This is a genomic window from Cedecea sp. AS113, from assembly GCF_037152415.1.
In the GTDB taxonomy this organism is placed as follows: Bacteria; Pseudomonadota; Gammaproteobacteria; order Enterobacterales; family Enterobacteriaceae; genus Cedecea.
In genome coordinates this window covers 168667-284009 of record NZ_JBBCMI010000001.1, presented here as the reverse complement: position 1 = coordinate 284009, position 115343 = coordinate 168667, and the positions used below count along the sequence as shown (strand labels likewise).

The following is a 115343-nucleotide window of genomic DNA, read 5'->3' as shown; positions in this document are numbered from 1 at the left end:
AAAGAGAAGTTTTTAGCCAGCGTAATACCAGTGGTACTATACTGGCTTCATCTTCCCTGCCGGACAATTGCGTACCATGGAACAGGCTCATCACCAGTTAGTTGAACAGCTCAAACAGCGCTTTTCCGCTCCGGATAACGCTCCTCTGTACCTCAAGTTTGCCGAAACGGTGAAAAACGCCGTGCGCGCGGGCCTGTTGCCGCAGGGCAATATCCTGCCGGGGGAGCGCGATCTCAGCCAGCTCACGGGGGTGTCACGCATTACCGTGCGCAAGGCGATGCAGGCGCTGGAAGATGACGGCGTGGTGACGCGTTCGCGCGGCTACGGGACGCAAATTAATGCGACGTTTGAGTATTCGCTGAAAGAGGCCAGGGGCTTTTCGCAGCAGGTTGTGCTTCGGGGTAAAAAGCCAAATACGCTGTGGGTGAACAAACGCGTGGTGAAATGCCCGGCAGACGTGGCTGAACAACTCGCGATCCCGGCGGAAAGCGAGGTTTTCCTGCTCAAGCGCATTCGCTACGTGGATGAAGATGCGGTGTCTATCGAAGAGTCTTACGTGCCGACCGGGCTGATTGCCGACCCGGATGAGATTGGCGTTTCGCTGTACGACTACTTCCGCAGCCAGAACATTATTCCGCAGCGCACCCGCAGCCGGGTCAGCGCCAGAATGCCGGACAGCGAATTCCAGTCACACATCAAACTGGAAACGCCGGTGCCGGTTTTGGTCATCAAACAGGTGGCGTTCGACCCGCACAACCGGCCCATCGAGTACAGCATCAGCCATTGCCGCAGCGACTTATACGTTTTCGTCTGCGAGGAGTAAGGTTTGCTCGAGCTGCGCGAGTTTTGGCGCGCAGTCCCCGCCCCGGTGGCCGACCACGTAGCTGGCTACCGCATTCCCGAGGCTGACTGCTTCTTCCAGGCTCCAGCCTGCCGCCAGGCCCGCAATTGTGCCGCCCGCATGGCTGTCGCCCGCGCCGATGGTATCCACGACGGTAGTCGGGAAGGGCGCAGCGATCCCTATGTTATCGCCGGCCGCAAACCACGCGCTGTCCTTATCTAAACGAACGATCAGCTGGCTGCCGTAGCGGGTGAGCCATGCACGGCAAATCGCTTCAATATTTTCCGCTTCCACTTCAAGCCATTCGGCAACAATCGCCGCTTCCTGACGGTTGAGCGAAACAATCGGTTTGCAGGCCATAATCCGCGCCAGCAGCGGCTGCGGGATATCTGCGATACGCGGGCCAAAGTCGATGAACGGGGTAATTTCCTGCAGCGACTCCAGCCAGCCAACGAGCAGTTCCGCACACGGCCCGGCAAGCTGGTAGCCAGAGAGCGAGAGCAGGCTACCTGGCGGGATGGTCAGGCCGTCAAGCCAGGCCTGATTCCACTGATGCTCGACGCCGCGAAACGACATAAAGGTGCGTTCGCCGTCGGGTTCGACCAGTGCCAGGCACCAGCCATTGTCTCCCGTATCGGTGTGGATCTCGCTGCGGATGTGCTGTTTTTCCAGGCTGTTGCGAATAATGTCGGCCCAGGTGCCCTGGCCAATTGGCAGCGCGTTCTGCGAGTCAATGCCGAGGCGCGAAAGCGTGATGGCGATGTTCAGCGCGCAGCCGCCAATGTTCACGCCCTGCTGATGCAGTTCGATATCGCAGCCGCGCCACGGGAGGGCGTAGGCGTCGGCGATGACGTCAATCACCGCCGAACCGAGCACGCAAACCGGGCGTTGAGCCTGCAGCTGGGGCAGTTTGCTCAGCAGTTCATTTGGCTTCATGGCTGGCCTCTCTTTGCTGGCGATAGGCCATAAAGATGCGGCTGTAGCGCGTGAAGTCGAGCTGGTTCTCTTCATCCAGCTCCTGTTTCAGCGCCGGGTCGATGCTTTCCACGCCGTTCAGCGCGCCGCAGATAGCGGTGGCCATAGCGCCGATGGTGTCGGTGTCTCCGCCGAGATTGGCGCACAGGATGGCGCAGCGGTTAGGGTCGGTTTTCGCCAGTTCGACCATCGCAATCGCCGCTGGTACCGACTCAACGGTGCTGGTACCGGTGCCGACCAGCTGGTAAATCTCTTCCATGGCGGATTCGGTGCCGCGCGCTTTTCTTGCCACGCTCAGCGCTAATTCCAGGCGTGCCGCGAGGGACGCGCTAAATGTCGTGATGCGTTTTTCCTGCGCGTGGCGGGCGATGGAGGGCATCTCATCGCAAATTGTGGCCCAGCTTGCGCCGTCGATAGCGCGGGAAATGGCCCAGGCAATAACGACTGCCCCGGCAATGGCCAGATCTGATTTGTGCGTCGGGCTCGAAGCTAACGCGACCTCGTCCACAAACTCATCGAGACTGGCCGTGGGGAGCAGGCAGCCAAGCGGGGAGGCACGCATCGCCGCCCCGTTGGTTACGCCATTGTTTTCCAGCTCGCTTACCGGCGTGCCTTGTTTAATCGCATTCAGGGCTATTTTCGACGTCGGGCCGAGCACGTTTTTGTTAAACGCGTCGAACCCTTCTGCCCACGCCAGAATATGGCGACCAATGGCGTCCGGGTTGATAACTCCGTGGTGCTCGATGATGGCGTCCGCCAGCGCAAGCGCCATTGAGGTGTCATCGGTAAACTTAGCGCGGGCAAAATAACAGGCGGCGTTGTTTTCTGCCGGACCCGGCAGAAACTTGTCTATCCAGCCGAAGTGGGCCTTCACCCGCGAGCGCGGCCACAGTTCGGACGGCATCCCCATCGCATCACCTAACATCTGGCCGTAAAAGGCTCCCAGAATACGATTTTCCATTGTTACGCTTCCTTTAATATTTTTTCAGATTCATCACCGGCAACGGCGATGGCAGCAATCTCTTTGTCCGACTCGCGGAAGAAGACCATGAACAGCACGGCGATGACGGCAATCATTATTGCGCCAAAGCCCCACATCCCCGCCCAGTTAAAGGTCTGACCGTTCACCGGTGAGGAGTAAGCAAACATTTTTTCCATCATTTTGCCGCCGAGGCTGTAGCCGAGCAGGCTGCCGAAGCCCTGGCAGCAAAGGGTGATCAGCCCCTGCGCCGCGGTGCGCATGTACACCGGGGATTTCTTGTCTACGTAAATGTAGGCGGTGACGTAGTAGAAGTCGTAGCTCACGCCGTGCAGCAGAATGCCGAGGAACAGCAGGCCGTAAGTGAACAGGTGCGACGCGTCGCCGTAGACAAAGAAGCCGTAGCGGATGGCGGCGGTGATCAGGCCCAGCAGCAGAACCTTTTTAATACCAAAGCGCTTAGTGAAGAACGGCAGCGCCAGCATAAAGAAGATTTCCGAGAACTGGCCAAGCGTCATCCAGCCCGTGGCGTTGTGCATCCCGACTTCGGTCAGATAGCCGTTGGCGAAGATGTAGTAGAACGCCAGCGGCATCGCAAACAGGAAGGAACAGAAGAAGAAGACCAGGAAGTTTTTGTCCTTCAGCAGCACCAGCGCGTCCAGGCCCAGCATCACCTTCAGGCTGAGCTTGCCGGTGCTTTTCGGCGGCGTGTTCGGCAGGAACAAAGCGAATACGCCTAACATAACCGAGCTGATGGCGGTGATCAGCAGCGGTACGTTGGTTGGCGAGATATCGCTAAAGCCCATTATCTGCGGCAGGAAGCCACACACGATCCCGGAGGCAATCCAGCCGATGGTGCCCATCACGCGAATACGCGGGAAATCACGCTCCACGTCGTCGACGTTGGAAAACGCGATGCTGTTGGTCAGCGCGATGGTTGGCATATAGGTGAGCGAGTAAGCCAGCAGTAACGGGAAGAAATAGACAAACTCCGTTTGCTGGGCGGCCAGATACATCAGCCCGGCGCCGACAAACATCAGCAGCGCCAGTACTTTTTGTGCGGCAAAGAAGCGGTCGGTCAGCGAGCCGACCAGAATAGGAGACAGAATAGCAGCGATGGCGGTGCAGGCGTAGGACCAGCCGATTTCACCGGCGGTAAAACCACTTTTGTTGAGGAACAGCCACAGGGGCACAAACCAGGCGCCCCAGATAAACCATTCCATAAACATCATGAACGAAAGGCTAATCGTTGTACGTTTCATGCTCAGGACCTTCATGACAGGTGTAGGGTGTGCCTTAACCATACCAATTAATAATACCTTTTAAATACCTTTGCGTCGATTCTATGATCGCCTTTGCAAAAATAGCCGGGGTGGCCACCTGGCTTTACTCCTGGAAAGGAGGCAAAAGTGCGCTTGAACTGGCAAATCCCCGCCGTCGGTACCAGGCTTAGTGCGGCCGGTTTTTTCGACCCGGCAGAACAGGATTCTTCATGCGCAGCGGGCAGGGGGCTCGCTGCCTTTACGGGAGCGTATTATGACTGATATTGCGCAGTTGCTTGGCAAAGATGCCGACGGCTTGTTACAGCATCGTTGTATGACTATTCCGGCAGACCAGCTTTATCTGCCCGGCTCGGACTACGTTGACAGGGTGATGGTAGACAACAATCGCCCGCCTGCGGTGCTGCGAAACATGCAGACGCTGTACAACACCGGGCGTCTGGCTGGGACTGGCTACCTCTCTATTCTTCCCGTCGATCAGGGCGTTGAACACTCGGCGGGGGCTTCTTTCGCCGCGAACCCGCTCTACTTCGATCCGAAAAACATCGTTGAACTGGCCATCGAGGCAGGCTGTAACTGCGTGGCTTCTACCTATGGCGTACTGGCCTCGGTTTCACGCCGCTATGCCCACCGCATTCCGTTCCTGGTGAAGCTTAATCACAATGAGACGTTGAGCTACCCGACCACCTACGACCAGACGCTGTACGCCAGCGTAGAGCAGGCCTTCAACATGGGCGCCGTTGCTGTCGGGGCCACGATTTACTTTGGTTCACCGGAATCCCGCCGCCAGATTGAAGAGATCTCCGCCGCCTTTGAGCGTGCGCATGAACTTGGCCTGGTCACCGTGCTTTGGGCCTATCTGCGTAACTCCGCATTTAAAAAAGACGGGGTGGATTATCACGTCAGCGCCGACTTAACCGGGCAGGCTAACCACCTGGCGGCGACCATCGGGGCCGATATCGTGAAGCAAAAAATGGCGGAGAATAACGGCGGCTATAAAGCGGTAAACTTTGGCTACACTGACGAAAAAGTTTACAGCAAGCTGACCACCGACAACCCTATCGACCTGGTGCGCTACCAGCTGGCTAACTGCTATATGGGCCGTGCCGGCCTTATCAACTCCGGCGGTGCTGCTGGCGGTGAAACTGACCTGGCGGATGCGGTGCGTACGGCGGTGATCAACAAACGTGCGGGCGGCATGGGGCTGATTCTGGGGCGCAAAGCGTTCAAGAAATCAATGGCCGACGGCGTGAAGCTGATCAACGCCGTGCAGGATGTTTACCTGAATGAGAAAGTGACCATCGCTTAAGCTCCGTTGAGTAGGGTTATAAGGCCCTCTTTTATGAGGGCTTTTTTATGCGGATTTTTATACTGTGGCATTATTCCCCTCTCCCTGGAAGGGAGAGGGGAAAAGGCTTCACCGTGCTGGCTTACCCCAATAGCGGGCAATTAGGCGGTAAACGACAGGCCAGCGCATTCGGATGCACTTCAATGCGAAAATGCCGTCCGCTCAGCGGTTCCCCGTCCAGGTTAAAGGTAATATCGTGCGGGGCCGAAATCTCAAACCAGGCCGATTTCCCTTCAATAATGTTTGGGTTTTCATCCGGGCGCGTGAGCGTAGTCAACAGCGCAGGAAGCAGGTCTTCACCGGTGAAAATCCGTAGATCAAGCAGCCCGTCGTTGATCAACGCCTCCGGGCAAAGCTGTTGCCCGCCGCCGGCCTGGCAACCGTTACCGATGCCGATCACTAATGCGTCGCCCTGCCAGCTAAAGCCTTCTCCGCGAATGTCGCAGCGATCCGGCTTGAGCATGTCCATGCGCATTAAACCGTGAATAAAGTATGAGACGCCGCCAAGCGCTGCTTTGAGTTTTTCCGGCGTTTCGGTGGTGATGCGTGTGCCAAATCCGCCGGTCGCCATGTTGATGAAGAAGGCTTCATCGTTGACCTGCACCAGGTCGATATTGGCGGCTTTGCCAAACAGCGCGAGGCGCAGCGCTTTTTCAAAGTCCTCAGGAATACCGACGCTGGTGGCAAAGTCGTTGGCTGTCCCCAGCGGGAGAATGCCCAATGCCGGGCGGCTGCCCGCAGAAAGCTTCGCGAGGCAGGTGGCAATCTCATTGATTGTGCCGTCACCGCCGCCGGCAACCACGGTGTCTACGCCGAGGCTCAGGGCTTCGTCAATGTAACGTTCGGCATCACCTTTTTCCCAGGTCACCCTGATATGCAAGGTGTAACCTTCCTCACGCAGCGTATGCACGGCCTCGCGCAGCTGTGGGTTACCGGCGCCTTTACCGTTCAGAATCAAAAATGAATGCGGGGATCTCTCCATGACTTACCTCAGAAAAGTGAGCATTATCAAAGTGTAGAGCAAAGTGGGCGCGGGGGAGTAAGAACTGGCTGAATCAGCGGAAAAAAGAAAGCCTGCGCAAGGGAGATTGCGCAGGCCAAGGAGGTGGTTCCTGGTACAGCTAGCATTTATGGGTTATGTTTTTCAGCTTGCGGATAATAACGTTATCTTGTGTAACCGTATGTGATCGGTTTCTAAGAATGCTCTTAGCGCGAAAAATAACCCTAATTCACTAGTTTGCGTGCGGTTTACGGGTTGTCTGACCAGAGAGATTGCGCATCAGTAGAGCATAATCCAGCGCTATCTCCTGAGGTACAGGCATCCATACGGTATGACCGTCGCCTGGAGCCACGTCTATCGGCTGGGATTTGCCGTTTTCCAGCGTTTCCAGCGTAAAGGTGATATTCCCCTGCGGGGTCATCATTTCCAGACTGTCGCCCAGCAGGAATTTGTTTTTCACCGCCACGGCCGCCAGATCACCCCGGCGTTCGCCGGTAAACTCGCCCACAAACTGCTGGCTCTCGGAAATGGAGTGCCCGTACTCGTAATTCTGATGGCTGTCGTGGGTATGTCGGCGCAGGAATCCTTCGGTATAGCCACGGTGGGCCAGGCCTTCCAGCGTTTGCAGCAGCGTAGGGTCGAACGGCTTGCCCGCTGCGGCGTCGTCAATGGCGCGACGATACACCTGCGCGGTACGTGCGCAGTAGTAGTAGGACTTAGTACGGCCTTCGATTTTCAGCGAGTGCACGCCCATTTTTGTCAGGCGCTCCACGTGCTCAATGGCGCGCAGATCTTTCGAGTTCATGATGTAGGTGCCGTGCTCGTCTTCGAAAGCGGTCATGTATTCGCCTGGACGTTTGGCTTCTTCCACCATAAACACTTTGTCCGTTGGGGCGCCGACGCCAAGCGTAGGCTCAACGTTTTGCACCGGAATTGGCTCGTGCACGTGGACGATATTGCCGATGTCGTCTTCTTTGCCTTCCTGAACCTTATATTCCCAGCGGCAGGCGTTGGTGCAGGTTCCCTGGTTAGGATCTCGCTTGTTGATATAGCCAGAGAGCAGGCAGCGGCCTGAATACGCCATGCACAGCGCGCCGTGGACGAAGATCTCCAGCTCCATTTCTGGAACCTGTTCGCGAATTTCGGCGATTTCTTCCAGCGACAGCTCGCGGGAAAGAATCACGCGCGTCAGCCCCATTTGCTTCCAGAACTTCACTGTCGCCCAGTTAACGGCGTTAGCCTGCACGGAGAGGTGAACGTCCATTTCCGGGAACGCCTCGCGCACCATCATGATTAGCCCTGGATCGGACATGATCAGCGCATCCGGCCCCATGTCGATAACCGGCTTAAGGTCGCGAATAAAGGTTTTGAGCTTGGCGTTATGCGGGGCAATGTTCACCACCACGTAGAATTTTTTACCCAGCGCGTGGGCCTCGTTGATCCCGAGCTGGAGGTTTTCGTGGTTGAATTCGTTATTGCGCACGCGCAGCGAGTAGCGCGGCTGGCCAGCGTAGACGGCGTCTGCACCGTAGGCGAAAGCGTAACGCATGTTTTTCAGCGTTCCCGCCGGGGAGAGGAGTTCCGGTTTAAACATGAAGTTCTCGTTCTGATATCAGGTCAGAACCGCTCCATCTGGTGAAGCGGCTAAAGTCGAGTGGATTACCACAATTTAAGGGCGGGAATTGTAGCGCCGTGAGGCTGGGGAGTAAACCGTCTTGCGGATTCAGGCGATGAGCGGGATACCGACAAAAAGGAGCGACGCGAAGGCAATATTCTCCGTGTACTCTTTCAGTGCTTCGGTATTTTCTTTGAAATGCGCGATGAACTTGTCGAGCGCGGCGGCTTCATCCGTCGCCAGTATCTCGAAGCCAATTTTTTTAAATCCATCAGCAGCCAACTCTTTTTTCTCTTCCACACCAAGAGATGCCTTAGGGTAGATATTGAAAGCAATATCTCGGCTATAGAAAACATACTTTTCCACGACAACCTCCTTGCAGGGAAGACGCCGGTCAATGTTGACCGGCCTGTGTTCTATCGTAGAGTTTTTTGGGTTCTCTGAGCAGTCTACTAAAAGTAGTCGTCCCGGATATGAGTTTAAATTACTCGCCCGGCGTCCGCCTCCCAGCGATAACCCACCCCGTAAACGGCGCGAATAAACGACTGATCGGTATCCAGCGCTTCAAGCTTGCGGCGCAGGTTTTTTATGTGACTGTCGATGGTGCGGTCGGTGACCACGCGGTAGTCGTCATACAGATGGTTCAGCAGCATTTCGCGGGAGAACACCTTCCCCGGCTCGTGGGACAGGGTTTTTAGCAGGCGGAACTCGGCGGGGGTGAGATCCAGCAGTTTACCGCGCCAGATAGCCTGGAAACGGCCTTCATCAATCACCAGCGGGCTTTCTTCCGACCCGGTGGAAATGGCAAGCTGACGCTTGCAGCGGCGGAGGATTGTTTTCACGCGGGCGACGACTTCACGCGGGCTGTAAGGCTTGCAAATATAGTCGTCAGCGCCAATTTCCAGCCCCAGCAGACGGTCAATTTCTTCTATTTTGGCGGTCACCATGACGATGGGGACTTCGGAGAAACGTCGAATCTCTTTGCACAGCGTCAGGCCGTCTGTGCCGGGCAGCATCAAATCCAGCAGAATGAGATCCGGCGGCGTGTGGCGAACATACGGCAGCACCTGGTCGCCGTGGTTCAGCAGAGTAGGGGCATAGCTTGCCGCGCGGAGGTAGTCGATGAGCAACTGCCCAAGCTTAGGTTCATCTTCTACGATCAAAATACGGGGCGTACTGTCGTCAATCGGTAGCTCGGTCATAGTGTCCTCGACGTTTCTGTTTCCAGAGGAAGTTCAACGGTAATACTAACGCCGCCAAAGCGTGAATGGGAGGCGGTTAGCGTTCCTCCATGGGCGGTCACAATATTCTGGCAGATAGACAGGCCCAGCCCTGAGCCGCCGCTGGCGCGGTTGCGGGAGCCTTCCGCACGGTAAAAACGGTCAAACAGCTGGCCTAGCTGCTCGTCCGAGACGCCGGGCTCGCTGTCGTCAAAACTCATCACAAACTGCTGATTCACAATTTTACCGCCGATCACCAGTTGCCCACCGCTGTCGGTGTAGCGGAGGCTGTTTTCCAACAGGTTATTGAACAGCTGCATCAGGCGGTCTCCGTCACCGAAAATAGTCGCGGTTTCCGGTAGCGCAAGGCGTATTGTCAGCCCGCGTGACTCAAAACGGGATCGAAATGCCCCGGCAACCACTTCCAGCAGCGCAATGATATCCAGCGATTTTTTCTGGTAGGCCAGCGCGCCTTCATCGGACATGGAAAGCTGGTGCAGGTCGTCAACGAGCTTGGTCAGGGTGGCGACTTCCATCTGCAGTGACGTGACGGACTCCGGCGTAAACTGACGCACGCCGTCCTGAATTGCCTCTAGCTCACCGCGCAAAACGGCAAGCGGGGTGCGCAGCTCGTGAGAAATATCCGCCATGTAAGCCCGGCGCATTTTATGGTTTTTTTCCAGGGTGCTGGCAAGCTGGTTAAAGTCCTGTGCCAGCCGCCCCAGCTCATCCTGGCTGCCGACCGCAACCCGGGTGGAAAAATCTCCGGCGGCCAGCTTGTGCGTACCTTCAACCAGGCGTTTCACCGGGGCCAGAAGACCACGGGCAAGCAGGAAGGTGGCCGCTGCCGCCAGCAAACTGGACAGGGCGACGATGATCCAACTTGTGCGCCGCTGCTGGCGATCGAAGTTAATGTCGGTATTGCGGGTCAGACGCTCAATGGGGGAGGCAATCACCCAGCCAACGTCCTGACCATTGACGTTAATCGGTTTGCGCATCCCGTCTGGAGGGAGCTTCTCTCGCGGGCCAACCAGAACCTGATAGTTTTGATCGACCACCCAAAACTTAGTGCGCCAGCCCTGCGGCGGCATGCCGTGAGCTTCATCCCCTTCGCGCTCAAACGAACGTAAAATCTGAAACACAAACCTGTCGTTGTGCCGCAGGAAGCGCCAGTTGCCGTGCAGCGCATACTGTTCGCCCAGGGCATCACTCAGCATCTCAATGCGCTGAGTATTGCCGCGTTTGATGTAGTCGATAAAGCCACGCTCAAAGCTTAACCTCACGCCCCAGTGCATGATGGCCAGCACCAGCAGGCAGGTGGAGAATATGGCGAGGAATAATTTCCCGGTGATCCCGGAGCGGTAAAGTTTCATGTTTCGCTCCTTTTACGGCGGCTGATGACCGTGTTTTCTGAACGGTCATTTGGGACGCGGGTAAACAGCAATGCCGGAAGGGCGATGACCAGCGCCATGCAGAAATAGGTGTACATAAAGATGCTGTGAGCCTGTTCCCCACCCACCGGAAGCTGCTGGTGGCCAAACATGCCCAGCAGCAGGCCCGCGACGGTCACGCCGATACTCATGGAAAGCTGCATGACCATTGAGAGCATGCTGTTGCCGCCGCTGGCTAGGTCATCCGGCAGATCTTTTAGCGTCAGCGTATTCATGGAAGAGAAGCGCATGGAGTTGACCATGCCCTGTACAAACAGGACGACCGGCAGCAGCCAGAACCAGCCCATCAGGGCCGTACCCATAAACATCAGCGTGATCAGCGCCAGGCCAAGCGTGGCGACGACCAGCACGTTGCGATAGCCGAAGCGGTTGACGACCTGCACAACGATACGTTTCATGCCCATGCTGCCCAGCACCATTGGGACCATCATCAGCCCGGCATGGAATGGTGAGAAACCCATCCCAATCTGCAGAAACACCGGCGTCATAAACGGCAACATGCCGCTGCCGATGCGCCCGCACAGGCTGCCCAGCAGGCCAAGCGAAAAGGTTTTCGTGTTGAACAGATTGAGATTGAACAGCGCGTTTTCGTTGTCCCGCGCATGCCACAGGTAAAGCAGAATGGCGATAACCCCGCCGAGGATCAGCAACCCGAGCGTTTCACTGGAAATGCCCAGGCCTTTTTGTCCGTCCAGCGCAATGGTCAGCGCCGCCATCCCAAACGCCAGTAGCAGGAAGCCGGAAATATCAAAGCGTCGGGTTTGCATGGTGTAGTTGGGCATCAGCCACAGGGTAGCGATGGCCCCGACAATGCCGACAGGAATGTTTATCAGGAAAATCCAGTGCCAGGAGGCGTACTCCACCAGCACGCCGCCCAGCGCAGGGCCGAGCAGGGGGCCTACCTGGCCTGGGATCGTCACGAAGGTCATCGCCGCCATATATTGCGCCCGCGGCACGATTTTCATCACCGTGAGGCGCCCCACCGGTACCATCATGGCCCCGCCAATGCCCTGCACGACGCGGGCGAGAACAAGCTCGTTGAGCGTTGAGGCGTTGGAGCAAAACAGGGACCCGAGGGTAAAAAGAACGATCGCCGTGAAGAAGATATTGCGCACGCCCACTCTGTCCGCCAGCCAGCCGCTTGCCGGGAGCATGACCGCAACCGTTAACACGTAGGCCACCACCACCGAGTGCATGTGCAGTGGGCTTACGCCCAGACTATGCGCCATCGAGGGAAGTGCGGTGTTCACAATCGTGGTGTCCAGCGCCTGCATAAAGAAGCCAAAAGCGACAATCCATAACTGCCAGCGAACGGCGGTGGGCAAATCAGTCATACGGACAGAGCCTTACTTTCACGGGGTTTGCGGCTAAAGCGCAATCTCAGTCGGTCAAAGAACAGGTAAACCACCGGCGTGGTGTAAAGCGTCAACAGCTGGCTCATCACCAGTCCGCCTACGATGGTGATCCCCAGCGGCTGACGAAGTTCTGCGCCATCCCCGCTGGTTAGCACCAGCGGTAGCGCGCCAAACAGCGCGGCCAGCGTGGTCATCATAATAGGGCGGAAGCGCAGCAGGCAGGCCTGGAAAATCGCCTCTTCCGGCGTTAAATCGCCCTTACGCTGCGCCTCTATTGCGAAGTCCACCATCATAATGGCGTTCTTTTTCACGATACCTATCAGCAGCATGATACCGATTAGCGCAATCAGGCTGAAGGGGGCGCCGAAAAGTTCCAGCGCCAGCAGCGCCCCGACGCCCGCAGAAGGCAGCGTCGAGAGGATGGTCAGCGGGTGAACGTAGCTTTCGTACAATATACCCAGCACGATATACACCGTGGCAATGGCTGCCAGAATCAGAATCACCTGCGAGTTCATCGTCTGCTGGAACACCTGTGCCGTCCCGGCGTAGCTGCCGCGCACGGTAGTCGGTACGCCCAGCGAGGTCATGGTTCTGTCGATGGCGTCGCTGGCTTCAGAAAGCGATACCCCGTCAGGCAGGTTGAACGAGATGGTTGATGCGGCGGACAACCCCTGATGGTTAACCGACAGCGGGGCGTTCGCTGGCTGCCATTTGGCAAAGTAGGAGAGGGGGATCGACTTTCCTTCGCTGTTAATCACAAACATCTGGTTGAGCGAGCTGATGTCCTGGGTGTAGCGCGGGTCGACCTCCATGACCACCTTATACTGGTTCAACGGCTGGTAGATGGTGGAAATCTGGCGCTGACCAAAGGCGTTGTTGAGCAAATTGTTGGCATCCGAGACGCTGATCCCCAGACGTGACATGGTTTCACGGTCGTAAATCAGGTCCATCTCCGAGCCGTTATCCTGCTGGTCGGAGTTAACGTCAGCCAGTTCCGGCAGCGCCGCCAGCGCTTTACGGATTTTCGGCTCCCACTCTCGCAGGGCGCTTAACTCATCGGAAAGCAGCGTGTACTGGTAGCTGGCGTTCGCCTGACGGCCACCAACGCGAATATCCTGCACCGCCATTAAATAGAGGTTGGCACCGGGCTCTTTTGCAAGCTTGCCGCGCAGTCGGTCAATCACCTGCTGGGCGGTTTCCTGGCGTTCGCTCAATGGCTTAAGTGAGATAAACATCATGCCGCTGTTAACCCGAGAGCCGCCGGTAAAGCCGGTGACGTTATCCACCGCCGGATCTTCACGAATGATCTTCATAAAGTCCTGCAGCTTACCGCGCATGGCCTGGAAAGAGATGCTCTGATCGGCCTGAATATTGCCCATCAGCCTGCCGGTGTCCTGTTCCGGGAAGAAGGTTTTTGGGATCGCAATGTAGAGCCAGACGCTCAGGGCTATCGTCCCCAGCAGCACCATGCCCACCAGCCGCGTATGGTTTAGCACCCATTTCAACGACCGGGCGTAACCGCCCTGCATGGCAATCAGCAGGCGACCAAATCCACGGTTTTTGTTTCTCTTTTCCGGCGGACGGTTCTTCAGGAGCCAGCCACACATCATCGGCGTGAGCGTGAGCGACACCACCAGCGAAATCCCGATAGCGACCGAAAGTGTGACCGCAAACTCGCGGAATAGGCGCCCCGGCAGACCGCCCATCAACAGCAGCGGCAGGAAGACCGCCACCAGCGACAGACTCATGGACAACACGGTAAAGCCCACTTCCCGCACGCCCTGGAGCGCCGCTTGCATGGGCTTCACGCCCGCTTCCAAATGACGGGAAATGTTTTCCAGTACCACGATGGCGTCATCGACCACAAAACCTGTGGCGATGGTCAGCGCCATCAGCGACAGGTTATTGAGGCTGAAGCCGCACAGATACATGGCGGCAAAAGTCCCGATCAGCGACACCGGCACGGCCACCGCCGGAATAAAGGTCGCGCGCCCTGAGCGAAGAAACAGAAACACCACCAGAATCACCAGCGACACGGAGATCACCAGCGATTGTTCTACCTCGGCCAGCGAGGCGCGAATGGTTGGCGACCGGTCCTGGGCTACCTGCAGGTCGATGGAAGCCGGAATGGTTTCTCGTAGTTCGGGTATTTTGGCGCGGATGCGGTCCACGGTTTCGATGATGTTCGCTTCCTGCGACTTGCGAATCATCAGCAAAATGGCTGGTTTGGCGTTGGTCATCCCGGCGTTACGCACGTCCTGTACGCTGTCGGTGACGTTGGCGACATCCTGAAGCCGTACGGCCGAACCGTTATTGTAATGCACGATAAGCGGCATATAGTTTGCCGCTTTTTTTAGCTCGTCGTTGGTCTGAATTTGCCAGCGGCTTGTACTGTCCTCTACCGAACCAAGGGGACGGCGAACGTTGGCATTGCTTATTGCCGTCCGGACGGCATCCAGCGACACGCCCTGGTTAAACAGCGCCTGTGGGTTGAGATCCACGCGCACCGCGGGCAGAGAGCTTCCGCCGACGTCCACGTCGCCCACGCCGTCGATTTGTGAGACGGTTTGCGCGAGCTGCGTGGAGGCAAAATCATACAGCTCACCCTGCGATAGTGTGTCCGAAGTGAGCGTCAGGATCATGATCGGTGCATCGGACGGGTTGGCCTTGCGGTAAGTTGGCCGCCCCGGCATCCCGCTTGGCAGGAGGCTTTGGGCAGCGTTAATCGCCGCCTGCACGTCCCGCGCGGCACCGTTGATGTCACGGTCGAAATTAAATTCCAGAATGATGCGGGTGCTGCCCAGCGAACTGGACGAGGTCATTTCGTTGACCCCGGCAATGCGGCTCAGGGAACGCTCCAGCGGCGTGGCCACGGACGACGCCATGGTTTCCGGCGACGCGCCCGGCAGCGAGGCGCTGACCATGATCACCGGAAAATCGACCTGCGGCAGCGGGGCAACCGGCAACAGGCGGAAGCCCAGCACGCCGCACAGCGTAATGGCGACGGTCAATAAAATCGTCGCCACCGGGCGGTAAATGAAGAGGGCAAAAAACTTCACTTACGCCTCCTCATGCTGTCGGCCGAAACGACGGCGCGTGTAGTGCGACAGGCGGTCGAACAGCAGGTAAATCACCGGCGTGGTAAACAGCGTCAGCACCTGGCTGAGCAGCAGGCCACCCACCATGCCAATACCCAGCGGGCGGCGAAGTTCTGCGCCAACGCCGGTTGAAAGCATCAGCGGGAGTGCACCCAGCAGCGCGGCGAGCGTGGTCATCAGAATCGGACGGAAACGCAGCAGACAGGCCTGGTAAATCGCTTCGTACGGGGCCATGCCCTGTTCACGCTCGGCGGCCAGCGCAAAGTCGATCATCATGATCGCATTCTTCTTCACGATACCAATGAGCAGAATGATGCCGATAATAGCGATAACGTCCAGTTCGGCCCCCGCCAGCATCAATGCAAGCAGTGCGCCAACGCCCGCCGTGGGCAGCGTCGACAGGATAGTGATCGGGTGGATAAAGCTTTCATACAGCACGCCAAGCACGATGTACATCGCCACGACCGAAGCAATAATCAGCCAGATGGTGCTGCCCAGCGCGGCCTGGAAGGCGAGGGTGCTGCCCTGGAACTGCGTCGTGATATCGGACGGCATCGCCAGCTCTTTTTCCGCCGAGGTGATGGCGTTCACCGCGTCGCCCAGCGATTGCCCTTCCGGCACGTTAAAGGAGAACGTGGTGGACGGGAACTGGTCGAGGTGATTGATCGACAGCGGGGCAAAGCGCTGCTCCACCTTCGCAATCGCGCTTAATGGAATGCTTCCGCCGGTGCTGCTGGTGAGGCGAATGTTGTCGAGCGCGCTCAGCCCTGGCGTGGTGCTAGTGTCATGTTCGAGTACCACGCGATACTGGTTGGCCTGGGTGTAAATGGTTGAAATAAGGCGCTGGCCGAAGGCGTTATACAGGGCGCTGGTCACCGATGACATGTTGATGCCGAGGCGGCTGGCGCTGTCGCGGTCAACGTTGACGTAGGCCATCAGCCCCTGATCCTGCCAGTCACTGCTGATATCCGCGAGCTGAGGCAGCGTTTTAAGCTTGTCTTCCAGCTGCGGCACCCAGGTGCTCAGTTCGTCCAGCGAGGTCGCCTGCAGGGTGAACTGGTACTGGGTGCGGCTCACCGTGGTGTCGATAGTCAGATCCTGGATCGGCTGCAGATAAAGCTGCACGCCCGGGACGCTGGCGACATTCTGCTGCAATCTGTCAATCACCGTCGGGATGCGGTCATCACGGTCGCTGAGCGGCTTAAGGTTAATTTGCAGGCGGGCGCTGTTTAACGAAGGGTTGGTGCCGTCTACGCCGACAAACGACGTCAGGCTTTCCACCGCCGGATCTTTCAGTATCACGTCTGCGACCTGCTGCTGACGCTGGGCCATGCTGGCGAAGGAGACCGACTGCGGAGCCTGCAGCGTGCCCTGGATAATGCCGTTATCCTGAATCGGGAAGAAGCCTTTGGGGATAAAGATCCACAGCACAATGGTCAACGCCAGCGTGCCAAAAGCAACGCTCAGCGTCAGCCACGGATGATTCAGCACTTTGCTAAGCAGGCGGCCATAGGCGGCAATGATGTTATCAAACATCTTCTCGCTGGCGCGGGAGAAACGGTTCTGCTTACGCAATGATTCGTGGCTCAGCATTCTGGCGCACATCATCGGGGTAAGCGTCAGCGAAACCACGGCGGAGATTAAAATAGAAATTGCCAGCGTCACGGCAAACTCGCGGAAAAGACGGCCCACGATATCACCCATAAACAGCAGGGGGATGAGTACCGCAATCAGCGAGAAGGTCAGGGAAATAATGGTAAAGCCGATTTCCCCGGCACCTTTTAGCGCGGCGGCTAGCGGCTTCTCGCCTTTTTCGATGTAGCGAGAAATGTTCTCTATCACCACGATGGCATCGTCCACCACGAACCCGGTGGCGATGGTCAGCGCCATCAGCGTCAGGTTATTGATGGAGAAATCAAGGAATACCATCACCGCAAATGTGCCGACCAGCGACAGCGGCACGGCGACGGCAGGAATGATGGTGGCCGGCACGTTGCGCAGGAACAGGTAAATGATCATCACCACCAGCGCAATGGCCAGCATCAGCTCGTGCTGGGTGTCGGTCACGGAGGCGCGAATGTTGGTGGTACGGTCGCTGAGCAGTTTTACTTCAACCGACTTCGGCAGGCTTTGGGTCAGCGTCGGCAGCATCTGGCGGATGCTGTCTGCCGTCTCAATGATGTTGGCCCCAGGCTGGCGCTGGACGTTCATCACGATGGCCTGCTGCTTGTTTGCCCAGGCGCCGAGCCAGCTGTTCTCTGCCCCTTGCTCAACGGTGGCAATATCCCCGAGGCGGATTGGCGCGCCGTTCTGATAAGCGATGATTAAATCCCGGTATTCCTGGGCCGACTTCATCTGGTCGTTGGCGGAGAGCGTGACGGCGCGCTCCGGGCCGTCAAGGCTGCCTTTGGCGGAGTTGACGTTGGCATTGGTGATGGCGGTGCGAATGGTTTCGCTGGTCAGGCCGAGTGCGGCAATCGCTGGAGCGTTCAATTTAACGCGAACGGCGGGGCGCTGGCCGCCCGCCAGCGTGACCAAACCGACGCCAGAAACCTGGGAGATTTTCTGGGCTACGCGGGTTTCCACCATATCTTCCACCTGCGTCATCGGCAGGGCGGTTGAGGTCACGGCAAGAGTCATGATAGGCGGATCCGCCGGGTTGACCTTGCTGTAAACCGGCGGGTTTGGCAGGTCAGTGGGCAGGAGGTTTGTCGCGGCGTTGATGGCTGCCTGCACTTCCTGCTCGGCAACGTCAAGCGCCAGCGTCAGCTGGAACTGAAGGGTGATAACCGACGCCCCTCCGGCGCTTTGCGATGACATCTGCTTCAGGCCAGACATCTGCCCAAACTGGCGTTCGAGTGGGGCAGTGATCGCCGAAGTAATGACGTCCGGGCTGGCGCCGGGATAGAGCGTGACCACCTGAATGGTAGGGTAGTCCACCTCCGGTAGCGCTGATACCGGGAGAAAGCGATAGCCAATAATCCCCGCCAGCAGGATAGCCACCATCAATAGCGTGGTGGCAACTGGACGAAGAATAAACAGGCGGGAAGGGCCGCCAGTGGAGCCTGGAGGTAACACCTGCATCAGGAGCGTGCTCCGTTGTGTTTGTGGCCGGATTTTGCCTGGGCGGCAGGTTTGGCGTTATCGTCGGCCGCGCTGTGCGGTTCGACAACCTCAACCTGCGCGCCTTCCGTCAGGCGGTCAATACCGTCGGTCACCACGCGATCGCCTGCGGAAACGCCGGCGCTAATCACGACTTTCTGACTGTCCTGAATTCCCGGCGTAACCAGGTGTTTACTGACTTTGTTATCGCCGTTCAGTACCCAGACGAAGTGGCCTTCATTGCCCATTTGCAACGCACCGGCTGGGATCACCACGGCATTTTGCTGGGTGTCCACCAGCATACGGGCGTTCACAAACTGATTTGGGAACAGAGCGTCATCCAGATTATCAAAGCGCGCTTTCAGCTTGATGGTGCCGGTGGTGGTATCGATTTGGTTATCAAGGCTCAGCAGTTTACCGCTGCTGAGTTTTGCGCTGTTGGTGCGGTCCCAGGCTTCAACGCTCAGCGTTTCGCCGGCTTTCTGCGCTTTAATCACCGTGGCGATGTCGTTTTCCGGCAGGGTGAACACCAGGTCAATCGGGTGCGTTTGCGTCAGCACGACAATACCGTTGGTGTCGCTGGTGGAGATCTGGTTGCCAATATCGACCTGCTTCAGGCCAACCCGGCCGTCGATAGGGGCGGTGACGCGACTCCAGTTAAGCTGCAACTGAGCGCTGGCAACGCTGGCTTCATCGGCCTTAACCGTGCCGAGTGTGGATTCCACAAGCGACAGCTGAGTATCGAGGTCCTGGCGGGAGACTAAGTTGGTTTTTACCAGTTGTTGGTAGCGGGCGAGGTCGCGGCGAGCATTTGCCAGGGTTGCCTGATCCTTAGCCAACTGCCCCTGGGCCTGAGCCAGGGCGACTTTGAACTGGCTCGGGTCAATTTCTGCCAGCAAATCACCGGCTTTTACCTGCTGGCCTTCCTGGAAATGAATGGCCAGAAGTTGCCCGTCAACGCGGCTGCGCACCGTCACGGTATTGGCCGCGGTGATAGTGCCCAAGCCGGTTAAGTAATGCGGCACGGCTTCACTGGTTGCCGTTGCAGCCTGAACCGGGGCCAGCGCACCGCCGCGCATTCCGCGTCGGCCGCCCTGGGCGGATGTCTGGCCTGATTTAGCCTGGGGCTGAGTCCCCGAAGATGTATTGTGGCTGCGCCAGAACCAGACGGCGGCAATCACCACCAGAATAAAGGCTGTAATCCACAACCAGCGAGAAGTCTGCGTGCCTTTCATAGATGACGTGTTCTCTTTCTGAAACGATTAGGCTTAATGTGACTAGTTTAGTAATCAATAGCCCCGTAATGATGGAGGAAATATGAAGTACTGTCAGATTAGCAACATATAGTAAGTAAGTGATGTTTTCGTGGCCAAATAAAACTGTTTTTCCCAAAACGTTTTCCGAGGCGTCACGCAAGTTTCAGTCCCAGGAGTAGTCATATCACGAAGCGAGAAATAAGCTGTGGTTTATATTTTAAATATAACCTATAGTTTATGAGGTGAGTGATGATCTGGCGCGCGATATTTACCGACTCTTTCTACTTTTGGTATCAGGCCCAGCCCGTAGAGCTCCGCAAACGACTTGGGGCGGCCTTCGGCAATATTGAGTTCTGGAGGCCGGCTTTAAGCCGCCCGCAGGCGGACACGGTAAAGGGATCTCGCTATCCCAATATGAAGGCATTACGTTTGCTATGCCGCGGCAAGCCATATCGGATCTTTTTTGCTTTTGACCCGCATCGCAGAGCCGTTGTGCTGTGTGGTGGAGACCAATCAAACGATACGCGTTTTTATCAGGCGCAGATGAAAGTGGCCGATACGCAGTTTGCGCATCACCTGGCAGAACTGGAAGATGAAAATGAAAACGTTAACTGAAGTGATGGCGGAGTTTTCGGCGGAAGAGCAGGCCGAGATCCGCGCAATGACCGAAGTCTTAATTCTGGAAACGGGATTACAGCTGGTACGTGAGCAGCAGGGACTTTCTCAAAAACAAGTGGCGCAAAAAATGGGGGTTTCCCAGCCGGCAATCGCCGCGATTGAACAACGCGGCAACGATCTCAAAGTGCTCACGCTGAAGCGCTACGTTGAGGCGCTGGGCGGTAAACTTTCGCTGCATCTGGAGTTTCCAGAAAGCGACCGGCGTTTCCAGATATAAAAAACCGCAGGAGGCCTGCGGTTTGAGCGGTATGTTTGAACGTGATTATCTAAAAACCACGTCTGACCAACGGGCAAGCCCCTGCGTCACCGAGCCAAAGTCATCCCCTCCGGCAATTGGAATATCAGGCAACTGCTGGGCGAGCGCATGGCGCAGCAGCGGAGAACGAGCGCTGCCGCCGGTCAGGTATATAACCTCAGGTTTAGCCTGGCTGTTGTCCATCGCCAGCGTGACCTGTTCCATGATCCGCTGTAGCGGCTGGCTGATAGCGGTTTCCAGCGCTTGCTGGCTGATGTCGCAGCCTACGTCTTTGGCAATAAACGGCAGCAATGCTGAAACCTGCTGGCTGTTGGAGAGCGCAATCTTGCTCTCTTCTGCCGCCCTGACAAGGCGATAGCTCAGACGCTGACGCCAGACTTTCTGCAGAAACGCCACCTTTTCCGGCTCGCGCGCGTCCCGCACCAGCTCATTGAGCGAGCGGCCGTTAGCCGCGCTGTAGAAGTCATTCTGAGCCGGGACATCGTTAATCGCGACGGCGTTCCACCAGGGTAATACCGGCAGCGCGATGCCTTTTTCCGTCTGGCCGCCCATACCAAGCAGCGGAGCCAGCTGTTTAAATGCCAGCATAATATCCAGATCGTTACCGCCCACGCGGCAGCCGCTGTGGCCCAGAAGGCTTTGTTCACGGTCGCGGCGCAGGTGCCAGTCAGGCCCCATCAGCAGTACCGAGCAGTCGGTGGTGCCGCCGCCAATGTCGACCACCAGCACCTGCTTTTCTTCCTGTAGCGTGGCTTCAAAATCCAGCCCCGCGGCTACGGGTTCAAACTGAAACACCACGTCGCGGAAGCCAGCGCGGTGCGCGGCGCGTTCCAGAATCCCCTGAGCCTGCTGGTTAGCATCTTCCCCGCCCAGTCCCTGGAAGTTAATCGGCCTGCCAATCACGGCCTGGTCGATGGTGCCTTCCAGCTGGTTTTCCGCCTGTTTGCGGATGTGCAGCATCATCGCGCAGACCAGATCTTCAAACAGCGCGACCTGCTGCGGTTTCAGGCCGGTGGCGCCGAGGAAGGACTTTGGCGATTTAACGAAGTAAACCTCTTCCGGATCTTCCATGTACTGGCCAAGAGAACTTAAGCCAAATTTTACGCTGCCGGGCAGCACATCAATGTCTTCTTCGCGATTGTAGCTCACCGCACGGCGCAGCAGCGCCTGGGTCTCGCTTCCCGTAGCCGGAACTTCGTGGTGGCGGAAGAGCCACTCGCTCACCGCTTCACGCGTCGGTGCACAGAGCATAGAAGGCAGCAGCGATGAGCCGTTCTCCATCTCCAGCAGCTGTGGTTTTCCGTCGTGCATAATGGCGACCGAGCAGTTCGCCGTCCCGTAGTCAAAACCGATTTTCATTTTTGTTGATTATCCCCATGCCAGTGAGAAGGGGGGCGACTTTAGCGGAATGCCGGTCCGTGGGCAACTGAATATGAAAGCAAGGCAGAAATCGGCATTTGGCGGTATGCTAAATAAGCAGTGTTGTCTGCCTAATGCCCTCATTCTCTTCAGGATTATTTATGTACACCCTTAGCTATCAACCGCCCTATGACTGGTCCTGGATCCTTGGTTTTTTACGGGGACGTGCCGTGGAGGGCGTGGAAGTTGTTACCGCCAGTCGCTATCAGCGCAGCTTCGCGCTGGGAGAATATGCCGGGCTGGTGACGCTTGAACCAGACGAGAAAAATCTTTGCCTCAATGTGACGCTAAGCGACGGCCTGCAGCCTGTGGCAGGCGAAGTTTTACAGCGCGTGAAGAACTTACTGGATTTGGACAAGGATCCGCAGCAGGTATTAAGCAGCCTGGGCACGTTGGCGGCAGCCCGGCCCGGCCTGCGTCTGCCGGGATGTATGGACCCGTTCGAACAGGCCATTCGGGCCATTCTTGGGCAACTGGTTAGCGTGGCGATGGCGGCAAAATTGACCGGCAAAGTGGCAAAGACCTTCGGAGGGAAGCTTGAAGGTCACGAGGGCTGGTATCTGTTTCCGGATGCCAGGACGCTGGCAAACTGCGATGTTCAACAGCTGAAATCTTTAGGCATGTCGCTTAAGCGTGCAGAGGCTATTGTGCATCTTGCCGGAGAGGTGGTGAAAGGGCAGTTTCCGCTGCAGCTACCCGATGATTTGGAGCAGGGAATAAAAAACCTGATAGCATTGCCCGGTATCGGGCGCTGGACAGCCAACTATTTCGCCCTGCGCGGCTGGCAGGCCAGCGACGTTTTCCTGCCGGACGATTACCTGATTAAACAGCGCTTTCCTGATATGACGCCTGCACAAATCCGCCGCTACGCCGAGCGCTGGCAGCCCTGGCGCTCTTACGCGCTGTTACACATCTGGTATAGCGACGGCTGGACGCCAGACTGACTCACAGGATTATATGCTACGATATTTGAACTTGTAACCGACCTTTATTAGTAAGAAAATCCCGATATAAAAGTGGTGTCCGAATTTTATATTTAAATTAATATTACTGAATGAGTTTCATTTTTAATTCAGATGAACGGATTATAAGGGTCGAATGTGAGAGTTTTAGTTACAGGGGCCACGGGTTTCGTGGGGAGTCGCTTGGTTACAACGCTCAGGGAATTGGGGTATGAAATCGTCGGCACAACTCGTCGTGGCTCGCAGAATACTGCTGGACTGGTTGATATCGGCGATATTTCGGCAACAACGGACTGGTCCCCGGTGCTTGAAGGGTGTGATGCCGTCGTGCATACCGCCGGTCGGGCTCATATCTTAAAAGATTCAGCTGCGGATAAACTCTCGGCGTTTCGGCAGGTTAACTGTGACGCAACCTTAAAGCTTGCTCACGACGCGTTGAATGCAGGGGTCAACCATTTTATTTTCATCAGTTCTATTGGCGTAAATGGCAATGCCACTACTCATACGCCATTTAACGAAAAATCAATACCTAAGCCTGTCTCAGATTATGCGATTTCTAAATTTGAAGCTGAGCAAAAGCTGAACGAAGCATTTTCTTCAGGCCCAATGGCGATTACGGTGATTCGCCCGGCGCTTATCTGTGGCGAAAATGCACCGGGCAATATTCGGCGTTTGTTAAAACTGGTTGCCAGTGGGCTGCCACTTCCTTTCAAAGGAATAAAAAACAAGCGAAGCATGGTTTCTCTGGAAAACGTTGTCAGCTTTATTGCCACTTGCCTGAACGATCCTCGTTCAAAAAATCAGCTTTTTGTTCTCGCCGATAAAGATAAACCCACCACGGAAGATATTGTTCGATCATTCGCGGGTGGAATGAACAAATCTCCTCGTGTCTTTTGGTTTCCAGCGGCTATATTGAAGGTTTTACTGATGCTAACAGGGAAGCAAAGCATTTATGAGCAGCTCTATGGCTCATTGGATATTGATGCCTCCTACGCCTCCGAGCTGTTGGGTTGGCAGCAACCCGTTACGCTTTCCGAAACGATGGAAAAAGCAGCAAAATATTATTCAAAGGACGCTCAGTAATGCAGGCATTAATTGTGGCCGTAGTCGTTTTTATTCTCTCATTTATTCTGACCTGGTGCCTACGAGCCTATGCGTTAAAAAACAACGTTATTGATATACCGAATCAACGTAGCTCTCACTCTATACCGACGCCTCGTGGTGGCGGTGTGGCCATTGTTATCAGTCTTATGGTTGGGTTGATTGCGCTGTCCCTCCTTCAGCTCATTTCATACTCGACGATGTTCTCGCTGATTGTTGCCGGCGGAATTACCGCGGTGGTCGGTTTTCTTGACGACCATGGGCACATTGCGGCTCGCTGGCGATTACTGATGCACTTCCTGGCCGCCGCAGCAGGGCTTTTCTTTCTTGGAAACTTTCCTGCGATCGAGCTTTTCGGCTACACCTTCTCTGCCGGATGGATTGGGATGGTTTTCGGATTAGTCTATCTGGTATGGATGCTGAATCTTTATAACTTTATGGATGGCATTAATGGGCTGGCGAGCATGGAGGCGATTGTTTTTTCCCTTTCATCTCTGCTGATTGTCTGGATTGCTGTGCCTGATGCTTTGGGGTCAGACGCATCGCTTAGCGTTTTGCTGCTGGGGGCTGCCGCGCTCGGTTTTATCTTCTGGAATTTCCCGAACGCAAAAATTTTCATGGGCGATGCCGGAAGTGGCTTTCTGGGAATAACCATCGGCTTACTGGCTCTTCATATTGGCCTGCTTGATAGCAAACTCTTCCTTGCCGAGATGTGTTTACTTGGCGTTTTTATCGTAGATGCTACCTTAACGTTACTGCGCCGTTTGCTGGCAGGCAAAAAGGTGTACGAAGCTCACGCAAGCCATGGCTACCAGATACTTGCAAGAAAATATGGTAGCCATAAGCCCGTTACTCTTGGTGCGCTGTGCGTCAATTTTATCTGGTTAACCCCTTTTGCCATGTTGATTGCAGCGGGTGCCATTACGGGAGTGGTAGGATTAGCGATAGCCTGGGCTCCGGTTGTGATTGTCGCGTGGCGCTGCGGAGCTGGCGTAGAGGATAAGGGCTAATAAAGCAGGGTTACGGGCACCACTGATATATATTTAGTTGTACCAGAGGGTGCTCAGTAAAAATTTTCACTCTATAACAACAGGTTGGTGAACAGGTGTCCTGTTCTATTGAAAATATGCTTACGTTTCTGCTTGCTTTACCAAGACCGGTAAAAAGAATTATTACGCTGGCAATTGATGTTGTGCTGCTGTTGTGTGCTTTCTGGTTCTCTTTCTGGGTGCGTATTGATGCCCTGACACCTCTGACAAGTGGGCCGCACTGGTTACTGATTCTGTCGATTATTCTGGTCACGCTAGGCTTCTTTGTCAGACTTGGCCTCTATCGTGCGGTTATTCGATATATTACGGCTAAAGTTTTTGTCTCGGTTGCGGTGGGTATGGTGGCGTCGTCCATCCTGCTTATCGTGACCGCGTTTTATACAAATATTTATTTGCCTCGTACAATCCCATTTATCTATTTTTCCTTTGGTTTACTGTTGGTTACAGGCTCCAGACTGGCGTTAAGAATGCTGGTCAACCATGGATTAAAACTGGGAACCAAGGTCATTATCTACGGTGCAGGTGCATCAGGCTGCCAGTTACTGCCTGCCTTAAGCCAGGCGTCTGAGTATTACCCGATTGCTTTTGTTGACGATAACCCACGTCTACAAAAAACCGTTATGCATGGTGTGACGGTTTACTCGCCTGAAAAGCTGGCCTGGTTAGTCGAGAAGTACGAGGCCAAAAAAATCCTGTTGGCCATGCCAAGCTTGAGCCGCACTCGTAAAAGCGAAGTGATGAAAAAGCTGGAAGGTCTCCCCTGTGAGGTGCTTTCTATTCCCGGAATGGTTGATCTGGTGGAAGGGAAAGCCAGCATTGCTACGCTGAAAAAAGTCTCTATTACCGACCTTTTAGGACGTGACCCCGTGGCGCCTGTACCTGAGTTAATTGCCCGGAATATCCAGGATAAGTCGGTCATGGTGACAGGGGCGGGGGGATCCATCGGCTCAGAACTTTGTCGCCAGATTATTCTGAACGGGCCAAAAGCGTTAGTTCTCTATGAGATCTCTGAGTTTTCGCTTTACGCTATCGAGCGCGAATTATCTGAGATGATCAAGAGCAAGGGATTGACGATCAAACTCTATCCTGTGCTGGGTAATGTGCAAAACCAGGCTCATCTGGAGCGGGTTATCGGGAGTTTCGGTATCGAAACTATCTACCACGCCGCGGCTTATAAACACGTACCTTTAGTTGAGTATAACGTTGCCGATGGCGTCAGAAATAACGTCTTTGGTACGCTGGCCTGTGCACAGGCAGCAATCCGCTGCGGTGTCCCGAAATTTGTATTGATCTCTACGGATAAAGCTGTTCGCCCGACCAACACGATGGGGGCAACAAAACGCATGGCGGAGCTTGTGCTGCAGGCATTGGCGGTACAGCAGTCAGGTACCTGCTTTAGCATGGTGAGATTTGGTAATGTGCTGGGGTCTTCAGGTTCTGTTGTGCCACTCTTTGAAAAGCAGATAGCTAAAGGGGGGCCAATTACGTTGACACACCCGGACATTATTCGCTACTTCATGACGATTCCAGAGGCCGCGCAGCTGGTTATACAGGCTGGTGCGATGGGCAACGGCGGAGACGTTTTTGTCCTCGATATGGGCGATCCGGTAAAAATCATCGACCTGGCAGAGCGTATGGTTTCTTTAAGTGGCTTTACCTTACGTGATGATTCGAATCCGGAGGGTGATATTGAGATTAAAACCACCGGATTGAGACCAGGTGAGAAGCTCTTTGAGGAACTCCTCATTGGTGACAATGTGATGACGACGCAGCACCCACGAATCATGGCCGCCAGTGAAGTGAAGCTTTCATGGGAGGAGCTTAACGTTTATCTCACCGACATGAACGACGCCTGTGGACATTATGACATGGATACCATTCGTTCCATTTTACTCAAGGCGCCTACAGGCTTTAATCCTAGCGATGATATTTGCGATATCGTATGGAAAAATGCTTCCTGCGATATGCCCAATTAAAGTCAGGATGAAGGTCACGAGCTGAACTCAGCGGTGACTAAGCCAGTTTTGACTGGCAGACGCTAAATAAAAACCCCTGAATCGGTCAACCGGACAGGGGTTTTTTTATTGGGGTGAGGCCGGTCAGTTAATGCCAAAATAACTATTCGTCAGCAGCAGCTCCAGCGGCTGCGGCTGGGCGATGGTTTCCCCATAGATTAAATCAATGCCAATGCCCGACAGCGTATCCATTACCAGAGGCATATCCGCCGGACCGGCGATAGTTTGCAACGCCATGCGTTGGGCGTGACCATGCACAATCGTCACCATCATTTCGTCCATCAGATTACAGTGCACGTTGAGGATCAGGTCCGGGTCTAACATCACGTAGTCGAACAGATGATGGCTCAGGGTATTAAACAGTTCCAGATCGCGCCCAACGTGGCTCAGCACCATGCGGCAACCGGCTTTGCGCAGCCGCTTCAGGCTGGCATAAGCGCGCTGTGGCTCGGCGAGCAAGTCGCTGCTTTGAATCGTCAGGTGCAGCAGACGGGCCGGCATTGTGCGGGAGGAAAGCTGTTCCAGCAGCTCATTGACGAAGGTGTCGCTGACCAGGCCCGCACCGGAAACGGGCAGCGCGACGCCAAAACCTTTCCTTGCGACCTGAGCGGCATACTTGTCAAAAAATTCGCTAAATACGCGGCGATCCAGCGCATGGTGAAGTGCCGGGTCGGCGAGGCCTGAGCGGAATGCGGGTTCGTTGATAACGTCCCCTTCGTTTCCCCAGAAGCGCAGGGTCAGGAGATAGAAACAGGTCGATTCCGGGATGCGCGGCGGCGCAATCGCCATCGCTATCATCAGCATCGGATTGTCTTTGATCACCTGCCACTGCTCGTCGAGGGGCATGGTGTCTCGTCCTTGCTCCATGTAGTGGCGATGCGGTTCATAAACCGTGACCTGGCCGCGGCCGTTGTTCTTCGAGGCGTAGCAGGCGATATCGGCCTGAGAGAGCACTTCAGACGCGATGGCATTATCGCCGTCAATGTGCGTGATCCCGGCGCTGGCGCCGATGCGGTGCAGACGGCCATCCCACATAAAGTGGTAGTCGTTGATACTGCGAATGATGCGCTCAGAAATATAACGTGCGTTTTCAGTGGAACAATCTGGCAGCAGCAAACCAAATTCGTCGCCGCCGAGGCGAGCAAGGAAATCCCCCGTGCGCAGCATACTCAGCATCATCGCCGCCAGCTCCCGCAGCAAAGCATCACCTGCGGCATGGCCCGCGGAGTCGTTTACGGCTTTAAAACGGTCGAGGTCAATGAACACCAGGGCATGGCGCTGGCGGTGTTCAACCGCACCCTGCAGTAAGCGCTTCAGGTGATTCTCAAAGCTTACCCGGTTGGCCAGGTGCGTCAGGCTATCGTGCGAGGCGCTGTAGCTCAGCTGTTTGAGCATTTTCCGGGACTCAGTCACATCCTGGATAACCAGCACGGAGCCAATGCTTTGGCCGTCCAGCGTGGTCAGCGGCGTAATGGTGTAGTGGATGTCGTAGCTACCGCCGTTGCGGCAATGCAGCACGACATCCTGCTCTATAGCGCTCCGGGAAAAATCGCCGCTGTGTATGTTTTCCATCACCGGGCCGTTATCGCCGAAGGTGATGCGCAGAATCGCCAGAATGTGCTGGCCGATGGCCGCCTCCTGCGCCCAGCCGCTGAGCTTCTCGGCAATCGGGTTCATAAAGGAGACATTCATGTCGACGTCGGTGCAAATTACCGCTTCGCCGATCGAGTCCAGCGTGATGTGCAGCCGCTCTTTTTCCTGGTACAGCGCTTCGTTGAGCTGCTTAACTTCGGTCATGTCCATATTGATGCCCAGCAGTCGTTCCACGTCGCCGTTCTTATTCAGCACGCGGTTAGCCAGGGAGCGGATATGGCGGATACCGTCTTTGACATGGATACGAAATTCAAGCTTAAACGGCAGGCGATTTTTTAACGACTCGCGAATAACGGTCTCCGAGTGGGCGAGATCTTCTTTCACCAGCCTGTTCAGCCAGAGCTGGTAGGTGGGTTTGGTATGCGGCGGCACGTCGTAAAGCTCAAACATCCGCTTATCCCAGCTGATGACATCGTTGGTCAGATCCCACTCCCAGATGCCGATGCCGCCGGCTTCATTGGCAAGCGTAATCCGCTCCATCAGCCGCTTGTTGATCCACTCGGTATGCTTCAGGTCGTTGATGTCTTCAATCTGGGCGATGTAGTAGAGCGGCGTGCCGTCGGTATGACGCACAACGGACGCCGTGAGCATGGCCCACACGACATTGCCCGCGCTGGTGTAATAGCGCTTTTCCATTGAATAGCTATTGATGTGCCCGGCCTCGAGCTTGCTCAGGTGCTGAAGATCGAGATCCAAATCTTCGGGCCAGGTAATTTGCTGGAAGGTGAGATCGCTCAGCTCTTCGCTGGAATAGCCGAGGAACTTACATAATGACTTATTGACCTGCAGCCATTTGCCCTCGGTAGAGACCAGCGCCATGCCAATAGCCGAGTATTCCATGGCGTTACGAAAGCGCGTTTCGCTTTCGGTGATGTGTTTACGCTCTGTGCGGGAGGAGTACATCACCATTGTGATGACGTTTGCCGGCAGCAGAATCAGCAGAAACGGCAGCCACGGCGCATATTCCAGCACGCGCGGGTGGGGCGTTAACATCGGGAGCTTGCCGATGGCTATCATCGCCGAGACCATCATCAGCGTGGCAAGGAAAATAATAAAGGCTTCCAGACGCGGCAGCCGAATGGCGCTCCACATCAGAATGACGATGATAAAAGTGAACGGCCAGGGCAGATAAATTAATGAAAAATAGCTGAGTGCCAGCGTGACGGCGAAGGTTGCCACGGTTTCGAACAGCAGGGCCGCTTTGCGGTGACGAAGCAAATAATAAGGTTTAAACAGCAGCCCTGCCGGCATCAGCGCCAGCGCCCCGATGGATTCAGACAGCACCCATATAAAGAAGGTTTTCAGCGACGAGGAGTCAACCGGTATCGGCAATAGCGTCACCAGCAGGCCGCCGACCAGCGGAGGGATTACCGCACTGCACACGGCAAGTCGTGACCAGTTATTGAGGTTTTGTAAGGGGTTTTCCCGCGGCAAAAAGCGGCGTAACAAAAGCGCGCCCAGCAGCGCCTCAAACAGGTTTATTGCGGTTAACGAGATATTCAGACCGCTAAATGAAAAAACGGCGGCGCTGGCTGCCATGCTGCCCAGTGCACAGACGGCGGCAATGAACGGCCATTGACGGAAAGGAGAACGGAAAAATGCCGCCATCATCACCGAGGTGGTAAACCAGATAGGCACCAGATCGGTGCCTTTTAACGTCAGCTCAAGGGAATAGAGGGTGAAAACAAAGCTGAGTAACCCCAAGCCAGCCAGCAGTATCAGTGAATGGACGGCGGCTTCTGTTTGTCTGTTTTTTCTAATCATTACCGCAAATCCGCTTGGACACTGCCGCCAGGAGTCATGCCCGGATGCATATAAATAAAGAATCGGTTTATGCTAGTACAAACAATTTACAATTCCTATGCTCGGTTGTCAGAATTTACCTACAGAGTGTCAGAAATTGCGTAGTCAAATCACGTAATTAAATAATTCCACTTTACCCGTTGCCTGGCGATGGTGCGCTGTCATGCCTTTGTCACTTTGTTGGCCCTTTGCCGCGTAATTTCACGATTGCAGGGGGTAAGAGACTGGTATCAAAAGGCGGTTGTCCCTATAATTGCGGCGTTTGACGCCTCCGCGTCGTCCTTCCAACACTTTTCGTATTCAGGCCGTAAATAATATGACCGATCAGTCTCATCAATGCGTCATCATCGGGATAGCCGGCGCATCGGCTTCAGGGAAAAGCCTCATTGCCAGCACGTTGTATCGTGAACTGCGCGAGCAAGTCGGCGATGAACACATTGGTGTCATTCCAGAAGACAGTTACTACAAAGATCAAAGCCATCTGTCGATGGAAGAGCGTGTTAAAACCAACTACGATCACCCCAGCGCAATGGACCACAACCTGCTTTTCCAGCATTTGCAGACGTTGAAGTCCGGCAAAGCTATCGAACTGCCGGTTTATAGCTACGTGGAGCACACCCGCACCGACCAGACCGTGCATTTGGTCCCGAAGAAGGTGATCATTCTGGAAGGCATCCTGCTGCTGACCGATGCGCGCCTGCGCCAGGAAATGAACTTCTCTATTTTTGTTGATACACCGCTGGATATCTGCCTGATGCGCCGTATGAAGCGCGACGTTAACGAGCGCGGCCGTTCAATGGACTCCGTGATGGCGCAGTATCAAAAAACGGTACGCCCAATGTTCCTGCAATTTATTGAGCCTTCCAAACAATACGCCGATATTATCGTGCCGCGCGGGGGCAAGAACCGCATCGCAATCGATATTCTGAAAGCCAAAATCAGTCAGTTCTTTGAATAAAGACCTTTGCGGGCGCGCGTAAGCCGCTCGCTTTTACGTTGAATCCCTCATCCATTGCCAATTGGCTATCGTCGACGCTCTGTGGCAGTGTGTGTAAACTGAGATTGATAAGGAGAATCTGCGATGCGCCTTTGCGATCGTGATATCGAAGCCTGGCTGGATGATGGCCGTTTAGCGATTACCCCCCGTCCTCCGGTTGAACGCATTAACGGTGCCACCGTGGATGTGCGCCTCGGCAATAAATTCCGCACGTTTAGCGGGCATACCGCACCTTTTATCGATCTCAGCGGCCCAAAAGATGAAGTCACCGAAGCGTTAGAGCGCGTGATGAGTGATGAGATTGTGCTGGAAGAAGGTGAAGCTTTCTTTCTACACCCCGGTGAACTGGCGCTGGCGGTAACGCTGGAATCTGTCACGCTGCCGGACGACCTTGTGGGCTGGCTGGATGGGCGTTCCTCGTTAGCGCGCCTGGGCCTGATGGTACACGTCACCGCCCACCGCATCGATCCGGGCTGGCATGGCTGTATCGTGCTTGAATTCTACAATTCAGGGAAGCTGCCGCTGGCGCTGCGTCCGGGCATGATGATTGGCGCGCTGAGCTTTGAACCCCTCTCCGGGCCAGCCGCTCGCCCTTATAATCGCCGTCAGGATGCCAAATACCGCGACCAGCAGGGTGCGGTAGCAAGCCGTATCGATAAAGACTGAATTGCAGTGAGTTGTTCGCCCTCTGGCGAATGATATGGAGAATGTTATGAGACGACTATTAACCACGTTGATGATTCTGCTGGTTGTGCTGATAGCCGGCCTGACCTCACTCGTGTTGTTGGTTAACCCTAACGACTTCCGTGGTTATATGGTTCGTCAGGTTGAGGCCCGCAGCGGCTATCACCTTGAGCTGGAAGGGCCGCTGCGCTGGCATGTCTGGCCGCAGCTGAGTATTTTGTCTGGTCGCATGTCACTGACTGCGCCGGGTGCCAGTTTGCCAATGGTTAGCGCGGAAAATATGCGTCTGGATGTAGCGCTGATTCCGCTGCTTTCTCACCAGCTTCAGGTTCGCCAGGTCATGCTGAAAAGCGCGGTGATTCAGATGACGCCGCAGGCTGAAGCGAAGCTTTCGGCTAACGCGCCGGTAGGGCCAAAAGACACCATTAGTGAACCGGATACCGGGCGTGGCTGGTCCTTTGATGTCGCGAAGCTTAAGGTCGTCGACAGCGTGCTGGTCTTCCAGCATATCAATGACGAGCAGATCACCGTCCGCAACATTAACCTGCAAATGACGCAGGATGATAAGCGCCAGGCGCATATTGAATTCAGCAGCCAAATCAACCGTGACCAGCGGGATTTAACGCTTTCGGTCACCGCAGATGTCGATCTCCATGACTATCCGCAGCAAATCAACGCCACGTTAAGCCAAATTGACTACCAGCTGCAGGGCGCCGACCTTCCGGCTGGCGGCATCGGCGGCTCGGGATCGCTTCAACTGGGCTGGAAAAACACGGGCAGCCAGCTTTCGCTGTCAAATATGCAGCTCACGGCCAACGACAGTGATTTACAGGGCAATGTCAGCGTGGCGATGCAGGATAAACCGCAGTGGACGGTGGATCTGCAATCTCGCCTGCTCAATCTCGACAAACTGGTGGCCAATGCGCCCGTTGCGGATACCTTGATTAACCAACAGGCCCAGCAGGCTCAGCAACCGTCCCGCCCGGGCCCGGTGATTGCCGAACAACAGGGTGAAACCAACTACCACAGCCTGCGTAATTTTAATGCCGTACTGAATATCAAGGCTGGTGAAGTGCGCTGGCGCGGCCTGGCGTTCAGCGATGTGCAGACCGCGCTGGTGAATCAGGAGGGTAAACTCAGTATTAACCAGCTCAACGGCAAGCTGGGGCAGGGCACGCTCTCGCTGCCGGGCTTCCTGGATGCCAGCGGCAAGACGCCTGAGCTTGCCTTCCAGCCGCAGGTGAAAAATATTGAGATCGGCAAAATTCTGACCGCGTTTGATTACCCGATTGCGTTAACCGGGCAGTTTTCTATGACGGGTGATTTCAGCGGTGAACGCCTTGATGCGGAGGATTTCCGCAGTAACTGGCAGGGAGACGCCCAGCTTGAGCTGGCCCATTCCCGCCTCGAGGGGATGAACTTCCAGCAGCTGATTCAGCAGGCGGTCAGTCGGAACAATGAGGGCGTGGATGCGCAGCAGAATGTTCAGAACGTCACCGAGCTTGATCACTTCTCCACGTCTGCGTCGCTGGATAACGGGCTTCTGACGATGACGAAGATGGTCGGTGAGTCCAGCGTATTGTCCCTGACCGGCGAAGGCACGATGGATCTGGTGAAAGAGGTCTGCGACACCAACTTTGCAATTAAAGTCGGCGGCGGCTGGCAGGGCAGCGACAGTAAACTGATTGAAGTGCTAAAAAACACGGCCGTTCCGCTCCGGGTTTATGGCCCGTGGCAGCAGCTGAATTACACGCTGCAGGTTGACCAGGTGCTGCGTAAGCAGCTGCAGGATGAAGCTAAGCGTCGGCTCAATGACTGGCTGGATAAGCATAAAGAGAGCGACAAGGCGAAAGACGCTCAGCAGTTACTGAATAAGCTTTAACGACAAAAAAACCGGCTCTCGCCGGTTTTTTTATACCTCATAATCCAGCAGATTATCGCCTTGTTCGAGCGGGATGATTTGTACTTTGTTGACCCTGTGATTCACCACCTCCAGCGTTTTGAGCAAATAATTCCCCACTTCAACGCTCTCGCCTTCGGCTGGAATATGCTGCAAATGCTCCATCAGCAACTCGGCAATGGTGTGGTATTCCCGTTTCTCATCCAGGGGAAGGGCGATGTACTGCACCAGGTCGTCCAGCGGCATGTGGCCGTTAGCCGTCCAGCTGCCGTCCTGATTTTTCTGGATATCGTGGCGGGCATCTATCTCTTCCACTTCGTTCGGCAGATTACCGGCGATGGTTTCCATCACGTCGCTTAGGGTGACAATGCCTTCCACCGAGCCAAACTCATCGACGACAAAAGCAAAATGGGTGCGCGCGTTGCGGAACTGTTCTAACGCCTGCAGCAGCGGTAATGCCTCCGGGAAAACCAGCGGCTGACGAATCAACGGCGTAATATTCAGCGCTTCGCCGTGCAGCGACTGCTGCAATAAATCGATAACGTGCACCACGCCGAGGATGTCATCGTCATTGTCCGTGACCACGATGCGCGTGTGCTGGTTTTTATTCAGAAGTTCGCGAACCTCGGCTTCCGGGGCGGTAATGTCCAGATGCTCGACGTCGTGGCGGGAGGTCATGATACTGCTGACGCTGCGCTGGTTCAGGTGCAGCACGCGCTCGATCATCCGCGTTTCCTGCGGGTTAAAAACATCGCTGTTAATGCCGCTGTCGGCAATAAGTGAGGCGGTCTGGGCATCCAGTTCCGCGTCTTCTTTCTTGCCGTTCAATAGCCGCAGCACGGCTTCGGCGGTGCGCTCCCGCAGCGACTGATTTGCGGAAAGAAAACGTCGGCGGTTAAATATCGCCAGTTGATTGAGTGATTCAATCATCACCGAGAATCCGATGGCGGCATAGAGATAGCCTTTCGGGATTTGATAGCCAAAGCCGTCGGCCACCAGGCTAAAGCCAATCATCAGCAGGAAACTCAGGCACAAAATCACGATGGTCGGGTGGCTGTTCACAAACCGAGTCAGCGACTTGCTGGCCAGCACCATCAGCCCGATGGCGATGATAACCGCGACCATCATGACCGCCAGATGGTCGACCATGCCAACGGCGGTGACCACCGAATCAAGGGAAAACACGGCGTCAAGGATGACGATTTGCGCCACAACGGGCCAGAATTTGGCCCCCCGTTTTTGCGTGTGATGCTCGCTGTCTTTGCCCTCCAGCCGCTCATTCAGCTCCATCGTGGCCTTAAACAGCAGGAACATACCGCCCAACAGCATGATCAGATCCCTGGCGCTAAAGCTAAGGTCGTGAAGGGTGAATAGCGGTCGGGTAAGCGTCACCAGCCACGAAATGGAGGCCAGCAGCAGCAGGCGCATAACCATCGCCAGCAGTAAGCCCGTGACGCGGGCGCGATCGCGCAGTTTAGGAGGCAGCTTTTCGGCGAGGATGGCAATAAAAACGAGGTTATCAATGCCCAGAACCAGTTCTAAAACGACCAGGGTAACTAACCCGGCCCAGACTGAGGGGTCGGCAATCCATTCCATACGGGGTTTATAGCCTTTAACTTACGGGCAAATGCCACACGGAAATGATGGATAATTGTCGGACAAAAAGCAATGTTTGTCTGAGAATAATCCGTAATGACTAATAGAATTTTCAGCATTAAATGAATGCCCGGCAAATTATTGCGGATAATATTTAAAGAAGCATTTGAGTTATATATTTTATATATGAATACGCCGCTATGAGATAGTTCTGCATATTTTCCCAGACATTGTCTTATTATTTTTATTGTCAATATAAAGAAAATCCTAAAATGTTATTATTGCGTGGTTCATATTATTCTTAAAAGTCCGCCTCCAGCCTTTTGTCTCCTTGCCTGCTGAGTTTTAAGCTGCAACAATCTTTGGCGATGATTAGCAATGAATGTGTGATTACTCGTTTAGTAATAGTTTGTCCCAGCATTGTCATAAGACCTGATTCATTTTTTTCAATATCTTTCGGATATTAGAGAATCTCAGGTTATTAGGATTATTTACCTTTTTCAGTGGGTTGGTGACTGTGAGCCAGGGGCGGTAGCATGCCCGGATGCGGCCAGATAACAGCAAGTGATGGCGTCATCAGAATGTCGGGGAATAAGCTTATTTTAGGAATAATGCCAGTTTTCTCATTCTCTGAATATGTTCAATTCTGCACTTCGTTCTCACGGTTAATTGCTTGCCTGTTTTATTCGCTCAGGATAATTACTCTGCCATAGTGATAAATATTCAATGATAAAATACAAACTGAAGTTGATGCCATTATTGGTGTCAGTCACCCTGATGAGCGGCTGCACGATATTTCCCGGCAGCAATATGTCTACGTCGGGAAAAGACGTCATCAAACAACGGGATGCCGATTTCGACCTTGACCGAATGGTCAACGTTTATCCTTTAACGCCGCGACTGGTGGAGCAACTGAGGCCTCGTCCAGTGGTTGCCCAGCCGAATGCCGGGCTGGATAAAGATATCGCCAATTACCAGTACCGCGTCGGGCCGGGGGATGTATTAAACGTCACGGTCTGGGATCATCCGGAACTCACCACGCCTGCGGGGCAATATCGCAGTTCAAGCGACACCGGTAACTGGGTACAGCCCGATGGCACCATGTTCTATCCGTATGTGGGCAAAATCAGCGTGACCGGCAAAACGCTGGCAGAAATTCGCAGCGATATTACCAGCCGTCTTGCGCAGTACATTGCCCAGCCGCAGGTGGACGTTAATATCGCTGCCTTCCGCTCGCAAAAGGCCTATATCTCCGGGCAGGTAAATAAATCCGGCCAGCAGCCCATCACTAACGTACCGCTGACTATCCTCGACGCGATAAATGCCGCAGGCGGTTTAACCGAAGTAGCCGACTGGCGTAACGTCGTTCTGACCCATAACGGGCAGGAAAAACGCATTTCTCTGCAGGCGCTGATGCAAAATGGCGACCTCAGCCAAAACCATTTGCTCTACCCCGGCGACATTCTGTTTGTGCCGCGTAATGACGATCTGAAAGTGTTTGTGATGGGGGAAGTGAAGAAGCAAACCACCCTCAAAATGGACTTCAGCGGCATGACGCTTACCGAGGCGCTTGGCCAGGCCGAAGGTATCGATCTCACCTCGTCCAACGCCAGCGGCATCTTCGTGATCCGTCCGCTCAAAGGCCAGACGCAGCAAAACGGCAAGATTGCCAACATTTATCAGCTCGATATGTCCGATGCGACTTCGCTGGTGATGGGCACCGAGTTCCAGCTCCAGCCGTATGACGTGGTGTACGTCACTACCGCCCCAGTTTCTCGCTGGAATCGCCTGATCAACCAGCTTCTGCCAACCATCAGCGGCGTGCGTTACATGACCGATACCGCCAAAGATATTCACACCTGGTAACGCGCTATGTTCAACAAAATACTTGTGGTTTGCGTGGGGAACATCTGCCGTTCCCCCACGGCTGAACGGCTGCTCAAACGTTACCACCCGGAGCTTAGCGTCAGCTCAGCCGGGCTGGGGGCGCTGGTCGGCAAGGGCGCTGATGCCGGTGCTGTTGAGGTTGCCGGGCGGCACAACCTTTCGCTTGAGGGGCATTTAGCCCGCCAGGTTTCGGGGCGTCTATGCCGGGAGCACGATCTGATTCTGGCGATGGAAAAACGCCACATCACCACGCTGTGCGAAATGGCACCCGAAATGCGCGGCAAAGTGATGCTGTTTGGCCACTGGGATGCCGGCAGAGAAATTCCTGACCCCTATCGTAAAAGCCGCGACGCCTTCGAAGCGGTCTACAGCATGCTCGACCTTTCTGCCCAAAAGTGGGCTAACGCACTCAACGCTCATCAGGGATAACAATGACAGAGAAAGTACGCCGTTCGAGCGCCCCGACCGAGGGCAATGACGAAATTGATATTGGCCGTTTGTTTGGCACCGTGCTGGAGGCTCGCTGGTGGGTTATCGGCATTACGGGGCTGTTTGCCGTGCTGGCCGCGGTTTATGCCCTGTTTGCCACGCCGGTCTACAAGGCCGACGCGCTGGTGCAAATCGAACAAAATGCCGGTAACACGCTGGTGAACGACATCAGCTCCGCGCTCAGCAATAAGCCACCGGCGTCTGCCGCAGAAATTCAGCTGATCCAGTCCCGCATGGTGCTGGGGAAAACCGTTGATGACCTGAATCTGGACATCTCGGTGACTAAGAACACCTTCTGGCTGTTCGGCGCTGGCTGGGACCGCCTGCAGGGGCACCAGAACGACACGGTGAATGTCACCACGTTTACGCTGCCGGCGGCGATGAACAAAGACACCTTTACCGTGGAAGTGCTGAACGATAAACAGTATCAGCTGACCAGCGACAATGGCTTTAGCGCCAAAGGTGAAGTGGGCAAGCTGCTGAGTAAATCGGGCGTTACGATGCAGGTGGAGGGCATCCAGGCGCAGCCCGGTGACAATTTCACGGTGGTGAAGTATTCCACGTTGGGGATGATCAACCAGCTGCTGGGCAACCTGACGGTGACTGAAAACGGCAAAGATACCGGCGTGCTTAGCTTGTCCTACACCGGGGAGGATAGAGATCAGATCCGCACCATTCTCGACAGTATCACCCGCAACTATCTGGCGCAGAACGTGCAGCGCAAATCGGAAGAGGCCGCCAAAAGCCTGAAGTTCCTGGCCGAGCAGCTGCCGGAGGTGCGCCGCAATCTGGATGCCGCAGAGAACAAACTGAACGCTTATCGCCAGCGCCAGGATTCGGTGGATCTTTCCCTGGAGGCAAAATCGCTGCTGGATTCCGTGGTCAACATTGACGCTCAGCTGAATCAACTGACCTTCAAAGAAGCCGAAATCTCCAAGCTGTACACCAAAGCCCACCCGTCCTACCGCACGTTGCTGGAGCAGCGCAGAACGCTGGAAGATCAGAAAGCTCGCCTGACCAACAGCATCGCCGCGATGCCCAAAACCCAGCAGGAAATTGTTCGCCTGACCCGCGATGTGGAGTCCGGGCAGCAGGTTTATATGCAGCTGTTGAACAAGCAGCAAGAGCTGAAAATCACCGAAGCCAGTACGGTGGGTGATGTGCGCATCGTCGACCCGGCGATTACGCAGCCTGGCATGGTTAAACCTCAGCGCGTGCTGGTGGTGCTGGGCAGCATCATTCTGGGCCTGATTGTGTCTGTGATCGGGGTGCTGCTGCGCTCGCTGTTTAACGGCGGCATTGAAAGCCCGACCGTGCTGGAAGAGGCGGGGCTCAGCGTGTATGCGAGCATTCCGCTCTCCGAATGGCAGAAAACCCGCGACCAGGCCAACCTGCGCAACGTCAAAGGCACTAAGCGCTTCAAACAGAGTCAGTTGCTGGCGGTGGGTAACCCGACCGACCTGGCCATTGAAGCCATTCGCAGCCTGCGCACCAGCCTGCATTTCGCCATGATGCAGGCCCCCAACAACGTCCTGATGCTCACCGGCGTTAGCCCGTCTATCGGTAAAACCTTTGTGTGCGCCAACCTCGCGGCGGTGATCAGCCAGACCAACAAGCGCGTGCTGCTGATGGACTGCGACATGCGCAAAGGCTATACCCACGAACTGCTGGGGACCACCAACGTTAACGGGCTGTCCGATGTGCTGTCAGGGCAGGGGGATATTACCCGCTGCGCGCAGAAAACCTCCGTGCCGAACTTTGACCTTATCCCACGTGGGCAGGTCCCGGCTAACCCGTCCGAGCTGTTGATGAACGAGCGCTTCTCTCAGTTGGTGAAGTGGGCCAGTGAAAATTATGACCTGGTGCTGATAGATACGCCGCCGATTCTGGCCGTCACCGATGCGGCAATTGTGGGGCGCCATGCGGGCACCACGCTGATGGTGGCTCGCTACGCGGTGAACACGCTGAAAGAAGTGGAAACCAGCCTGAGCCGCTTTGAGCAGAACGGCATTGCCGTGCGCGGCGTGATCCTTAACTCGATTTTCCGCCGGGCCACGGGCTACCAGGATTACGGGTATTACGAATACGAATATAAGTCGGATGCTAAATAAGGTGATAGCCATGAACAGCAGCGCAACTCGCCCGCTTATCTCTATATATATGCCGACGTGGAACCGCCAGCAGTTGGCCATTCGCGCCATCAACTCGGTGCTGCGGCAGGATTATGACCACTGGGAAATGATCATCGTCGATGACTGCTCCGCCAGCTTCCAGCAACTGGAGCAGTTTGTTGCAGACCTCGGCGATCCTCGGGTGCGTTACATTCACAACGACATGAACAGCGGTGCCTGTGCGGTACGTAACCAGGCCATTAGGCTGGCGCAAGGGCGCTTTATCACCGGCATTGATGATGATGACGAATGGACGCCGAACCGGCTGTCGGTGTTTCTGTCCCACCAGAATCAGTTGGTCACCCACGCGTTTTTATATGCCAACGACTATTTGTGTGAAGGGCAGGTCTACTCGCAGCCGACCAGCCTGCCGCTGTACCCGAAGTCGCCGTATTCCCTGAAGCTGTTCTACAAGCGCAATATCATCGGCAATCAGGTCTTTACCTACGCCGAACGCTTTAAAAGCAGCCTGTTTGATACCGAGCTGAAGGCGGCGCAGGATTACGATATCTTCCTGCGCATGGTGGTGGCGTTCGGCCAGCCGTGGAAGGTGGAAGAGGCGACCCAAATTCTGCACGTTAATCACGGCGAAATGCAGATAACCAAATCCCCCAAGAAATTTGCCGGTTATTTCCACTTTTACCGCAAGCACAAAGCCAAGTTCGACCGGGCCAGCAAGAAATATCAGCTGTATACGCTCTACCAAATCCGCAATAAGCGCATGTCGTGGCGTACCCTGTTAGCTCTGCTGACGGTGCGCAACGGCAAGCGCCTGGCCGATAGTCTGCGGGGGAGGTAAGCGTGCTGGAGGATATTCGTGCCAATAGCTGGAGCCTGCGCCCGTGCTGCATGGTGCTGGCCTATCGCGTAGCCCACTTTTGCTCGGTGTGGCGCAAGAAAAACGTTATCAACAACCTTTGGGCTGCGCCCGTGCTGCTGGCCTACCGATTCATTACCGAATGCCTGTTTGGCTATGAAATTCAGGCGGGCGCCACCATTGGCCGCCGGTTCACTATTCATCACGGCTATGCGGTGGTTATCAATAAGTTCGTCGTCGTCGGGGATGATTTCACCATCCGCCACGGCGTCACCATTGGTAACCGGGGGAACAGTCTCGCTTGCCCGGTGATTGGCAACGGCGTTGAGCTGGGCGCCAACGTAATCATTGTGGGCGATATCACCCTCGGCAATAACGTGACGGTAGGCGCGGGCAGCGTGGTGCTGGACAGCGTGCCGGACAATGCGCTGGTGGTCGGTGAAAAAGCTCGGGTGAAGGTGATCCAATGAACATCATGCAATTTAATGTCCGCCTGGCCGAAGGCGGTGCGGCGGGGGTGGCGCTCGATCTGCACCAGCGTGCACGTCTGGCCGGGCTGTCCTCACGTTTTATCTACGGCTATGGCAAAGGCGGCAAGAAAAGCGCCAGCCACGACATTTATCCCGACGTTGAGAAACACACGCCTCGCCTGGTGTCGGTTGCCAATATCGCGCTGTTCCGTTTTCTGAACCGCGATCCATTCGGCAATCTGAATAAGCTTTACCGTCGGGTCACTCGCAGCCCACAGCCGGTTGTGCTGCACTTCCATGTGGTGCACAGCTATTGGCTGAACCTGGACGAAATGGTGTCGTTTTGCCAGCGGGTGAAGGCGCACAAGCCGGATGTTACCTTCGTCTGGACGCTGCACGATCACTGGAGCATTACCGGGCGCTGCGCCTTTCTGGACGGCTGCGAAGGCTGGAAAACCGGCTGTGTTAAATGCCCGACGCTGAACAACTATCCGCCGGTCAAAGTGGATAAGGCGCACCAGCAGGTGGCGGGCAAGCGCCAGCTGTTTCGCGAGATGCTGGCGCTGGGCTGCAAGTTTATATCCCCCAGCCAGCACGTCGCCGAAGCTTTTAATCAGCTCTATGGTGCCGGGCGCTGCAGCATCATCAATAACGGTATCGACGTCGCCACCGAGGCGATTCTGGCGGAGCTGCCTGAAAGCGGTGTCGCGACGGTGAAGCCCCGCGTGGCTATTGTGGCCCACGATCTGCGCTATGACGGCAAAACCAACCAGAAACTGGTACAGGCAATGATGGCGCTGGGCGACAAAATTGAGCTGCATACCTTCGGCAAGTTCTCGCCGTTTGAAGGCGCTAACGTGGTGAACCACGGCTATATGACCGACAAGCGCGCGCTGATGAGCGAGCTGAACACGATGGACAGCCTGGTGTTCAGTTCCCGTGTGGATAACTATCCGCTGATCCTGTGCGAGGCGCTGTCTATCGGCGTGCCGGTGGTGGCGACGAGCAGCGAGGCCGCGGATGAAGTTCTGCGTAAAGTGGGGGGCAAAACCTTCACACCGGAACACGTTCTGGCGCTGGTGCAGCTTAAAAAAACGCAGCTGGCAGAGCAGGTTTTCGCGACTGATTTAGCGACCTTCCGTGCAGCCAGCCGCACGGCCTATAGTGGCAAGCAGATGCTGGAGGAATATGTCTCGTTCTATCAGGGTCTGTAGCTATCTGCTGCTGCCGTTCATCTATCTGGTGGTGAACATTAAGCTCGCCTCGCTGGGGGAGAGCTTCCCGATAACCATCGTGACCTTCCTGCCGGCGATTTTGTTTCTGTATATCGAGCGCATCAACCTTAAAAAATTGATGATTGCGTTGGGTGTGGGGGCGGGACTGACGGCGTTTAACTACATTTTTGGCCAGTCGCTCGACCCGGCCAAGTATGTCACCTCGATGATGCTGTTTGTCTATATTGTGCTGATATTGGGCATGACATGGAGCTGCCGATTCAAAACTATTTCTCAGCGTAATCACCGCAAGATATTACGGTTTTTCTATGCCGTGGTGGGCATTATTGTGGCGCTGGCGGCGGCGGAAATGGCTCAGATTATTCTGACCGGCGGCAGTAGCCTGATTGAGAAAATTTCAAAGTTTCTCATCTACAGCAACAATTACGTGCTCAACTTTATTAGCTTTGGTGGGCGGCGTACTACGGCGCTCTATTTCGAGCCCGCTTTCTTCGCCCTGGCATTAATCTCAATTTGGCTCAGCATCAAACAGTTTGGTATCAAAACGCCGAAAACTGATGTTATGATTCTTTTAGGGATAATCCTGTCAGGATCTTTCTCCGGGGTAATGACGTTTATTTTGTTTTATCTGCTGGAGTGGGCGTTTCAATACCTTAATAAAAGCGCCATTAAAAAGAAGTTGCCATTGGCAATTATTTCACTGGCTGTTTTTTTAATCGGTTTGGTATTCGCTTTCCCTTATATCGCAACCCGTGTTGGCGATTTGGGAACCGAAGGGTCGTCATCGTATTATCGTATTATTGGTCCATTGGTGATGGTTGGTTACTCTCTGGCAAATGTTGATGGCGTAGTACGGTTTGGTTCTCTCTATGAATATGTCGCATCATTCGGAATATTTAACGGTGCGGATGTAGGGAAAACCGTGGACAATGGACTGTATCTGCTGATTATTTATTTCTCATGGTTTGCAGTGTTAATGACCGCTGGCTATATGTGGCGAGTCATGAAAATGATGCGCAATGCCTTTGGCAATAATGAGAATTATCGTGTTCAGCTTTGGTTGTTTATGCCTGTATCTTTGTTTTTTACCGGTTCTATTTTTAGCCCGGAATATGCATTTTTAATTGTTTGCCCATTTATTTTGCGTAAAGCAATTCAGCATTCGCTGCCAGGAGGTGCGCAATAATGTTATTAAGTGTTATTACAGTGGCATGGCGTAACCATGCCGGGGTCGTGAAGACCTGGCAATCGCTGGCGCACCTGGCACAGGCCAAAGGCATCGAGTTCGAATGGATTGTGGTGGACGGCAACTCTCCAGACGGCACGGCTGAGTTTCTTGCTGGCCTGCAGGGCCAGTACAACCTGCGCTTTGTCAGTGAGAAAGACAGCGGCATTTACGATGCGATGAACAAAGGCATCGCCATGGCGCAGGGGCGCTATGCGCTCTTTCTGAACTCCGGCGATGCTTTCCACCCTGAGATTGCCGAGGTGATTTATCAGCTGGCAGCCTTAGGCGAGCGCGATGACGCGATGGTGATTGGTGACGCGCTGCTGGACTTTGGTGATGGTAATAAAATTCGCCGCAGCGCCAAGCGGGGCTGGTATATCTACCATAGCCTGCCGGCCAGCCATCAGGCTATCTTTTTCCCGCTCTCTGGACTGCGTAAATATCCCTACGATCTGCAATATAAAGTCTCATCCGATTACGCGCTGGCGGCAAAAATGTATAAAAACGGCTATGCCTTTAAGCGTATCAAAGGGCTGGTGTCTGAATTTTCAATGGGCGGCGTGTCTACTTCTAACAATATTGAATTGTGCCGTGATGCGAGACATGTTCAGCGAAAAATATTACGCGTGCCGGGCTTTATTGCCGAGCTCTCTTTCCGACTCAGATTAAAAACAACCGGCAAAGCAAAAGCGCTTTATAACAAAGCTTAAAGCTCACAGGAAATATTATGCAGGATTTAAGCGGCTTCAGTGTACCGAGGGGGTTTCGCGGCGCGAGCGGCATTAAAGTGCAGTTGTGGTGGGCGGTTCAGGCCACTCTATTTGCCTGGTCTCCGCAAGTTTTATATCCGTGGCGTGCCTTTTTATTACGTGTTTTTGGAGCGAAGGTAGGCAAGAAGGTTGTTGTTCGCCCCTCGGTGAAAATTACCTACCCCTGGAAGTTAACGCTCGGAGATTATGCCTGGGTTGGCGATGATGCCGTGCTCTATACCCTCGGTGAAATTAGCATCGGCGCAAATTCCGTGGTGTCGCAAAAATGTTATTTGTGCACCGGCAGTCACGATTATATGAGTCAGCATTTCGATATTACCCAGTCACCGATTGTTATCGGCGAAAAATGCTGGCTGGCAACGGATGTATTTGTTTCCCCGGGCGTCACGATAGGCGATGGCTGTGTCGTGGGAGCCCGGAGCAGCGTTTATAAATCATTACCGGCGAATGCCGTTTGCCGGGGAAACCCGGCAGTAAAAATACGCGACCGCGCGTAATGCTTTCACCCTTGCTCTGTTTGTGACTGTTTATCTCCCTCTGCGGAGAGACAGGGAGTGAGGGGTAAGGGCCAATAAAAATGTTCACAGAGGATAAATTATCATGACTAAAGTAGCTCTCATTACGGGTGTCACCGGACAAGACGGCTCTTACCTGGCGGAATTCCTGCTGGAAAAAGGCTATGAAGTCCACGGTATCAAGCGCCGCGCCTCTTCTTTCAATACCGAACGTGTGGACCACATTTATCAGGATCCGCACGCGGGTAACCCAAAATTCCATCTGCACTATGGCGACCTGACCGATACCTCCAACCTGACCCGTATTTTGTCCGAAGTGCAGCCGGATGAAGTCTACAACCTGGGCGCGATGAGCCATGTCGCGGTTTCTTTTGAGTCACCGGAATACACCGCGGACGTGGATGCGATGGGCACCCTGCGCCTGCTCGAAGCCATTCGCTTCCTCGGCCTCGAAAAGAAAACGCGCTTCTACCAGGCATCCACTTCAGAGCTGTACGGCCTGGTGCAGGAGATCCCACAGAAAGAAACCACACCTTTCTACCCGCGTTCCCCCTACGCAGTCGCCAAGCTTTACGCCTACTGGATCACCGTCAACTACCGTGAATCCTACGGCATGTATGCCTGTAACGGCATTCTGTTCAACCACGAATCTCCGCGTCGCGGCGAAACCTTCGTCACTCGCAAAATTACCCGCGCGATTGCCAACATCGCTCAGGGCCTGGAGAAGTGCCTGTACCTCGGCAACATGGATTCCCTGCGCGACTGGGGCCACGCCAAAGACTACGTGAAAATGCAGTGGATGATGCTGCAGCAGGAAAAACCGGAAGACTTCGTGATCGCCACCGGCGTGCAGTACTCCGTGCGTCAGTTCGTAGAAATGGCGGCGGCTCAGCTCGGCATCAAACTGCGCTTTGAAGGTCAGGGCGTGGAAGAGAAAGGCATTGTGGTTTCCGTCACGGGTCACGACGCGCCGGGCGTGAAACCAGGCGACGTTATCGTCTCCGTTGATCCGCGTTACTTCCGTCCTGCGGAAGTGGAAACCCTGCTGGGCGATCCAACCAAAGCGCACGAAACGCTGGGCTGGAAGCCGGAAATTACCCTGCAGGAGATGGTTGGTGAAATGGTAGCCAAAGACCTTGAAGCGGCGAAGAAACACTCTCTGCTGAAGTCCCATGGTTATGAGGTCGCCATCGCGCTGGAGTCCTGAGCATGAATAAAAAACGTATCTTTGTTGCCGGTCACCGTGGGATGGTCGGCTCGGCCATCGTCCGCCAGCTCGGGCAGCGCGATGACGTTGAGCTGGTGCTGCGCGGGCGCGATGAGCTGAATCTGCTGGACGCTGGGGACGTTAATGCCTTCTTCGCCAGCGAGAAAATCGACCAGGTTTACCTGGCGGCGGCAAAAGTGGGCGGTATCGTCGCCAATAACACGTTCCCGGCAGAGTTTATCTACGAGAACATGATGATCGAAAGCAACATTATTCATGCCGCGCACACGCACGGCGTGAACAAACTGTTGTTCCTCGGCTCATCCTGTATTTACCCGAAGATGGCGAAGCAGCCGATGGCCGAAAGCGAGCTGCTGCAGGGCACGCTTGAAGCCACGAACGAGCCGTATGCGATTGCCAAGATTGCCGGGATCAAGCTGTGCGAGTCCTACAACCGCCAGTACGGGCGGGATTACCGCTCGGTGATGCCGACCAATCTGTACGGGCCGAACGACAACTTCCACCCGAGCAACTCCCACGTTATTCCGGCCCAGCTGCGTCGCTTCCATGAAGCCACGCAGGAAAATGCCCCGGACGTGGTGGTATGGGGCAGCGGCACGCCGATGCGTGAGTTCTTACACGTCGACGACATGGCGGCAGCCAGCATTCACGTGATGGAACTGGATCGGGAAGTGTGGCAGGAGAATACCGACCCGATGCTGTCGCACATTAACGTCGGCACCGGCGTGGACTGCACTATCCGTGAACTGGCGCAGACGCTGGCCAAAGTGACCGGCTACCGGGGGCGCGTGGTGTTTGACGCCACCAAACCTGACGGCACGCCGCGCAAGCTGCTGGATGTATCCCGCCTGCATCGCCTCGGCTGGTATCACGAGATTTCCCTGGAGGCGGGCCTCGCCAGCACTTACCAGTGGTTCCTCGAAAATCAGCAGCGGTTCCGGGGGTAAGCATGTTTTTGAGCGCGGAAGATTTTGCCACCGTAGTGAGCGCCACGCCGCTGATCTCCATCGACCTTATCGTCGAAAACCAGGCGGGCGAATTCCTGCTGGGTTTGCGGACCAATCGCCCTGCGAAGGGCTTTTGGTTTGTGCCGGGGGGAAGGGTGCTGAAGAACGAAACGCTGGCGAATGCTTTTATTCGTCTCACCGAGGCTGAGCTGGGCAAATCGTTCACTCTGCTGGACGGGGAGTTTTACGGCGTCTGGCAGCATTTCTACGGCGATAACTTCTCCGGGAAGGATTTCTCGACCCATTACGTGGTGCTGGGTTTCCGCCTGCGGGTGGACGACAAACAGCTGAACCTGCCTGCTGAGCAGCACAAAGCGTACTGCTGGCTGACGCCGGAAGCGCTGCTCAAGCGGGAAGACGTGCACGACAACAGCCGTGCTTACTTCATCACCCAGGGCAAAGGGAAGGTACCGGGCTTATGAAAATTCTGGTCTACGGCATTAACTATTCCCCGGAGCTGACCGGCATCGGCAAGTACACCGGTGAAATGGTGGAGTGGATGACCAGCCGGGGCCATGAGGTGCGGGTGATCACCGCGCCGCCTTATTATCCGGTCTGGCGCGTGCACCCGGACTACTCGGCGTGGAAATACAAAAAAGAGCCGGGGAAAGCGACCGTCTGGCGCTGCCCGCTGTATGTGCCGAAGCAGCCTTCGACGCTGAAACGCCTGATTCACCTGGGCAGCTTCGCGCTGAGTTCATTTTTTCCGCTTCTGGCGCAACGCAACTGGAAGCCAGACCGGGTCATTGGCGTGGTGCCGACGCTGTTTTGCGTGCCGGGGATGCGCCTGCTGGCAAAACTGAGCGGGGCGCGCACGCTGCTGCACATTCAGGACTACGAGGTGGACGCGATGCTCGGCCTCGGTATGGCCGGAAAGACACCGGGAAAAATTGCTCGCCTGGCCCAGCGCTTTGAAAAAAGCGGGCTGCACAACGTTGATAACGTCTCCACCATTTCTCGCTCGATGATGAACAAGGCTACCGAGAAAGGCGTCGACCCACAGCGTGTGATTTTTTTCCCTAACTGGTCGGAAGTGGCGCGTTTCCGTGATGTTGATCCGGCGCAAATCCAGGCCGTGCGCCAGGCGCTCAATCTGCCGGAAGATAAAAAAATCATTCTTTACTCCGGCAACATCGGCGAAAAACAGGGGCTGGAAACGGTGATTGAAGTGGCGAGCCGCTTCTCTGAGAGCCCGTATCTGTTCGTGATTGTGGGCCAGGGCGGCGGTAAAGAGAGGCTCGAAAAACTGGTGCACGTTCACGGGCTGAGTAACGTGGTGTTCCACCCGCTTCAGTCTTACGACGCGCTGCCCGCGCTGCTCTGCCTGGCCGATTGCCATCTGGTTATCCAGCGTCGGGGAGCGGCGGACGCCGTCCTGCCGTCAAAACTCACCAATATCCTGGCCGTCGGCGGCAATGCGGTGATTACCGCCGAGCCTGAAACAGAGCTGGGCCAGCTTTGCGAAGCGTATCCGGGCATTGCGGTTTGCGTGATGCCTGAATCCGCCGATGCGCTGGCGGCGGGCATTGAACGCTGTCTGCAGCTGCCACAACACAACACGACGGCACGTGAATATGCCGAACGCACGCTCGAAAAAGAGAACGTGTTAAGCCAATTTATTGCTGACATTCGGGGATAAATGATGAGTCAGTCACAACTCTATCCGGTGATCATGGCGGGCGGAAACGGGAGCCGTCTCTGGCCGCTGTCCCGCGTGCTGTACCCCAAGCAGTTCCTCTGCCTGAAAGGGGATCTGACCATGCTGCAAACCACCATCAATCGCCTGAACGGGGTAGAGTGCGAAAGCCCGGTGGTGATTTGCAATGAGGAACACCGCTTTATTGTCGCCGAGCAGCTGCGCCAGCTAAGTAAACTGACCGAAAATATCGTGCTGGAACCGGCCGGGCGCAACACCGCGCCAGCCATTGCGCTGGCCGCCCTGGCCGCGCTGCGTAACCAGCCGCAGCAGGACCCGCTGATGCTGATCCTCGCCGCCGATCACGTCATCCAGAATGAAGAAGCCTTCCGCGAGGCGGTGCGCTGCGCGATGCCTTATGCGGAAGCAGGCAAGCTGGTGACCTTCGGGATCGTCCCCGACCTGCCGGAAACGGGCTACGGCTATATTCGCCGTGGCGCAGTGACGACGCCGGAAAACGGCGACGCCCTGGCGTTTAGCGTCGCGCAGTTTGTCGAAAAACCCGATCTCTCCACCGCCCAGGCCTATGTCGCCTGCGGCGAATACTACTGGAACAGCGGCATGTTCCTGTTCCGCGCGGGCCGCTATCTGGAAGAGCTGGCGAAGTTCCGCCCCGACATTCTGGCCGCCTGCGAAAAAGCCATGGCGGGCGTTGACCCGGATCTGGATTTCGTTCGCGTGGATGAGCAGGCGTTCCTGGCCTGCCCGGATGAGTCTATCGACTATGCGGTAATGGAAAAAACCGCCGATGCGGTGGTGGTGCCGATGGACGCCGGCTGGAGCGATGTGGGCTCGTGGTCCTCGCTGTGGGAAATCAGCGCCAAGAGTCCGGAAGGGAACGTACATCACGGCGATGTCATCAGTCACGAAACCGAAAACAGCTACATCTATGCCGAATCCGGCCTGGTCACTACCGTGGGGGTGAAAGACCTGGTCGTGGTGCAAACCAAAGATGCGGTGCTGATTGCCGACCGTGACCACGTACAGAACGTGAAGAAAGTGGTGGAGCGCATCAAAGGTGATGGCCGCCACGAGCACCATAACCACCGGGAAGTTTACCGCCCGTGGGGGAAATACGACTCCATCGACGCCGGGGAGCGTTACCAGGTGAAGCGCATCACCGTTAAGCCTGGCGAAGGGCTCTCGCTGCAAATGCACCACCACCGCGCCGAACACTGGATTGTGGTGGCGGGCACCGCCAAAGTCACTCTGGGGGATGAGATTAAGCTGCTGGGTGAAAACGAGTCTATCTACATTCCGCTCGGCATGACCCACTGCCTGGAAAACCCCGGCAAAATTCCCCTCGACCTGATTGAGGTCCGCTCCGGTACCTATCTGGAAGAAGACGACATCGTCCGCTTCCAGGATCGCTACGGACGTATTTAATCCCTGACTAAAAAACAAGCTCCACGGGCCAAAGACCCGTGGGTTGGGTAACTGTTGCCCGAAGGAGCGAAATCATGCAGCAACTGACCTGTTTTAAAGCCTACGACATCCGCGGCCGCCTGGGCGACGAGCTAAATGAAGACATCGCCTGGCGCATTGGCCGCGCCTACGGTGAGTACCTGAAGCCAAAAACTATCGTGCTGGGCGGCGACGTGCGTCTGACCAGCGAATCGCTGAAGCAGGCGCTGGCGCGTGGCCTGCAGGATGCGGGCGTGGACGTGCTGGATATTGGCCTGTCCGGTACCGAAGAGATTTACTTTGCCACCTGGCATCTGGACGTGGACGGCGGCATCGAAGTGACCGCCAGCCACAACCCGATGGACTACAACGGCATGAAGCTGGTGCGCCAGGGAGCTCGCCCTATCAGCGGTGACACCGGCCTGCGGGACGTACAGTGCCTGGCGGAAGCCAACGACTTCCCGCCGGTGGATGAGGCGGCGCGCGGCAGCTATCAGAAAGTGTCGGTGGTAGACGCTTATCTCGACCATCTTTTCTCGTACATCAACGTCAGCCACATCAAGCCGCTGAAGCTGGTGGTGAACTCCGGTAACGGCGCGGCCGGCCCGATTGTGGACGCCATCGAAGCCCGCTTTAAGGCACTTAATGTCCCGCTGACGTTTGTGAAGGTGCACAACACGCCGGACGGCAATTTCCCGAACGGTATTCCTAACCCGCTGTTGCCGGAGTGCCGCGCCGATACGCGCGACGCGGTGATTGCGCACGGGGCGGATATGGGCATCGCGTTTGACGGGGACTTTGACCGCTGCTTCCTGTTCGACGAGAAAGGGCAGTTTATCGAGGGGTACTACATCGTGGGCCTGCTGGCGGCGGCGTTTCTTGAGAAACAGCCCGGGGCAAAAATCATTCACGACCCGCGGCTGTCCTGGAACACGGTCGATATCGTCGAGCGTGCGGGTGGCCAGCCGGTGATGTCGAAAACCGGGCATGCGTTTATCAAAGAGCGGATGCGTGAAGAGGATGCCATTTACGGCGGGGAGATGAGCGCCCATCACTATTTCCGCGATTTTGCCTATTGCGACAGCGGGATGATCCCGTGGCTGCTGGTGACCGAATTGCTGTGCCTGAAGGGCAAAACGCTGGGCGAGCTGGTCGAGGATCGCATGGCTGCGTGGCCGGCCAGCGGTGAAATTAACAGCAAGCTGGAAGCGCCGGCAGAGGCGATTGAACGTGTACGCGCGCATTTCGGCCCGCACGCGGCAGAGATTGACCACACGGACGGCATCAGCATGGCGTTTGGCGACTGGCGCTTCAACCTGCGCAGCTCTAACACCGAGCCTGTGGTGCGCCTGAACGTGGAGTCCCGCGGAAACGAGGCGCTGATGCAGGCGCGAACGCAGGAAATTATGGCTCTGCTGAACCAATAATCTGCCGTATTGAGGTGTTTAACCCTCACCCTGACCCTCTCCCTGGAAGGGAGAGGGAATATCAAGTGCCAGCTTTTCTCGCACTCTCCAGTGGAGAGGGAATAGTCAGGTGCCAGCTTTTCTCCCTCTCCACCGTGGGGAGAGGGCTGGGGTGAGGGGGAAAACACCGATGCGACAACTTTCAAAGGTAAAACGATGACAAATCTAAAAAAGCGCGAGCTGCCAAAAACCAACGCATCGTTGATCTCTATGGTGCAACGTTTTTCTGACATCAGCATCATGTTTGCCGGGCTATGGATGGTTTGCAAGGCTAACGCTTTGCCTTTTCTCTATATGCATTTGCTGATGGCTTTATTAACCCTCGTTGTGTTCCAGATGATCGGTGGGATGACGGATTTTTACCGTTCATGGCGCGGGGTGAAAATGTCCAGCGAGCTATTCCTGTTGCTGCAAAACTGGACGCTGAGCGTGGTTTTCAGCGCCGGTCTGCTGGCGTTTAACAGCGATTTTGATGGCTCTTTCTGGGTTTATCTGGCCTGGTATGCCTTGGCCGGTGTGGGGATGGTTATCTGCCGGTCATGGATCCGTTTTGCCGCAGGCTGGCTGCGTAATAAAGGTTTTAATACGCGACGCGTTGCCATTGCGGGCTCTTTGCCGGTCGGACAGATGCTGGCGCAGAGCTTCAAGAATGAACCGTGGCTCGGCTTCAACGTGCTTGGCGTGTATGACGATGAGCCGCCTGCAGGTGCCCTGGTTAGCTATATTGGCAACTTCAATACGCTGGTGGCGGACGCCCGCAGCGGCCAAATTGATAAAGTCTATATCGCGATGGAAATGAGCCACGAGTCGCGCATTAAAAAGCTGGTGAGTGAGCTGGCGGATACCACCTGTTCGGTACTGCTGATCCCCGATGTTTTCACCTTTAATATTCTTAATGCCCGCACCGAAGAGGTCAACGGCGTGCCGGTTGTGCCGCTGTTTGAAACGCCTTTGAGTGGCTTTAACAGCGTACTCAAACGGCTGGAAGATATCGTGCTCTCCTCTTTTATCCTGCTGCTCATTTCCCCTGTTCTGCTTTGCATTAGCCTGGCGGTGAAGCTGACTTCGCCCGGGCCGGTTATTTTCCGCCAGACGCGCTACGGCATGGACGGCAAGCCAATCAAAGTGTGGAAATTCCGCTCTATGAAGGTGATGGAAAACGACGCGGTGGTTGTGCAGGCCACGAAAGGGGATTCGCGCATCACGCCGGTAGGCAGCTTTCTGCGCCGCACCTCCCTCGACGAACTGCCGCAGTTTATCAACGTGCTGCTGGGCGGTATGTCCATCGTCGGCCCTCGTCCCCATGCCGTGGCCCATAACGAGCAATATCGCGCGTTAATAGAAGGCTACATGCTGCGCCACAAGGTCAAACCGGGCATTACCGGCTGGGCGCAAATTAACGGCTGGCGCGGGGAAACGGATACGCTCGACAAGATGGAAAAGCGCGTGGAGTTCGACCTGGAATACATTCGCGAGTGGAGCCTGTGGTTCGACATCAAGATTGTCTTCCTGACCGTTTTCAAAGGCTTTGTTCACAAAGCGGCATACTGACCGGAATCCAACATGAGCCTGAGAGAAAAAACCATCAGCGGGGCGAAGTGGTCCGCGATTGCAACGGTGATCATTATTGGTTTAGGGCTGGCGCAGATGACGATTCTGGCCAGAACTATTGATAACCACCAGTTTGGCCTGCTGACGGTGTCGCTGGTGATCATCGCCCTGGCCGATACGCTGTCTGATTTTGGTATCGCCAACTCGATTATTCAGCGCAAAGAGATAAGCCAGCTGGAGTTGACCACGCTCTACTGGCTGAATGTCGGGCTGGGCGTGCTGGTGTGCATCGCGGTGTTTTTACTGAGCGATGTGATTGCCGGCGTGCTGCATAACCCGGACCTGTCGCCGCTGATTAAAACGCTGGCCTTTGCTTTTATTGTCATCCCTCACGGGCAGCAGTTTCGCGCCCTGATGCAAAAGGAGCTGGAGTTTTCAAAAATCGGCTCGATTGAGACTGTGTCCGTGCTGGTGGGGTTCAGCGTCACCGTGACGGCGGCGATGTACTACCCGTTTGCCATCACGGCAATCATCGGTTACCTGGTGAATACCGTCGTTCGTACCTCACTGTTTGGCTTCTTTGGCCGCAAGATTTACCGCCCTGGCTTCCACTTCTCCCTGAAATCAGTGAGTTCCAACCTGAAGTTTGGCGCCTGGCTGACCGCCGACAGCGTGATCAACTACGTCAATACCAACCTTTCCACGCTGGTACTGGCACGTATTCTCGGGGCTGGGGTCGCCGGCGGCTATAACCTGGCTTATAACGTGGCCGTCGTGCCGCCGATGAAGCTCAACCCGATCATCACCCGCGTGCTGTTTCCGGCGTTTGCCAAAATTCAGGACGACACGGCGAAGCTCCGGGTGAATTTTTACAAGCTGCTGTCGATTGTGGGCATCATTAATTTCCCGGCGCTGCTGGGGCTGATGGTGGTCTCCAATAACTTCGTCCCGCTGGTGTTTGGGGACAAGTGGCAGTTCATCACGCCCATCCTGCAGCTGTTGTGCGTTGTTGGCCTGCTGCGTTCCATCGGGAACCCCATCGGTTCGCTGCTGATGGCCAAAGCGCGCGTGGACATCAGCTTCAAATTCAACGTGTTTAAAACCTGCCTGTTTATTCCGGCGATTATTGTCGGCGGCCGGCTCGGCGGCGCGCTCGGCGTGACGCTCGGTTTCCTGCTGGTTCAGGTTGTGAACACCGTGCTCAGCTATTTCATCATGATTAAACCCGTGCTGGGCTCCAGCTATCGGGAATACATCCTCAGCATCTGGCTGCCTTTTTATCTCTCACTCCCAACGCTGATTGTCAGCGCCGGGCTAGGCATCGCGCTGACCGGGCATTTGCCTCTGGCGATGTTGCTGGCGGCACAGGTCGTCGCGGGAGCGGCGACGTTTATGGTGGTGATTATTTTGTCCCGCAATGCGCTGATCGTTGAACTGAAGCGGCAGTTTTGCCGCAGCGAACGCCTGAAAGCGCTGCTCCGCGCTGGCTAAGAACAACAAAGAGGGGAAACCACATTTTCCCCTTTGTCATAAAGTTAGAGGTCGATATGAAATTACTTATTCTTGGCAACCATACTTGCGGCAACCGCGGTGATAGCGCCATTTTGCGCGGGTTGATTGACGCCATCACGACGCTTGATGACAGCATTCATGTGGATGTAATGAGCCGCTACCCGGTCAGTTCTGCCTGGCTGCTGGGGCGCCCGGTGCTGGGTGACGGGCTCTACAAGCAGATGAAGCGGTATAACAACGCCGCCGGGCTGGTCGGGCGGGTCAAAAAAGTCCTGCGCCGTAAATATCAGCACCATGTGCTGGTAGCGAAAGCAAGCAACACCGGGCGGTTGCGTAACATCGCCATCCCACAGGGGTTTATTGATTTTGTGAAATCGCTGCAGGAATACGACGCGATTATTCAGGTGGGCGGCTCTTTCTTTGTCGATCTTTATGGCGTCACGCAGTTTGAGCACGCGCTGTGCAGCTTCATGGCCCGCAAGCCGGTTTATATGGTTGGCCACAGCGTGGGCCCGTTCCAGGAGCCGCAATTTAACCAACTGGCGAACTACGTCTTTGGGCACGCGAAGTCCCTGATTCTGCGGGAAACCGTAAGTCTGGCGTTGATGAAGCAAAGTCAAATCGACACCAGCAAGGTGGAACAGGGCGTCGATACGGCGTGGCTGGTGGCGCAGCATGAAGAGGATTTTGTGCCGGGTTATGCGGTTAAGCACTGGCTGGGCGTGGTCGAGAGAAAGAGAACCGTGGCGATTACGCTCCGCGAACTGGCGCCGTTTGATAAACGCCTCGGCACCACCCAGGAAGCCTACGAGAAGGCCTTTGCCGAAGTGGTAAATCGCACGATTGAACAGGGCTATCAGGTCCTGGCGCTTTCCACCTGCACCGGCATCGACAGCTATAACAAAGACGACCGCATGGTGGCGCTCAATATCCGCCAGTACATCACCCAACCCGATGACTACCACGTCGTGATGGACGAGCTGAACGACCTGGAAATGGGCAAAATTTTTGCTGCCTGCGAGCTCACGGTGGGCACGCGTCTCCACTCGGCCATTATTTCGATGAACTTCGGCACGCCGGCTATCGCCATCAACTACGAGCACAAATCTGCGGGCATCATGCAGCAACTGGGGATGCCAGAAATGGCTATTGATATTCGCCAGTTGCTGGACGGCTCTTTGCAGGGCGTAGTGGCGGATGTTTTGGGGCAATTGCCCGCGATTAACCAACGTCTTACGGCGGCAGTGAGCGCTGAGCGTGCTAACGGCATGAACATGGTGCGCTCGGTGCTTGAGCGAGTTAAGGAGGATAAATGAAGGTCGGTTTCTTCCTGCTGAAGTTTCCCCTGGCGTCGGAAACTTTTGTGCTGAATCAGATAACCGCTTTTATCGACATGGGCCACGAGGTTGAGATTGTTGCCCTGCAAAAGGGCGACATGACCAATACCCACGCGGCGTTTAAAAGCTATGGGCTTTCGGAAAAAACCGTCTGGCTGCTCGACGAGCCAGAAGGTAAAGTCGCGAAGCTGAAAAACCGGGCGTGGAATACGCTGCGGGGGGCTTTGCGAGGCAGCACATGGCGAGCGCTTAACCGCACGCGCTATGGCGATGAAGCCCGCAATCTGATCCTGCCCTCGATTTGTGGCCGGCAGAAACAGCCGCTTGAGGCCGACGTTTTTATTGCTCACTTTGGCCCGGCGGGCGTTACGGCCGCCAAGCTGAAGGAGCTTGGCGTGCTCAACGGCAAAATTGCCACCGTGTTTCACGGGATTGATATCTCGCACCGGGATGCGCTGGCTCACTATACGCCGGAATACAGGCAGCTGTTTGAGCGCGGGGACTTAATGCTACCCATAAGCAATCTCTGGGCCAGCCGCCTGAAAAACATGGGCTGCCCGGAGAGCAAAATTGCGGTCTCAAGGATGGGCGTGGATATGGACAAGTTTTCTTTAAGACCCATGAAAACGCCGGGGGCGACGCTGGAGATTATCTCGGTGGCGCGGCTGACGGAAAAAAAAGGGTTACATTTTGCCATTGAAGCCTGTCGCCTGCTGAAGGCGCGCGGCGTGGCATTTCGCTACAACATTTTAGGCATTGGCCCCTGGGAGCGTCGTCTGAAGACGCTGATTGAGCAATTGCAGCTGGAGGACGTGGTCTTTATGCCCGGTTTTAAGCCCAGCCATGAAGTGAAGGCGATGCTGGACCAGGCCGATCTGTTCTTGCTTCCTTCGGTGACCGGCGAAGACGGGGATATGGAAGGCATCCCCGTGGCGCTGATGGAGGCGATGGCCGTTGGCATTCCGGTCGTGTCTACCGTTCATAGCGGTATTCCTGAGCTTATCGACGCCGATGAGTCGGGCTGGCTGGTGCCGGAAAAGGATGCTTTTGCGCTCGCCGATAAGCTACAGGTTGCGGCTTCTGTGCCAGAAAGTGACCTGCAGTTAATACTGGCTCGGGCAAGAGAGAAAGTCGCCGGCCAGTTCAATCAGCAGGTTATCTACCAGCAGCTTGCCCGTCAGCTTCAGACGCTATAAATCACCGAATCTTATGCTGAGGACTTATGTCGAAAAGCAATTCACTGAAGCATCTTCCTTTCTCTGCGTCTCGCCGCAAACTGCTCGCCGCAGGCTCTGCGTTAGCGGCGACATCCCTTATTCCCGGTACGGTAAACGCCATTGGCCGGGGAACACAGGTAAACATCAAAGATTTCTACCAGACCGATTGGATCGCCGCGTTTAACAAGGCGTTTGCCGCAGCGGATGTGGTTGAAGTCCCGGCAGACGTTGTCTGTGACAGCATGAATACCGCCATTTTTATGCCGCAGGGGAAAACGCTTCATGTGGCTGGTGGGCTGAAAGGGAATGGCAAAGGGCGATTTGTACTGCAGGATAGCTGCCAGATAGTCGGGGAGGGAAAAGGGCGATTTAACAACATCACGCTGGATGTGAGGGGATCCGACTGTACGATCAAGGGCATAGATATGAGCGGGTTTGTCAATGTGGCGCAGATTTACATTGGCGGGAAAGATAACCGGACTATGCGCAATCTGACTATCGACAACATCACGGTACATGATGCCAACTACGCCATCCTGCGGCAGGGGTTTCACAACCGGATGGAGAATGTGCGTATCACCAACGGCCACTTCAGCCATCTGCAAGGGGATGCCATTGAGTGGAATGTGGCGATCAACGACCACGACCTGCTGATTTCCGACCACGTTATTGACAACATTAACTGTACTAATGGAAAGATTAACTGGGGAATAGGTATTGGGCTGGCGGGCAGCACATATGACAATAATTATCCCGAAGATCAGGCGGTAAAAAACTTCGTTGTGGCCAACATTACCGGCAGCAACTGCCGGCAATTAGTCCATGTTGAGAATGGGAAGCATTTCCTTATACGTAACGTAAAGGCGCGCAATATTAATCCGAGCTTTAGCCGCACGGCAGGGATTGATAACGCAACCGTGGCAATATATGGCTGCGATAACTTTGTCATTGACGATGTGGATATGGTTAACAGCGCCGGGATGCTGATTGGTTATGGCGTCATTAAGGGAAATTACCTGTCTATTCCGCAAAACTTTAAGTTAAGCGATATTAAACTCGATAATAGCGAACTGAGTAGCCCTCTGCGCGGCATTCAGATCTCATCCGGGAACGCAACCTCCTTTGTGGCACTGAATAACATCACACTCAAGCGCGCCTCGCTTGAGTTTCATAACAAACCTCAGCACCTTTTCATGCGAAATATCAACGTAATGCAGCTTTCTACGGCAGGACCAGCCCTGAAGCTGAACTTCGACCTCCGCAAGGATGTGCGCGGCAAGTTCATGGCCAAAGACGGCACGCTGCTGTCGCTGGCGAATATTCACGCAGTAAATGAAAGGGGGCAAAGCTCGGTAGACATAGACCGGATCGATCAGCTGCACGTCAACGGTGAGAATCTTAATTTTACGCTCTCAAAAGTAAGTAAATAATAATGCAACCCCTTTTACGACAATTCTGAGTCAACGAAGGCTGAAATAGCGGCATTGACATATTTCGTTGACACTTCTATGGCGCTAGCATGAATCATTCGTTTAATAAATTCATGCTGGCATCAGAGCACGAAAAGACTATAATCTTCCAACCATTTAGAGGTGGGACTAAGAATGACTAATTTAAAAGCAGTTATCCCGGTAGCCGGTTTGGGCATGCATATGCTGCCTGCCACTAAGGCGATTCCTAAAGAGATGCTGCCTATCGTTGATAAGCCGATGATCCAGTACATTGTCGACGAAATTGTTGCCGCTGGTATCAAAGAAATCGTGCTGGTAACCCACTCTTCCAAGAATGCTGTTGAAAACCACTTCGACACCTCATACGAGCTGGAAGCCCTGCTTGAGCAGCGCGTTAAGCGTCAGCTGCTGGCCGAAGTCCAGTCTATTTGCCCGCCAGGCGTCACCATCATGAACGTTCGTCAGGCCCAACCGCTTGGGCTGGGGCACTCTATACTTTGCGCGCAGCCTATCGTGGGTAACAATCCTTTTGTTGTGGTACTGCCGGATGTTGTGCTTGATGGTGCTAGTGCCGACCCGCTGCGCTATAACCTGGCTGCCATGGTGGCTCGCTTCAATGAAACGGGGCGAACTCAGGTTCTTGCTAAGCACATGCCAAATGAAGATCTGGCGGCATATTCTGTAATCACCACGAAAGAACCGCTGCAGAATGAAGGGCAGGTGAGCCGTATGGTCGAGTTTGTTGAAAAACCTGACCAGCCGCAAACGCTGGACTCCGATCTTGCAGCCGTTGGACGTTATGTCCTTTCGGCTGATATTTGGCCGTTGCTGGAAAAAACAGAACCGGGTGCATGGGGACGTATTCAGCTCACGGATGCCATCGCGGTATTGAATGAAACTCAGCCGGTTGAAGTGACGCAGATGACCGGCGAGAGCTACGACTGTGGTAAGAAAATGGGCTATATGCAGGCGTTCGTCCAGTACGGGCTGCGCAACCACAAGGAAGGCCAGAAGTTTCGCGAAAGCATTCAGAAGCTGCTAGCTAAGGCATAAGTTCTGTTTTAAGTCGCTGTCATGGAGGAGAGCGGGGTAAACGGTGGCATGGCGTTCAGTCTTAGGCTGGCTTTGAACGTTGAGCCGCCGTTTTTGCTTTATAAATAAACAATGAAGTTTAAGATTTTCATAGGGTTATCATTTTTTTGGTCGTTCTGTATAGACCAAATTTTTCCTTGAGAATCGCTGTGTGAAATATAAAATCGTGGCGATTTCTGACACGCAGTACCGGAAGGTACGCGATTGCCCATGTTTGCAGTGCACTGGTAGCTGTTGAGCCAGGGGCGGTAGCATGGTCTATAGCCATACCATATGTGATAAGCACAGCCATGAGATATATTACATTTCAGGGCGTTATAGAAGTGTAATGCTAAAATTATAGAGAGACTGCTCAAGTGAAAATTCTTGTTACCGGCGGTGCGGGTTTTATCGGCTCAGCCGTTGTCCGCCACATCATAAATAACACCCAGGATAGCGTAGTTAACGTAGATAAATTGACCTACGCCGGTAATTTGGAGTCCTTAGCAGACATCGCCGCGAATCAGCGTTATCACTTTGTTCAGGCAGATATCTGCGATGCAGCCGCCATCGACCGCATTTTCCATGAACATCAGCCTGATGCCGTCATGCATTTGGCAGCTGAAAGCCATGTAGATCGCTCTATTACCGGCCCGGCGGCATTTGTTGAAACAAACATTATTGGCACTTATGTCCTGCTGGAAGCTGCACGTCGATATTGGTCTGAACTGAGCGGCGAGAAAAAATCTGCTTTCCGTTTCCATCATATTTCCACCGATGAAGTTTACGGCGATCTGCCTCACCCCGATGAAGCAGGGCAGGGCGAGGCATTACCTCTGTTTACTGAAACGACTGCCTATGCGCCAAGCAGCCCATATTCTGCTTCTAAAGCCTCCAGCGACCATCTGGTTCGCGCCTGGCTGCGTACCTATGGTCTACCGACGGTTGTCACCAACTGCTCAAATAATTATGGTCCGTTCCATTTCCCTGAGAAACTGATCCCGCTGGTTATTCTTAATGCGCTCGACGGAAAGCCTTTGCCAATATACGGCAAAGGCGATCAGATTCGCGACTGGCTTTATGTTGAAGACCATGCCCGCGCGCTCTATACCGTGGTGACTCAGGGGAAAATTGGCGAAACCTACAATATCGGCGGGCACAATGAGAAGCAAAATCTGGAAGTCGTACACACCATCTGTGACCTGCTGGATGAAATCGTGCCAAAGTCTGGCTCATACCGTGAACAAATTACTTATGTTGCTGACCGGCCTGGGCACGATCGCCGGTATGCAATTGATGCTGAAAAAATTTCTCACGAACTGAGCTGGAAGCCGCAGGAAACGTTTGAGTCGGGTATTCGTAAAACGGTGCAGTGGTATTTAGATAACCAGCAGTGGGTGGGGAATGTGAAAAGCGGCGCCTACAAGAGCTGGATCGAAGAGAACTACGGTGAGCGCGAATGAATATTCTACTCTTCGGTAAAACAGGGCAGGTCGGCTGGGAACTGCAGCGCGCACTGGCGCCGTTAGGCAAAGTTACCGCACTGGATGTTCGTTCAGAAAAGTTCTGCGGCGATTTCAGCAACCCTGAAGGTATCGCTGAAACCGTACGCCGTATTAAACCAGATGTCATCGTCAATGCTGCAGCCCACACGGCCGTTGATAAAGCAGAATCAGAACCCGAATTAGCACGACTGTTGAACGCAATAAGCGTTGAAGCTATTGCTAAAGAGGCTGCAAAAATTGGTGCATGGGTTGTCCATTACTCGACCGATTATGTTTTTCCCGGTGACGGTGAAACACCCTGGAAAGAAACCGATGAGACGGCACCGCTGAATGTCTACGGTAAGACCAAGCGTGAGGGTGAAATAGCGTTACAGACACATTGCCCTAATCATCTGATTTTCAGAACCAGCTGGGTTTATGCCGCTAAAGGCAACAATTTCGCGAAGACCATGCTGCGCCTGGCAAAAGATCGTAAAGAACTTTCTATTATCAACGATCAAACAGGTGCCCCAACTGGTGCCGAATTGCTGGCAGATTGCACGGCTCACGCCATTCGAATTGCGTTAAAAAAACCTGATGTCGCAGGTCTATATCATCTGGTTGCTTCCGGCTCGACAACCTGGTACGACTATGCCCAATTAGTTTTTGCTGAAGCTAAAAAAGCAGGTGTTGATTTGGCTGTCACGAAAACGAACCCTTTGCCAACATCTTCTTACCCAACACCCGCGCGCCGACCGTCAAACTCTCGATTGGACAATGCCCGGTTCCAACAGATATTTGGTTTGGTACTGCCAGCTTGGGATCTCGGAGTAAAACGCATGCTGACAGAGTTGTTTACGGCAAACGCATAGTTTTTCAGTAACGTGTTTGACCTGGGATGGGTGAAACACATGAGTAGAGAAATGAACATGATTTCACGCAAAGGCATCATTCTGGCCGGGGGTTCCGGCACTCGTCTTTATCCGGTAACTATGGCAGTGAGCAAGCAGCTGTTACCTATTTACGATAAACCGATGATCTACTATCCCCTCAGTACGCTAATGCTGGCGGGTATTCGAGACATCTTAATTATCAGTACGCCGCAGGATACGCCACGCTTTGAACAATTGTTAGGTGATGGCAAGCAGTGGGGGCTCAACCTGCAATATAAAGTGCAGCCAAGTCCTGACGGGCTGGCACAGGCCTTTATTATCGGAGAAGAGTTTATTGGCAAGAGTGATTGTGCATTAGTGCTGGGCGACAACATTTTCTACGGGCACGACCTGCAAAAGCAGCTGGAAAATGCAACTGTCAAGAAATCTGGTGCCACTGTCTTTGCCTACCATGTTAATGACCCGGAACGTTACGGTGTGGTGGAATTTGATAAAAGTGGTAAGGCCGTATCGCTTGAAGAGAAACCGTTGGAGCCTAAAAGTAACTATGCGGTAACGGGATTATATTTCTACGACAATAAAGTAATAGAAATGGCAAGAAAACTGAAGCCATCCCCGCGCGGTGAACTCGAGATTACCGACATTAACCGGCTGTATATGGAGCAAGAGACACTCTCTGTTGCTATGATGGGGCGCGGATATGCATGGCTTGATACCGGTACTCACCAGAGCCTGATTGAGGCCAGTAATTTTATCCAGACTATTGAAGTCCGCCAGGGGCTCAAAGTCGCCTGCCCGGAAGAGATCGCCTTCCGTAAAGGGTTTATTGACGCCCAGCAGGTCAGGAAACTGGCTGAACCCCTGTCTAAAAATGACTACGGCAAATATCTCCTGAAGATGGTCAAAGGTTTATAAGTCATGAACGTAATAAAAACGGCAATACCAGAAGTTCTGATCTTTGAACCTAAAGTGTTCGGTGATGATCGCGGTTTCTTTTTTGAAAGTTTTAGTCAGCGTATTTTCGAAGAAGCTGTTGGGCGCCAGGTGGCTTTCGTGCAGGATAATCATTCGAAGTCCCGTAAAGGTGTTCTGAGAGGTTTGCATTTCCAAAAAGGCGAACACGCGCAGGGTAAATTAGTCCGCTGCACTGCCGGCGAAGTATTTGACGTTGCGGTTGATATTCGTCAAGGCTCAGCAACGTTTGGTCAGTGGGTTGGCGTTCATCTATCTGCGGAAAATAAACGCCAGCTGTGGATCCCCGAAGGCTTTGCGCATGGTTTTGTCACGCTGAGTGATACCGCTGAATTTTTATATAAAGCAACTCAATACTATGCCCCTTCCGCTGAAGGAAGCATTCTGTGGAATGACGAGAGTATTGGTATCGATTGGCCAATCTCTCAACCACCAGAATTGTCAGCAAAAGATGCTGTAGCGCCAGTGTTACAGCAAGCTTCATTATCAGAGTAAAAAACGTGTCTCACATTATAAAAATATTTCCCTCAAACATTGAGTTTCCTGGCAAAGAGGATGAATCGATTCTCGATGCGGCGCTTTCAGCAGGTATTCACCTTGAGCACAGCTGTAAAAACGGCGATTGTGGTATTTGCGAATCTGACCTGCTTGCCGGGGAGGCTATCGATACCAGTGGCAGAGTATTCGGCCACGGGGAAAAAATACTGACTTGCTGCTGTAAGCCCAAAACAGCTTTGGAGCTTAAGGCGCACTACTTCCCGGAACTGGCTGGGCAAGTAAAGAAAATCGTTCCTTGCAAAGTGAATAGCGCCGAACTGGTTTCTGCAGATGTTATCAGCCTGAAGCTGCGCATGCCGCCTACTGCAAAAATGGGTTTCCTGCCTGGGCAGTATATTAATTTGCAATATAAAGGCGTGACACGTAGCTATTCAATTGCTAATAGCAATGAGGCCGACGGCGTTGAGCTTCATATCAGAAATGTACCCAATGGCCAAATGAGCACGCTTATTTTCAGCGATCTGCAAGAAAATACGCTGATGCGAATTGAAGGGCCTTGCGGGACGTTCTTTATCAGAGAGAATGAGCGGCCGCTTATTTTCCTGGCCGGTGGTACTGGGTTTGCACCGGTAAAATCAATGGTTGAACATCTTGTGCGGAATAACAGTACGCGCGAGATTCATATCTACTGGGGCATGCCGCAGGGAAATGACTTCTATTCACCGCTGCCACAGCAATGGTGTGAACAGCACGACAACATTCATTTTGTTCCAGTGGTTTCAGGCGAAGATGCAAACTGGAACGGGCGTAAAGGATTTGTCCATCACGCCGTAATGGATGATTTTGATTCCCTTGAGTCCTTCGACATTTATGCATGCGGGTCGCCTGTCATGATCGATGCCAGTAAAAAGGACTTTATGACTAAACATCTCTCCGTAGAGAACTTCTATTCTGATGCCTTTACCGCATCGAAATAAAATTGAGGGCAAGACATGAAAGCGGTGATTCTGGCTGGTGGACTTGGAACCAGATTAAGTGAAGAGACAATTGTAAAGCCAAAACCGATGGTTGAAATCGGTGGCAAGCCAATTCTCTGGCACATTATGAAAATGTATTCCGCCCACGGTATTAAAGATTTCATTATCTGCTGTGGTTATAAAGGCTATGTGATTAAAGAATATTTTGCGAACTACTTCCTGCACATGTCCGATGTCACATTCCATATGGCAGAAAACCGCATGGAAGTTCACCACAAGCGTGTTGAACCATGGAACGTCACTTTAGTAGATACCGGCGATGCTTCAATGACCGGTGGCCGTCTGAAACGCGTTGCAGAGTATGTAAAAGATGATGAGGCTTTCCTGTTCACCTATGGAGACGGTGTCGCCGATCTGGATATCAAAGCGACTATTGATTTCCATAAGTCGCACGGTAAAAAAGCCACGTTAACGGCAACCTTCCCACCGGGTCGTTTTGGCGCGTTGGATATTAACGCGGGTCAGGTTCGTTCGTTCCAGGAAAAACCGAAAGGTGACGGCGCGATGATCAACGGCGGCTTCTTTGTTCTGAATCCTTCCGTCATCGATCTCATCGACAACGATGCAACGACCTGGGAGCAGGAGCCTTTGATGGCCCTGGCAAAACAGGGTGAACTGATGGCCTATGAACACACCGGCTTCTGGCAGCCAATGGATACGCTGCGTGATAAGACTTACCTGGAAGGCCTGTGGGAAAAAGGTAAAGCTCCGTGGAAAACCTGGGAATAGTTGAATGATTAATCAAAACTTTTGGCAGGGGAAGCGAGTCTTCGTTACCGGCCACACAGGTTTTAAAGGAAGCTGGCTTTCACTATGGCTGACTGAAATGGGCGCAGAGGTAAAAGGCTACTCGCTAGCGGCGCCTACAGACCCAAGCCTTTTTGAAATCGCACATCTTGATGACTTCATGGAGTCAGAAATTGGCGACATCCGTGATTTTGAAAAGCTACGTGGATCTATTGCGGCGTTTAAGCCCGAAATCATTTTCCATATGGCGGCTCAGCCGCTGGTCCGTCTCTCTTACGAACAACCGATTGAAACCTATTCGACCAATGTGATGGGCACCGTTCATCTGCTCGAAGCGGTGAAACAGGTTGGGGGAGTCAAGGCCGTGGTTAATATCACTAGCGATAAATGCTATGAGAATCGCGAGTGGGTTTGGGGCTATCGTGAAAATGAAGCGATGGGCGGATATGACCCTTACTCGAACAGCAAAGGCTGCGCCGAGCTGGTTGCCTCCGCGTTCCGTAGCTCATTCTTTAACCCGGCAGATTATGATAAACACGGCGTCGGCCTGGCTTCGGTCAGAGCGGGTAACGTGATTGGCGGCGGTGATTGGGCAAAAGATCGTTTAATTCCTGATATTTTGCGTTCTTTTGAAAATAACCAGCAGGTTGTTATTCGTAACCCGCACTCTATCCGCCCATGGCAGCATGTTCTTGAGCCGCTGTCGGGCTATCTTGTCGTGGCTCAGCATTTATATTCCGATGGTGCGAAGTTCTCCGAAGGGTGGAATTTTGGTCCACGTGAAGAAGATGCAAAAACCGTCGAGTTTATCGTCTATAAGATGGTCGGGCTTTGGGGGGAGGGTGCAAGCTGGCATCTGGATGGTGAAAACCATCCTCATGAGGCACATTATCTGAAGCTGGATTGCTCGAAAGCACACATGCAATTAGGCTGGCAACCTCGTTGGGGGCTGGTTGAAACACTTGGTCGCATCGTTAAATGGCATAAAGCATGGATAAACGGCGAAGATATGCTGGCTTGTTCAAAGCGCGAAATCCATGACTACATGACCACCACTATTAGTTAAGAAATAAGTAACAGGAATCTGAGCAATGACAGCAAATAACCTGCGGGAACAAATCTCCCAACTCGTCGCCCAATACGCAGATGTGGCACTGAGCCCAAAACCTTTTGTGGCAGGTGCAAGCGTGGTGCCTCCATCAGGTAAAGTTATTGGTGCCAAAGAACTCCAGCTGATGGTAGAGGCTTCCCTGGACGGATGGTTAACGACCGGCCGTTTTAACGATGCTTTCGAAAAGAAACTGGGGGAATTTATTGGTGTCCCTCATGTTTTAACTACCACTTCCGGTTCTTCTGCAAATTTACTCGCACTGACCGCATTAACGTCGCCAAAACTGGGCGATCGCGCCCTGAAACCGGGCGATGAAGTGATTACCGTGGCGGCCGGTTTCCCAACCACCGTTAACCCTGCGATTCAGAACGGCCTGATCCCTGTATTTGTTGACGTTGATATCCCAACCTATAACATCGACGCTTCCCTGATTGAAGCTGCCGTTACCGAGAAATCAAAAGCAATCATGATTGCTCACACGCTCGGCAACGCGTTCAACCTGAGCGAAGTTCGTCGCATTGCGGATAAATACAATCTGTGGCTGATTGAAGACTGCTGTGACGCGCTGGGTACGACCTATGATGGTCAGATGGTTGGCACTTTCGGTGACATTGGTACCGTGAGTTTCTACCCGGCTCACCACATCACCATGGGTGAAGGTGGCGCTGTGTTTACCAAATCCGGTGAATTGAAGAAGCTGATTGAGTCCTTCCGTGACTGGGGCCGTGACTGCTACTGTGCACCAGGCTGCGATAACACCTGTGGCAAGCGTTTTGGTCAACAGTTGGGTTCTCTGCCGGAAGGTTACGACCACAAATACACCTACTCTCACCTGGGTTACAACCTTAAAATCACCGATATGCAGGCTGCCTGTGGCCTGGCTCAGCTGGAGCGCGTGGAAGAGTTCGTCGAACAGCGTAAGGCTAACTTCGCTTATCTGAAGCAAGCGCTACAGTCTTGTGCTGAGTTCCTGGAGCTGCCGGAAGCAACCGAGAAATCTGATCCATCATGGTTCGGTTTCCCTATTACGCTGAAAGAAACCAGCGGCGTAAACCGTGTTGACCTGGTGAAATTCCTGGACGAAGCCAAAATCGGCACCCGTTTGCTGTTTGCAGGTAACCTGACTCGCCAGCCTTACTTCGCAAACGTCAAATATCGCGTTGTGGGTGAGCTGACGAACACTGACCGCATCATGAACCAAACCTTCTGGATTGGTATCTACCCAGGCCTGACTACCGACCACCTGGATTATGTGGTTAGCAAGTTCGAAGAATTCTTTGGTCTGAATTTCTAATTTTTAATTAAAAAATGACGAACCAGAGGCATTCTGGTTCGCCTAATTTCTGAGGTTATAATGAAAGCTTCTGATGCTATTGCTGAAGTGCTTAGTGCGAATCATGTCGATTATGGCTTTGAGCTTATTGGTGGAATGATTGCCCATCTTGTCGATAGTATTAATGTTCTGGGCAAAACCAAAATGATCTCTTTGCACCATGAGCAAGCGGCAGCATTTGCAGCAGGCGGTATCGCTCGTGCTACAAACAATCAGAAATTAGGATTGGCGCTGGGTACGAGTGGACCTGGAGCAACAAATCTTATTACGGGTATTGCAGACTGCTGGCTCGATAGTTGCCCATGCATTTTTATAACGGGTCAGGTAAATACTAATGAGCTAAAATTAGAAAGGAATATCCGCCAGCAGGGATTCCAGGAGCTGGATATTGTTAGTATTGTTAAAAGCATTACTAAGTTTGCACATCAAGTAACATGCAAAGAAGAAATCATTCCAGTGCTACAACAGGCTATCGACACAGCTAAGAGTGGTCGCCCTGGACCGGTGTTGATAGACATCCCGATGGATCTGCAGCGAGCAGAATTACCTGACGATATTATTGATTACTTGACCGATAAAAAAGAAAAGAAAAATGCCAAAAATAATAACACGAAGGTATTTTATGAAGTACTGAAGCTATTTTCCAGCGCTCAGAAGCCAATGTTCCTTATTGGAGGCGGGGCAATTAACGAGCCTCATTTCATCACATGGCAAAAAACTATCTCTGAGTCTGACCTACCTCACGTAAGCAGTCTGAAAGGAAGTGAAAAAACGCGTCAACGGCCTGCTTACTATGGAATGATTGGTAGTTACGGTACGCGAACCGCCAACTATGCCGTACAAAATTGCGATCTGCTCATTGTGCTCGGCAGCCGTATGGATGTGAGACAAACGGGGGCTGATACCGCTGATTTTGCACGAAATGCTAAAATCATACAAATTGATCTCGATGAAGCCCAGTTAGGAAACAGAGTCATCGGTGATATTAATGTCAATTCAACCTGCGAAGATTTTTTTGTGGCACATTTGCAATATTTAGAAGAGCAAAGTCACATAGAAAAAAAAGCATGGCGGCTTGAGCTGGATACGCACTGGAAGAAAAATTACCAGGATGAATATACAGATTGGTCAATTAGTCCATTCCAAATATGTCAAACCCTTAACAAAGCGTTTGAAAATAAACCTGTACATTATGTCGCAGATGTAGGCAATAACCAGATGTGGGTTGCTCATTCTTTACTGCTGGGAGAAAAGCAAGCAATTCATCATTCTGGCGGTCTTGGCGCTATGGGATTTGCTATCCCAACGGCCGTTGGCGTTGCCTACGCTGCTGAATGCCCAACGGTGATATTAACCGGTGATGGTGGTGCGCAATTGAATATTCAGGAGCTAGATATTATTGCCAGAGAGCGCCTTCCTGTATTGACAGTTGTCTTCAATAATCAATCGTTAGGAATGGTTCGTGCATTCCAGGAAATGTATTTTGATGGGCGCAATGACTCGACTTTCTGGAGCGGATACAGTTCATCCTTCAGCAGTATTGGTAAAGCTTATAATATTGAGTCATTCGCCACTGCCGATCTGACCGAGTTTACGGGCTACATTAGTAATTTCATCAAAAATCCTAAGCCAATGCTTATTGAAGTTTCGATGAGCGATGCTCGGGAGTGTCGCCCGAGACTTGCATTTGGAAATCCAATTGATAAACAGTATCCGGTGAAAGATTGAATGATGAACATTGCCATATTAGGTGCAACCAGTCAAATAGCTCAAGATTTACTTAGGCAATGGGCTGAAACTAACAGTACTCATTTTTTGACGCTATATTCCAGGCGGCCAGAAAAGGTTTTTGGATTTATGAAGGAAATAAATTGGGCTTCCTCATATAATTCCTATGACATTGCCGATTTTAGTCATGAAGATAAACCTTTCGATGCGATAATCAATTTTATTGGTCAAGGTAAACCAATAAATATCGTTGAAAATAGTTCAGAAATAATGAAAGTCACAGAACTATATGACAACATGGTAATGAACTATCTATCATTACATCAAAACTGTAAATATTTGTTTTTAAGTAGTGGTGCCGTATATGGATCTGTTTTCTCTGAGCCTGTTACAGAACAAAGCATGGCACAAATACCAATTAATGGACTTAGTGAAAATAATGCATATGCAATTGCCAAGTTATACGCGGAAGCAAATCATCGGCTGAATAAAGATAAACAAATTGTCGATATTCGAGTTTTTAACGTATTTAGCCGTTATCAAAGCCTGAATACTGGTTTTTTTATTACAGACATTGTTAGTGCGATTAAAAACAAAAGTACTTTGACAGTATCGCCGTCTCATATGGTGAGAGATTATCTGCATCCCGAAGATTTTCACCAGCTTATTGAAGCCATCTTGACTTATGAAGAGCATGTTAATATGGCGGTTGATTGTTTTTCTAAAACCCCAGTAGATAAACTTGAGCTGTTAAATTTTTGTGAGCAGAGATATGAACTCAAATGGCGCGAGGAAAAAGATAAAAATATAATAAACGCAACAGGATCTAAAAGTAATTATTACTCTAAAAATAAATCAGCTACCAAGTTTGGATTTGAGCCTCGTTATACATCATTAGAATCAGTGCAACTTGAAATTGATGCGCTTATTGGTTCTTATAATATTTAAATGATTAATAAATCAGTGAAGCATAAATGATAATTTTTTTTAAAAAAATGACTCAAAAGCTCGGTATCGATTTTGATATTGGTAATACCCTCTTACTAAGATTATGGTCGACGGTATCAGGCGCATTACTTGTGTTGATTATCCCTTTCTTCTTATCGACACCTGAACAAGGTTATTACTTCACTTTTGCCAGTCTTATTGGGATGCAGATATTTTTTGAGCTTGGCTTTAACTTTGTCATTACTCAAATGATTAGTCATGAGATGGTAAATATAAAAATAACTGATGAGAAGTTAGAGGGTAAAGACAGTTCCATCAGTAGAGTTTATTCGCTTATATCCATGTTAGTTAAATGGTATGCCGTTATTTCATTATTGTTTTTTGTTACTGTGTATTATGTTGGTCTTCACTTTTTCAATACTAATGGTTCATTGAATAAGTCAGATTGGAATTATGCATGGCTCGGCATTGTGTTCTTCTCATCGTTAAATATATTCGCTAGTCCATTTTTGTCGGTGTTGGAAGGAATGGGACTTGTTGGTCGTGTTGCGCGTTTGCGGCTATATCAATCAATTGCCGGTTATCTCAGTCTTACTGTTTTATTATTTTTTAATTTTAAATTAAACGCTATTCCTGTTATTTCTGGCATGGCAGCACTATTTAGTTTAATTTATATACTTAAGGTAAAATTCAATATACTCTTTTCACCCGTATTTAAAATGTGGAAAGAAGATGTTAAAGATAATGTTCGTATTTCATGGCGTCATGAAATATTTCCATTTCAGTGGCGGATAGCCATTAGCTGGATAAGCGGTTATTTTATATTTCAACTTTTCAATCCATTGGTTTTTTCAAATCAAGGTGCTGTTGAGGCTGGCAAGTTGGGGCTTCTACTTACAATATTTTCCACGATACTAACGTTATCAATGAGCTGGGTAAATGCAAAAATACCGTCGATGTCTAGATTGATATCATGCGGCAATAGAGTAGAGTTAAATATACTGTTTAAAAACATATTCATATGTTCACTTGCCTTTAATGCCTTGTTATCTCTTCTGTTCGTAGTGTCGGTTAAGGTTATGATATGCATGGGGATACCGTTGGCTGATAGAATTTCAGGCTTTAATACTGTAGTGTCAATTGCCATTATAAATATTATTAATCATATAATTTTTTGTTTAGCATCATATATGCGTGCACACAAAGAAGAACCACTGCTATTGAACTCAGTAGTTACTGGTGTTTTGGTGGCGGTGTTTGCATATTTTATGTCTAAGCACAGTGTATTTATCATGATTGGCAGCTATCTGGCCATACTTGTTGTAGTCACTTTGCCGTGGGTTTTAATCTTATTTAGACAGTATCACAACCGGAATGTTTTGCCTGATTGAAATTGATGAATAATAAAACTAATATTGTTCTGAGTAATTTTAAGCTAAAAAAGGTGTGTCGTGTATAAAAACGGAATAGAAATAACCATAGCCATTCCAACTTACAACCGAGTTGATAGAGTAAAAAAACAACTGGGAAGGCTTCTGCCACAATTATCGATAAACGACAGAGTTATAATTTCAGATAATGCCACACCAGGAGACGAGCTAAGAGTTATTGTTGAATCTTTTCATGATGATCGAATAGCTATTCGTCAGAATAAAGTTAATATTGGTGCTAATGCTAACATAATAAGATGTTTCGAATATGCTGACACTGAATATCTATGGCTGCTCAGTGATGATGATGAAATAGTGGCAGATGCATTAGATATTATTAGAACCACAATTGTAAAATATAATGCGGATTTTTATAATTTCTCGACTGATTTGCTTTCCACTTCTAGAGAAAATACGTTATGTAATAATATTGAGGAGTATATCGACTCTATCGGGTCAGGGATAAGTAATCATTTATTGATCTCTAATAATATCTATAAAATTAAGAGTGTCTTACCATATTTGACGCTAGCATTTTGGGGGGCATATATTAATGCACAGCATCTTGTCCCCGTATTTGCGGCATTACAACACGGGGCAACCATATTTTTAAGTAGCGATAACATCGTGAAGTGGGGTAGTCCAGAAAAAAATGGTGCTGGAGGTTGGCGTTTTGCAAATCTGTATAATTTACTATTTCTTCCTGATGTTATCTCTGCATCAAAAATTAGAAAAAAGGCAATAAGATCGGTAATGAGTTCTCTCCCTGCACCTGAAAAATTACTGGCTCAACTCGCATATTATAAAATTGGTACAGATGACAACGAAAAAATTGACTCCTATGCCCGACGTATTCTCAATATTTATGCCGAGTATGGTAGCTTCAGCTTGAAACTAAGAGCACGTATGCTGAAAATTTTAATAAGATTCCCTACCACGTATCTTAATATTTTGAATGTTGTATTTAAACGTATAAAAAATGACACAATATACAGTTATTTGCAGAAAGGTTCTTTCGAGTTTTATATCTAACTGATTTTTTCTGTTTGCAGAGTATATTACGCGGTGATTGTATGCTTTTTTATATTGTGGCTGGATTTTTGGTTTTATTTTGCTGCCTTGAAATTTCATTAAAGATAATGAATGCAGGCACTCAATCATTTGTCAAGATTGGACGTAGTATATATTTTCGGTTGGGTTATTTTCTTGTTTTTCTTTTTTTAATAATTTTTTGTGGATTAAGGGCTGAGGGTGTTGATCACGACTATCCAGAATATTTGAATATGTTGGTGCAAGTGCCAGCATTTCCGGCTGTGCTATCCGCTGATTTATCAAATGTTCATGGCGATCCTATATTTTATTTCATTGCATCACTCGTTAATTTGATTGGTGGTGAGCCCTATTTGTTATTTCTAATTTTCAGTTTGTTGTCTTTATCTTTGTATCGCTGGTGTTTTATAAAGTACTCATGCCTTCCTTTTTTGTCTTTATTAATATATTTTTGCCATGCCTTTCTAAATAAAGAAATGACCCAGATTAGAAATGGTTTATCTTCGGCACTATTGTTGGTTATGTTGTGTTATTTAAGCGAAAGAAAAAATTTAAAAGCTACCGCGTTTTTATGTTTTTCTTTTTTGGCTCACTCTTCGGGTTTGGTTGGCATTCTGTTATACGGTAGCAGATTCTTTTCTCAAAAAAGAAATTCAATTTATTGCATTGGAATACTGATTTCATTTTTTTTCTATTTCACATGGCATCAAATTTTCGCACTTTTACCTCAAAATATTGGGGTTGTCCAGAAAACATACCAATATATAATGTGGGATGCTTACAATTATTCGCTTTCGTTATTTAATCCAATTCTTTTAAGGATGATATTTTATTTCGCATTGTTTTTATATGTGAAAAGAGCGATTGGATTGAGTGATAAACTGAATGTGTTTTTATTTTCTTATTTTTTGTCTATCTGTTTCTATATTGCATTCAATGATACTGCTATTCTAGGTGCGAGAACTGCTAGCACATTGTCTTGTTCAGAATTTATTCTTATACCTGCTATTATAAATAGACTTATAGAATGCAAGAGGACGGCACTGGCTATTATTGTTTTCCTTACAACTGTGATCGTTAGTTTAGCCCTCTTATGTATTAATTTAGAAGTTAAAGATATTTTTGACGGATATAGAATGGTGGTTTCTAATTGATTTTTATCTATGCACGTTAAGAAAAATCACATGGTAATAACATGACATTCATAATGTGTATATAAAATATTATTTAGGTATTAATGTGAAAAAGATTGCTGTAATTATACCCTCAGTTCAAAATGTTGGTCCAGTACGTGTTGCATATGACATAATAGAACAATTGCAGAATAAATATTCAGTGACATCTAACGTAGTTTATTTCGAAGTTTTCTATTTGGACAACAAAGGCAATATGCAATTCCCTTGCAGTCAAAGGAAGTTGACGATTAAAAATTTTCACAAATTGTATGATTTTGATGTTATTCATTCACACATGATTCGGCCAGATTTTATTAACGCCATAATCCCCTTTTTCAAAGGGAAGAAAGTTTCTACCATTCATAATATTGTGGAAACTGATCTTTTTTATACTTATGGCAAAGTTGTTTCATTTGTTTTTAGTAAAATCTGGGGATCGATTTGGCGTCATTTGGACACTAAAATAGTTTTGACAGAAGTTGCAAGGGAGTATTATATAAAAAAAATAAAAATTAAGGGGAATGAAATTGAAGTAATCAACAATGGCGTCAAACCTTTAAATAAAACATCTACTTTTGATAAAGATATATTCGACGCGGTAAGTAACTTCAGATCTAAAGGACTAAAGGTTTTAGGCTCGATTGCACTTTTTAATAAAAGAAAAGGATTGGAGCAGATTATTAGAGTGCTTGCAATTGACTCTGAATTGTCCTGTGTAATTATTGGGGATGGCCCAATAATGAATGAATTGAAATCGCTCAGCGAATCACTGGATGTTGTTGATAGAGTCTATTTTACTGGTTTTAGAGATAATGGAAAGGAGCATATATTTCTGTTCGATTGTTATGTCATGCCTAGCCGGGAGGAAGGTTTTCCGCTGGCATTAACTGAGGCTTTAAGTAGCAATGTCGTGACCGTGTGTTCAGACATACCTGTTTTTGAGGAAATATTAGATTACAACACGACCACATTCTTTAAATTAGACGACATCATTTCATTAAAAAAAGCTGTTCATCATTCTATTAGCAACTCACAGAGATTAGCCAATGCAGCAAAGATTAAGTTTGATACGGCTTATACGCGAGAAATTATGGCTGATAAATACTTAGATATATATCTTAAGTAAAGCGGAACTTTGCAATTTCTTATAATTTTCTAGCATTTGGAGTGCTTTATTGTGTCCAGCGTCGTAGTTTTGCTTGCAGCATATAATGGAATGGAATGGATTGAAGAGCAAGTTCAGTCCATATTAAATCAAAAAAATGTTGTATTAGATATCTATATAAGTGTTGATGTTTCCACTGACGGTACGGAGATTTTTTGCACTGGCTTGGCTGAAAAATATGATAATATTCATATGTTGCCGTATGGTGAAAGGTTTGGAGATGCTGCAAGTAATTTTTATCATTTAATAAAGAATGTTGATGTAAGTCGTTATGATTTTATATCGTTCTCTGACCAGGATGATATATGGTATGAAGATAAAATCTCCAGAGCGGTAGCTAAATTGTCCAGTGGGGAATACGCAGGCTATTCAAGTAATGTGCTTGCTTTTTGGGCGGATGGAAGGACAAAAATAATAAATAAATCACAGAAGCAGGTTCAATATGATTTTTTATTTGAATCAGCGGGTCCTGGTTGTTCGGTTGTTGTTAATAAAAATATTGCATGCGCATTTAAAAAAGTGCTTATAGAAAGTGATGAGATAAAGAAAATTGAGTATCATGACTGGTTTGTCTATGCACTCGTGCGAAGTTCTGGATGTAAATGGTACATTGATGCATTGCCCACTATGAAGTATCGACAGCATGAGCGCAACCAAATAGGGACTAATAATAGTTGGCGAGCTGCAATGAAACGTATATCTATGATTCGAAGCGGTTGGTATAGAAGTCAAGTAAAAAGAACGATAAATGTACTGTCTATACATGATCAATTCTTATCGCGATGCCTATCAGAGCGAAGTTTAAGCTCGCGTATCCTGCTGCTTAAAAACATTAATAAAATAAGAAGGAAATTTTCTGAGCGAGTTTTTTTCTTTGTTATTGTTGCGATAGGTTTTTTCTAGTTGCGAAAGAGAACGTCAATTTAATCTATTTAATATTATACGTTAAAGGTGATTTTAATTATAATAATTCTAAATTCGTAGTTTCTGGACAGATTATTTAATATTACAATTATTCGTTTCTAGCTAAGCACTTTGAGCTGTTAGAGTATGAACAGGCACTTATTCATCATATGATGAAGGGGATTAGCACCGAGACCCGTTTAGTGTTAATAGTATAACTATCTAAAAGACAGGAGTATGTAATGTCCAAGCAGCAGATCGGCGTTGTTGGTATGGCCGTGATGGGGCGCAACCTGGCGCTGAACATTGAAAGCCGTGGTTATACCGTTTCCGTATTCAACCGCTCCCGTGAGAAAACTGAAGAAGTTGTCGCGGAGAACCCGGGTAAGAAACTTGTTCCTTACTACACCGTAAAAGAGTTCGTTGAGTCTCTTGAAACACCACGTCGCATCCTGTTGATGGTGCAGGCGGGCGCTGGCACCGATGCTGCCATCGACTCCCTGAAGCCTTATCTCGATAAGGGCGACATCATCATTGATGGCGGGAACACCTTCTACCAGGACACCATTCGCCGTAACCGTGACCTGTCGGCTGAAGGCTTTAACTTCATTGGGACCGGCGTGTCCGGCGGTGAAGAGGGCGCCCTGAAAGGCCCATCCATCATGCCTGGCGGCCAGAAAGACGCGTACGAGCTGGTTGCTCCAATTTTGACCAAAATCGCTGCGGTTGCTGAAGACGGCGAGCCTTGCGTAACGTATATCGGTCCTGATGGTGCTGGTCACTACGTGAAGATGGTGCACAACGGAATCGAATACGGCGATATGCAGCTGATTGCAGAAGCTTATTCCCTGCTGAAGCACGGTCTGGATCTGTCTAACGAAGAGCTGGCTGAAACCTTCACCGAGTGGAACAAAGGTGAGCTGAGCAGCTACCTGATCGACATCACCAAAGATATCTTCACCAAGAAAGATGAAGAAGGGAAATACCTGGTTGATGTGATTCTGGACGAAGCGGCCAACAAGGGTACCGGGAAATGGACCAGCCAGAGCTCCCTGGATCTCGGTGAGCCGCTGTCCCTGATCACTGAATCCGTATTCGCGCGCTATATCTCTTCTCTGAAAGAGCAGCGTGTGGCGGCCTCTAAAGTGCTGAGTGGCCCGCAGGCCAAGCCATTCACCGGTGACAAAGCTGAGTTTAGCGAGAAAGTTCGTCGTGCACTGTACCTGGGTAAAATCGTATCTTATGCTCAGGGCTTCTCCCAGCTGCGTGCCGCGTCTGAAGAGAATAACTGGGATCTGAACTACGGTGAAATTGCGAAGATTTTCCGTGCGGGCTGCATCATTCGTGCTCAGTTCTTGCAGAAAATCACCGATGCCTATGCTGAAACGCCAGCTATTGCGAACCTGCTGTTGGCCCCTTACTTCAAGAAGGTTGCCGACGATTACCAGCAGGCCCTGCGTGATGTGATCTCTTACGCTGTGCAGAACGGTATCCCAACGCCGACCTTCTCCGCGGCGATTGCCTACTACGACAGCTACCGCGCAGCGGTTCTGCCGGCTAACCTGATCCAGGCTCAGCGTGACTATTTCGGGGCGCATACCTATAAGCGCACGGACAAAGAGGGCGTCTTCCACACCGAGTGGCTTGACTGATTCTTTTCACGATCTGATAAAAGGCCCTTCGAGGGCCTTATTTATATTTGAGGGCTGGTCGAATATCACACAGCTTCTTTTTGTGATTTTTTGGCATTCGGTCTCTGTGCTGATTTTTCAGCAAATTCCGATCTTTTCCTTACAAATCATTAAGGTCTTTTGCCTACTATCTTTCTATACTATAAATCTGATGAATATACGAAGCTGTTCTCATTATTTTTTCAAAGGCAATTATGAATCAAACTGACATAAATGTGGCGAAAGAACACACCAGCAATCAACAGGAAAATATTGATTTAATTGATCTTCTTATACAGCTATGGCGCGGTAAAATCGCCATTGCGGCAGCAATGATTTTAGCCATCTTAATCGCTATTGCTTATCTCACTTTTGCAACAGAAAAATGGACTTCTGAGGCGATAGTTACGCTCCCGGATACCGGGCAGATTTCGAACTACAGCAATGCCATGAGCGTTCTTAATGCCCGGTCTCCAGAGGCTGTGCCCTCGCTGGCCGAGATCCAACAGCGTTATTTTGGGCGATTCAACTCTGCCATTTCGGCCCTCTCTGAGCAGTTGGGCAATCAGCAAATACCAGAAAAACTGACCATAGAACCCGCCGGAAAGGATCAACCGCTGCCGCTCAAGATTAGCTATGTGGCGAGTTCAGCTGAACAGGCGCAGACAACACTGAATACTTATCTTCAGCAGATTAATGAGCGGACTGTCGCTGAGCTGGATGATGACCTTAAAACTTCCGTTGACGCAAAAATAAGCGATTTAAAAGGCGTGCTCGACACAAAAGTAAAAGTTGCTAAGGAGAAACAGCAAAAGCGTCTGGATGAGCTGAACCAGGCGCTGTTGGTGGCTCAGCAATCTAATATTGCTAAGCCTGCGGTTTCTCAGGCTGAAACAATGTCTGAAGATACTCTGTTTGTCCTGGGGAGCGAGGCGCTTTCTTCTATGATCAAAAACGAAGCGTCCCGCCCGCTGCCTTTAGATAACTCTTATTTTAACGCCCGTCAGTCGCTCCTTGCGGTGAGTGAATTAAAATCGACGCCGGAAACGACCTATGCGTTTCGGTATGTCATGAAGGCAACTTTGCCGGTGCGTAAAGACAGCCCGAAAAAAGGCCTGACGCTGGTGCTTGCCGCCTTGTTGGGCATTATTGTCGGCTCGGGCTATGTCCTGGGGCGAAACGCGCTGCGTAACTATAAATCAGCAGCCTAAGCTTGCTAAAAAAACAAAAAGGCCGCATTAGCGGCCTTTTTTACATCTGTTCCAGGGCTTATTTATGCCGGGCCCGTAAATTCTCAATCACCGTACTCAAGTCCAAATCCTGATCCTGCAGCAGCACCAGCAGGTGATACATCAAGTCAGAAGCTTCGTTGGTCAGTTCGTGACGATCGTTCACGGTTGCTGCCAGCGCGGTTTCCACGCCTTCTTCGCCCACTTTCTGCGCAATACGCTTGGTGCCGCTGGCGTACAGTTTGGCGGTATAGGAACTGGCAGGATCGGCAGTTTTCCGCGAGGCCAGCAACTGTTCAAGTTCAAACAGGAAAAGCCAGTCGTGGTGAGTATCCCCAAAGCAGCTTGAGGTGCCGAGGTGGCAGGTTGGGCCAATGGGGTTCACCAGCACCAGCAGCGTGTCGTTATCGCAGTCTGGCGCAATACGTACCACGTTCAGGAAATGGCCTGACGTTTCACCTTTAGTCCACAGGCGCTGTTTGGTGCGCGAGAAGAAGGTCACTTTGCCGCTTTCCTGAGTTTTTGCCAGCGCGTCCTGGTTCATATAGCCGAGCATCAGGACTTCACCGGACACCGCGTGCTGAACGATAACCGGCATCAGACCATCGGTTTTTTCCCAGTCCAGCTGGGCTAGCTGTTGTTCTGTTAACACACTCGAATCTCCACGCCTTGCTGAACCAGAAACGCCTTCAGTTCACCAATATTGATAATTTGCTTATGGAACACGGAAGCTGCCAGAGCGCCGTCAACGTCCGCATCGCGGAAGGCCTCATGGAAGTGTTCCATGGTGCCTGCGCCACCGGAGGCGATAAGCGGCACGTGACACACTTCACGCACTTTATTCAGTTGCGTCAAGTCATAGCCGTTACGCACGCCATCCTGGTTCATCATATTCAGGACGATTTCCCCGGCGCCGCGCTTCTGCACTTCCTGCACCCAATCCAGCGTTTCCCACTTTGTTACGCGGGTACGGCTTTCGTCGCCGGTGTACTGATTCACGTGGTATTTGCCGGTTTCAGCGTCAAACCAGGTATCAATGCCGACCACGATGCACTGCACGCCGAAGCGATCCGCCAGGCGAGTGATAAGCTCAGGATCGGCCAGGGCAGGGGAGTTAATGGAAATCTTATCCGCCCCGAACGACAGGATTTGCGCGGCATCCTCAACGGATTTAATCCCGCCCGCCACGCAGAAAGGAATATCGATCACTTCCGCCACGCGAGTCACCCAGCTTTTGTCTACCACGCGGCCATCGCTCGAGGCGGTGATATCATAAAACACCAGTTCGTCTGCGCCTTCCTGAGCATAGCGCTGCGCCAGCGGCACGATGTCGCCGATGATTTCGTGATTACGGAATTGCACGCCTTTCACGACCTGGCCGTCACGCACGTCCAGGCAAGGGATTATCCGTTTTGCCAGCATGAAATCGCCTCCTTCACGTTAAATTTACCTTCCAGAAGCGCGCGCCCAACAATCACGCCTTTCACGCCGCTGCCGCGCAGGGCGGCAATATCATCCAGCCCGCCAATACCGCCTGAAGCCTGAAAGGCGACCTGCGGAAAGCGCGCGCACACTTCCTGATAAAGTTCGACGTTTGAGCCTGCCAGCGTGCCATCGCGAGAGATGTCGGTGCACAGCACATGCTTGAGGCCAAACGGCAGGAACTCATCGACAAGCTGTTCCAGCGTGGTGCCGGAGGTTTCCTGCCAGCCGCTCACCGCAACCTGTTTGTTACCTTCGGCATCAATGCGCACGTCCAGCGCCAGCACCAGAGCATCGGCGCCAAAGCGTTTAAACCAGCTTTGTACCAGCGCCGGAGATTTCACCGCGGTGGAGCCAACCACCACGCGAGCGGCACCCGCATCCAGCAGGGCCTCAACGTCCTGCTCGGTACGCACACCGCCGCCAACCTGAACCGGCACGCTCACGCCAGCCAGCAGTTTTTGCAGCAGAGGAATTTGGCGGGCCGCCGGATCTTTAGCCCCGGTCAGGTCAACGAGGTGCAGCACTTCCGCACCCTGAGCCTGATAATCCTGTAAACGCGGAAGCGGATCGCTGCCGTAGTCACGCTGCTGGTCGTAATCTCCCTGATGGAGACGCACCACGTTGCCGTCAATTAAATCAAGAGCCGGAATGATCATCGTCTACATCTCCAGAAAGTTTTTCAGCAGCTGAGCCCCAGCCGCACCGGAACGTTCGGGGTGGAACTGAACGCCCCAGAAATTATCTTTTTGCACCGCCGCGGTGAAGGCTTCACCGTAGTTTGCCTGGGCGATGGTGTTTTCGCAGACCGGCATCGCGTAGCTGTGAACGAAGTAGAAATACGCCCCATCTTCAATGCCGCGGAACAGGCGGTCGCCCGCCTTCGGGTAAACGCGGTTCCAGCCCATGTGCGGCAGCGGCAGATCGAAGTCTTTCATCTGCAATACCGGCTGGTCGATAATGCCCAGCATTTCCACGCCGTGGCTTTCGTCACTGCGGCTGCCGAGAAGCTGCATTCCCAGGCAAATACCCAGCACGGGCTGGGTACAGGCTTTAATCAACTCCACCAAATCGCGCTCGATGATTTGGTCCATGGCCGCCTGCGCGGTGCCTACGCCCGGCAGAAAAAGCTTATCGGCGCGCAGCACCACGTCCGGGTCACGGCTGACCAGCGGCTCATAGCCGTGGCGCTGAATGGCCGATTTCACCGAATGCAGGTTGGCGCAGCCCGTGTCGAGGATCACCACGTTCATCAGAGCACTCCTTTCGAGGAGGGGAGCGTATCGCCCTCTACGCGAATCGCCTGGCGCAGGGTGCGGCCAAAGACTTTAAACAGGCTCTCCACGCGGTGGTGATCGTTCTTGCCTTTGGTCTTCAGGTGCAGCGTCACGCCCATGGTGTAAGAGAGCGAGCGGAAGAAGTGTTCCACCATTTCGGTGCTGAGATCGCCCACGCGCTGGTAGTTGAACTCGGCTTTATATTCGAGGTGCGGCCGGCCGGAGATATCCAGCGCGCAGCGGGCGAGGCATTCGTCCATCGGCAGCACAAAGCCAAAGCGGGTGATGCCACGTTTGTCGCCCAGCGCCAGCTTCAGCGCTTCGCCCAGCGCCAGACCGGTATCTTCCACGGTGTGGTGATCGTCGATGTATAAATCGCCTTTCACCGCGATCTCCATGCGGAAGCCGCCGTGGGTGCAGATCTGGTCCAGCATGTGATCAAAGAAACCGACGCCGGTGGCGATCTTGCTGCCGCCTTCACGATCCAGCCACACCTTCACGTCAATCTGCGTTTCTTTGGTGTTGCGCTCCACGTGGGCGTAGCGATCGCGCTTAGTGAGTTTCTCGGCGATTTGCTTCCAGTCCAGGCCATCGCTGTTGTAGCGCAGGCCCTGAATGCCCATGTTTGCGGCCAGCTCAATGTCCGTGGCGCGGTCGCCAATCACGTAACTATTGGCTTTATCCAGCACGCCGTCCTGCAGGTAGCCAGTGACCAGCGCCAGCTTCGGCTTGCGGCAGTCGCAGTTGTCCGCTGGCAGGTGAGGGCAAATCAGCACCTCATCAAAAAGAATGTCCTGTGAGGTCAGCACCTGCATCATCAGGTTGTGCGGGCCGTCGAAATCGGCCTGAGGGAAGCTGGCGGTACCCAGGCCGTCCTGGTTGGTGATCATCACCAGACGGTAACCCGTCTTTTGCAGCTGCAGCAGAGCCGGGATCACCGCAGGCTCAAAGGCGAGTTTCTCCATGCGGTCGACCTGGTAATCGCTCGGTGGCTCGGAAATCAGGGTCCCGTCGCGGTCAATAAAAAGTACTTTCTGGCTCATTTGCTCTCCGTGGCCTGCAGGCCGGGTTGCTGACGCAGCGCCTCAATGGCGCGCTGGCACTCTTCTCGCGTGCCGATGCTGATGCGCAGGCAGCCGCTTAACGTCGGTTGTTTATTCTGGTCACGTAAGATAATGCCCTGATCCCACAGCGATTTAAAGACTGCGCTGGAGGCGGTCATTCTGGCGATGACGTAGTTGGTTTCGCTGTCGAAAACCTGCTCAACGCAAGGGACGCTTTTCAGCTCATTGATCAGATACTGGCGATTAAGCAGCACTTCGGCCACGCGCTCACGCATCGCGTTGATGCCCTGCGGGCTTAGCGCCTGGGCGGCGATGTCAGCTACCGGTGTAGAAAGCGGGTAAGGGGCGATGACTTTTAGCAGCAGGTTAATCACTTCCTCATTCGCCAGCGTAAATCCGCAGCGCAGGCCTGCAAGCGCAAATGCTTTGGAGAGCGTCCGCAGTACGACCAGGTTGGGATATTCCTGAAGCCAGCCTGCCAGCGTCGCCTGGGGGCAAAACTCGATATAGGCTTCATCGGCAACGACCAGCGCTTTATCGCGGGTCATTTCCAGCAGCGCGCGCAGATCCTGCGGATTAATCAACTGGCCGGTTGGGTTGTTTGGGCTGCAAACATAAACAACTTTTACGCCGTCGAGGTTCTCTGCAATCGCCGGAAGATCCAGTTGCCAGTTATCCAGCGTGGCCACGGTGCGGCACTCTACGCCAAAGGCTTCGGCACTGACGGTGTACATGCCGTAGGTCGGCGGGCAATAGAGAATCGCGTCTTTGCCCGGTTCGCAGAACGCGCGAATCAGCAGTTCGATACCTTCATCCGCGCCGCGGCTCACCAAAACCTGCTCAGGCTTCACGCCTGCGTAGCTGGCATAGTTGGCGATGACCTGCTTTGGCTGGCACTCCGGGTAGCGGTTCAGCGTCTGCGCGGTTAACTGGAACTCTACCGGCGTTGGGTATTCGTTGGCGTTCAGCCAGACGTCGCCGTTCCCGCCCAGGCGGCGGGCAGACTGATATGGGGTCAGGGCGCGAACGTTGGCGCGGGCTAACTCTTCGAGGCTCATGCTTGCTCCTTCAGGGCGGCGACGCGGAGGGTAACGGCGTTTTTGTGGGCGGTCAGCTGCTCGGCGGCGGCCAGGGTTTCAATGGTTTTTGCCAGAGAAGCAAAACCCTGCGGAGATAGCTCCTGCACGGTCATGCGCTTCTGGAAGTCCGCCAGCCCGAGGCTTGAGCAGGTGGAGGTGTAACCGTAGGTCGGCAGGACGTGGTTTGTCCCGGAGGCATAATCCCCGGCGGATTCCGGCGACCAGTCGCCCAGAAATACCGAGCCTGCGCTGGTAATATCGTCCACCAGTTCACGGGCGTTGCGGGTCTGAATGATCAGATGCTCTGGACCGTATTGGTTGGAAATCTCAATGCACTGCGCTAAATCACGGGCAACAATTAAGCGACTGCTTTCCAGCGCTTTGCGTGCGGTTTCTGCGCGCGGCAGGGCGGCAAGCTGGCGCTCAACGGCATCGGCAACGGCCAGGGCCATGGTGCTGTCTGGGGTCAGCAGAACCACCTGAGAATCCGGGCCGTGTTCCGCCTGAGAAAGCAGGTCGGAGGCGACAAAATCAGGCGTGGCGCCGCTGTCGGCGATCACCAGCACTTCCGATGGGCCAGCAGGCATATCAATAGCTGCGCCGTCGAGACGCTGACTGACCTGGCGCTTTGCTTCGGTGACGAAGGCGTTGCCAGGCCCAAAAATCTTGTCCACTTTCGGAATGCTTTCTGTGCCTAGCGCCAGCGCGGCAATAGCCTGGGCGCCGCCGACCTGAAACACTTCCTGTACGCCGCAAAGCTGGGCCGCGTAGAGAATCTCATCGGCAATTGGCGGCGGGGAGCAAAGGACGACTTTTTTGCAGCCAGCAATGCGGGCAGGCGTGGCCAGCATCAGCACGGTGGAGAACAGCGGGGCGGATCCACCGGGAATGTACAGGCCCACGGAGGCTACAGGGCGAGTCACCTGCTGGCAACGCACGCCGGGCATGGTTTCCACATCCACCGGGGCAAGCTGCTGCGCGAGGTGGAATTTTTCGATGTTAGCGACGGCCACGGCCATCGCCTCTTTAATCTCGCTGCCGAGTCTCGCGACGGCTTCATCGATTTGCTGCTGAGTGACCTGCAGCTGCTTCACTTCAGTTTTATCGAACTTCGCGCTGTATTCACGCAGGGCGGCATCGCCGTTGCTTTTAACGTTGTTCAGGATTTCCGCCACGGTGCGAGTGATGCTGTCCGAAGCGGAGATAGCCGGGCGCATTAGCAGCGCGCGTCGCGCGCCTTCGTCGCAGTCGTTCCAGTTAATCAGCGTGTTGAAGTTGCTCATCACATCACTCCATCATCTTCTCAATCGGCAGCACCAGAATGGAACTGGCACCCAGCGCTTTCAGTTTTTCCATGGTTTCCCAGAACAGCGTTTCGCTGCTCACCATGTGCATCGCCACGCGCTGCTGATCGCCGGCCAGCGGCAAAATGGTTGGACGCTCGGCGCCTGGCAGCAGGGCAATCACTTCATCCAGGCGCTCGGTTGGCGCGTGCATCATGATGTATTTGGACTCGCGAGCCTGAATCACGCCCTGGATACGGGTCAGCAGTTTGTCGATCAGCTGCTGCTTGGCTGCCGGCATTTCGCCGTCACGCTGGATCAGGCAGGCTTTGGAACGGTAGATAACTTCGACTTCACGCAGCCCGTTGGCTTCAAGGGTTGCGCCGGTAGACACCAGGTCGCAGATGGCATCGGCCAGACCGGCGCGCGGGGCCACTTCCACCGAGCCGTTCAGCAGGCAGGATTTAAACTGCACGCCTTTCTGGTCGAGGTAACGCTTCAGCAGGTGCGGGTAAGAGGTCGCAATGCGTTTGTTGTTGAGGCTGGCCGGGCCATCCCACGGCTCGTCTACGGCGGTGGCCAACGACAGGCGGCAGCCGCCAAAGTCCAGGCGACGCAGCGTGTAATAACGCGGATCTTCGCCCTGGGCGCGGCGCGTCAGCAGCTCTTCTTCGAGCACGTTTTCACCGATGATACCGAGGTCCACGACGCCGTCCATCACCAGCCCTGGAATGTCGTCATCACGCACGCGCAGAATGTCGATGGGCATGTTTTCGGCCAGCGCAATCAGGCGTTGGGTGTGCAGGTTAATTTTTATGCCGCAGCGGGCGAGTAATTCGCGTGAATCATCGCTAAGACGGCCAGATTTCTGCATAGCTATGCGTAAACGGTTGTTGTCGGTCATCGGTAGTTACCCCTTATCAATTCCTGTCTGACGCCCAATAAAAAAGCCCCCGGAAGATATCTTCCGGGGGCTTTTTCTCGCGTTCACGCACCACTGGAAGATCTTTTCGTCTCCCAGCACCAATCGCCTGAAAGACTAGTCAGGGTGATGGTGATGATGGTGGTTTTTAAACTGAGCGCGTGTCATAAAATTCTCGTATGAATGACTATTCATTATGTGCTAATTAACGTAAACCAGATGACGCACCGAGCGCAAGGGGTTTTTTCCTCGCTGATTAATATTCTGTAAGGCTGAGGGAATTGTCAGTTCTGCCCGGGTGGCGTAGCCTTAACGGAGAGCTAAATTCACTCTTCAGAAGATAATGCTGCAAGGTCAGGAGACAAGGCATGAAAAGGGTCGCAATAGTCGGGTTGGGGTGGTTGGGTATGCCGCTGGCGCTCTCATTGTCAGCGCGTGGTTATCAGGTCACCGGCAGCAAAACCTCGCAGGATGGCGTAGAAGCAGCTCGCATGTGCGGGATCGAAAGTTATCAGCTGAATCTGCAGCCGGAACTGGTTTGCGACAGTGAAGACCTGGAAGCGCTGCTGAACGTTGACGCGTTAGTGGTGACGCTGCCCGCCCGACGCACTGGAGAAGGCGATGATTTTTATCTGCAGGCGGTGCAGGAAATAGTCGACAGCGCGCTGGCGCATTCCGTGCCGCGCATTATTTTTACCAGCTCGACCTCCGTGTATGGGGAAGGCGAGGGTAGCGTAAAAGAGACGTCCCCGCTTAAACCTGTCACCGCCAGCGGGAAAGTGCTTAAAGAGCTGGAAGACTGGCTGCACAAACTCCCGGGGACGTCCGTGGATATCCTCCGCCTCGCGGGGCTGGTGGGGCCGGAACGCCATCCTGGGCGTTTTTTAGCGGGGAAAAGGGACGTGGCAAACGGGCAGCACGGCGTAAATCTCGTGCATCTGGAAGATGTGATTTCGGCCATCACGCTGCTGCTTCAGGCACCTAAAGGCGGGCGAGTCTATAATCTTTGTGCTCCGGCCCACCCAACGCGGGAAGAATTCTATTCGCTTATGGCGCGGCAAATTGGCCTTGAGGCCCCGTCGTTCCGTAAAGACGCGGCAACCGGCCACGGCAAGCTGATTGACGGCAGCCGCATCTGTAATGAGCTAGGCTTCGACTATCAATACCCTAATCCGCTGCTTATGCCTATGCAGTAAATTCAGCCGCACATCCGGGAGTGAGTATGAAACCTTTGCTGGAGGTCCTGATCATTCTCGATGCGCTGGATAAAGAGGGGAGTTTTGCTGCGGCGGCGGCAAAGCTCTTTAAAACCGCTTCGGCGCTGAGCTACAGCGTGCAAAAGCTGGAAAGCGACCTCAATATTCAAATCCTCGACCGCAGCGGCCACCGGGCGCGCTTTACGCGAACCGGCCAGCTCCTGCTGGAAAAAGGCAGGGGAATTCTGCATTCGGTACGAGAGCTGGAAAAGCAGGCGATCAAACTCCAGCAGGGCTGGGAACACGAACTCACCATCGGCGTGGACAATGCCTTTCCCTTTTCCCTGCTGACGCCCTTAATCGAGGCGTTCTATCAAAGCTACAGCGTAACGCGGCTAAAATTTATCAACGATGTGCTTGGCGGCTCGTGGGAGGCGCTCACGGAAGGGCGGGCGGACATTATTGTCGGGGCGATGAGCGAGCCGCCTTCGCTGAGCGGTTTTGGCTTTACGCTTCTGGGCCGGCTGGAGATCGTCTTTGTTGTCGCCCCACATCATTCGCTGGCGAAAGCGGAGGAGCCACTGCCCAGACGGCTGGTTAAGCAGTCCCGGGCGGTGGTCGTCGGAGACACCTCCAGAATCGAGTCCGCCCGAGCGCTGCATTTGCTTGAAGAGCAGGAGGCGATCACCGTGTTTGATTTCAAAACCAAGCTCGAGCTGCAAATCAGCGGCATTGGCTGCGGGTATATGCCGCGCTATATGGCGCAGCGCTATATTGAGAGTGGTGCGCTGGTGGAAAAACAGGTTGCGGGGCAGGTGCCTTATGTACCGGTTTGGATTGGCTGGAATGAGCAAACGGCCGGGCTTGCCAGCGAATGGTGGCGAGAAAAAATCGTCGCCGACCCGCATATCGCCCAGGTGTATATGCCAGTAGAAAAATAGTGCCTTTTTGACTGGCGGAATTTTACTAACCTGGCTATGTTGAATGGCAGTCAGGCAGTGCGTTATGGCAGCGATGTGCCGGAACGGGATTATCTTCTTCTGCCGTGCTGGATGTGGGAGTTTTTACTTCCGCCACGCGCTGAAAAAGAAATTGCCAAAGATGGCTTTAACATCTTGTCATTGTGCCTTCGTATGGTGCAAAATACGCGGCCTGCAAAAGAGAAAACTAACCGACGTTTAAGAGACGTCGGTTATTTTTTTGCAATCAATTAAGTCAGACAAACGGCATTTGCCAAAAAAACCAAGAGGCCGGGCTTCGTACCGGATAGATACTAGCTTTTAAAAAACGACAGTCGTGTCGCCGAGGAAATTAAGATGGGGCAGATTTTTGCTTTTGCGCAGGCTTTCTCCACTGAGGGAAACAACCATGTCGCTTAACGTCACCGCAGGTGCAAACACCCGCCCAGGTCTGCGTAAGACCCTGACGCTGGTACCGGTAGTCATGATGGGCCTTGCCTACATGCAGCCGATGACCTTGTTTGATACTTTCGGTATTGTTTCCGGGATGACCGATGGCCATGTGCCGACGGCTTATGCCTTTGCTCTGGTGGCGATCCTGTTCACCGCGCTGAGCTATGGCAAGCTGGTGCGTCGTTTCCCGTCTGCGGGTTCCGCTTATACCTACGCCCAAAAATCCATTAACCCGCTGGTCGGTTTTATGGTGGGCTGGTCGTCGCTGCTGGACTACCTGTTCGCGCCGATGATTAACATCCTGCTGGCAAAAATCTACTTTGAAGCGCTGGTGCCTGAGGTGCCGTCCTGGATCTTCGTGGTCGTGCTGGTCGGCTTTATGACCGTTTCTAACCTGCGCAGCGTTAAAACGGTCGCCAACTTCAACAGCATCATCGTTATCCTGCAGATTCTGCTGATTGCGGTAATCATGGGAATGGTGGTGTACGGCGTTGCGGGCGGTGAAGGTTCGGGTACGCTGACAAGCAGCAAGCCGTTCTGGTCCGAGAACGCGCATATTGTGCCGATGATTACCGGCGCGACAATCCTGTGCTTCTCGTTTACCGGGTTTGACGGCATCAGCAACCTGTCTGAAGAGACCAAGAACGCCGAGCGTGTGATTCCGCGCGCTATCTTCCTGACCGCGCTGATTGGTGGCCTGATCTTCATCGTCTCCACCTATTTCCTGCAGCTGTACTTCCCGGATATCTCTCGCTTCAAGGATCCGGATGCGTCTCAGCCGGAAATCATGCTGTTTGTGGCGGGTAAAGCCTTCCAGGTTGGCGCGCTGATCTTCTCCACTATTACCGTACTGGCTTCCGGTATGGCCGCGCACACTGGGGTTTCCCGCCTGATGTACGTGATGGGCCGTGACGGCGTGTTCCCGAACCGCTTCTTTGGGTATATTCATCCGAAATGGCGTACCCCGGCATTCAACGTGCTGCTGGTGGGCGCAGTTGCGCTGATGGCTATCGACTTTGACCTGGTTACCGCCACCGCGCTGATTAACTTCGGTGCACTGGTTGCCTTTACCTTCGTTAACCTGTCGGTTATCTCGCAGTTCTGGATCCGCGAAAAGCGCAACAAGACGTTCAAAGATCACCTGAACTTCCTGGTTCTGCCGACGATTGGTGCCCTGACCGTGGGTGCGCTGTGGATTAACCTGGAACAAAGCTCGATGATTCTCGGCCTGATTTGGGGTGCGATCGGCCTGATTTACGTGGCCTGCGTGACCCGCAGCTTCCGTAACCCGGTGCCTCAGTACAACGAAGACATCGCTTAATCCGTTTCGAAGCAATAAAAATGGCTCCCAAAGGGAGCCATTTTTTTATCTGTCAAAAGGGTTAACCGACCAGATACTGAGCGTATTCAAACAGGGCTTTCAGCAGCGCCATTTTCTCTTTATCCCCTTCATGCTGGTTATACAGCGCTTCCAGCTCAAGAGCATAGGCCTGCAGGGCTTCCTGGGAAAGCACATCCCGGCGATACTGCAGCCAGCGGTTCTGCTCATCTTCGCTTAACGTGCCCGGCCAGTTGCGCGCGCGGTAGTTGAACAACAGCTTCTCAATGCGCTTATCGGCAAAGGTGATATCCAGCGCCGGCAGATTCTGCGGGTCGGTTTGCAGCACGATGCGCATTGCAGCACGGTCGGCGTCACTAAAGAAGCCGTTGTAAAGCTGGGCATCGACGTTATCGGAAGGCACAAACGGCTCGGCTTCGGCAAACAGCGCCACCACCTTCTCACGCACTTCCGGGTGTTCGCGCAGTACTTTCAGGTTATCAAGGCATTGCTGGCGGTTAATGCCGAGGCGTGCAGCATCTTCCGGGCGCAGGGTGTTGGCGACGGCCAGCACCGGACATTTATTCAGATGCACCAGCTTGATCGGCACCGCTGCGTTATCACCCAGTTCGGCTTTGGGTGTGTACAGGCGTTCACGCAGGGTGGCGGCATCCAGCGCCAGCAGCGGCGAGATATCCCCGGCCAGGTCGACCATTATCACCGCATTGCGGTTGTCCGGGTGCCAGGCCAGTGGCGCTATCCAACTGGTATTGCCGCGCTGGGCGCCGAACATGCCGGATACATGGACCAGCGGCTTCATCTGCGGGATATCAATCAGCGTCTGTAACTTCTGCTTTGAGCGATGGCTGTAGAGATACTCAAACAGGCGCGGCTGGCGGGTTTTCACTAGCTGAGCCATCGCGATGGTGGCGTAAACGTCTGACATCGCATCGTGTGCGTTAGCGTGTTCAATGCCGTTGGCTTTGGTCAGATGCTCAAGGCGGAAGCTCGGTAGCCCGTCCTCATTTTCCGGCCAGACAATGCCTTCGGGACGCAGGGCGTAACAGGCGCGCATCACGTCGAGCAAATCCCAGCGGGAATTGTCGTTCTGCCAGCTCCAGGCATACGGATCGTAAAAGTTACGGTAAAAAATATTCCGCGTCACTTCATCGTCGAAGCGCACGTTGTTGTAGCCCACCACGCAAGTCTTTGGCACCGTGAAGATGTCGTGAATACGCTTCGCGAAGGCCGCTTCGTTCTCGCCGTGCGCCAGCGCCTGCTGGGGCGTTATGCCGGTGATCATCACGGCTTCAGGCTGGGGCAGGTAGTCATCCGCAGGCTTGCAGTAAAACACTTCCGGTTCGCCAATAACGTTAAATTCGCTGTCGGTGCGAATCGCGGCAAACTGGGCCGGTCTGTCCAGCGAAGGGCTTTTGCCGAAGGTTTCGTAATCGTGAAACAGAAAGGTAGCAAGTGAGGCAGAATCGGACACAGAGGTTACCATTGAGCTAGTTATCATCAGACTCAATGGTAAACCATCTGCCGGCGCATCAGAAGGAAAAGCGCGTTTAAGATACTGACCTTTCGGACTTCATTTTCGCCCCGCTAAGCAACTGTTTACCCAGCGCGATGCCGCGTTTTTCAACCTTGTGGTAAAGCGCAACGGCAATCAGCCAGACGGTGGGCAGCGCGATGGCCGTGACTATCAGGAAACGCATCAGCGAAGGCTGATGGGCAAAACCGGTGTAGCGGACGAGCAGGCCGATGGTGGGGAGGACAATCATCAGGTGTAGCAGGTACACCGAATAAGAGACATCCCCCAGAAACAGGCTAAACCGACAGGTGAGCAGCTGGCGAGGTGCCGCCGTGATTCGGCGCAGGCGATTTTCTTTGTCAGGCTGCCAGAGCAGCAGCGTCATGCCGATAATCATCATGCACTCTGCCACCAGCCGCAGATGGGTTTCGGCGATATGCATCTGCCAGGCAATAACCGGGGCGAGCAGCGCCAGCGCGCAATAGCGCAGGTTTTTTTGCATTACCGCGTGGGATATCAGCATTCCGGCGATAAACAGCGGCAGTTTTATCAGGATCATCGACGGCATAGGAAAGGCGTTGAAGTAGTCCGGGAAGAGCCAGCGGGCCGCCAGGCAAACCACCATCAGCAGCGTCGCGCTAACCGTAAACCCGTAGCGCATCACCAGCAGCATAATGAACGGGAACAGCAGATAAAACTGCATCTCCAGCCCAATGCTCCAGTCTGGCAACACGGTGCGGAAGGACCAGGCCGGAAAGAGGCCAAAAATAAACGTCAGATGGCTGAAAATATTCATTGCGGAGTGGTCGGCATAGCGGCTGCTTGCGGTGGCGGTTGTCGGCCAGGCGCTGGCGATAATATCGCGCATTTCACCGAACCAACTGCCAAAAATCAGCGCCACGACCAGCAGCAAATAATAGAGCGGGGCGATGCGAAAGAAGCGGCGTAGCCAGAATTTGCGAAAGGTATCTGGGCTATTCCACGGCTCTTTTTCCCGACGCTCCTGATAATTTTTTGCCATCAAATACCCTGACAGTAAAATAAATAAATCGACCCCCATCCCCGGATCGTAAAGAAGAGGAATGCGGCACTGCACCAGCAGGCAAATGTGGCCGAGCAAAACACAAAGCGAGGCCAGCCCTCGCAGCCCCTCCAGCTCAGGAGACCAGCGTTTACTTTCCACCATACGATGACCTTTATGCGTGTATTCTTCGGTCAGAGTAAAAATGAATCAGCGCTGCCACAATCAGAATGTCACGCAAACATGGAATATCGGAATAAACGCAGTGTATTGTCCGGGGGAATATATTTAGTACAAATATCATTCATTATTATTGCTAAATATGAAATGTCATATTTTCTTGCAATTTAAAGAAGCAAATTAACAAGAACTCCCGTAAAACGAGCCGCTGTAAATTAAGTCTTTGAGGAAAATCCGTTGAAAACCCGCCTGCTTGTTGCCCTGAGCTTTTTGTCCCTTTCCGTCAATGCTGCCTATGCTGATGATATTTTCCCCCATCAGCCGCAGCCGCCTCAGGTAGAAGCCGGCGCATGGGTACTGATGGATTACACCACCGGGCAGGTGCTGACCGCAGGCAATGAACACGTCCAGCGTAACCCGGCCAGCCTGACAAAACTGATGACCGGCTATGTCGTTGACCGCGCAATCGACAGTAAACGTATTACCCCGGACGACGTCGTCACAGTGGGGAAAGACGCCTGGGCAAAAGGTAACCCGGTGTTTGACGGCTCATCGCTGATGTTCATTAAGCCGGGCGACCGGGTGACCGTGCGCGATCTCAGCCGCGGGTTGATTATCGATTCCGGCAACGATGCCTGCGTTGCGCTGGCAGACTATGTTGCCGGGGGACAGAAACAGTTTGTCGCCATGATGAACCACTACGTCGACCAGCTTGGCCTGCACGATACTCATTTTGAAACCGTGCATGGCCTGGACGCGCCGGGGCAGCACAGCTCCGCCTATGATCTTGCCGTGCTGTCCCGCGCTATCATCCACGGTGAACCCCAGTTCTACCATATGTACAGCGAGCGCAGTCTCACCTGGAACGGGATTACCCAGCAAAACCGCAACGGCCTGTTGTGGGATAAATCCCTGAACGTGGATGGCCTGAAAACGGGGCATACCGAAACGGCAGGGTTTAACATTATTGCCTCCAGCGTGCTGGGCCAGCGCCGCCTGATTGCGGTGATTATGGGCGGCCTTAGCTCAAAAGGGCGTGAAGAGCAGGCCCGCAAGCTGCTGCACTGGGGGCAGGATAATTTCGACACCGTGCAGGTCTTGCAAAAAGGCAAACCTATCGGCAGCGAGCACATCTGGTACGGCGACAAGGCCAATATCAATGTGGGCCCGGATCAGGACGTCTTCCTCGCGCTGCCTAAATCGGAAGTGCCAAACATCAAAGCAAAGTATGTGCTGAGCAAGCAGGATATGGAGGCGCCGCTGGCAGCCAATACTCAGGTGGGCGAGATCCAGCTGTTTGATGGTGACAGGCTCATCTCCCACTGGCCGCTAGTGAACCTCACGCCGATGGAGAAGGGCGGGCTGTTTTCGCGTCTCGGCGACTTTATCAGCCGCAAGCTTTAACCCTTTGTCTTGTTGATGAACCGCGCAATTTGCGCGGTTTTTTTGTCGCCATTTCCTGCGAGGTTGCTCCCAAATCTGGCAGCTTGTGCCCCACCTTTAAAAAATATAGTGTATAAATGTACAGTGTATTTATTCATCAGCGTGGAGGCAGTATGACATTCAAAGTTCAGCATGTTCCGGCGCGTAAAGTGGCCGGTTTTCATCTGGTCGGGCCGTGGGAAACCACGGTTCCGCAAGGGTTTGGCCAGCTGGCCATGTGGGCGAAAACCCACAGCCTCCATGGCGACTGGCTGGCCATTTACTATGATGACCCCGATGTTGTTCCGCCAGAAAAGCTCCGCGTGGACACGGTACTGGGCGTACCTGAAGAGTTCAAACTACCGGAAAACAGCGAAGGCGTTATCATCACGGCTATTGAGGCAGATACTTACGCCATCGGGCATGCCATCGTAAAAAACGAAGCATTCCAGGAAGCCTGGGAAACCTTCTTTGACCAGGTAGAGGCTGATGGTGACTATCAGTTAACTGGCAAACCCTGTTACGAAATCTATCTCAACGACGGCTCGGCGTCCGGCGTATGGGAAATTGATATGTATATTCCGGTCGCTAAAGTCTGACAGGAGCTCGCCATGACGGAAGCTATCGCAGGATTAAACGTGTTATTCATCGCCGGGTATGGCCCCGTTACGCGCGACGTGGCGGCAAGTGCCGGGTTTTATCAGCAGGTGCTCGGTCTGCCGTTAAAAGCGATGGAAGGCAACGAGGACTATCTGGCAACGGAACACGGTGAGCTGGATGGCGTGAAGCATTTTGCGCTCTGGCCGCTCGCTCAGGCGGCACAGTCCTGCTTCGGCGTGGACGGTTGGCCCGAGCACATTGTCGCGCCCCAAAGCTGGGTCGAATTTGAAGTAGAAGATGTCGGGCAGGCGACAGCGGTACTAAAGCAGGCCGGGTATCAAATGCTGGTGGATAACCGTATCGAGCCCTGGGGGCAAACGGTGTCACGTATGCTCAGTCCTGAAGGGCTGCTGGTTGGCGTGACCGTTACGCCCTGGCTGCGCTAGCTGGCTTGAATCCGGGCGGCAGCCTGCCGCCCATTTCTGATATTCAGCAAAGAAATGTGAAATATTCCGCGTAAAAGCTCCGCCGCACCTGGCAACATGATTTCTTTGTGAGAAAAACGGGTACAATTTCTTTTTTATTTTCGGAGAGCCGGGTGTGCGCCCCGACAAATCACTGACCCCGTTTGAGATCCGTATTTACCGCAACTATCGCGTTGCCCACGGCATACGTATCGCCCTTGCTTTTGTGCTGACATTTGTTCTGGTTCGCCTGCTGAACATCCCCGAAGGCACCTGGCCGCTTATCACACTGGTGGTGGTAATGGGCCCCATTTCCTTTTGGGGGAACGTTGTTCCGCGCGCCTTCCAGCGTATCGGTGGCACCATTTTTGGCGCGGCCATCGGACTGATAGCCCTTAAGCTGGAGCTTATTTCCTTACCGCTGATGATCATCTGGTGCGGGCTGGCGATGTTCCTGTGCGGCTATCTGGCGCTGGGTAAACGTCCCTACCAGGCGCTGCTTATCGGCATCACGCTCTCCGTGGTTGTTGGGGCGCCGCCGGGGGATATGGAAGTTGCTCTGTGGCGCAGCGGCGACGTTATCTTCGGCTCGCTTCTGGCCATGCTGTTTACCAGCGTTTACCCACAGCGGGCGTTTATTCACTGGCGTATCCAGATGGCGACCTTCGTGCAGGCGTTTAGCAAAATCTACACTGCGGGGTTCTCGCCAAACCTTGTGGAGCGCCCACGGCTGGAAAAACCGTTGCAGAAAATCCTGAATGACGTGGTCAAGATGCGCGCCCTGATTGGCCCCGCGGGTAAGGAAACCCGTATTCAGAAGTCAGTCTTTGAGGCGATTCAGACCATTAATCGCAACATGGTCTGCACCCTTGAGCTGCAAATCAACGCCTATTGGGCGACGCGGGAAAGCCATTTTGTGATGATCAACGCTCATACGCTGCGCGACACGCAGCAAATGACGCAGCGCACACTGTCGGCCATTGCAACGGCGCTGTATGAAGGGAACCCTTCGCCCATCTCAGCCAACACCGAGAAACTGAATGAGATCGTTTTTGAACTTCGCCAGTTGATGGAGGAAGGCAAGGGCAGTCAGCTGCAGGAAACGCCTATTCACGGCTACGTCTGGCTTAGCCTTGAACTGGCCCGCCAGCTTGAGCTGCTGTCACACCTTATTTGCCGCGCACTGCGCAAATAGCGCGCGTAAAGCACAGAAATGACAATGCTTGTTTCGATTCAGCAGAAATTGAGGTTAAGATAGGGCAAGCCCGTTAGTGAGACTGACAAAAAATTGTAATCGTCAACCGCTACTACTAAGGTTATGGCGGTTGTCTTAACGAATCCGAGTACCAATTTAGCAGGGGTGTAAAAATGGAAAATATCAAACCTACCTTCCAGGACGTTCTGGAGTTTGTTCGTCTGTTCCGTCGTAAAAACAAACTGCAGCGTGAAATTCAGGACGTAGAGAAAAAGATCCGTGACAACCAAAAGCGCGTGCTGCTGCTTGATAACCTGAGCGACTACATCAAGCCAGGCATGAGCATCGAAGCGGTGCAGGGCATCATTGCCAGCATGAAAACCGACTACGAAGACCGCGTGGATGACTACATCATCAAAAACGCCGAGCTGTCTAAAGAGCGTCGCGAGATCTCTAAGAAGCTGAAAGTGATGGGCGAGCAGAAAGTGGCTGACACCAAGTCTGAATAACTTCAGCGATGAAAAAACCGCCTTCAGGGCGGTTTTTTATGCCTCGTTCACCATCACCCGCAGTAAGGTTTCCAGCAGTCCGGGGAACCGAGCATCCAGATCTTCACGCCTCAACGAAATCAAATTTTCACGTCCCTGAGGGCGCTGCCAGATTACGCCGCTATCGCGCAGAACTCGCCAGTGGTGGGTCATGGTCGACTTCGCCACATCCTGAATTAAAGCGCCACAGGTAAGCTCTTCCCCCCCGGCAAGCGATCTGACGATCCCCATCCGCAAAGGGTTGCCCAGCGCAAAAAGCACATTTTCAAGGTGGATTTGTTCTCGTTCCGGATGGTTGGCGATCATACTCTTCCTGTAGGCGGTGGCGGCACGGCGGCCGGCTACTATAGCAAACTTGATAGCAAACTTGATGCCCTTCGAATGTATTGATATTAACGATAGCTCAAATTGTTCGAATATACTCGTACAATTGTACTATGCTGATGGCGAACAACTCTGGCGGCCATAGTGGCCGTCGCTAACAGTCAACAAGACTAAGGACACATCATGCCCCGACCCATCCCTCTCGAACGCTATCGCAACATTGGTATTTCAGCCCATATTGATGCCGGTAAAACAACCACGACCGAACGTATTTTGTTTTACACCGGCATGAGTCACAAACTGGGTGAAGTTCACGATGGCGCAGCAACGACAGACTGGATGGCTCAGGAGCAAGAGCGCGGTATTACCATTACGTCCGCCGCGGTGAGCTGCTTCTGGCCGGGTATGGATCGCGGTTTTGAACCGCACCGTATCAACATCATAGACACGCCGGGACACGTGGACTTCACCATTGAGGTGGAGCGATCCATGCGTGTGCTGGACGGCGCGGTAATGGTTTACGACTCAGTGGGCGGCGTGCAGCCGCAGTCAGAAACCGTTTGGCGGCAGGCTAATAAATACCGCGTGCCGCGGCTGGCCTTCGTTAACAAAATGGACCGCCCGGGCGCTGATTTCTTCCGTGTGGTGCAGATGATGATTGACCGCCTGAAAGCCAATCCTGTTCCCATCGTCATCCCGGTCGGGGCAGAAGACAGCTTCACTGGCGTGGTGGATCTCATCAAAATGCGCGCCATTATCTGGGACGATGCGACCCAGGGCATGACGTTCAGCTATGGGCCTGTGCCGCAGGATTTGCTGCAGACTGCACAACTGTGGCGCGAAAAAATGGTCTCTGCTGCGGCGGAAGCTAGCGATGAGCTAATGGATAAATACCTGGAAACCGGCGATCTGAGCGAAGCGGAAATTATTACCGGTCTGCGCAAGCGCACCATTTCCGGGGAAATTCAGCCGATGCTGTGCGGCAGCGCGTTTAAAAACAAAGGCGTGCAGCGCATGCTGGATGCGGTGGTAGAGCTGATGCCGTCTCCGCTCGACATTCCTGCCATTGACGGCGTGGATGAAAAGGGGGAACACGCGGAACGCCATCCCAGTGATGATGAACCCTTCTCGGCGCTCGCTTTCAAGCTGATGACCGACCCGTATGTTGGGCAACTGACCTTTATCCGTGTTTATTCCGGCGTGCTGAAAAAAGGCGATTCGGTTTACAACCCGGTGAAAGGCAAAAAGGAGCGTATCGGACGTATTGTGCAGATGCATGCGAACGACCGCCACGAGGTGGATGAGCTGCGAGCCGGGGATATCGCCGCCTGCGTAGGGCTGAAAGACGTCACCACTGGCGATACGTTAACCGACCCGAATGCGGTGATCACGCTTGAGCGAATGGAGTTCCCTGAGCCGGTGATTTCCCTCGCTATCGAGCCGAAGACCAAGGCCGACCAGGAGAAAATGGGTATCGCACTGCAGCGTTTAGCGGCGGAAGATCCCTCTTTCCGCCTGCATACGGACGAAGAATCCGGCCAGACGATCATCTCCGGCATGGGCGAGCTTCACCTGGAAATCATCGTCGACCGCATGAAACGTGAGTTTGGCGTGGAAGCGAACATTGGCCGGCCACAGGTCACCTACCGCGAAACGATCCGTAAAACGGCGAAAGACGTGGAAGGGAAATTTGTGCGGCAGTCAGGCGGTAAAGGCCAGTATGGACATGTAGTGCTGACGCTCGAACCGCTTGAGCCGGGCAAAGGCTTTGTGTTTGAAGATGCCACCAAAGGGGGCGTAGTGCCACGCGAGTTCATTCCTTCTGTGGAAAAAGGTCTGCGTGAGGCGATGAATACAGGTGTGCTCGCCGGTTACCCTGTGGTGGACGTCAAAGCCACGCTGACCTTCGGCTCTTACCATGACGTGGACTCTTCGGAAATGGCGTTCAGGATGGCGGCGATCTTCGGTTTCAAGGACGCCGTGCGCAAAGCGGATCCGGTTATTCTGGAGCCTATCATGCACGTCGAAGTGGAAACGCCGGAAGACTACGCCGGTAACATTATGGGCGACCTCTCTTCCCGCCGCGGCATGGTGCAGGGCATGGAAGAACGCTTTGGCAGCCAGATTATTCGGGCCGATGTCCCGCTGGCAGAAATGTTTGGTTATTCCACCACGCTGCGCTCAATGTCTCAGGGCAGGGCGACCTACAGCATGGAGTTCCATCATTATGCCGAAGCGCCGCGTAACGTGGCCGACGACATTATTGCCAGCCGTAAATCATAATTAGTCAGCCAGGGTGGATGGGGTTTTCTCATCCACCTTTCACCTGAGCAAGTTTACGAGTCCGTTTCCAGTGAGGCTGCAACTCGCTGAACGTCATTATTCATTTCCGAATCTCTCTCGACGATTCACCCAAGGCCAAATGATTAACTTGGTCTTTGCTCACGCAATCGGCACATAGGCTTGTTCCTATATAGTATTTAACCTATATTGCGGAGGGCGATATGTGGTCGATTAAAATGACGGATACGTTTGATGCCTGGGTTACGGCGTCAGATGACATGACCAAAGCCTGCGTTATGGCAGGGGTTGTACTGCTCAAAGAGAGAGGGCCTTTACTCGGACGGCCTTATGCCGATACGGTAAAAGGATCGCAGTACTCCAACATGAAAGAGCTGCGAATTCAGTGCCGGGGTGAGCCCCTCAGGATCTTTTTTGCTTTTGATATAAAACGCTGTGCCATCCTGCTCTGTGCGGGAAATAAAGCAGGGAACGAGAAGCGTTTTTATAACGTCATGGTGCCATTAGCAGACAACGAGTTTCGGCCGCACTTACAGCAGTTAACGGAAAAGGAGCAAATAGAATGGGTCGAACGTTAGAACAATGGATGGCCGAAGAAAAAACCGAAGTGGTGGCCGCCGCGCAGGCCATGGCCGACGAAATGCTGCTGAATATCCACCTGGCCGAACTTCGTGACAAAGTCAGAAAAACGCAGACTGAGATGGCGCAGAAGCTGGGCGTGAAGCAGCCCACCGTTGCCGAAATGGAAAAAAAAGGCCGCGACATCAAGCTTTCTTCCCTCAAGCGTTACGTTGAGGCGGCGGGGGGTAAGGTTAAGCTGGATATCGAGCTGCCGGACGGGACGCATTTCAACATCGCGCTTTAGGGCTGCTGGGGCGGTTTTCACCGCCCGCTCCGGCTTAAGCCTGCGCCGTTTCCTGTAAATGTCGCCATAACACTTTCTCGCCCTCGCGGCGGAAAATAACCGTAGACCAGCGCACGGTGCTGGAGCCGTTAAGCGTTTGCGTTTCGCGGTAAAGCACGGCGGCACCCTGCGGCCATTCGTCAAGCAACTGGAGGCTATCGACCTCAATCGCCAGCCCTTCGCGGCTGCCGCCGCTGGTACGGAAAAAGCTGCAAAGTGCCGGATAATCCAGCCTTGCGCCGCTCAGCGCGACCATTGAATAGTCGTGAGTAAAGCATGCCAGCAGCGCTTCCAGCTCCCCCTTGCCCGCACCAAGCCATTGCTCAATGGCAACATGGGCCTCAATCACTTCTTCAAACCAGATATTCATTGCTCAGAGTTCCTTTTGGGTCAGTTGATTTTTAATCTGCTGATTGTTGAGCCGCCAGGCGTAAACCAGCGGGGCAAGCGTCCCGGCGGCGGCAAGGCTAAAAGTGAAAAAATAAGCGCGAGGGGCGGGCATCAGCGCCTGTAAAACAGTCAACAGCAGGCTCAGTAGCGCCACGCCAAAGCAAAAGCTTAACTGGCGATTAATATTCCACAGTGCGCTCGCTTCCGGCATAGCCTCCGAAGGGATGGCGATAAAAGCGGTGCTCTGCGCTGTGCTGCTGGAAAGACTTCCCCCCAGGCCCATCAACGCGTAAGCGGCTACCAGCCACGAGGCTTGCTCGCCGGAGTTGATTTGTGTGAGCAGCAAAATCCCTGCGGCCTGAAATATGCCCCCGGCGGCGATCAGCGGGCGAGGGCCGAGGCGATTAAACATCTTGCCGGTAAATGAAATCGCGACAAAAGAGGCCATCGCCCACGGCAGCATCAGCATTCCGGTTTGAGTGGCAGACAGGCCCAACTGCGTTTGCAGATAGACAATGCTGACCAGGCTGGTGCCCATAAAAATCCCCGGAATGCACTGGTAAACCAGCATGGCGTAACGCAGCAGAGGATCTGCCAGCAGCGGCAGGCTGAACAGCGGGGTCGGATGTTTGCCATTCCGGCGAATAAAAAGCCAAAGAATAAGCATGCCAGCGATGAGCCACACTAATGCCTCGCCATGAGCCGCCGGGTTTCCGGCCTGCGTGACGCCCAGCAAAATAGCGAATAGCCCCGCCGATCCCAGCATTAGCCCTTTAACGTCCAGCGGCCTGCGGGCAGTTTGTTGCTCTGCAGGTTTTAGCCAAAATCCCGCCAGAACTAGTGTCAGCAGCGCCAGCGGCAGGCTGGAGAGAAATATCCAGCGCCAGCCAAAAGATTCCACCAGCAATCCACCTGCGGTTGGCGAAAGCGCCGGAGCCAGCAGCGCAACCAGCATAATTGCCGAGGAAAGCTTCGCCCGCTCGTGCACCGCGAAAAGCTGCCAGGTCAGAGCCTGGCCAACAGGGATGAGCAGCCCGCCTCCCACGCCCTGCAGAATACGTGCGGCGACCAGCGTTTCAAGGCCGGGAGCCAGGCCGGAAGCCAGCGTGCCGAGAGAGAAAAGCCCCAAAGAAAGCATAAACAGGCGCCTGGCACCCAGCCGCTGCGTCAGCCACGCGCTGCAGGGGATAACCAGCGTCAGGCCGCAAAGATAGCCGTGGCTTATCCACGCCAGCTCGGTGACCGGCGCGTGAAACTCCCTCCCCATTTCAGGCCAGGCAACGTTGGAGATAAACATATTGATTAAGTCGAGAAAAAAACCGAGCAGATAAACGGCGGCAACCCTGTAGCGATAAGGCATGGCGGCTCTCGTGAAAAAGAAAAGGCGATTTCAGCAGGTTCCGCGAGACGGATAAATCCCGTTCCGGCTGATACACTGTCAAAAATAATTTGATAATCAGGCGAATTGGCATGCTCAACTTGCAGCGGGTGGCGCAGTTTGTTGCGGTGGTGGAGGCCGGGGGATTTACCGCGGCAGCGCAGTCCATGCAGCAAACGAAAGCGGCGATCAGCTTTAACGTTCGTCAGCTTGAGGCGGAACTTGGCGTTTCGCTGCTTGTACGCTCCACGCGGCGCGTGGCGTTAACCCAGGCGGGGGAAGTGTTTTACCAGCGCGCTCTGCAGCTGTTAAGGGAGAGCGAAGCGCTGGTGGAAGATGTGCAGGGGCATCACGGCGGATTTTCTGGCGAACTGAGTATTTCGACAACGCCTGAATACGGCCAGGCAAAGGTTATCCCGGCGCTAAGTGCCTTTGGCAGGCTGCATCCGGGGCTGACCATCCGGCACGAATCTTCATCTGCTCCGGCTAATCTCATCTCCGGGCAGTTTGACGTGGCTATTCGCCTGGGCAAGCTGGCGGATTCGTCCTACCGCGCGGCGCTGATAGAGCGGTTCGAGATTGTGGCGGTTGCCGCGCCGCAGTGGCTTGAGCGTAACCCGGTTGGCAGCCTGGAGGCGCTGGCCGAAGCGGAATGGATCATTCATCGTCGGCTGCCGACCCCCAGAGAATGGCAGGTCATTGGGCCTGACCAGGAAACGAGGGAGTTAACGATCACCGGGCCGGCCCGCTTTATGACCGACACGGCCGCGGCGCTCATGGCTTTTGTGGTTCAGGGCTGCGGCGTAGGTTTATTGCCCGAATGGCTGGTGCGTAGTGCGATAGGGCGCGATGAACTTCAGCATGTGCTACCGGAATACCGTTTCCCATCCCAGGGCATTTATGCGGTTTACCCGAACACGAAGCATGTTCCGGCGAAGGTGCGTGCGCTGATAGACTTTTTGCAGGAGTGGGAAAATAACAGGCCCGCTTAGCGGGCCTGTTTTTCGGCTTACAGCGCTTTTTGGGTTTTACCCTGCACGGTTGAAGCCGCTTGTGCAGACGAAATGCCCGGCAGCTCAATCTTCAGGCCGAAGGTCAGCAGCGAATACAATACGCCCCCGGTCAGCATCGAGACAATAACGCCCAGGTTCGCCGTCGCAAAGACGCTGTGGCGGGTTTCTTCCGTCAGCAGGAAGCCCACCACGTGCGCGATGTACGGGTCACCGGAAGTAATTGTGCCCAGCCCCACAAAGGTCGCTATGCCCAGTGAAAGCAGTGCCGTCCAGCGGCCATCCCGGCCACCAAAACCCGCTTTATTCGCCATCGCCACATCCCAGCCCATGCGCTTCTGGCGCAGGAAGTCGATCAGCTGAATCGCCCCGGCGGAGCCGATCACCACCGAAATAGAGGCCAGGAACGACTGGAAGGTCGCCAGGAACGAATCGGAAATAAACATCAGGTAGAACGCGCCGAAGCCGATGATAGCCGCGTTCAGCGTGGTCGTCGTGGCGCGGCTGGCCGGAATACCAAGCGCCAGCAGGGCAAGACCTGAACTGTATACGCCGGTAATTGCCGCCGCCAGCAGCGAAACAATAATCACGATGGAGAACGGCACGTAGAACCAGAACGGCAGCAGGTTAGTCAGCGAGGCAATAGGCGACTGCGCCGCCGCTGCGCTCAGGTCCGGGTTGCTGTCGGCAAGGAATGCGCCCAGCACCAGCAGGATGCTCACCGGCAGAGAAATCCCCGTCGTCGTCCAGAAAATAACCTTCGAGGCCTGAGTTTTCTTCGGCAAATAGCGCGCGAAGTCGCCGCCGTAGTTCAGGAAGCCAAGGCCCACCATCGTCATCGCCATCACCACGCCGCCGATGTAGGTCAACAGGTCGCCGTGCGCCGCGCTCTGGCCCAGCTTTTCCCAGTGAATATGCGGCAGCATCAGGAAGATAAAGATGATGCTCATAAACCCGGTCAGCCAGGCGATGTATTTCTCCACCTTCATGATCAGCTGGTGGCCATAAATGGCGACCGACATGGTCAGCGCCAGGCTGACGATAAACCAGCCAAGAATGCACACCAGCGTAGGTTTGCCGTCTGCCAGCGCAAACGCCGCAGGCCAAAGTTTGGCAAACAGCGCCGCGCCGGTAGACGAGGCGAGGGTAATAATGGTGATTTTCCAGCCCATATTGGAAATATAGGCGAACAGGGTCGGGAATTTATTACCGTGATAGCCGAAGCTGAAACGGGTTTGCGTCAACGTAGGCAGGCCAGTTCTTGGCCCGCCCACCGCCAGCACGCCAACCAGGCAGCAGGACAGCAGGTAGCCGATAATCCCGGCGGTGATCGACTGCCAGACGCTCAGGCCGAGAGAGTAAACGTAAATGCCGTAGGTCATCCCCAGAATAGAGACGTTCCAGGAGAACCAGATCGGAAACAGCCCGGCGGGTTTGCCGTAGCGCTCAGCTTCCGGGACGGCATTCACGCCGTTTGCTTCAACTTTTATGCCGCCCGAGGCCGGCTGATGTGTAGAGTTTGTCATCGGAGAACCCTTATGGGAGAAATCAATCGCAGAGAAGTGCGGTTTCTAAAGCGAGCTCAATCATGTTGTCTAACGTGTTTTGTAGTTCTTCTGCCGTCGGCTCTGCCCCCGTGACGCTGCTTACGCAGGCGGTCAGCAGGCTCAGGGCTTTGGCGCGGTACTGCGCGGCGATGGTGAACAGCGCCGAGGTTTCCATTTCCACCGCAAGGATGTTCATCTTTTTGAGGGCGGGGAGCATGCCTTCGGGTTTGTCGTACAGCAGGTCGTTGGTAAAAGTGTTGCCGAATCGGGTCGGAATATTGTGTTGCTCGGCCGCCGTCCAGCAGCGGCGCAGCAGGTCAAAGTCCGGCACGGCCGCGTAGTCGTAGCCGCCAAACCGGTCGCGGTTTACCGAAGAAGACGTTCCCGCGCCGGTGGCGACAATCACATGGCGCATATCCACGCTTTCATCCACCGCGCCGCAGGTGCCGATACGAATAAGCTGTTTCACACCAAAGGCGTTGATCAATTCATGGGCGTATATGGAAACGGACGGAATGCCCATCCCGTGAGCCATCACGGAAAGCCGCTTGCCTTTGTAGTAGCCGGTAAAGCCAAACATATTGCGGGTATCGCACACGCGCTTTGCATCGGTTAAATACGTCTGCGCAATGTACTGCGCGCGCAGCGGGTCGCCGGGCATGATCACGGTTTCGGCAAAGTCGCCGGGGTTGGCGTTAATATGTGGCGTCATCAGACGATCTCCTGGCTGGTTTCATGCCATTACGATAGAAACCCCGTAGCTTGCAGAAAAAGGCAAATGTCCGACCAGGCCGACGGCGATCACAAATTTGATTTTTGCCTTTGCAAGAAAAGTGACACGCCAGGGCTGGCGAGGGGGGAGTAAAACGCGGAGTATTGACAATACCGAGGGGCGATAGTTAATCTCAGCCGCCTTTTTCGCCGCAGATTCTGGCGAAACAGGCAATACTTGACGTTATTTAGCTGCGAGGCAGCCTGCCGGAGAGCGACAACACCATGAATATTATTCAGCAATTCGCTCAGCGCGGGCACCAGATCCTACGCGATGCCGTGTACGCCGCGCCGCTGAAAAGCAAAGAGATCGGCCCCGAAGAATTTATTCTGCGCCAGGGCGAAGAGATCAAAGCGCTCTACTGGATCACGCTCGGTGAGTACACCATGCACTACAACGCCGAAAACGGGAAAGCGTTCAGCCTCGGGCAGCGCTTTGTCAGTGACACCATCATCGGCGAAATAGAATATCTGACCCACACGCCGAGCCAGTTCTCGGTCGTCGCGCATGACACCATGACGGTCAAAGTTATCCCGCTGGCGATGATGGACACCATTCTGACCAGCCACGCGGAAGTCGGCGTCTGGCTCAGCCAGCTGCTCTCCACCAGCTACCAGCGCGGGATGGCGAGAACCATGGAGCGTTTCCTGCAACCGCTGGTGTTTAACATCGTGGCCGACCTGTATGAACGCCATCAGCAGAGCAAGCCGCTGGTGGACTTCTCACAGGTATCCCGCGAGGCTGAACGGTTTGGCTGCTCCGAGAGAACCTACCGCCGGGTGATCAACCAGCTGATAGAAGAGCAGTACATTCAGAAAGTGGCCCATGAATACGTGATTTGCTACATAGAAAAATTCCGTCAGGTGCTGACGAACCCTGGGCGAATTAGTTAGCAGTTTTTTGTAGCAAACGGCTAAAAAGCAAAGAAAAAACAGTGATAGACTCCGGCAATACGTTATCCGCCATGGAGTAGTGCAGTGAGTGAGCCCGTCGAAAATCAGAACGCGTTTAAACATGCTTTTAATCATGGGCTTTTGCAGGATATCGTGAGCTTAATCGCGCGGCATCATCCCGCCTTCAACGCCAAAGCGTTTTTAAAGCAAGCGGAAAACCTCGATAAGCTGGAAATGAAGGCCAGAGTTCAGGCCATCCGCGACGCACTGGCGGCTGAGCTCCCGCAGGACTACCCGGCTGCATTGGGCGTGGTGGTTGCTGTATTAAAAGAGCATAAGCTGCGCGGTTTTGCCGTCTGGCCTTTTGCGGAGTTTATTCAGGTCTATGGCCTGAACCACCCGGCACTTTCCCTCGAAGCCCTGAAAGTGGTGACAGTCTGCTTTACCGCCGAATGGGCGGTGAGGCCTTTTATCAAGCAGGATCCCGACGCGACCATGCGGTTTCTGCTTAAATGTGCGCAGGACGAAAGCGTGGACATCCGCCGCTGGGCCTCAGAAGGCACCCGCCCGCGCGTGCCGTGGGGCGAAAAACTGCATCTGTTTATCAAAGACCCGGCGGGAACCAGAGCCATTCTGGACGCGCTGAAGTTCGACCCGGAGATTTACGTCAGAAAAAGCGTCGCCAACCATCTGAACGACATCACCAAAGACCACCCGGACTACGTGATTCAGCTTTTGCAAAACTGGCAGCAGCAGGCGAAACAGTCCGGCGGTGACGATGTAAAGAAAGTCGCCTGGATAACCCGCCACTCGCTGCGCACCTTAATTAAGAATGGTCACCCGGATGCGCTGGCGCTTATTGGCGTGCAGCACGGCGCGGACGTCGCGCTGGATGCATTCTCCCTCAAACAAAAAGCGATTGCGTTGGGCGAATACCTGGCATTTAAAGTCAGCCTCCGCTCAACCAGCAGCACCCCGCAAAATATCGTGGTGGACTACGTGCTCCACTTTATGAAAGCCAACGGCAGCACCGCCCCGAAGGTTTTCAAGCTTCGCGCGTTCGAACTCCCGGCCAACGGCTCGGTAACGATAGAGAAAAAACACGCGGTGAAGAAAATCACCACCCGCCAGTATTACTCCGGCGTGCAGCGGATTGAGATCCAGGTCAACGGCAAGGTGCTTGGGGGAGAGGAGTGGGTGTTGGATTTATAGCAAGGATCCGCCGCCGGCGTTTTGCGGGTGGCGAGGGTTTTATTGCGCCTAAGCATTGGTTATACCAAAAGAACAGATTTTGCCTTAAAGCTATTTAATAAATGGATTTAAAAGATCTGGAATAAATAAGTTCATGCAGTAAAGGGAAAAATTCTTGAATGGGCTTCACAGTTTGGCTTCTCTGGCCGGAGATGAATTTTAAAGAAGAAAAATATTAATGAAAATCTACTAAGACTCAAAGATATATCGGCCACATACTATTTCCCGCATGATTACATTATCGTAATTCATTCATAAACTAAATAATTGTATGATTTTAATCCGATGGTAACATAAACCCTTCCAAAAGGAGGGTTTATGTCTATAGGAATAAAGCGAGGTGGCCTACGGCTGCTGACGCTTGGGGAAATTAAGCTCGCCAGAACACTCTACGGTAACGCTATTGAATATCACAAAGTTTGGATTCATCGTGGGAGCTATTTGCCATTTAATATGCAAAAAAACAGCTTCGCTATGACGCCTAACGGGGAAATATGGTTTCAGGAAGGTGTCTATGAGCCTGATTTCTCCTCAGCTCAACGTAATCCCATCGATGCCAGTCATCTCTTCATGCATGAAATGATGCATGTCTGGCAGCATCAGCGGGGGATGTGGGTGCGCACTCGCGGTGCTTTTTCCTGGGCCGCTGACTACTACTATGATCTCGAAAAACCGACACTGCTCGATTACGGCCTGTAGCAACAAGCCTGTATCGTTAGCGATTACTGGCTATTGAAGACTCACGGATTTAAAGGCAATTCTAATACCTACAATCTTCGCCACTTTAACCCGGCAGAGCCGACGGTTTCACTGTTGTCACGGTACAAGAAAATACTGGGGAGATTTCCTTTATGAATCGCTTATTCAAGTTAATATTTTTGTGTTCCGCGTTGTCTGGTTGCGTCGGCGAAGGTTTGGGGGTTGGAGATTGGAAGAGTCTTTATATTGACGGAAACCACATTTGTTTCACCGTGGACAAATCGGACGTGTTGACTCGCTATGTGCTTTCTTCGACTCAGGGTGGCGAATATAAAGTCCTTGCCGTAACCGATCTCGATAATCTTACTTATCCGAATACATGCATAAACATAGAACTAACACCGGGATATATTTACCAGGCATCCTACACGATGAATAAAGCAAACTATCAGTACAGTTTTTTTATTGATAATGACAGGCAAATCATCGAGCTCGGCTGTGGGAAGTAACACCTTTGCCGGGATACTTACACAACCACCTGAACGACATCACTAATCTTCGCCACCTTAACCCGGCGGGGCCGACGGTTTCACTGTTTTCACGGTACAAGAAAATATTGGGGAGATTTCCTTTATGAAGCATGTTGTTGCATTTGTTTCTGCTTGTTCTTTGCTTACTGGCTGTGTGGGTGAAAATCTAGGTGTAGGCGAGTGGCGAAGCTATGACATTATTAACGGCAATCTCTGTTTTACCGTTGATAAATCCGATGTACTAAGTCGCTATTCAATTTCTTCATTACAAGGTGACGACTTTAAAAATCTTGCTGTTGCTGACTACAAACACCTCATTTATCCAGATACTTGCATAAAGGTTCCGCTTACCCGTGGCTACATCTACCAAACGTCCTATACGCTGAATAACAAAGTCTATCGATATGGCTTTTTCATCGACAACAACGGATTATTCATCGAGCTCGGCTGTGGGAAGTAACGCCTTTGCCTCAACCACCAACAGCAAAAAGCCCGCTTAAGTTTCCTTAAGCGGGCTTCTCAAATATGGCTCCTCTGACTGGACTCGAACCAGTGACATACGGATTAACAGTCCGCCGTTCTACCGACTGAACTACAGAGGAATCGTGTGAACGGGGCGAATATTAGCGGCGGCTCCGGGGCTTGTCAAAGGCAAAATCTCACCCTGTGGTGCGTTTGCGGAAACTATCAACATCTTGTTGCCTTTTCAGGCAATCAGAGACAAAAAAATCCTTTGCAGGATAACGATTTGTCGCCCATTATTTGAAATGCCGTTTTATCTTTCCTTGCAGGTCCTCGCTTGAACTTACATGCAGTCCTTCGCCAGAGCGTGGCGAAAACGCCGTGGTACGCCAAACGTAAGAGTTATCGGGTGCTGTTCTGGCGTGAGATAACGCCGCTGGCGGTGCCAATCTTCCTCGAAAACACCTGCGTATTGCTGATGGGGGTGTTGAGTACCTTCCTCGTCAGTTGGTTAGGGAAAGAGGCGATGGCGGGCGTAGGGCTCGCCGACAGTTTTAACATGGTTATCATGGCGTTCTTCGCCGCTATCGATCTCGGCACCACTGTGGTGGTGGCGTTCAGCTTTGGCAGGCTGGATCCGGAGCGGGCGAGGGCGGCGGCCCGGCAGTCTCTGGTGCTGATGACCATAGTTTCTTTTATCATGGCCGCAGGCATTCATCTGGCGGGCACGCACATTATCGATGTCATTGCCGGGAGCGCCACGCCGGAAGTTAAAGCTCTCGCACTTTCTTACCTGCAAACCACCGTCTGGAGCTACCCGGCGGCAGCTATAGCGCTTATCGGTAGCGGCGCCCTGCGCGGGGCGGGGAACACCAAAATCCCGCTGCTGATTAACGGCGGCATGAACATCCTCAACATCATCATCAGCAGCATTCTTATCTACGGCATCTTTGGCTGGGGCGGGCTGGGCTTTGTTGGCGCGGGACTGGGGCTGACGATTTCCCGCTACATCGGTGCGGCGGGCATTATCTTCGTGCTGATGATTGGCTTTAACCCGGCGCTGCGTATCTCGCTGAAAAGTTATTTTACGCCGCTCAACTGGGGCATTTTGTGGGAAGTGCTCGGCATCGGCATTCCGGCGAGCGTCGAGTCGGTGCTGTTCAACGGCGGTAAGCTGCTGACGCAGATGTTCGTTGCCGGGATGGGGACCAACGTGATTGCCGGTAACTTTATTGCTTTCTCGGTGGCCTCGCTGATTAACCTGCCGGGTAACGCCCTCGGGTCGGCGTCAACGATCATCGTCGGTAGACGGTTAGGGAAAGGGCAAATCGGCCAGGCCGAGCGCCAGCTGCGCCATACGTTCTGGCTCGCCACCATTGGCCTGACGATCATTGCCTGGGGAACCGCGCCGTTCGCCGGGTTATTCGCTTCGTTCTACACCAGCGAAGATGACGTCAAAGAAGTCGTTAAAGTCCTGCTGTGGATGAACGCCGCCTTTATGCCAATCTGGGCCGCGTCCTGGGTGCTGCCTGCCGGGCTGAAGGGCGCCCGTGACGCACGTTTTGCCATGTGGGTGTCGATGGCGGGGATGTGGGGTTGCCGCGTTATCGCCGGTTACACGCTGGGGATTGTATTGGGCATGGGCGTGGTGGGCGTCTGGCTGGGGATGTTCGGCGACTGGGCGGTGCGCGGCGCCTGCTTCTACTGGCGAATGGTCAGCGGCCGCTGGCTGAAAAAATACCCGCGACCGCCGAAAGAACCACTTTCGGTTCAGGAAGAAAGCACCGTTTAGCGTTCGAAAGCCCCGGCAATGGCCCGCATGTCGTTGCCGGTTGGTGTCTGGTGAATACGCAGGCCAAACTCGTCCACCACGGCAAAAATATGGTCGAAAATGTCGGCCTGAATGCTTTCATACTCGGCCCAGGCCACGGTGTTGGTGAAGGCATAAATCTCCACCGGCAATCCTTCGCTTTCAGGAGCAAGCTGGCGCACCATCAGCGTCATGTCTTTGCGAATGCGCGGATGGTTGCGCAGGTACTCATTCAGATAGGCCCGGAAGGTGCCGACGTTGGTCATCTGGCGCTGGTTCAGCACCGAGTCGTCGGCGTGCTGCTGGTTGTATTCGCTGATCTCTTTCCCACGTTCCGCCATATACGGCTGCAGCAGTTTCGCTTTAAGGAGCTTCTCCTGCTCGTCCTGCGAAAGAAAACGAATGCTGGTGGTGTCGATGTTCACGCTGCGCTTGATGCGGCGCCCGCCTGAGGCCGACATCCCGCTCCAGTTTTTAAACGCGTCGGACACCAGCGCATAGGTTGGGATAGTGGTAATGGTGTTGTCCCAGTTTTGCACTTTCACCGTCGTCAGGCCGATGTCGATCACCGCCCCGTCCGCGCCGTATTTCGGCATTTCCACCCAGTCGCCCATTTTCAGCATGCTGTTGGCAGAAAGCTGAATGCCAGCGACCAGGCCGAGAATCGGATCTTTAAACACCAACATCAGTACGGCGGCCATCGCACCGAGACCGCTTATCAATATTGCCGGGGATTTCCCGATAAGCAGCGACACCATCATGATGCCGACGACAATCGCGGCCAGCAGCTTCACGCCCTGGAAAATGCCTTTCAGCGGTAGCTGAGAAGCAAAGGCGAATTTCCCCGACAGACCGAAGATCACATCCAGCAGCGAGAAAAAGGACATCAGCGCGTAGAGCATGACCCATAGCTGGGCGCAGGTGGTCAGAATGGTGGCCGCGTCGCTGCCTTTTTGCAGCCACAGCACCGCCTGAACGTTAACGATGATGCCCTGCAGCAGAAACGCCAGCCGCTGGAACAGCTTGTTCTGGGTGATTATCTGCAAAGAGAGGCTGGCGCTGGACTGTGCGCGCTTCTCAAAGGCACGCAGCACTATGCCGTGCAGAATAAAATGCACCACCAGCGCGGTAAGAAAAATGATGCCGAAAATGACGATCAGGGAAGTGGTGTGGCTGGGTTGAATGCCGTATTGCTCGAGGGCGGATATCAATTCCTGCATAACGTCTCCTTTAAAAAACAAGAGGACATCATGCCCTCTGCGGTCCGCGGTCGCAACCCGACTGTACAATTAGTAGTCATATTAACGCGCAATCCTTACAGAATTGTCTCAGGACGGTTATGCTTAATGCATTCACATCATGTTAACTAACAGGGAAATTATGATTCGTTTCTCCACGCTGGCATTTGTTCTGGCGGCGGTCACGCAGAGCGCGATGGCCGTGACCTATCCTTTACCGCCTGAAGGCAGCCGCCTGGTGGGGGCGCCCCTGACGATTACCGTGCCGGAAGGGAACAAAGAGCCGCTGGAACACTTTGCCGCTCAGTACGGGCAGGGCTTCAGCAATATGCTGGAGGCCAACCCAGGCGTCGATCCGTTCCTGCCCAAAGTCGGTACGCAGCTGGTTATTCCGCAGCAGGTGATTTTGCCGGATACCGTGCGGGAAGGGATCGTGGTGAACGTGGCGGAAATGCGCCTTTATTATTATCCGAAGGACACTAACACCGTAGAAATCCTGCCGATAGGTATTGGCCAGGCGGGGCGCGAAACGCCGCGCAACTGGGTGACCCGCGTCGAGCGCAAACAGGATGCCCCGGCCTGGACGCCAACCCCGAATACCCGTCGCGAATACGCCAAAGAGGGCAAAACGCTGCCGGCTTTTGTGCCGCCGGGGCCGGATAACCCGATGGGCCTGTACGCCATTTACATCGGCAAGCTGTACGCCATCCACGGCACCAATGCCAACTTTGGCATCGGCCTGCGCGTCAGCCAGGGCTGCATCCGCTTGCGCAACGACGACATCAAATTCCTGTTCGATAATGTGCCGGTCGGGACCCGCGTTCAGCTCATCGACCAGCCGGTGAAGGTGACCGCCGAGCCGGACGGCAAGCGCTGGCTGGAAGTTCACGAGCCGCTGTCGCGCAACCGTGCGGAGTTTGAGTCCGACAAGAAAGTGCCGCTGCCGATGACCACCTTATTGCGCAGCGAAACTCAGGCTTCAGGTGTAAATACGGCTGTGGTGAGTGAAGCACTTAATCGCCGCTCGGGGATGCCGGTCCAAATAAATTCAGCCGCCACGGAAACAGGGCGACTGTAATAATCAGTAAGAAAAAGAAAAGCTCGCGCGTTGCGAGCTTTTCTTTTATTTGAATAATATTGCCGTAGCGTAAAGTTTATTATTTCCGCCTGCCGACGTGACTTTAAATGCGGTTGCCCCGGCCTGGCTGGCTTTATCGGCAAGTTTGTTAACGGCCTCGTCAAGCGTTGTGGCACCGGTGACTGTAACATAGCCCATGCGCTGGCCGGCGGTGGTTGACTGGACTTCGGTGGCGGCTAAAGCCGTGCCGCTAAGGGCGGTCAATACGGTAAGGGCAAGGGCGGAATTAATCAGTTTACGCATCATAATAAATCTCTCATTGTGAATAATTAAACAAGGTTTCGGTTGATGCGTTGCATGTTAGGTTGCCGTCCGGGCAATGAACAGCTGGCATTATTGATGAAGACTTTCAAAAATTCTGGCTGGTAATATCCGGGTGTTATTGACTGTAAATTAATATCAGCCAGCTTATTTTTTTCTTTCATTAACCTGCGGCAACGTGAAGTTTTGATGGCTATAAAACGGTGGGCCGCTAATAAAAAAACGCACGGAGGGGATCGCTCCGTGCGTCGGATTATTGCTCGTCAGACCCAGCGTCGCTGAACCTTTAGCGCAATAGCGAAGGCAAATTAAACCCCAAGGCGATCGCGAAGACTGTAGTAAGCCGCGCCCATCGCGGTAAACGGGATGCGGAACGTGCGGCCACCCGGGAACGGGTAATGCGGCAGGTTGGCGAAGGCATTGAAGCGCTCCGCATCGCCGCGCAGGAGCTCTGCAATCAGGCGGCCGGCCAGGTGGGTATAGGTCACACCGTGCCCGCTGCAGCCCTGACTGTAGTAAATATTCTTATCCAGACGGCCCACCTGCGGCAGGCGAGACAGGGTCAGCAGGAAGTTCCCGGTCCAGCTGTAGTCAATCTTCACGCCTTTCAGCTGTGGGAAGGTTTTCAGCAGGTTGGGCATCACCAGGCGTTCAATATCCGCCGGGTCACGGGCGCCGTACACCACGCCGCCGCCGTACAGCAGGCGGTTATCGGCGGTCAGGCGGTAGTAATCCAGCAGGTAGTTACAATCTTCCACACAGTAATTTTTGGGGATCAGCGAGCGGGCGAGATCTTCTCCCAGCGGCTCGGTGGTCAGCACCTGCGTGCCGCACGGCATGCTGCGCTTCGCCAGTTCAGGTTCGAGTTTATTGCCGAGATAAGCGTTCCCGGCGACGATCACGTACTTCG

At 53.2% G+C, this 115343-nt stretch carries 103 protein-coding genes, 1 tRNA gene and 1 other annotated feature (1 of these 105 running past the window's edge); of the genes, 69 read left to right on the top strand and 35 right to left on the bottom strand.

Features of this window, described 5'->3' with window-relative positions:
- Positions 1-76: 76 nt before the first annotated feature.
- Positions 77-823 (top strand): UTRA domain-containing protein, encoded by a 747-nt coding sequence (locus tag WFN87_RS01390; RefSeq protein WP_166991171.1) that lies wholly within the window; start codon positions 77-79, stop codon positions 821-823.
- Here the strand turns inward: WFN87_RS01390 and WFN87_RS01385 are convergent.
- The 3 genes from WFN87_RS01385 to WFN87_RS01375 are packed head-to-tail and all read right to left on the bottom strand — an operon-like array spanning position 797 to position 4072.
- Positions 797-1777, bottom strand: a complete 981-nt coding sequence (locus WFN87_RS01385) for a PfkB family carbohydrate kinase (protein WP_336981581.1) — start codon at positions 1775-1777, stop codon at positions 797-799. The two genes, WFN87_RS01390 and WFN87_RS01385, sit on opposite strands and share 27 nt — an antisense overlap.
- Complete coding sequence (locus tag WFN87_RS01380; protein ID WP_336981579.1) at positions 1764-2777, bottom strand: ADP-ribosylglycohydrolase family protein; 1014 nt, start codon at positions 2775-2777, stop codon at positions 1764-1766. Before WFN87_RS01380 ends, WFN87_RS01385 begins: the two co-directional genes overlap by 14 nt.
- 2 nt (positions 2778-2779) lie before the next feature.
- A complete protein-coding gene (locus WFN87_RS01375; protein WP_336981727.1) occupies positions 2780-4072 on the bottom strand; it encodes a nucleoside permease in 1293 nt (430 codons plus the stop codon).
- 259 nt (positions 4073-4331) lie between these two features.
- On the opposite strand from WFN87_RS01375, the gene fbaB reads away from it, so the two are divergent.
- Positions 4332-5384 (top strand): class I fructose-bisphosphate aldolase, encoded by a 1053-nt coding sequence (gene fbaB, locus WFN87_RS01370; protein ID WP_008455139.1) that lies wholly within the window; start codon positions 4332-4334, stop codon positions 5382-5384.
- Between the two features lie 121 nt (positions 5385-5505).
- Here fbaB and yegS read toward each other — a convergent pair whose 3' ends face one another.
- The 9 genes from yegS to WFN87_RS01325 all read right to left on the bottom strand — a co-directional run bounded on the left by yegS (position 5506) and on the right by WFN87_RS01325 (position 19499).
- Positions 5506-6405, bottom strand: coding sequence for a lipid kinase YegS (gene yegS, locus WFN87_RS01365; protein ID WP_336981576.1), 900 nt, complete (start codon positions 6403-6405; stop codon positions 5506-5508).
- A gap of 250 nt (positions 6406-6655) precedes the next feature.
- Positions 6656-8017 carry a prephenate-dependent tRNA uridine(34) hydroxylase TrhP gene (gene trhP / locus WFN87_RS01360; protein ID WP_008455135.1) on the bottom strand — a complete coding sequence of 454 codons (1362 nt, stop codon included), beginning with the start codon at positions 8015-8017 and terminating at the stop codon, positions 6656-6658.
- Between the two features lie 129 nt (positions 8018-8146).
- A complete protein-coding gene (locus tag WFN87_RS01355) occupies positions 8147-8404 on the bottom strand; it encodes a hypothetical protein (protein WP_008455133.1) in 258 nt (85 codons plus the stop codon).
- A 113-nt stretch (positions 8405-8517) separates the two neighbouring features.
- Positions 8518-9240, bottom strand: a complete 723-nt coding sequence (gene baeR, locus WFN87_RS01350) for a two-component system response regulator BaeR (RefSeq protein WP_336981573.1) — start codon at positions 9238-9240, stop codon at positions 8518-8520.
- A complete protein-coding gene (gene baeS / locus WFN87_RS01345; RefSeq protein ID WP_008455130.1) occupies positions 9237-10631 on the bottom strand; it encodes a two-component system sensor histidine kinase BaeS in 1395 nt (464 codons plus the stop codon). The genes baeR and baeS overlap by 4 nt, the downstream gene beginning before the upstream one ends.
- Positions 10628-12043, bottom strand: a complete 1416-nt coding sequence (locus tag WFN87_RS01340; protein WP_336981570.1) for an MFS transporter — start codon at positions 12041-12043, stop codon at positions 10628-10630. Before WFN87_RS01340 ends, baeS begins: the two co-directional genes overlap by 4 nt.
- Entirely contained in the window at positions 12040-15123 is a 3084-nt protein-coding gene (gene mdtC, locus WFN87_RS01335) for a multidrug efflux RND transporter permease subunit MdtC (protein ID WP_008455125.1), read from the bottom strand. Before mdtC ends, WFN87_RS01340 begins: the two co-directional genes overlap by 4 nt.
- The gene (locus tag WFN87_RS01330) at positions 15124-18246 is read right to left on the bottom strand and encodes an MdtB/MuxB family multidrug efflux RND transporter permease subunit (RefSeq protein WP_336707464.1); all 3123 of its coding nucleotides are present in this window, start codon (positions 18244-18246) and stop codon (positions 15124-15126) included.
- Positions 18246-19499, bottom strand: coding sequence for an MdtA/MuxA family multidrug efflux RND transporter periplasmic adaptor subunit (locus tag WFN87_RS01325; RefSeq protein WP_166991194.1), 1254 nt, complete (start codon positions 19497-19499; stop codon positions 18246-18248). The genes WFN87_RS01330 and WFN87_RS01325 overlap by 1 nt, the downstream gene beginning before the upstream one ends.
- A gap of 270 nt (positions 19500-19769) precedes the next feature.
- On the opposite strand from WFN87_RS01325, the gene WFN87_RS01320 reads away from it, so the two are divergent.
- Both WFN87_RS01320 and WFN87_RS01315 read left to right on the top strand, forming a co-directional pair.
- Positions 19770-20135: a type II toxin-antitoxin system RelE/ParE family toxin gene (locus tag WFN87_RS01320; RefSeq protein WP_336981567.1), complete on the top strand. Its 366-nt coding sequence runs from the start codon at positions 19770-19772 to the stop codon at positions 20133-20135.
- Positions 20119-20415 (top strand): helix-turn-helix domain-containing protein, encoded by a 297-nt coding sequence (locus tag WFN87_RS01315; RefSeq protein ID WP_166872510.1) that lies wholly within the window; start codon positions 20119-20121, stop codon positions 20413-20415. The genes WFN87_RS01320 and WFN87_RS01315 overlap by 17 nt, the downstream gene beginning before the upstream one ends.
- A gap of 45 nt (positions 20416-20460) precedes the next feature.
- On the opposite strand, the gene yegD is transcribed toward WFN87_RS01315, so the two are convergent.
- Positions 20461-21813 (bottom strand): molecular chaperone, encoded by a 1353-nt coding sequence (gene yegD / locus WFN87_RS01310; protein ID WP_336981564.1) that lies wholly within the window; start codon positions 21811-21813, stop codon positions 20461-20463.
- 161 nt (positions 21814-21974) lie between these two features.
- Here yegD and alkA point away from each other — a divergent pair, with 161 nt between their 5' ends.
- The 4 genes from alkA to WFN87_RS01290 all read left to right on the top strand — a co-directional run bounded on the left by alkA (position 21975) and on the right by WFN87_RS01290 (position 26961).
- Positions 21975-22817, top strand: coding sequence for a DNA-3-methyladenine glycosylase 2 (gene alkA / locus WFN87_RS01305; protein WP_336981562.1), 843 nt, complete (start codon positions 21975-21977; stop codon positions 22815-22817).
- Positions 22818-22973: 156 nt separating this feature from the next.
- Positions 22974-23918, top strand: coding sequence for an NAD-dependent epimerase/dehydratase family protein (locus tag WFN87_RS01300; protein ID WP_336981560.1), 945 nt, complete (start codon positions 22974-22976; stop codon positions 23916-23918).
- Positions 23918-24946, top strand: a complete 1029-nt coding sequence (locus tag WFN87_RS01295) for an MraY family glycosyltransferase (RefSeq protein ID WP_336981558.1) — start codon at positions 23918-23920, stop codon at positions 24944-24946. Before WFN87_RS01300 ends, WFN87_RS01295 begins: the two co-directional genes overlap by 1 nt.
- Before the next feature lie 116 nt (positions 24947-25062).
- Positions 25063-26961: a nucleoside-diphosphate sugar epimerase/dehydratase gene (locus tag WFN87_RS01290; RefSeq protein ID WP_336981725.1), complete on the top strand. Its 1899-nt coding sequence runs from the start codon at positions 25063-25065 to the stop codon at positions 26959-26961.
- 123 nt (positions 26962-27084) lie between these two features.
- On the opposite strand, the gene WFN87_RS01285 is transcribed toward WFN87_RS01290, so the two are convergent.
- Positions 27085-30417, bottom strand: coding sequence for a diguanylate cyclase (locus WFN87_RS01285; protein ID WP_336981556.1), 3333 nt, complete (start codon positions 30415-30417; stop codon positions 27085-27087).
- A 355-nt stretch (positions 30418-30772) separates the two neighbouring features.
- Here WFN87_RS01285 and udk point away from each other — a divergent pair, with 355 nt between their 5' ends.
- From udk to asmA, 3 genes are all read left to right on the top strand, one after another.
- On the top strand, positions 30773-31414 hold the full coding sequence (udk, locus tag WFN87_RS01280; protein WP_008455103.1) for a uridine kinase: 642 nt from the start codon (positions 30773-30775) through the stop codon (positions 31412-31414).
- A gap of 123 nt (positions 31415-31537) precedes the next feature.
- Positions 31538-32119, top strand: a complete 582-nt coding sequence (gene dcd / locus WFN87_RS01275; protein ID WP_008455101.1) for a dCTP deaminase — start codon at positions 31538-31540, stop codon at positions 32117-32119.
- A 46-nt stretch (positions 32120-32165) separates the two neighbouring features.
- Positions 32166-34019 carry an outer membrane assembly protein AsmA gene (gene asmA / locus WFN87_RS01270; protein WP_336981554.1) on the top strand — a complete coding sequence of 618 codons (1854 nt, stop codon included), beginning with the start codon at positions 32166-32168 and terminating at the stop codon, positions 34017-34019.
- A gap of 30 nt (positions 34020-34049) precedes the next feature.
- Here the strand turns inward: asmA and WFN87_RS01265 are convergent, their stop codons facing one another.
- Positions 34050-35633 carry a TerC family protein gene (locus tag WFN87_RS01265; RefSeq protein WP_336981552.1) on the bottom strand — a complete coding sequence of 528 codons (1584 nt, stop codon included), beginning with the start codon at positions 35631-35633 and terminating at the stop codon, positions 34050-34052.
- Between the two features lie 726 nt (positions 35634-36359).
- Here WFN87_RS01265 and WFN87_RS01260 point away from each other — a divergent pair.
- The 38 genes from WFN87_RS01260 (at position 36360) to wzzB (ending at position 79510) form a co-directional block, all read left to right on the top strand.
- A complete protein-coding gene (locus WFN87_RS01260) occupies positions 36360-37499 on the top strand; it encodes a polysaccharide export protein (protein WP_336981550.1) in 1140 nt (379 codons plus the stop codon).
- Between the two features lie 6 nt (positions 37500-37505).
- Positions 37506-37949: a low molecular weight protein-tyrosine-phosphatase Wzb gene (gene wzb, locus WFN87_RS01255; protein ID WP_008455093.1), complete on the top strand. Its 444-nt coding sequence runs from the start codon at positions 37506-37508 to the stop codon at positions 37947-37949.
- A gap of 2 nt (positions 37950-37951) precedes the next feature.
- Positions 37952-40120: a tyrosine-protein kinase Wzc gene (gene wzc, locus WFN87_RS01250; RefSeq protein ID WP_336981547.1), complete on the top strand. Its 2169-nt coding sequence runs from the start codon at positions 37952-37954 to the stop codon at positions 40118-40120.
- Positions 40121-40130: 10 nt separating this feature from the next.
- On the top strand, positions 40131-40979 hold the full coding sequence (wcaA, locus tag WFN87_RS01245; RefSeq protein ID WP_336981545.1) for a colanic acid biosynthesis glycosyltransferase WcaA: 849 nt from the start codon (positions 40131-40133) through the stop codon (positions 40977-40979).
- 2 nt (positions 40980-40981) lie between these two features.
- Entirely contained in the window at positions 40982-41467 is a 486-nt protein-coding gene (gene wcaB / locus WFN87_RS01240) for a colanic acid biosynthesis acetyltransferase WcaB (protein WP_166991234.1), read from the top strand.
- The gene (locus tag WFN87_RS01235) at positions 41464-42681 is read left to right on the top strand and encodes a glycosyltransferase (protein WP_166872535.1); all 1218 of its coding nucleotides are present in this window, start codon (positions 41464-41466) and stop codon (positions 42679-42681) included. Before wcaB ends, WFN87_RS01235 begins: the two co-directional genes overlap by 4 nt.
- Positions 42656-43888: a colanic acid polymerase WcaD gene (wcaD, locus tag WFN87_RS01230; RefSeq protein ID WP_336981542.1), complete on the top strand. Its 1233-nt coding sequence runs from the start codon at positions 42656-42658 to the stop codon at positions 43886-43888. Before WFN87_RS01235 ends, wcaD begins: the two co-directional genes overlap by 26 nt.
- Positions 43888-44640: a colanic acid biosynthesis glycosyltransferase WcaE gene (gene wcaE / locus WFN87_RS01225; protein ID WP_336981540.1), complete on the top strand. Its 753-nt coding sequence runs from the start codon at positions 43888-43890 to the stop codon at positions 44638-44640. The genes wcaD and wcaE overlap by 1 nt, the downstream gene beginning before the upstream one ends.
- A gap of 17 nt (positions 44641-44657) precedes the next feature.
- The gene (wcaF, locus tag WFN87_RS01220) at positions 44658-45197 is read left to right on the top strand and encodes a colanic acid biosynthesis acetyltransferase WcaF (protein WP_336707482.1); all 540 of its coding nucleotides are present in this window, start codon (positions 44658-44660) and stop codon (positions 45195-45197) included.
- Between the two features lie 103 nt (positions 45198-45300).
- A complete protein-coding gene (gene gmd, locus WFN87_RS01215; RefSeq protein WP_008455078.1) occupies positions 45301-46422 on the top strand; it encodes a GDP-mannose 4,6-dehydratase in 1122 nt (373 codons plus the stop codon).
- Positions 46423-46424: 2 nt separating this feature from the next.
- Complete coding sequence (gene fcl / locus WFN87_RS01210; protein ID WP_336981537.1) at positions 46425-47390, top strand: GDP-L-fucose synthase; 966 nt, start codon at positions 46425-46427, stop codon at positions 47388-47390.
- A 2-nt stretch (positions 47391-47392) separates the two neighbouring features.
- Positions 47393-47872 carry a GDP-mannose mannosyl hydrolase gene (locus WFN87_RS01205; RefSeq protein WP_039295183.1) on the top strand — a complete coding sequence of 160 codons (480 nt, stop codon included), beginning with the start codon at positions 47393-47395 and terminating at the stop codon, positions 47870-47872.
- Complete coding sequence (gene wcaI, locus WFN87_RS01200; protein WP_336981535.1) at positions 47869-49089, top strand: colanic acid biosynthesis fucosyltransferase WcaI; 1221 nt, start codon at positions 47869-47871, stop codon at positions 49087-49089. Before WFN87_RS01205 ends, wcaI begins: the two co-directional genes overlap by 4 nt.
- A 3-nt stretch (positions 49090-49092) precedes the next feature.
- Positions 49093-50532: a mannose-1-phosphate guanyltransferase gene (gene cpsB / locus WFN87_RS01195; RefSeq protein WP_336981533.1), complete on the top strand. Its 1440-nt coding sequence runs from the start codon at positions 49093-49095 to the stop codon at positions 50530-50532.
- 74 nt (positions 50533-50606) lie between these two features.
- Positions 50607-51977 carry a phosphomannomutase CpsG gene (gene cpsG, locus WFN87_RS01190; protein WP_336981531.1) on the top strand — a complete coding sequence of 457 codons (1371 nt, stop codon included), beginning with the start codon at positions 50607-50609 and terminating at the stop codon, positions 51975-51977.
- Between the two features lie 195 nt (positions 51978-52172).
- Positions 52173-53567 (top strand): undecaprenyl-phosphate glucose phosphotransferase, encoded by a 1395-nt coding sequence (wcaJ, locus tag WFN87_RS01185; protein ID WP_166991262.1) that lies wholly within the window; start codon positions 52173-52175, stop codon positions 53565-53567.
- Positions 53568-53579: 12 nt separating this feature from the next.
- Positions 53580-55058 carry an MOP flippase family protein gene (locus WFN87_RS01180; protein ID WP_336981528.1) on the top strand — a complete coding sequence of 493 codons (1479 nt, stop codon included), beginning with the start codon at positions 53580-53582 and terminating at the stop codon, positions 55056-55058.
- Between the two features lie 56 nt (positions 55059-55114).
- Positions 55115-56395: a colanic acid biosynthesis pyruvyl transferase WcaK gene (gene wcaK, locus WFN87_RS01175; RefSeq protein ID WP_336981527.1), complete on the top strand. Its 1281-nt coding sequence runs from the start codon at positions 55115-55117 to the stop codon at positions 56393-56395.
- On the top strand, positions 56392-57612 hold the full coding sequence (wcaL, locus tag WFN87_RS01170) for a colanic acid biosynthesis glycosyltransferase WcaL (protein WP_336981525.1): 1221 nt from the start codon (positions 56392-56394) through the stop codon (positions 57610-57612). The genes wcaK and wcaL overlap by 4 nt, the downstream gene beginning before the upstream one ends.
- Before the next feature lie 26 nt (positions 57613-57638).
- Entirely contained in the window at positions 57639-59063 is a 1425-nt protein-coding gene (gene wcaM / locus WFN87_RS01165) for a colanic acid biosynthesis protein WcaM (RefSeq protein WP_336981523.1), read from the top strand.
- Positions 59064-59237: 174 nt separating this feature from the next.
- Positions 59238-60137 carry a UTP--glucose-1-phosphate uridylyltransferase GalF gene (gene galF / locus WFN87_RS01160; RefSeq protein ID WP_336981521.1) on the top strand — a complete coding sequence of 300 codons (900 nt, stop codon included), beginning with the start codon at positions 59238-59240 and terminating at the stop codon, positions 60135-60137.
- 395 nt (positions 60138-60532) lie between these two features.
- A complete protein-coding gene (gene rfbB, locus WFN87_RS01155; RefSeq protein ID WP_336981520.1) occupies positions 60533-61618 on the top strand; it encodes a dTDP-glucose 4,6-dehydratase in 1086 nt (361 codons plus the stop codon).
- The gene (gene rfbD / locus WFN87_RS01150; RefSeq protein WP_336981518.1) at positions 61615-62511 is read left to right on the top strand and encodes a dTDP-4-dehydrorhamnose reductase; all 897 of its coding nucleotides are present in this window, start codon (positions 61615-61617) and stop codon (positions 62509-62511) included. Before rfbB ends, rfbD begins: the two co-directional genes overlap by 4 nt.
- Positions 62512-62568: 57 nt before the next feature.
- Complete coding sequence (rfbA, locus tag WFN87_RS01145) at positions 62569-63447, top strand: glucose-1-phosphate thymidylyltransferase RfbA (protein ID WP_336981723.1); 879 nt, start codon at positions 62569-62571, stop codon at positions 63445-63447.
- Positions 63448-63450: 3 nt separating this feature from the next.
- Positions 63451-63999 carry a dTDP-4-dehydrorhamnose 3,5-epimerase gene (rfbC, locus tag WFN87_RS01140; protein WP_311888953.1) on the top strand — a complete coding sequence of 183 codons (549 nt, stop codon included), beginning with the start codon at positions 63451-63453 and terminating at the stop codon, positions 63997-63999.
- Positions 64000-64004: 5 nt separating this feature from the next.
- Entirely contained in the window at positions 64005-64979 is a 975-nt protein-coding gene (locus WFN87_RS01135; RefSeq protein ID WP_311888954.1) for a CDP-6-deoxy-delta-3,4-glucoseen reductase, read from the top strand.
- A gap of 15 nt (positions 64980-64994) precedes the next feature.
- Positions 64995-65768 carry a glucose-1-phosphate cytidylyltransferase gene (gene rfbF, locus WFN87_RS01130; protein ID WP_038481303.1) on the top strand — a complete coding sequence of 258 codons (774 nt, stop codon included), beginning with the start codon at positions 64995-64997 and terminating at the stop codon, positions 65766-65768.
- 4 nt (positions 65769-65772) lie between these two features.
- A complete protein-coding gene (gene rfbG, locus WFN87_RS01125; protein ID WP_336981513.1) occupies positions 65773-66852 on the top strand; it encodes a CDP-glucose 4,6-dehydratase in 1080 nt (359 codons plus the stop codon).
- A 25-nt stretch (positions 66853-66877) separates the two neighbouring features.
- Positions 66878-68191, top strand: coding sequence for a lipopolysaccharide biosynthesis protein RfbH (gene rfbH, locus WFN87_RS01120; RefSeq protein WP_311888956.1), 1314 nt, complete (start codon positions 66878-66880; stop codon positions 68189-68191).
- Between the two features lie 60 nt (positions 68192-68251).
- Positions 68252-69958 carry a thiamine pyrophosphate-binding protein gene (locus WFN87_RS01115; protein ID WP_336981508.1) on the top strand — a complete coding sequence of 569 codons (1707 nt, stop codon included), beginning with the start codon at positions 68252-68254 and terminating at the stop codon, positions 69956-69958.
- Positions 69959-70906, top strand: coding sequence for an SDR family oxidoreductase (locus WFN87_RS01110; protein WP_336981506.1), 948 nt, complete (start codon positions 69959-69961; stop codon positions 70904-70906).
- 26 nt (positions 70907-70932) lie between these two features.
- The gene (locus WFN87_RS01105) at positions 70933-72297 is read left to right on the top strand and encodes a hypothetical protein (protein ID WP_336981503.1); all 1365 of its coding nucleotides are present in this window, start codon (positions 70933-70935) and stop codon (positions 72295-72297) included.
- 60 nt (positions 72298-72357) lie between these two features.
- Positions 72358-73368, top strand: coding sequence for a glycosyltransferase family 2 protein (locus WFN87_RS01100; protein ID WP_336981501.1), 1011 nt, complete (start codon positions 72358-72360; stop codon positions 73366-73368).
- Between the two features lie 41 nt (positions 73369-73409).
- The gene (locus WFN87_RS01095; protein ID WP_336981499.1) at positions 73410-74540 is read left to right on the top strand and encodes an EpsG family protein; all 1131 of its coding nucleotides are present in this window, start codon (positions 73410-73412) and stop codon (positions 74538-74540) included.
- An 85-nt stretch (positions 74541-74625) separates the two neighbouring features.
- Positions 74626-75687 (top strand): glycosyltransferase family 4 protein, encoded by a 1062-nt coding sequence (locus WFN87_RS01090; protein WP_336981496.1) that lies wholly within the window; start codon positions 74626-74628, stop codon positions 75685-75687.
- A gap of 51 nt (positions 75688-75738) precedes the next feature.
- A complete protein-coding gene (locus tag WFN87_RS01085) occupies positions 75739-76629 on the top strand; it encodes a glycosyltransferase (RefSeq protein WP_336981494.1) in 891 nt (296 codons plus the stop codon).
- 242 nt (positions 76630-76871) lie between these two features.
- Positions 76872-78281 (top strand): NADP-dependent phosphogluconate dehydrogenase, encoded by a 1410-nt coding sequence (gene gndA, locus WFN87_RS01080; protein ID WP_336981492.1) that lies wholly within the window; start codon positions 76872-76874, stop codon positions 78279-78281.
- Between the two features lie 233 nt (positions 78282-78514).
- Complete coding sequence (gene wzzB / locus WFN87_RS01075; protein WP_336981490.1) at positions 78515-79510, top strand: LPS O-antigen chain length determinant protein WzzB; 996 nt, start codon at positions 78515-78517, stop codon at positions 79508-79510.
- A 58-nt stretch (positions 79511-79568) separates the two neighbouring features.
- Here wzzB and hisIE read toward each other — a convergent pair whose 3' ends face one another.
- From hisIE to hisL, 9 genes are all read right to left on the bottom strand, one after another.
- Positions 79569-80180 carry a bifunctional phosphoribosyl-AMP cyclohydrolase/phosphoribosyl-ATP diphosphatase HisIE gene (gene hisIE / locus WFN87_RS01070; RefSeq protein WP_008455044.1) on the bottom strand — a complete coding sequence of 204 codons (612 nt, stop codon included), beginning with the start codon at positions 80178-80180 and terminating at the stop codon, positions 79569-79571.
- Entirely contained in the window at positions 80174-80950 is a 777-nt protein-coding gene (hisF, locus tag WFN87_RS01065; RefSeq protein WP_336981488.1) for an imidazole glycerol phosphate synthase subunit HisF, read from the bottom strand. The genes hisIE and hisF overlap by 7 nt, the downstream gene beginning before the upstream one ends.
- Positions 80932-81669 carry a 1-(5-phosphoribosyl)-5-[(5-phosphoribosylamino)methylideneamino]imidazole-4-carboxamide isomerase gene (gene hisA / locus WFN87_RS01060; RefSeq protein WP_336981486.1) on the bottom strand — a complete coding sequence of 246 codons (738 nt, stop codon included), beginning with the start codon at positions 81667-81669 and terminating at the stop codon, positions 80932-80934. Before hisA ends, hisF begins: the two co-directional genes overlap by 19 nt.
- Positions 81670-81672: 3 nt before the next feature.
- Complete coding sequence (gene hisH, locus WFN87_RS01055; RefSeq protein ID WP_336981484.1) at positions 81673-82263, bottom strand: imidazole glycerol phosphate synthase subunit HisH; 591 nt, start codon at positions 82261-82263, stop codon at positions 81673-81675.
- Entirely contained in the window at positions 82263-83330 is a 1068-nt protein-coding gene (gene hisB / locus WFN87_RS01050; protein WP_336981482.1) for a bifunctional histidinol-phosphatase/imidazoleglycerol-phosphate dehydratase HisB, read from the bottom strand. The genes hisH and hisB overlap by 1 nt, the downstream gene beginning before the upstream one ends.
- Complete coding sequence (hisC, locus tag WFN87_RS01045; RefSeq protein ID WP_166991315.1) at positions 83327-84409, bottom strand: histidinol-phosphate transaminase; 1083 nt, start codon at positions 84407-84409, stop codon at positions 83327-83329. Before hisC ends, hisB begins: the two co-directional genes overlap by 4 nt.
- Entirely contained in the window at positions 84406-85713 is a 1308-nt protein-coding gene (gene hisD / locus WFN87_RS01040) for a histidinol dehydrogenase (RefSeq protein ID WP_166991319.1), read from the bottom strand. The genes hisC and hisD overlap by 4 nt, the downstream gene beginning before the upstream one ends.
- 4 nt (positions 85714-85717) lie before the next feature.
- Positions 85718-86617, bottom strand: coding sequence for an ATP phosphoribosyltransferase (gene hisG / locus WFN87_RS01035; RefSeq protein ID WP_008455029.1), 900 nt, complete (start codon positions 86615-86617; stop codon positions 85718-85720).
- Positions 86618-86654: 37 nt separating this feature from the next.
- Positions 86655-86777: a sequence feature (His leader region), on the bottom strand.
- Positions 86753-86803, bottom strand: coding sequence for a his operon leader peptide (gene hisL / locus WFN87_RS01030; protein WP_126358378.1), 51 nt, complete (start codon positions 86801-86803; stop codon positions 86753-86755). (Overlaps the previous feature by 25 nt.)
- Before the next feature lie 200 nt (positions 86804-87003).
- Between hisL and WFN87_RS01025 the strand changes: the two genes are divergently transcribed.
- The 4 genes from WFN87_RS01025 (at position 87004) to WFN87_RS01010 (ending at position 90564) form a co-directional block, all read left to right on the top strand.
- The gene (locus WFN87_RS01025; RefSeq protein WP_336981479.1) at positions 87004-87831 is read left to right on the top strand and encodes an SDR family oxidoreductase; all 828 of its coding nucleotides are present in this window, start codon (positions 87004-87006) and stop codon (positions 87829-87831) included.
- A 26-nt stretch (positions 87832-87857) separates the two neighbouring features.
- Entirely contained in the window at positions 87858-88772 is a 915-nt protein-coding gene (locus WFN87_RS01020; RefSeq protein WP_336981477.1) for a LysR substrate-binding domain-containing protein, read from the top strand.
- 36 nt (positions 88773-88808) lie between these two features.
- Complete coding sequence (locus WFN87_RS01015; protein WP_336981475.1) at positions 88809-89045, top strand: hypothetical protein; 237 nt, start codon at positions 88809-88811, stop codon at positions 89043-89045.
- A 154-nt stretch (positions 89046-89199) separates the two neighbouring features.
- Positions 89200-90564 carry an APC family permease gene (locus WFN87_RS01010; RefSeq protein ID WP_336981473.1) on the top strand — a complete coding sequence of 455 codons (1365 nt, stop codon included), beginning with the start codon at positions 89200-89202 and terminating at the stop codon, positions 90562-90564.
- 61 nt (positions 90565-90625) lie between these two features.
- Here WFN87_RS01010 and sbcB read toward each other — a convergent pair whose 3' ends face one another.
- Both sbcB and WFN87_RS01000 read right to left on the bottom strand, forming a co-directional pair.
- Positions 90626-92053, bottom strand: a complete 1428-nt coding sequence (gene sbcB / locus WFN87_RS01005; protein ID WP_336981471.1) for an exodeoxyribonuclease I — start codon at positions 92051-92053, stop codon at positions 90626-90628.
- A 76-nt stretch (positions 92054-92129) separates the two neighbouring features.
- The gene (locus WFN87_RS01000; RefSeq protein ID WP_336981469.1) at positions 92130-93281 is read right to left on the bottom strand and encodes an acyltransferase family protein; all 1152 of its coding nucleotides are present in this window, start codon (positions 93279-93281) and stop codon (positions 92130-92132) included.
- A gap of 252 nt (positions 93282-93533) precedes the next feature.
- Here WFN87_RS01000 and dacD point away from each other — a divergent pair, with 252 nt between their 5' ends.
- The 5 genes from dacD to WFN87_RS00975 all read left to right on the top strand — a co-directional run bounded on the left by dacD (position 93534) and on the right by WFN87_RS00975 (position 97486).
- Positions 93534-94700 (top strand): serine-type D-Ala-D-Ala carboxypeptidase DacD, encoded by a 1167-nt coding sequence (dacD, locus tag WFN87_RS00995; RefSeq protein WP_336981467.1) that lies wholly within the window; start codon positions 93534-93536, stop codon positions 94698-94700.
- 152 nt (positions 94701-94852) lie between these two features.
- Positions 94853-95317 (top strand): DNA gyrase inhibitor SbmC, encoded by a 465-nt coding sequence (gene sbmC / locus WFN87_RS00990; RefSeq protein WP_008455013.1) that lies wholly within the window; start codon positions 94853-94855, stop codon positions 95315-95317.
- Positions 95318-95329: 12 nt separating this feature from the next.
- Positions 95330-95764: a VOC family protein gene (locus tag WFN87_RS00985; RefSeq protein WP_008455011.1), complete on the top strand. Its 435-nt coding sequence runs from the start codon at positions 95330-95332 to the stop codon at positions 95762-95764.
- A 154-nt stretch (positions 95765-95918) separates the two neighbouring features.
- Complete coding sequence (locus WFN87_RS00980) at positions 95919-96977, top strand: FUSC family protein (RefSeq protein ID WP_008455009.1); 1059 nt, start codon at positions 95919-95921, stop codon at positions 96975-96977.
- Positions 96978-97150: 173 nt separating this feature from the next.
- Positions 97151-97486, top strand: coding sequence for a DUF496 family protein (locus WFN87_RS00975; RefSeq protein WP_008455006.1), 336 nt, complete (start codon positions 97151-97153; stop codon positions 97484-97486).
- A 36-nt stretch (positions 97487-97522) separates the two neighbouring features.
- Here WFN87_RS00975 and WFN87_RS00970 read toward each other — a convergent pair whose 3' ends face one another.
- The gene (locus WFN87_RS00970) at positions 97523-97831 is read right to left on the bottom strand and encodes an ArsR/SmtB family transcription factor (protein WP_336981464.1); all 309 of its coding nucleotides are present in this window, start codon (positions 97829-97831) and stop codon (positions 97523-97525) included.
- A 201-nt stretch (positions 97832-98032) separates the two neighbouring features.
- Between WFN87_RS00970 and fusA the strand changes: the two genes are divergently transcribed.
- The 3 genes from fusA to WFN87_RS00955 all read left to right on the top strand — a co-directional run bounded on the left by fusA (position 98033) and on the right by WFN87_RS00955 (position 101015).
- A complete protein-coding gene (gene fusA, locus WFN87_RS00965; protein ID WP_336981462.1) occupies positions 98033-100132 on the top strand; it encodes an elongation factor G in 2100 nt (699 codons plus the stop codon).
- Positions 100133-100353: 221 nt separating this feature from the next.
- Positions 100354-100728 carry a type II toxin-antitoxin system RelE/ParE family toxin gene (locus tag WFN87_RS00960; protein ID WP_336981460.1) on the top strand — a complete coding sequence of 125 codons (375 nt, stop codon included), beginning with the start codon at positions 100354-100356 and terminating at the stop codon, positions 100726-100728.
- Positions 100713-101015: a helix-turn-helix domain-containing protein gene (locus WFN87_RS00955; protein ID WP_336981458.1), complete on the top strand. Its 303-nt coding sequence runs from the start codon at positions 100713-100715 to the stop codon at positions 101013-101015. Before WFN87_RS00960 ends, WFN87_RS00955 begins: the two co-directional genes overlap by 16 nt.
- 34 nt (positions 101016-101049) lie before the next feature.
- Here WFN87_RS00955 and WFN87_RS00950 read toward each other — a convergent pair whose 3' ends face one another.
- Positions 101050-101424, bottom strand: a complete 375-nt coding sequence (locus WFN87_RS00950; protein WP_008454996.1) for a DUF4440 domain-containing protein — start codon at positions 101422-101424, stop codon at positions 101050-101052.
- A gap of 3 nt (positions 101425-101427) precedes the next feature.
- The gene (locus WFN87_RS00945) at positions 101428-102804 is read right to left on the bottom strand and encodes an MFS transporter (protein ID WP_336981456.1); all 1377 of its coding nucleotides are present in this window, start codon (positions 102802-102804) and stop codon (positions 101428-101430) included.
- Between the two features lie 110 nt (positions 102805-102914).
- Here WFN87_RS00945 and WFN87_RS00940 point away from each other — a divergent pair, with 110 nt between their 5' ends.
- Positions 102915-103814, top strand: a complete 900-nt coding sequence (locus WFN87_RS00940; protein WP_336981454.1) for a LysR family transcriptional regulator — start codon at positions 102915-102917, stop codon at positions 103812-103814.
- 17 nt (positions 103815-103831) lie between these two features.
- On the opposite strand, the gene WFN87_RS00935 is transcribed toward WFN87_RS00940, so the two are convergent.
- A complete protein-coding gene (locus WFN87_RS00935; RefSeq protein ID WP_336981452.1) occupies positions 103832-105358 on the bottom strand; it encodes a purine-cytosine permease family protein in 1527 nt (508 codons plus the stop codon).
- Between the two features lie 22 nt (positions 105359-105380).
- A complete protein-coding gene (gene deoD, locus WFN87_RS00930; protein WP_237717566.1) occupies positions 105381-106094 on the bottom strand; it encodes a purine-nucleoside phosphorylase in 714 nt (237 codons plus the stop codon).
- A gap of 281 nt (positions 106095-106375) precedes the next feature.
- On the opposite strand from deoD, the gene WFN87_RS00925 reads away from it, so the two are divergent.
- The 5 genes from WFN87_RS00925 (at position 106376) to WFN87_RS00905 (ending at position 109984) form a co-directional block, all read left to right on the top strand.
- Positions 106376-107044, top strand: coding sequence for a Crp/Fnr family transcriptional regulator (locus tag WFN87_RS00925; protein ID WP_336981450.1), 669 nt, complete (start codon positions 106376-106378; stop codon positions 107042-107044).
- A gap of 153 nt (positions 107045-107197) precedes the next feature.
- Positions 107198-108256, top strand: a complete 1059-nt coding sequence (locus tag WFN87_RS00920) for a DNA alkylation repair protein (protein WP_336981449.1) — start codon at positions 107198-107200, stop codon at positions 108254-108256.
- A 357-nt stretch (positions 108257-108613) separates the two neighbouring features.
- Complete coding sequence (locus WFN87_RS00915; protein ID WP_336981447.1) at positions 108614-108994, top strand: type IV secretion protein Rhs; 381 nt, start codon at positions 108614-108616, stop codon at positions 108992-108994.
- A 152-nt stretch (positions 108995-109146) separates the two neighbouring features.
- The gene (locus WFN87_RS00910; RefSeq protein ID WP_336981446.1) at positions 109147-109503 is read left to right on the top strand and encodes a putative T6SS immunity periplasmic lipoprotein; all 357 of its coding nucleotides are present in this window, start codon (positions 109147-109149) and stop codon (positions 109501-109503) included.
- A 124-nt stretch (positions 109504-109627) separates the two neighbouring features.
- Positions 109628-109984: a putative T6SS immunity periplasmic lipoprotein gene (locus WFN87_RS00905; protein WP_008454976.1), complete on the top strand. Its 357-nt coding sequence runs from the start codon at positions 109628-109630 to the stop codon at positions 109982-109984.
- Positions 109985-110050: 66 nt separating this feature from the next.
- Here the strand turns inward: WFN87_RS00905 and WFN87_RS00900 are convergent.
- Positions 110051-110126, bottom strand: a tRNA-Asn gene (locus tag WFN87_RS00900).
- A gap of 197 nt (positions 110127-110323) precedes the next feature.
- Between WFN87_RS00900 and WFN87_RS00895 the strand changes: the two genes are divergently transcribed.
- Positions 110324-111778 carry an EmmdR/YeeO family multidrug/toxin efflux MATE transporter gene (locus WFN87_RS00895; RefSeq protein WP_166991354.1) on the top strand — a complete coding sequence of 485 codons (1455 nt, stop codon included), beginning with the start codon at positions 110324-110326 and terminating at the stop codon, positions 111776-111778.
- On the opposite strand, the gene WFN87_RS00890 is transcribed toward WFN87_RS00895, so the two are convergent.
- Complete coding sequence (locus tag WFN87_RS00890) at positions 111775-113016, bottom strand: mechanosensitive ion channel family protein (RefSeq protein WP_336981444.1); 1242 nt, start codon at positions 113014-113016, stop codon at positions 111775-111777. The two genes, WFN87_RS00895 and WFN87_RS00890, sit on opposite strands and share 4 nt — an antisense overlap.
- Before the next feature lie 160 nt (positions 113017-113176).
- On the opposite strand from WFN87_RS00890, the gene ldtA reads away from it, so the two are divergent.
- Positions 113177-114112 carry a L,D-transpeptidase gene (gene ldtA / locus WFN87_RS00885; RefSeq protein ID WP_336707528.1) on the top strand — a complete coding sequence of 312 codons (936 nt, stop codon included), beginning with the start codon at positions 113177-113179 and terminating at the stop codon, positions 114110-114112.
- Positions 114113-114157: 45 nt separating this feature from the next.
- On the opposite strand, the gene WFN87_RS00880 is transcribed toward ldtA, so the two are convergent.
- Positions 114158-114418 (bottom strand): YdgH/BhsA/McbA-like domain containing protein, encoded by a 261-nt coding sequence (locus WFN87_RS00880; protein ID WP_336981442.1) that lies wholly within the window; start codon positions 114416-114418, stop codon positions 114158-114160.
- 323 nt (positions 114419-114741) lie between these two features.
- Positions 114742-115343, bottom strand: the 3' portion of a protein-coding gene (locus tag WFN87_RS00875; protein ID WP_008454965.1) for an NAD(P)/FAD-dependent oxidoreductase. Its footprint extends 679 nt past the window's final position; only the last 602 of its 1281 coding nucleotides appear in the window; its start codon lies beyond the right edge, outside the window; its stop codon occupies positions 114742-114744.

Bases quoted from the DNA above. Each gene is read 5' to 3' on its own strand.
- WFN87_RS01390 (WP_166991171.1), top strand. From the start codon at position 77: ATGGAACAGGCTCATCACCAGTTAGTTGAACAGCTCAAACAGCGCTTT.
- WFN87_RS01385 (WP_336981581.1), bottom strand. From the start codon at position 1,777: ATGAAGCCAAATGAACTGCTGAGCAAACTGCCCCAGCTGCAGGCTCAA.
- WFN87_RS01380 (WP_336981579.1), bottom strand. From the start codon at position 2,777: ATGGAAAATCGTATTCTGGGAGCCTTTTACGGCCAGATGTTAGGTGAT.
- WFN87_RS01375 (WP_336981727.1), bottom strand. From the start codon at position 4,072: ATGAAGGTCCTGAGCATGAAACGTACAACGATTAGCCTTTCGTTCATG.
- fbaB (WP_008455139.1), top strand. From the start codon at position 4,332: ATGACTGATATTGCGCAGTTGCTTGGCAAAGATGCCGACGGCTTGTTA.
- yegS (WP_336981576.1), bottom strand. From the start codon at position 6,405: ATGGAGAGATCCCCGCATTCATTTTTGATTCTGAACGGTAAAGGCGCC.
- trhP (WP_008455135.1), bottom strand. From the start codon at position 8,017: ATGTTTAAACCGGAACTCCTCTCCCCGGCGGGAACGCTGAAAAACATG.
- baeR (WP_336981573.1), bottom strand. From the start codon at position 9,240: ATGACCGAGCTACCGATTGACGACAGTACGCCCCGTATTTTGATCGTA.
- baeS (WP_008455130.1), bottom strand. From the start codon at position 10,631: ATGAAACTTTACCGCTCCGGGATCACCGGGAAATTATTCCTCGCCATA.
- WFN87_RS01340 (WP_336981570.1), bottom strand. From the start codon at position 12,043: ATGACTGATTTGCCCACCGCCGTTCGCTGGCAGTTATGGATTGTCGCT.
- WFN87_RS01330 (WP_336707464.1), bottom strand. From the start codon at position 18,246: ATGCAGGTGTTACCTCCAGGCTCCACTGGCGGCCCTTCCCGCCTGTTT.
- WFN87_RS01325 (WP_166991194.1), bottom strand. From the start codon at position 19,499: ATGAAAGGCACGCAGACTTCTCGCTGGTTGTGGATTACAGCCTTTATT.
- WFN87_RS01320 (WP_336981567.1), top strand. From the start codon at position 19,770: ATGATCTGGCGCGCGATATTTACCGACTCTTTCTACTTTTGGTATCAG.
- WFN87_RS01315 (WP_166872510.1), top strand. From the start codon at position 20,119: ATGAAAACGTTAACTGAAGTGATGGCGGAGTTTTCGGCGGAAGAGCAG.
- yegD (WP_336981564.1), bottom strand. From the start codon at position 21,813: ATGAAAATCGGTTTTGACTACGGGACGGCGAACTGCTCGGTCGCCATT.
- alkA (WP_336981562.1), top strand. From the start codon at position 21,975: ATGTACACCCTTAGCTATCAACCGCCCTATGACTGGTCCTGGATCCTT.
- WFN87_RS01295 (WP_336981558.1), top strand. From the start codon at position 23,918: ATGCAGGCATTAATTGTGGCCGTAGTCGTTTTTATTCTCTCATTTATT.
- WFN87_RS01290 (WP_336981725.1), top strand. From the start codon at position 25,063: ATGCTTACGTTTCTGCTTGCTTTACCAAGACCGGTAAAAAGAATTATT.
- WFN87_RS01285 (WP_336981556.1), bottom strand. From the start codon at position 30,417: ATGATTAGAAAAAACAGACAAACAGAAGCCGCCGTCCATTCACTGATA.
- udk (WP_008455103.1), top strand. From the start codon at position 30,773: ATGACCGATCAGTCTCATCAATGCGTCATCATCGGGATAGCCGGCGCA.
- dcd (WP_008455101.1), top strand. From the start codon at position 31,538: ATGCGCCTTTGCGATCGTGATATCGAAGCCTGGCTGGATGATGGCCGT.
- asmA (WP_336981554.1), top strand. From the start codon at position 32,166: ATGAGACGACTATTAACCACGTTGATGATTCTGCTGGTTGTGCTGATA.
- WFN87_RS01265 (WP_336981552.1), bottom strand. From the start codon at position 35,633: ATGGAATGGATTGCCGACCCCTCAGTCTGGGCCGGGTTAGTTACCCTG.
- WFN87_RS01260 (WP_336981550.1), top strand. From the start codon at position 36,360: ATGATAAAATACAAACTGAAGTTGATGCCATTATTGGTGTCAGTCACC.
- wzb (WP_008455093.1), top strand. From the start codon at position 37,506: ATGTTCAACAAAATACTTGTGGTTTGCGTGGGGAACATCTGCCGTTCC.
- wzc (WP_336981547.1), top strand. From the start codon at position 37,952: ATGACAGAGAAAGTACGCCGTTCGAGCGCCCCGACCGAGGGCAATGAC.
- wcaA (WP_336981545.1), top strand. From the start codon at position 40,131: ATGAACAGCAGCGCAACTCGCCCGCTTATCTCTATATATATGCCGACG.
- WFN87_RS01235 (WP_166872535.1), top strand. From the start codon at position 41,464: ATGAACATCATGCAATTTAATGTCCGCCTGGCCGAAGGCGGTGCGGCG.
- wcaD (WP_336981542.1), top strand. From the start codon at position 42,656: ATGTCTCGTTCTATCAGGGTCTGTAGCTATCTGCTGCTGCCGTTCATC.
- wcaE (WP_336981540.1), top strand. From the start codon at position 43,888: ATGTTATTAAGTGTTATTACAGTGGCATGGCGTAACCATGCCGGGGTC.
- wcaF (WP_336707482.1), top strand. From the start codon at position 44,658: ATGCAGGATTTAAGCGGCTTCAGTGTACCGAGGGGGTTTCGCGGCGCG.
- gmd (WP_008455078.1), top strand. From the start codon at position 45,301: ATGACTAAAGTAGCTCTCATTACGGGTGTCACCGGACAAGACGGCTCT.
- fcl (WP_336981537.1), top strand. From the start codon at position 46,425: ATGAATAAAAAACGTATCTTTGTTGCCGGTCACCGTGGGATGGTCGGC.
- WFN87_RS01205 (WP_039295183.1), top strand. From the start codon at position 47,393: ATGTTTTTGAGCGCGGAAGATTTTGCCACCGTAGTGAGCGCCACGCCG.
- wcaI (WP_336981535.1), top strand. From the start codon at position 47,869: ATGAAAATTCTGGTCTACGGCATTAACTATTCCCCGGAGCTGACCGGC.
- cpsB (WP_336981533.1), top strand. From the start codon at position 49,093: ATGAGTCAGTCACAACTCTATCCGGTGATCATGGCGGGCGGAAACGGG.
- cpsG (WP_336981531.1), top strand. From the start codon at position 50,607: ATGCAGCAACTGACCTGTTTTAAAGCCTACGACATCCGCGGCCGCCTG.
- wcaJ (WP_166991262.1), top strand. From the start codon at position 52,173: ATGACAAATCTAAAAAAGCGCGAGCTGCCAAAAACCAACGCATCGTTG.
- WFN87_RS01180 (WP_336981528.1), top strand. From the start codon at position 53,580: ATGAGCCTGAGAGAAAAAACCATCAGCGGGGCGAAGTGGTCCGCGATT.
- wcaK (WP_336981527.1), top strand. From the start codon at position 55,115: ATGAAATTACTTATTCTTGGCAACCATACTTGCGGCAACCGCGGTGAT.
- wcaL (WP_336981525.1), top strand. From the start codon at position 56,392: ATGAAGGTCGGTTTCTTCCTGCTGAAGTTTCCCCTGGCGTCGGAAACT.
- wcaM (WP_336981523.1), top strand. From the start codon at position 57,639: ATGTCGAAAAGCAATTCACTGAAGCATCTTCCTTTCTCTGCGTCTCGC.
- galF (WP_336981521.1), top strand. From the start codon at position 59,238: ATGACTAATTTAAAAGCAGTTATCCCGGTAGCCGGTTTGGGCATGCAT.
- rfbD (WP_336981518.1), top strand. From the start codon at position 61,615: ATGAATATTCTACTCTTCGGTAAAACAGGGCAGGTCGGCTGGGAACTG.
- rfbA (WP_336981723.1), top strand. From the start codon at position 62,569: ATGATTTCACGCAAAGGCATCATTCTGGCCGGGGGTTCCGGCACTCGT.
- rfbC (WP_311888953.1), top strand. From the start codon at position 63,451: ATGAACGTAATAAAAACGGCAATACCAGAAGTTCTGATCTTTGAACCT.
- rfbF (WP_038481303.1), top strand. From the start codon at position 64,995: ATGAAAGCGGTGATTCTGGCTGGTGGACTTGGAACCAGATTAAGTGAA.
- rfbG (WP_336981513.1), top strand. From the start codon at position 65,773: ATGATTAATCAAAACTTTTGGCAGGGGAAGCGAGTCTTCGTTACCGGC.
- rfbH (WP_311888956.1), top strand. From the start codon at position 66,878: ATGACAGCAAATAACCTGCGGGAACAAATCTCCCAACTCGTCGCCCAA.
- WFN87_RS01115 (WP_336981508.1), top strand. From the start codon at position 68,252: ATGAAAGCTTCTGATGCTATTGCTGAAGTGCTTAGTGCGAATCATGTC.
- WFN87_RS01110 (WP_336981506.1), top strand. From the start codon at position 69,959: ATGATGAACATTGCCATATTAGGTGCAACCAGTCAAATAGCTCAAGAT.
- WFN87_RS01105 (WP_336981503.1), top strand. From the start codon at position 70,933: ATGATAATTTTTTTTAAAAAAATGACTCAAAAGCTCGGTATCGATTTT.
- WFN87_RS01095 (WP_336981499.1), top strand. From the start codon at position 73,410: ATGCTTTTTTATATTGTGGCTGGATTTTTGGTTTTATTTTGCTGCCTT.
- gndA (WP_336981492.1), top strand. From the start codon at position 76,872: ATGTCCAAGCAGCAGATCGGCGTTGTTGGTATGGCCGTGATGGGGCGC.
- wzzB (WP_336981490.1), top strand. From the start codon at position 78,515: ATGAATCAAACTGACATAAATGTGGCGAAAGAACACACCAGCAATCAA.
- hisF (WP_336981488.1), bottom strand. From the start codon at position 80,950: ATGCTGGCAAAACGGATAATCCCTTGCCTGGACGTGCGTGACGGCCAG.
- hisA (WP_336981486.1), bottom strand. From the start codon at position 81,669: ATGATCATTCCGGCTCTTGATTTAATTGACGGCAACGTGGTGCGTCTC.
- hisH (WP_336981484.1), bottom strand. From the start codon at position 82,263: ATGAACGTGGTGATCCTCGACACGGGCTGCGCCAACCTGCATTCGGTG.
- hisB (WP_336981482.1), bottom strand. From the start codon at position 83,330: ATGAGCCAGAAAGTACTTTTTATTGACCGCGACGGGACCCTGATTTCC.
- hisC (WP_166991315.1), bottom strand. From the start codon at position 84,409: ATGAGCCTCGAAGAGTTAGCCCGCGCCAACGTTCGCGCCCTGACCCCA.
- hisD (WP_166991319.1), bottom strand. From the start codon at position 85,713: ATGAGCAACTTCAACACGCTGATTAACTGGAACGACTGCGACGAAGGC.
- hisG (WP_008455029.1), bottom strand. From the start codon at position 86,617: ATGACCGACAACAACCGTTTACGCATAGCTATGCAGAAATCTGGCCGT.
- WFN87_RS01025 (WP_336981479.1), top strand. From the start codon at position 87,004: ATGAAAAGGGTCGCAATAGTCGGGTTGGGGTGGTTGGGTATGCCGCTG.
- WFN87_RS01020 (WP_336981477.1), top strand. From the start codon at position 87,858: ATGAAACCTTTGCTGGAGGTCCTGATCATTCTCGATGCGCTGGATAAA.
- WFN87_RS01015 (WP_336981475.1), top strand. From the start codon at position 88,809: ATGTTGAATGGCAGTCAGGCAGTGCGTTATGGCAGCGATGTGCCGGAA.
- WFN87_RS01010 (WP_336981473.1), top strand. From the start codon at position 89,200: ATGTCGCTTAACGTCACCGCAGGTGCAAACACCCGCCCAGGTCTGCGT.
- WFN87_RS01000 (WP_336981469.1), bottom strand. From the start codon at position 93,281: ATGGTGGAAAGTAAACGCTGGTCTCCTGAGCTGGAGGGGCTGCGAGGG.
- sbmC (WP_008455013.1), top strand. From the start codon at position 94,853: ATGACATTCAAAGTTCAGCATGTTCCGGCGCGTAAAGTGGCCGGTTTT.
- WFN87_RS00985 (WP_008455011.1), top strand. From the start codon at position 95,330: ATGACGGAAGCTATCGCAGGATTAAACGTGTTATTCATCGCCGGGTAT.
- WFN87_RS00975 (WP_008455006.1), top strand. From the start codon at position 97,151: ATGGAAAATATCAAACCTACCTTCCAGGACGTTCTGGAGTTTGTTCGT.
- WFN87_RS00970 (WP_336981464.1), bottom strand. From the start codon at position 97,831: ATGATCGCCAACCATCCGGAACGAGAACAAATCCACCTTGAAAATGTG.
- fusA (WP_336981462.1), top strand. From the start codon at position 98,033: ATGCCCCGACCCATCCCTCTCGAACGCTATCGCAACATTGGTATTTCA.
- WFN87_RS00960 (WP_336981460.1), top strand. From the start codon at position 100,354: ATGTGGTCGATTAAAATGACGGATACGTTTGATGCCTGGGTTACGGCG.
- WFN87_RS00955 (WP_336981458.1), top strand. From the start codon at position 100,713: ATGGGTCGAACGTTAGAACAATGGATGGCCGAAGAAAAAACCGAAGTG.
- WFN87_RS00950 (WP_008454996.1), bottom strand. From the start codon at position 101,424: ATGAATATCTGGTTTGAAGAAGTGATTGAGGCCCATGTTGCCATTGAG.
- WFN87_RS00945 (WP_336981456.1), bottom strand. From the start codon at position 102,804: ATGCCTTATCGCTACAGGGTTGCCGCCGTTTATCTGCTCGGTTTTTTT.
- WFN87_RS00940 (WP_336981454.1), top strand. From the start codon at position 102,915: ATGCTCAACTTGCAGCGGGTGGCGCAGTTTGTTGCGGTGGTGGAGGCC.
- WFN87_RS00935 (WP_336981452.1), bottom strand. From the start codon at position 105,358: ATGACAAACTCTACACATCAGCCGGCCTCGGGCGGCATAAAAGTTGAA.
- WFN87_RS00925 (WP_336981450.1), top strand. From the start codon at position 106,376: ATGAATATTATTCAGCAATTCGCTCAGCGCGGGCACCAGATCCTACGC.
- WFN87_RS00915 (WP_336981447.1), top strand. From the start codon at position 108,614: ATGTCTATAGGAATAAAGCGAGGTGGCCTACGGCTGCTGACGCTTGGG.
- WFN87_RS00910 (WP_336981446.1), top strand. From the start codon at position 109,147: ATGAATCGCTTATTCAAGTTAATATTTTTGTGTTCCGCGTTGTCTGGT.
- WFN87_RS00905 (WP_008454976.1), top strand. From the start codon at position 109,628: ATGAAGCATGTTGTTGCATTTGTTTCTGCTTGTTCTTTGCTTACTGGC.
- WFN87_RS00890 (WP_336981444.1), bottom strand. From the start codon at position 113,016: ATGCAGGAATTGATATCCGCCCTCGAGCAATACGGCATTCAACCCAGC.
- ldtA (WP_336707528.1), top strand. From the start codon at position 113,177: ATGATTCGTTTCTCCACGCTGGCATTTGTTCTGGCGGCGGTCACGCAG.
- WFN87_RS00880 (WP_336981442.1), bottom strand. From the start codon at position 114,418: ATGATGCGTAAACTGATTAATTCCGCCCTTGCCCTTACCGTATTGACC.